102 protein-coding genes and 2 pseudogenes (1 of these 104 running past the window's edge) are annotated in these 115,343 nt (G+C 43.3%); 36 read left to right on the forward strand and 68 right to left on the reverse strand.

Annotation, left to right across the window (positions count from 1 at the left end; translation table 11 throughout):
- Positions 1–378 precede the first annotated feature (378 nt).
- From DN752_RS17155 to DN752_RS17165, 3 genes are all read right to left on the reverse strand, one after another.
- On the reverse strand, positions 379–2,460 hold the full coding sequence (locus DN752_RS17155) for a helix-hairpin-helix domain-containing protein (RefSeq protein ID WP_112785092.1): 2,082 nt from the start codon (positions 2,458–2,460) through the stop codon (positions 379–381).
- Positions 2,461–2,462: 2 nt separating this feature from the next.
- On the reverse strand, positions 2,463–3,284 hold the full coding sequence (locus tag DN752_RS17160) for a PorV/PorQ family protein (protein ID WP_112785093.1): 822 nt from the start codon (positions 3,282–3,284) through the stop codon (positions 2,463–2,465).
- A 78-nt stretch (positions 3,285–3,362) separates the two neighbouring features.
- On the reverse strand, positions 3,363–4,790 hold the full coding sequence (locus DN752_RS17165; protein ID WP_170134461.1) for a BamA/TamA family outer membrane protein: 1,428 nt from the start codon (positions 4,788–4,790) through the stop codon (positions 3,363–3,365).
- Positions 4,791–4,900: 110 nt separating this feature from the next.
- Between DN752_RS17165 and yidD the strand changes: the two genes are divergently transcribed.
- On the forward strand, positions 4,901–5,122 hold the full coding sequence (gene yidD, locus DN752_RS17170; protein WP_112785095.1) for a membrane protein insertion efficiency factor YidD: 222 nt from the start codon (positions 4,901–4,903) through the stop codon (positions 5,120–5,122).
- On the opposite strand, the gene DN752_RS17175 is transcribed toward yidD, so the two are convergent.
- The 5 genes from DN752_RS17175 to DN752_RS17195 all read right to left on the reverse strand — a co-directional run bounded on the left by DN752_RS17175 (position 5,119) and on the right by DN752_RS17195 (position 10,462).
- The gene (locus DN752_RS17175) at positions 5,119–6,222 is read right to left on the reverse strand and encodes a prolipoprotein diacylglyceryl transferase (protein ID WP_112785096.1); all 1,104 of its coding nucleotides are present in this window, start codon (positions 6,220–6,222) and stop codon (positions 5,119–5,121) included. The two genes, yidD and DN752_RS17175, sit on opposite strands and share 4 nt — an antisense overlap.
- Positions 6,223–6,254: 32 nt before the next feature.
- Complete coding sequence (nadE, locus tag DN752_RS17180) at positions 6,255–8,108, reverse strand: NAD(+) synthase (RefSeq protein ID WP_112785097.1); 1,854 nt, start codon at positions 8,106–8,108, stop codon at positions 6,255–6,257.
- A 90-nt stretch (positions 8,109–8,198) separates the two neighbouring features.
- Entirely contained in the window at positions 8,199–8,942 is a 744-nt protein-coding gene (gene rnc / locus DN752_RS17185; RefSeq protein WP_112785098.1) for a ribonuclease III, read from the reverse strand.
- A gap of 7 nt (positions 8,943–8,949) precedes the next feature.
- Positions 8,950–10,203 carry a beta-ketoacyl-ACP synthase II gene (fabF, locus tag DN752_RS17190; RefSeq protein WP_112785099.1) on the reverse strand — a complete coding sequence of 418 codons (1,254 nt, stop codon included), beginning with the start codon at positions 10,201–10,203 and terminating at the stop codon, positions 8,950–8,952.
- 22 nt (positions 10,204–10,225) lie between these two features.
- Positions 10,226–10,462, reverse strand: coding sequence for an acyl carrier protein (locus DN752_RS17195; RefSeq protein ID WP_010855324.1), 237 nt, complete (start codon positions 10,460–10,462; stop codon positions 10,226–10,228).
- Positions 10,463–10,613: 151 nt separating this feature from the next.
- Here DN752_RS17195 and DN752_RS17200 point away from each other — a divergent pair, with 151 nt between their 5' ends.
- Both DN752_RS17200 and pyk read left to right on the forward strand, forming a co-directional pair.
- A complete protein-coding gene (locus DN752_RS17200; protein ID WP_112785100.1) occupies positions 10,614–11,042 on the forward strand; it encodes an IPExxxVDY family protein in 429 nt (142 codons plus the stop codon).
- Between the two features lie 19 nt (positions 11,043–11,061).
- The gene (pyk, locus tag DN752_RS17205; protein ID WP_112785101.1) at positions 11,062–12,498 is read left to right on the forward strand and encodes a pyruvate kinase; all 1,437 of its coding nucleotides are present in this window, start codon (positions 11,062–11,064) and stop codon (positions 12,496–12,498) included.
- A gap of 927 nt (positions 12,499–13,425) precedes the next feature.
- Here the strand turns inward: pyk and DN752_RS17210 are convergent.
- From DN752_RS17210 to DN752_RS17230, 5 genes are all read right to left on the reverse strand, one after another.
- Complete coding sequence (locus DN752_RS17210) at positions 13,426–14,994, reverse strand: NFACT RNA binding domain-containing protein (RefSeq protein ID WP_112785102.1); 1,569 nt, start codon at positions 14,992–14,994, stop codon at positions 13,426–13,428.
- Between the two features lie 2 nt (positions 14,995–14,996).
- Positions 14,997–15,758 carry an MBL fold metallo-hydrolase gene (locus tag DN752_RS17215; RefSeq protein ID WP_112785103.1) on the reverse strand — a complete coding sequence of 254 codons (762 nt, stop codon included), beginning with the start codon at positions 15,756–15,758 and terminating at the stop codon, positions 14,997–14,999.
- 108 nt (positions 15,759–15,866) lie between these two features.
- Positions 15,867–16,145, reverse strand: coding sequence for a hypothetical protein (locus DN752_RS17220; RefSeq protein WP_112785104.1), 279 nt, complete (start codon positions 16,143–16,145; stop codon positions 15,867–15,869).
- 20 nt (positions 16,146–16,165) lie between these two features.
- Positions 16,166–16,549 carry a response regulator gene (locus tag DN752_RS17225; RefSeq protein ID WP_112785105.1) on the reverse strand — a complete coding sequence of 128 codons (384 nt, stop codon included), beginning with the start codon at positions 16,547–16,549 and terminating at the stop codon, positions 16,166–16,168.
- 1 nt (position 16,550) lies between these two features.
- A complete protein-coding gene (locus DN752_RS17230) occupies positions 16,551–17,297 on the reverse strand; it encodes a response regulator (protein ID WP_112785106.1) in 747 nt (248 codons plus the stop codon).
- Positions 17,298–17,381: 84 nt separating this feature from the next.
- Between DN752_RS17230 and miaA the strand changes: the two genes are divergently transcribed.
- Positions 17,382–18,266, forward strand: coding sequence for a tRNA (adenosine(37)-N6)-dimethylallyltransferase MiaA (miaA, locus tag DN752_RS17235; protein ID WP_245949284.1), 885 nt, complete (start codon positions 17,382–17,384; stop codon positions 18,264–18,266).
- Here miaA and DN752_RS17240 read toward each other — a convergent pair.
- Positions 18,251–18,580 carry a hypothetical protein gene (locus DN752_RS17240; protein ID WP_112785108.1) on the reverse strand — a complete coding sequence of 110 codons (330 nt, stop codon included), beginning with the start codon at positions 18,578–18,580 and terminating at the stop codon, positions 18,251–18,253. The genes miaA and DN752_RS17240 overlap by 16 nt on opposite strands.
- A gap of 3 nt (positions 18,581–18,583) precedes the next feature.
- The gene (pfkA, locus tag DN752_RS17245) at positions 18,584–19,558 is read right to left on the reverse strand and encodes a 6-phosphofructokinase (protein WP_112785109.1); all 975 of its coding nucleotides are present in this window, start codon (positions 19,556–19,558) and stop codon (positions 18,584–18,586) included.
- A gap of 331 nt (positions 19,559–19,889) precedes the next feature.
- On the opposite strand from pfkA (DN752_RS17245), the gene DN752_RS17250 reads away from it, so the two are divergent.
- From DN752_RS17250 to DN752_RS17275, 6 genes are all read left to right on the forward strand, one after another.
- On the forward strand, positions 19,890–22,979 hold the full coding sequence (locus DN752_RS17250; protein WP_112785110.1) for a T9SS type B sorting domain-containing protein: 3,090 nt from the start codon (positions 19,890–19,892) through the stop codon (positions 22,977–22,979).
- Between the two features lie 33 nt (positions 22,980–23,012).
- Complete coding sequence (locus DN752_RS17255; RefSeq protein ID WP_112786594.1) at positions 23,013–23,957, forward strand: PorP/SprF family type IX secretion system membrane protein; 945 nt, start codon at positions 23,013–23,015, stop codon at positions 23,955–23,957.
- Positions 23,958–24,173: 216 nt separating this feature from the next.
- Positions 24,174–25,214, forward strand: coding sequence for an NAD-dependent epimerase (locus DN752_RS17260; protein WP_112785111.1), 1,041 nt, complete (start codon positions 24,174–24,176; stop codon positions 25,212–25,214).
- Between the two features lie 104 nt (positions 25,215–25,318).
- Entirely contained in the window at positions 25,319–26,365 is a 1,047-nt protein-coding gene (gene rfbB, locus DN752_RS17265) for a dTDP-glucose 4,6-dehydratase (protein ID WP_112785112.1), read from the forward strand.
- 190 nt (positions 26,366–26,555) lie between these two features.
- Entirely contained in the window at positions 26,556–27,359 is an 804-nt protein-coding gene (locus DN752_RS17270) for a polysaccharide biosynthesis/export family protein (protein ID WP_112785113.1), read from the forward strand.
- Positions 27,360–27,362: 3 nt separating this feature from the next.
- Complete coding sequence (locus DN752_RS17275) at positions 27,363–29,804, forward strand: polysaccharide biosynthesis tyrosine autokinase (RefSeq protein ID WP_112785114.1); 2,442 nt, start codon at positions 27,363–27,365, stop codon at positions 29,802–29,804.
- Between the two features lie 33 nt (positions 29,805–29,837).
- On the opposite strand, the gene DN752_RS17280 is transcribed toward DN752_RS17275, so the two are convergent.
- From DN752_RS17280 to DN752_RS17285, 3 genes are all read right to left on the reverse strand, one after another.
- Positions 29,838–30,812: an anthranilate synthase component I family protein gene (locus tag DN752_RS17280; RefSeq protein WP_245949286.1), complete on the reverse strand. Its 975-nt coding sequence runs from the start codon at positions 30,810–30,812 to the stop codon at positions 29,838–29,840.
- Between the two features lie 50 nt (positions 30,813–30,862).
- A complete protein-coding gene (locus tag DN752_RS25005) occupies positions 30,863–31,078 on the reverse strand; it encodes a hypothetical protein (RefSeq protein ID WP_245949288.1) in 216 nt (71 codons plus the stop codon).
- Positions 31,079–31,157: 79 nt separating this feature from the next.
- Positions 31,158–31,880, reverse strand: coding sequence for a YceI family protein (locus DN752_RS17285; protein ID WP_112785115.1), 723 nt, complete (start codon positions 31,878–31,880; stop codon positions 31,158–31,160).
- A gap of 147 nt (positions 31,881–32,027) precedes the next feature.
- Here DN752_RS17285 and DN752_RS17290 point away from each other — a divergent pair, with 147 nt between their 5' ends.
- Positions 32,028–32,540 carry a gamma carbonic anhydrase family protein gene (locus DN752_RS17290; protein WP_112785116.1) on the forward strand — a complete coding sequence of 171 codons (513 nt, stop codon included), beginning with the start codon at positions 32,028–32,030 and terminating at the stop codon, positions 32,538–32,540.
- 669 nt (positions 32,541–33,209) lie between these two features.
- Positions 33,210–33,479, forward strand: coding sequence for a hypothetical protein (locus tag DN752_RS24545; RefSeq protein WP_162633249.1), 270 nt, complete (start codon positions 33,210–33,212; stop codon positions 33,477–33,479).
- A gap of 178 nt (positions 33,480–33,657) precedes the next feature.
- Here DN752_RS24545 and DN752_RS17295 read toward each other — a convergent pair whose 3' ends face one another.
- From DN752_RS17295 to DN752_RS17305, 3 genes are all read right to left on the reverse strand, one after another.
- Positions 33,658–34,683: a cytochrome d ubiquinol oxidase subunit II gene (locus DN752_RS17295; protein ID WP_112785117.1), complete on the reverse strand. Its 1,026-nt coding sequence runs from the start codon at positions 34,681–34,683 to the stop codon at positions 33,658–33,660.
- A 3-nt stretch (positions 34,684–34,686) separates the two neighbouring features.
- The gene (locus DN752_RS17300; RefSeq protein ID WP_112785118.1) at positions 34,687–36,012 is read right to left on the reverse strand and encodes a cytochrome ubiquinol oxidase subunit I; all 1,326 of its coding nucleotides are present in this window, start codon (positions 36,010–36,012) and stop codon (positions 34,687–34,689) included.
- 120 nt (positions 36,013–36,132) lie between these two features.
- On the reverse strand, positions 36,133–37,215 hold the full coding sequence (locus DN752_RS17305; protein WP_112785119.1) for an AMP-binding protein: 1,083 nt from the start codon (positions 37,213–37,215) through the stop codon (positions 36,133–36,135).
- A 394-nt stretch (positions 37,216–37,609) separates the two neighbouring features.
- On the opposite strand from DN752_RS17305, the gene DN752_RS17310 reads away from it, so the two are divergent.
- The 4 genes from DN752_RS17310 to DN752_RS17325 all read left to right on the forward strand — a co-directional run bounded on the left by DN752_RS17310 (position 37,610) and on the right by DN752_RS17325 (position 41,143).
- Positions 37,610–38,443, forward strand: a complete 834-nt coding sequence (locus DN752_RS17310) for a 1,4-dihydroxy-2-naphthoyl-CoA synthase (protein ID WP_112785120.1) — start codon at positions 37,610–37,612, stop codon at positions 38,441–38,443.
- A 72-nt stretch (positions 38,444–38,515) separates the two neighbouring features.
- On the forward strand, positions 38,516–39,808 hold the full coding sequence (locus DN752_RS17315; protein WP_112785121.1) for a serine hydrolase domain-containing protein: 1,293 nt from the start codon (positions 38,516–38,518) through the stop codon (positions 39,806–39,808).
- An 86-nt stretch (positions 39,809–39,894) separates the two neighbouring features.
- Complete coding sequence (locus DN752_RS17320; RefSeq protein ID WP_112785122.1) at positions 39,895–40,509, forward strand: Uma2 family endonuclease; 615 nt, start codon at positions 39,895–39,897, stop codon at positions 40,507–40,509.
- A 7-nt stretch (positions 40,510–40,516) separates the two neighbouring features.
- A complete protein-coding gene (locus DN752_RS17325) occupies positions 40,517–41,143 on the forward strand; it encodes a Uma2 family endonuclease (RefSeq protein WP_112785123.1) in 627 nt (208 codons plus the stop codon).
- Positions 41,144–41,150: 7 nt separating this feature from the next.
- Here the strand turns inward: DN752_RS17325 and menD are convergent, their stop codons facing one another.
- The 3 genes from menD to DN752_RS17340 are packed head-to-tail and all read right to left on the reverse strand — an operon-like array spanning position 41,151 to position 44,469.
- Positions 41,151–42,833, reverse strand: coding sequence for a 2-succinyl-5-enolpyruvyl-6-hydroxy-3-cyclohexene-1-carboxylic-acid synthase (gene menD, locus DN752_RS17330; protein WP_112785124.1), 1,683 nt, complete (start codon positions 42,831–42,833; stop codon positions 41,151–41,153).
- An 8-nt stretch (positions 42,834–42,841) separates the two neighbouring features.
- Positions 42,842–44,047, reverse strand: coding sequence for a chorismate-binding protein (locus DN752_RS17335; protein ID WP_245949289.1), 1,206 nt, complete (start codon positions 44,045–44,047; stop codon positions 42,842–42,844).
- Positions 44,044–44,469 carry a hotdog fold thioesterase gene (locus tag DN752_RS17340; RefSeq protein WP_112785125.1) on the reverse strand — a complete coding sequence of 142 codons (426 nt, stop codon included), beginning with the start codon at positions 44,467–44,469 and terminating at the stop codon, positions 44,044–44,046. The genes DN752_RS17335 and DN752_RS17340 overlap by 4 nt, the downstream gene beginning before the upstream one ends.
- 165 nt (positions 44,470–44,634) lie before the next feature.
- On the opposite strand from DN752_RS17340, the gene DN752_RS17345 reads away from it, so the two are divergent.
- Entirely contained in the window at positions 44,635–45,267 is a 633-nt protein-coding gene (locus DN752_RS17345; protein ID WP_112785126.1) for a histidine phosphatase family protein, read from the forward strand.
- Here the strand turns inward: DN752_RS17345 and DN752_RS17350 are convergent.
- The 3 genes from DN752_RS17350 to DN752_RS17360 form a co-directional block, all read right to left on the reverse strand.
- Positions 45,248–45,673, reverse strand: coding sequence for a hypothetical protein (locus DN752_RS17350; protein ID WP_112785127.1), 426 nt, complete (start codon positions 45,671–45,673; stop codon positions 45,248–45,250). The two genes, DN752_RS17345 and DN752_RS17350, sit on opposite strands and share 20 nt — an antisense overlap.
- Before the next feature lie 227 nt (positions 45,674–45,900).
- Positions 45,901–46,677 carry a zinc ribbon domain-containing protein gene (locus DN752_RS17355; RefSeq protein WP_112785128.1) on the reverse strand — a complete coding sequence of 259 codons (777 nt, stop codon included), beginning with the start codon at positions 46,675–46,677 and terminating at the stop codon, positions 45,901–45,903.
- Between the two features lie 3 nt (positions 46,678–46,680).
- Entirely contained in the window at positions 46,681–47,781 is a 1,101-nt protein-coding gene (locus DN752_RS17360; RefSeq protein WP_112785129.1) for a Nif3-like dinuclear metal center hexameric protein, read from the reverse strand.
- 44 nt (positions 47,782–47,825) lie between these two features.
- Between DN752_RS17360 and lpxK the strand changes: the two genes are divergently transcribed.
- The 4 genes from lpxK to DN752_RS17380 all read left to right on the forward strand — a co-directional run bounded on the left by lpxK (position 47,826) and on the right by DN752_RS17380 (position 52,994).
- Complete coding sequence (gene lpxK, locus DN752_RS17365; protein WP_112785130.1) at positions 47,826–48,893, forward strand: tetraacyldisaccharide 4'-kinase; 1,068 nt, start codon at positions 47,826–47,828, stop codon at positions 48,891–48,893.
- Positions 48,883–50,796: a putative porin gene (locus tag DN752_RS17370; RefSeq protein WP_245949291.1), complete on the forward strand. Its 1,914-nt coding sequence runs from the start codon at positions 48,883–48,885 to the stop codon at positions 50,794–50,796. Before lpxK ends, DN752_RS17370 begins: the two co-directional genes overlap by 11 nt.
- 119 nt (positions 50,797–50,915) lie before the next feature.
- A complete protein-coding gene (miaE, locus tag DN752_RS17375) occupies positions 50,916–51,527 on the forward strand; it encodes a tRNA-(ms[2]io[6]A)-hydroxylase (protein WP_211324063.1) in 612 nt (203 codons plus the stop codon).
- A 222-nt stretch (positions 51,528–51,749) separates the two neighbouring features.
- Entirely contained in the window at positions 51,750–52,994 is a 1,245-nt protein-coding gene (locus DN752_RS17380; protein ID WP_112785131.1) for an ABC transporter permease, read from the forward strand.
- Between the two features lie 13 nt (positions 52,995–53,007).
- Here DN752_RS17380 and DN752_RS25370 read toward each other — a convergent pair whose 3' ends face one another.
- The 6 genes and pseudogenes from DN752_RS25370 to mtaB form a co-directional block, all read right to left on the reverse strand.
- Positions 53,008–53,244, reverse strand: a complete 237-nt coding sequence (locus DN752_RS25370) for a GtrA family protein (RefSeq protein ID WP_112785132.1) — start codon at positions 53,242–53,244, stop codon at positions 53,008–53,010.
- Positions 53,174–53,416: pseudogene (locus DN752_RS25375) on the reverse strand (GtrA family protein); the annotation flags it as partial. The pseudogene DN752_RS25375 and the gene DN752_RS25370, both read right to left, overlap by 71 nt.
- A gap of 3 nt (positions 53,417–53,419) precedes the next feature.
- Complete coding sequence (locus DN752_RS17395; RefSeq protein WP_112785134.1) at positions 53,420–53,923, reverse strand: hypothetical protein; 504 nt, start codon at positions 53,921–53,923, stop codon at positions 53,420–53,422.
- A pseudogene (locus DN752_RS25010) lies at positions 53,920–55,059 on the reverse strand (6-bladed beta-propeller). The gene DN752_RS17395 and the pseudogene DN752_RS25010 overlap by 4 nt, the downstream one beginning before the upstream one ends.
- Before the next feature lie 613 nt (positions 55,060–55,672).
- Positions 55,673–56,026, reverse strand: a complete 354-nt coding sequence (locus tag DN752_RS17410) for a DUF805 domain-containing protein (RefSeq protein WP_112785137.1) — start codon at positions 56,024–56,026, stop codon at positions 55,673–55,675.
- A 174-nt stretch (positions 56,027–56,200) separates the two neighbouring features.
- Positions 56,201–57,520: a tRNA (N(6)-L-threonylcarbamoyladenosine(37)-C(2))-methylthiotransferase MtaB gene (gene mtaB, locus DN752_RS17415; RefSeq protein WP_112785138.1), complete on the reverse strand. Its 1,320-nt coding sequence runs from the start codon at positions 57,518–57,520 to the stop codon at positions 56,201–56,203.
- Between the two features lie 237 nt (positions 57,521–57,757).
- Here mtaB and DN752_RS17420 point away from each other — a divergent pair, with 237 nt between their 5' ends.
- A complete protein-coding gene (locus DN752_RS17420; protein ID WP_245949293.1) occupies positions 57,758–59,920 on the forward strand; it encodes a glutamine synthetase III family protein in 2,163 nt (720 codons plus the stop codon).
- A 53-nt stretch (positions 59,921–59,973) separates the two neighbouring features.
- Here the strand turns inward: DN752_RS17420 and DN752_RS17425 are convergent, their stop codons facing one another.
- Positions 59,974–60,735, reverse strand: a complete 762-nt coding sequence (locus DN752_RS17425; protein WP_112786598.1) for a creatininase family protein — start codon at positions 60,733–60,735, stop codon at positions 59,974–59,976.
- A gap of 326 nt (positions 60,736–61,061) precedes the next feature.
- Between DN752_RS17425 and DN752_RS17430 the strand changes: the two genes are divergently transcribed.
- Positions 61,062–62,501 (forward strand): alpha-L-fucosidase, encoded by a 1,440-nt coding sequence (locus DN752_RS17430; RefSeq protein WP_112785140.1) that lies wholly within the window; start codon positions 61,062–61,064, stop codon positions 62,499–62,501.
- 150 nt (positions 62,502–62,651) lie between these two features.
- Complete coding sequence (gene rfbA, locus DN752_RS17435; protein WP_112785141.1) at positions 62,652–63,509, forward strand: glucose-1-phosphate thymidylyltransferase RfbA; 858 nt, start codon at positions 62,652–62,654, stop codon at positions 63,507–63,509.
- Between the two features lie 37 nt (positions 63,510–63,546).
- On the opposite strand, the gene DN752_RS17440 is transcribed toward rfbA, so the two are convergent.
- Complete coding sequence (locus DN752_RS17440; protein ID WP_394337161.1) at positions 63,547–64,263, reverse strand: DUF6089 family protein; 717 nt, start codon at positions 64,261–64,263, stop codon at positions 63,547–63,549.
- A gap of 248 nt (positions 64,264–64,511) precedes the next feature.
- Here DN752_RS17440 and gloA2 point away from each other — a divergent pair, with 248 nt between their 5' ends.
- The gene (gene gloA2 / locus DN752_RS17445) at positions 64,512–64,901 is read left to right on the forward strand and encodes an SMU1112c/YaeR family gloxylase I-like metalloprotein (protein ID WP_112785143.1); all 390 of its coding nucleotides are present in this window, start codon (positions 64,512–64,514) and stop codon (positions 64,899–64,901) included.
- On the opposite strand, the gene corA is transcribed toward gloA2, so the two are convergent.
- The 4 genes from corA to DN752_RS17465 all read right to left on the reverse strand — a co-directional run bounded on the left by corA (position 64,898) and on the right by DN752_RS17465 (position 68,891).
- A complete protein-coding gene (gene corA, locus DN752_RS17450; protein WP_112785144.1) occupies positions 64,898–65,920 on the reverse strand; it encodes a magnesium/cobalt transporter CorA in 1,023 nt (340 codons plus the stop codon). The two genes, gloA2 and corA, sit on opposite strands and share 4 nt — an antisense overlap.
- The gene (locus DN752_RS17455; protein WP_317048501.1) at positions 65,904–66,329 is read right to left on the reverse strand and encodes a response regulator; all 426 of its coding nucleotides are present in this window, start codon (positions 66,327–66,329) and stop codon (positions 65,904–65,906) included. The genes corA and DN752_RS17455 overlap by 17 nt, the downstream gene beginning before the upstream one ends.
- 596 nt (positions 66,330–66,925) lie before the next feature.
- Entirely contained in the window at positions 66,926–68,560 is a 1,635-nt protein-coding gene (gene groL / locus DN752_RS17460) for a chaperonin GroEL (RefSeq protein ID WP_112785145.1), read from the reverse strand.
- Between the two features lie 52 nt (positions 68,561–68,612).
- Positions 68,613–68,891: a co-chaperone GroES gene (locus tag DN752_RS17465; protein WP_015266171.1), complete on the reverse strand. Its 279-nt coding sequence runs from the start codon at positions 68,889–68,891 to the stop codon at positions 68,613–68,615.
- A gap of 219 nt (positions 68,892–69,110) precedes the next feature.
- Between DN752_RS17465 and DN752_RS17470 the strand changes: the two genes are divergently transcribed.
- On the forward strand, positions 69,111–69,818 hold the full coding sequence (locus DN752_RS17470) for a hypothetical protein (protein WP_112785146.1): 708 nt from the start codon (positions 69,111–69,113) through the stop codon (positions 69,816–69,818).
- Between the two features lie 1,087 nt (positions 69,819–70,905).
- Here DN752_RS17470 and DN752_RS17475 read toward each other — a convergent pair.
- The 6 genes from DN752_RS17475 to miaB form a co-directional block, all read right to left on the reverse strand.
- A complete protein-coding gene (locus DN752_RS17475; protein ID WP_112785147.1) occupies positions 70,906–71,877 on the reverse strand; it encodes a sterol desaturase family protein in 972 nt (323 codons plus the stop codon).
- Positions 71,878–72,049: 172 nt separating this feature from the next.
- Positions 72,050–72,424 carry a preprotein translocase subunit SecG gene (gene secG, locus DN752_RS17480; protein WP_112785148.1) on the reverse strand — a complete coding sequence of 125 codons (375 nt, stop codon included), beginning with the start codon at positions 72,422–72,424 and terminating at the stop codon, positions 72,050–72,052.
- A 12-nt stretch (positions 72,425–72,436) separates the two neighbouring features.
- On the reverse strand, positions 72,437–73,294 hold the full coding sequence (locus DN752_RS17485) for a hypothetical protein (RefSeq protein ID WP_112785149.1): 858 nt from the start codon (positions 73,292–73,294) through the stop codon (positions 72,437–72,439).
- 39 nt (positions 73,295–73,333) lie between these two features.
- Positions 73,334–73,870 carry an LPS assembly lipoprotein LptE gene (gene lptE / locus DN752_RS17490; protein ID WP_112785150.1) on the reverse strand — a complete coding sequence of 179 codons (537 nt, stop codon included), beginning with the start codon at positions 73,868–73,870 and terminating at the stop codon, positions 73,334–73,336.
- On the reverse strand, positions 73,863–75,164 hold the full coding sequence (locus DN752_RS17495) for a sigma-54 interaction domain-containing protein (RefSeq protein ID WP_112785151.1): 1,302 nt from the start codon (positions 75,162–75,164) through the stop codon (positions 73,863–73,865). The genes lptE and DN752_RS17495 overlap by 8 nt, the downstream gene beginning before the upstream one ends.
- Before the next feature lie 21 nt (positions 75,165–75,185).
- The gene (gene miaB, locus DN752_RS17500; RefSeq protein ID WP_112785152.1) at positions 75,186–76,646 is read right to left on the reverse strand and encodes a tRNA (N6-isopentenyl adenosine(37)-C2)-methylthiotransferase MiaB; all 1,461 of its coding nucleotides are present in this window, start codon (positions 76,644–76,646) and stop codon (positions 75,186–75,188) included.
- Positions 76,647–76,937: 291 nt separating this feature from the next.
- Between miaB and DN752_RS17505 the strand changes: the two genes are divergently transcribed.
- Together DN752_RS17505 and tamL are read left to right on the forward strand one after the other, a co-directional pair.
- Entirely contained in the window at positions 76,938–81,992 is a 5,055-nt protein-coding gene (locus tag DN752_RS17505; protein WP_112785153.1) for a translocation/assembly module TamB domain-containing protein, read from the forward strand.
- A complete protein-coding gene (tamL, locus tag DN752_RS17510) occupies positions 81,989–84,292 on the forward strand; it encodes a translocation and assembly module lipoprotein TamL (protein ID WP_112785154.1) in 2,304 nt (767 codons plus the stop codon). The genes DN752_RS17505 and tamL overlap by 4 nt, the downstream gene beginning before the upstream one ends.
- A gap of 138 nt (positions 84,293–84,430) precedes the next feature.
- On the opposite strand, the gene pfkA (DN752_RS17515) is transcribed toward tamL, so the two are convergent.
- The 5 genes from pfkA (DN752_RS17515) to DN752_RS17535 form a co-directional block, all read right to left on the reverse strand.
- On the reverse strand, positions 84,431–85,417 hold the full coding sequence (pfkA, locus tag DN752_RS17515) for a 6-phosphofructokinase (RefSeq protein ID WP_112785155.1): 987 nt from the start codon (positions 85,415–85,417) through the stop codon (positions 84,431–84,433).
- Entirely contained in the window at positions 85,407–85,793 is a 387-nt protein-coding gene (locus DN752_RS17520; protein WP_112785156.1) for a methylglyoxal synthase, read from the reverse strand. The genes pfkA (DN752_RS17515) and DN752_RS17520 overlap by 11 nt, the downstream gene beginning before the upstream one ends.
- 230 nt (positions 85,794–86,023) lie before the next feature.
- Entirely contained in the window at positions 86,024–88,546 is a 2,523-nt protein-coding gene (priA, locus tag DN752_RS17525) for a replication restart helicase PriA (RefSeq protein WP_162633251.1), read from the reverse strand.
- A gap of 5 nt (positions 88,547–88,551) precedes the next feature.
- Positions 88,552–90,588: a thioredoxin domain-containing protein gene (locus DN752_RS17530; protein ID WP_112785157.1), complete on the reverse strand. Its 2,037-nt coding sequence runs from the start codon at positions 90,586–90,588 to the stop codon at positions 88,552–88,554.
- 17 nt (positions 90,589–90,605) lie between these two features.
- Entirely contained in the window at positions 90,606–91,586 is a 981-nt protein-coding gene (locus DN752_RS17535) for a GSCFA domain-containing protein (RefSeq protein ID WP_112785158.1), read from the reverse strand.
- Between the two features lie 222 nt (positions 91,587–91,808).
- Here DN752_RS17535 and DN752_RS17540 point away from each other — a divergent pair, with 222 nt between their 5' ends.
- Positions 91,809–92,057, forward strand: coding sequence for a hypothetical protein (locus tag DN752_RS17540; RefSeq protein WP_112785159.1), 249 nt, complete (start codon positions 91,809–91,811; stop codon positions 92,055–92,057).
- Between the two features lie 197 nt (positions 92,058–92,254).
- On the opposite strand, the gene rplI is transcribed toward DN752_RS17540, so the two are convergent.
- From rplI to DN752_RS17560, 4 genes are all read right to left on the reverse strand, one after another.
- Positions 92,255–92,698 carry a 50S ribosomal protein L9 gene (gene rplI, locus DN752_RS17545; protein ID WP_112785160.1) on the reverse strand — a complete coding sequence of 148 codons (444 nt, stop codon included), beginning with the start codon at positions 92,696–92,698 and terminating at the stop codon, positions 92,255–92,257.
- 45 nt (positions 92,699–92,743) lie between these two features.
- Positions 92,744–92,995, reverse strand: coding sequence for a 30S ribosomal protein S18 (rpsR, locus tag DN752_RS17550; RefSeq protein ID WP_112785161.1), 252 nt, complete (start codon positions 92,993–92,995; stop codon positions 92,744–92,746).
- Positions 92,992–93,363: a 30S ribosomal protein S6 gene (gene rpsF / locus DN752_RS17555; RefSeq protein ID WP_112785162.1), complete on the reverse strand. Its 372-nt coding sequence runs from the start codon at positions 93,361–93,363 to the stop codon at positions 92,992–92,994. The genes rpsR and rpsF overlap by 4 nt, the downstream gene beginning before the upstream one ends.
- 302 nt (positions 93,364–93,665) lie before the next feature.
- Positions 93,666–94,586: a coiled-coil domain-containing protein gene (locus DN752_RS17560; RefSeq protein ID WP_112785163.1), complete on the reverse strand. Its 921-nt coding sequence runs from the start codon at positions 94,584–94,586 to the stop codon at positions 93,666–93,668.
- A gap of 42 nt (positions 94,587–94,628) precedes the next feature.
- Here DN752_RS17560 and DN752_RS17565 point away from each other — a divergent pair, with 42 nt between their 5' ends.
- Complete coding sequence (locus DN752_RS17565) at positions 94,629–95,225, forward strand: methyltransferase domain-containing protein (protein WP_112785164.1); 597 nt, start codon at positions 94,629–94,631, stop codon at positions 95,223–95,225.
- On the opposite strand, the gene DN752_RS17570 is transcribed toward DN752_RS17565, so the two are convergent.
- On the reverse strand, positions 95,222–95,998 hold the full coding sequence (locus DN752_RS17570) for a class I SAM-dependent methyltransferase (protein ID WP_112785165.1): 777 nt from the start codon (positions 95,996–95,998) through the stop codon (positions 95,222–95,224). The two genes, DN752_RS17565 and DN752_RS17570, sit on opposite strands and share 4 nt — an antisense overlap.
- A complete protein-coding gene (apaG, locus tag DN752_RS17575) occupies positions 95,998–96,384 on the reverse strand; it encodes a Co2+/Mg2+ efflux protein ApaG (protein WP_112785166.1) in 387 nt (128 codons plus the stop codon). The genes DN752_RS17570 and apaG overlap by 1 nt, the downstream gene beginning before the upstream one ends.
- Positions 96,385–96,455: 71 nt before the next feature.
- Here apaG and ung point away from each other — a divergent pair, with 71 nt between their 5' ends.
- Positions 96,456–97,118: a uracil-DNA glycosylase gene (ung, locus tag DN752_RS17580; RefSeq protein WP_112785167.1), complete on the forward strand. Its 663-nt coding sequence runs from the start codon at positions 96,456–96,458 to the stop codon at positions 97,116–97,118.
- A 179-nt stretch (positions 97,119–97,297) separates the two neighbouring features.
- On the opposite strand, the gene lepB is transcribed toward ung, so the two are convergent.
- The 8 genes from lepB to DN752_RS24705 all read right to left on the reverse strand — a co-directional run bounded on the left by lepB (position 97,298) and on the right by DN752_RS24705 (position 105,896).
- The gene (gene lepB, locus DN752_RS17585) at positions 97,298–98,368 is read right to left on the reverse strand and encodes a signal peptidase I (RefSeq protein WP_112785168.1); all 1,071 of its coding nucleotides are present in this window, start codon (positions 98,366–98,368) and stop codon (positions 97,298–97,300) included.
- A gap of 18 nt (positions 98,369–98,386) precedes the next feature.
- Positions 98,387–99,109 (reverse strand): 4-hydroxy-tetrahydrodipicolinate reductase, encoded by a 723-nt coding sequence (dapB, locus tag DN752_RS17590; protein WP_112785169.1) that lies wholly within the window; start codon positions 99,107–99,109, stop codon positions 98,387–98,389.
- 5 nt (positions 99,110–99,114) lie between these two features.
- Positions 99,115–99,624, reverse strand: a complete 510-nt coding sequence (locus tag DN752_RS17595; RefSeq protein ID WP_394337175.1) for a DUF5683 domain-containing protein — start codon at positions 99,622–99,624, stop codon at positions 99,115–99,117.
- A gap of 124 nt (positions 99,625–99,748) precedes the next feature.
- The gene (locus DN752_RS17600) at positions 99,749–100,678 is read right to left on the reverse strand and encodes a ParB/RepB/Spo0J family partition protein (RefSeq protein WP_112785170.1); all 930 of its coding nucleotides are present in this window, start codon (positions 100,676–100,678) and stop codon (positions 99,749–99,751) included.
- Positions 100,679–100,688: 10 nt separating this feature from the next.
- Positions 100,689–101,468: a ParA family protein gene (locus tag DN752_RS17605; RefSeq protein ID WP_112785171.1), complete on the reverse strand. Its 780-nt coding sequence runs from the start codon at positions 101,466–101,468 to the stop codon at positions 100,689–100,691.
- A 394-nt stretch (positions 101,469–101,862) separates the two neighbouring features.
- Positions 101,863–103,659, reverse strand: coding sequence for a membrane protein insertase YidC (gene yidC, locus DN752_RS17610; RefSeq protein ID WP_112785172.1), 1,797 nt, complete (start codon positions 103,657–103,659; stop codon positions 101,863–101,865).
- 59 nt (positions 103,660–103,718) lie between these two features.
- Positions 103,719–105,341, reverse strand: a complete 1,623-nt coding sequence (locus tag DN752_RS17615; RefSeq protein ID WP_112785173.1) for a CTP synthase — start codon at positions 105,339–105,341, stop codon at positions 103,719–103,721.
- A 411-nt stretch (positions 105,342–105,752) separates the two neighbouring features.
- Positions 105,753–105,896: a hypothetical protein gene (locus DN752_RS24705; protein ID WP_170134462.1), complete on the reverse strand. Its 144-nt coding sequence runs from the start codon at positions 105,894–105,896 to the stop codon at positions 105,753–105,755.
- A 349-nt stretch (positions 105,897–106,245) separates the two neighbouring features.
- Between DN752_RS24705 and DN752_RS17625 the strand changes: the two genes are divergently transcribed.
- From DN752_RS17625 to DN752_RS17635, 3 genes are read left to right on the forward strand one after another with little or no spacing between them, the layout of a single operon-like run.
- Positions 106,246–106,713: a hypothetical protein gene (locus DN752_RS17625; protein WP_112785175.1), complete on the forward strand. Its 468-nt coding sequence runs from the start codon at positions 106,246–106,248 to the stop codon at positions 106,711–106,713.
- Positions 106,710–108,140 carry a CCA tRNA nucleotidyltransferase gene (locus tag DN752_RS17630; RefSeq protein WP_112785176.1) on the forward strand — a complete coding sequence of 477 codons (1,431 nt, stop codon included), beginning with the start codon at positions 106,710–106,712 and terminating at the stop codon, positions 108,138–108,140. The genes DN752_RS17625 and DN752_RS17630 overlap by 4 nt, the downstream gene beginning before the upstream one ends.
- An 11-nt stretch (positions 108,141–108,151) precedes the next feature.
- Positions 108,152–108,859 carry a tetratricopeptide repeat protein gene (locus DN752_RS17635; RefSeq protein WP_112785177.1) on the forward strand — a complete coding sequence of 236 codons (708 nt, stop codon included), beginning with the start codon at positions 108,152–108,154 and terminating at the stop codon, positions 108,857–108,859.
- A gap of 78 nt (positions 108,860–108,937) precedes the next feature.
- Here DN752_RS17635 and DN752_RS17640 read toward each other — a convergent pair whose 3' ends face one another.
- Positions 108,938–110,404, reverse strand: coding sequence for a S41 family peptidase (locus tag DN752_RS17640; RefSeq protein ID WP_112785178.1), 1,467 nt, complete (start codon positions 110,402–110,404; stop codon positions 108,938–108,940).
- Between the two features lie 503 nt (positions 110,405–110,907).
- Here DN752_RS17640 and DN752_RS17645 point away from each other — a divergent pair.
- Entirely contained in the window at positions 110,908–112,056 is a 1,149-nt protein-coding gene (locus DN752_RS17645) for a glycosyltransferase family 4 protein (protein ID WP_112785179.1), read from the forward strand.
- Between the two features lie 5 nt (positions 112,057–112,061).
- Here the strand turns inward: DN752_RS17645 and DN752_RS17650 are convergent, their stop codons facing one another.
- From DN752_RS17650 to dinB, 3 genes are all read right to left on the reverse strand, one after another.
- Entirely contained in the window at positions 112,062–112,802 is a 741-nt protein-coding gene (locus DN752_RS17650) for a DUF2490 domain-containing protein (protein ID WP_112785180.1), read from the reverse strand.
- A gap of 18 nt (positions 112,803–112,820) precedes the next feature.
- On the reverse strand, positions 112,821–113,603 hold the full coding sequence (locus DN752_RS17655; RefSeq protein ID WP_112785181.1) for a DUF3050 domain-containing protein: 783 nt from the start codon (positions 113,601–113,603) through the stop codon (positions 112,821–112,823).
- 127 nt (positions 113,604–113,730) lie between these two features.
- Entirely contained in the window at positions 113,731–114,927 is a 1,197-nt protein-coding gene (dinB, locus tag DN752_RS17660; RefSeq protein WP_112785182.1) for a DNA polymerase IV, read from the reverse strand.
- 222 nt (positions 114,928–115,149) lie between these two features.
- Between dinB and DN752_RS17665 the strand changes: the two genes are divergently transcribed.
- Positions 115,150–115,343 carry the 5' portion of a GNAT family N-acetyltransferase gene (locus tag DN752_RS17665; RefSeq protein WP_112785183.1) on the forward strand. 268 nt of this gene lie beyond the right edge of the window, so only the first 194 of its 462 coding nucleotides appear in the window; it begins with the start codon at positions 115,150–115,152; the stop codon falls past the right edge of the window.

Below are 115,343 nucleotides of genomic sequence, written 5' to 3' on the forward strand. Positions count from 1 at the left end.
GGTGCAGGTGATCACCTGCACCCTGAATTCCCTAGTGTGAAATTAAGTTCTATACAGCGGGGAGATATCAATGCTGACTAAGGTTTTTTTTAAGTGTTGCCTGTAAGAGGGACATTACCACGGTCAATACGCTAGCCGCAAGAATATTGGGTTTCACTTTCTTAATTGTTAGTTTATTTAATCTTATTTGATGTTGATATTTTACAATTCATAAATTATAGATTTATCCTGATTGTTTTCATGTTTTATTGAAATATAATTTGTAAATAATTTAAATTATCATAATATAATTTTATTATACTGATAATAGGTGTTTTTACTGGTGTTATTGCTGAATATTTTCAAGGACATAAAACATGATTATAGGCCGAATTACTTTTACCTATTGAATTGATAGCGAACTTGGAACGTCAGCTCGCTGAGATGTTTGCCTTTGACTTCTTGTAGGCCACTGCTAATGGTGTTACGGTCAGTATAGCTGGTCCTGGCCCAGCGAAGCCACAAGGTTAGTTTTCTCATGGGTTTATACTGGGTCAAGATGTAGTACCTCATTCCCTGTCCGTAATAGCTAGGGATAGAAAAAGCCCATAACACATTTTTTTCATAGACATACTGCCGATTGTCGTAATCATCTGTGTCAAAGAGCGCTATTCTTCCGCTCCATCTCCAGTTTTTGAATTCGACATTCAGGTCCTGGACAATCGTATAACCTTTGGTTAGTTGTTGGTCATAATCGAAGCTGCTCACCTGTACCCTTGAGCGAAGGGAAACATACTCGCTCAGGTCTGTGTCAAGGTTAAGCAGGTAATTGTACTTTTTCCCGGTACTGATCCGGTAAGTGGGCAGGTCATTGTGTGTTGCCGTCACATTACGGTCTTTCACCTCTTCCCTTATCTGAAAGTATAGCTCCATGGCCTTTGAAGGACGGTAACTTATCCGCTGGAGCCATTCATGGCCGGAGGAAGGGGCGTATAGACGGTATCTTATCCATGGGAATTTAAATTGGTCATAATAGCCGCTCCACTGGAGCTTTTTGGAGGGGTGATAGCTGAGACCGAGATAAATGCCCCTTTCATTGATAGGCCTGGAGCCTTCCCCAAATGCATTGCCATAAAAGCTGTGGAAATTCCTGTCATAATCCCTGATGTGGAGGACTATATCCAGCTGTTGGCTTAGGCTGCTCATGATTCCAGCGACATAGGCTGTGCCCTTGCTCTTGGAGAGTGCGGCTTCTCCGAAAAAGAAATGATTCTGGTAGTTGTAGGAAAAGTAGGTGCTGTGAATATGGTTTACTTTTCCCCTGAATTCAAATCCATTGTAGATACGAAGGTCACGATTATAGGTCAAAGGAAACCGAGTGGTCAAGCTGTTGATGCCAATTTGGAGGTTTTTGTCTCCGGAAGAGTAGTTGATGTTGACCCCAAGGTTTTGCTCGGTGGAAGCGGCCTTGCGGCTGATTTCTGACGTTGTCCGATGGTAGCCATTTTGGGGGAGAGAGGTCAGTTGATGAGGTGTCAATGTGGTGTCTATATTGGCATCCCTGGCCAATGATGAGGCCATTAGGGAGCCTTCAAATCGCCCTTTTTGGTAGGTGGCCGCAGCTCCCCTAAAAAAGCCCGTTTCCATAGAAGAAGTGTATGGCTTGATCCCTGTAGAGCTTCTTCTGGTGGTCGTGATGGTCTCAGCTCCTTTCCCTACGGAAAACCCCGCTCCAAAAACCAACCCTTGGCCATATTGTGCTTGATAGTCCCCGAGCGTGACTTGTTTCCAAGGGCCTTTGTCATAAAGCGTAAAATGGTAGCTGAGGAAGTTGAACCCAAAGCGTCTGGTGGATGGGTCCCATGTAAATTCCTCTCCTGCGTCCCTGTCCAAGGTGATCCCCATGCTGAAGTCACCACTGTGCTGCGTTCTGAACCTTAAGTACTGGGTGCCGGGCGGGCCTTGATACCTGTTCGTTAATGAGCCGTTTGATAATGTGTCAGGAACAGTAAAGCCTTTTCGTTTTTCCATAAAAACTCGGTGCCTATAAATAAAATAGGCTGTTTTCTCGGTGAGCATTCTTTTAGAGAGTGGCTGGGAAAACTGCTTTGCATTGTCATCCAAGCTTACAAATGGTTCCAGTTTTTTTATCGTTTGTGCGTCAAATGACGGAATCGCTTGTAGTTCATAAATGGACAAAAATTTTCCGTAAACATTACGATACTTAAAGAAGTCAGTCACCTGAAGCGGTGTAAGGATATAAATGGACTGAAGGTCATCTGGGGAGCAGCTGTTCAGGTCAATGGGGTTTAGGTATCGTTGGAGAAGGTTTTCATAGAGCTGTTCATAGTCCAAGTCCTCTTCCTGGAGTGAAAATAATTCTTCCGCAAAGGCCTCAATGTCAAAACTATCCTGGGCATGGCTTCTATCAGTGCTTATTATGACCAAGAATACTATAAAAATAATCTTATACTTCTTCATGGTCACTTTAGCTTATAGGTCATCGAAAAGTGATGCGTGTAGCCAAGGCGGTTGTTTTGGGCCACGGCATAGTTTATCTGGAACCGCTCAGGCTGGAAGCCGATGCCAAAGTGAAGATTGGAAGGGTTGGTCCTGATACCGCATCTGGCCCAGAGCTTTTCCATAAAATTATACTCCAAGCCAAGCTTGGCGATTGGGGATAATAAGATGTCTTTCTCAGCTTCCAGGTTAAGGAGTAATTTGCTAGAAGGTTGATAAGAAAGACCGGCCTTGATGATCGTAGGAAGGTAATCTTCCGAATTACTACTGTATTGGCTTCTGGTGAAGTTATAGACATGGGCCCCGAAGACCAGGTGAGGCCCCAAGATCGCTGTTCCCCCAAATTCAAATACAGGCACACCCCCTCTTCCATAACCCTCGATATTGGTTTGCAAATAGGATGCTTTCACTCCAAAGCTGGCTATGCCCAGTTGATTGGCGTATCCTATACCTACCGCTTGTTGGTTAAATAATGCGCCTCCAAAGTGAGAAAGAGAAACACCAAAATTCCCCTTGTCGGATGCAATTACTGCCCCCGCTCCAAGAGTGGTCAGCTCATTAAGGCCAAGCCGGTGATCGTAGCCTATCAGGAAAGAGGTGGTTTTAAGTCGACCCATTGCTCCCGGATTATTGAAGATACTCCAAGCATCTGTCAGCGTTACATGGGTATTGGCCAATCCGTAACTTCTGGCGCCTTTCGCAAAAACCTCAGAACCGTTCTGGCCATAGCTGTAATATGGCGCAATAAGGATTAAATACGAAAAAGCTTTTAAAATAAACTTCATAATAGTGAAAATAAACAGTAAAAAAATGTGTTTAAATTAAACTAAGAAAAATCTTGAAGAAATAAAAATATCCGTTCTTTAAAGGGGAGCCTTAATATTGATGAAAAAGCTTCCTTCCTGTTGGCTGTTGACGGAGTATTCAAATCGAATTACTTGGTCATAAAAAGTGATCAAATCGAGCCCCAATCCATATCCATAAAGGTAGGTATTGGTAAGTGCGGCATTTTCGGGGATGTGGTTGCGATCGTTGACGTAGCCATGGTCAAAATTGGCACTGAGGTAAGCCCTGATCGGGAAGGTGTTGAATTCCTCAATTGGGATCAGCTTAGAAATATCATAGGCCACATCCAGCAGTTTATACCTAAAGCTGTTTTTGTGGATGAAGGTTTGCTGGCCTTCGATCACGTAGATTTCATAACCCCGTATAAAATCAGGAGCATAGCCAATTCCACGAACCAAGGTATAGGGCTGCCTGGAGCTGAGGTAGCTGGATACAGAAATACCCGTTACCAAGTGCGTTTTATCGCTGAATCTAAAATACTTATTGGCAATCAACGAAATCTCTGTTTCATTGACGTCATCGTTAGTGAAGAGCCCGTACCTGGTCACGCCGACATTGATAAGTTCACCTTGTGTGGCATAGGCGATATTGTCCCTGCGGTCGTGTTTGAAGTTATAGGAGGCGTAGAAGTATTTTTGTCGTGTGCTGTCGTTGAGAAAATAATTCGGATTCTGAGTCAGTACCTCTTCATGGATCTTGGTATTGCTAAAACCTATGGTGAGGTAATTGAAATTATAGAAATTCCCCCTATAGGTGTATTGCAAACTGGCTCCTAGGTTTTTTCGGAGAATTTCCTCGTTTTCATTGGTGTAAAACACCTGTTTGTTTTGAGCTGATTTTACAGCTATGGTTTTATTGGTGTTATAGTTGATCCTGAAGGCAAGGCCATGCTCTTGTTCCTTATCGATATATGGAATGCTGTATGTCAGATCAAATGCTTGGGTGAATCCTAACTGCCCCATGACGCGCAGCTTTTCATTTCGGCCACCGACATTATTATGGTTGAGCTTCAAACCGTAATTTACCCTGGATAAGTCCCTGTTTTGATTGATCCACCATTCTGAGAAATTCCGGTCAGCAAGGTCAAATATAATGCTCGGGATCACGTACCATCGTTCTTTTACTGAAACCAATAACTCTACTTCTTCATCTTCTACAAAGAGAGGGGTGATTTCTACTGAGGTAAAAAGTTGCAGGTTATATATCCGTTGCTGATCTGTTTTCAAGATACGTAAAAAGTCCTCCCAGTCATAGACCACTCCTGGAGCTACGTTCATTTCCCTTAGGATGATGTTTTTCTGGGTTTTTTCGTTTCCGATGATAAAGACATTGTTGACGGAGACTTGCTCGGGGATCTTTAAGGCACTCGAGTCTTGGGAGACTGTATCTGGAGTCTGCGCCAGAGCTGCGTAGCCATTTATCAAAACCAAGCTGATGAGCGCCATAAGCAAGTAAATGCTTTTGATGTATCTTTGCGGTATTGATAAACGATATTGTTTCACGCAGTGGAACTTTGTTTAATGTTTCAGCCTTTTATTACCAAATGAACTAAATCTTGAAAACTATTTTAAGAAAAATAGCAGTTTTTCCAGTGTTGTTTTATCAGTACTTGATTTCGCCAATGTTTCCGGGAGCGTGTAGGTATACTCCTACTTGCAGTCAATATACGAAAGAGGCTATTCTCAAGCATGGCATAATCAAAGGAGGATGGCTGGGTATCAAGCGCATTGCCAGCTGTCATCCGTGGGGTGGCCATGGCCATGACCCCGTTCCTTAGTCGTTTTGAGTTGGGTTGCCTATTTTTAGTGCTCGTATTACCAGGATAATACCTCCCAAAACCAATGGGATACTCAGTGTTTGCCCCATGTTCAAGGTCAGGTTTTCTTCAAAGTCCACTTGGTTTTCTTTGAAAAACTCCCAGACGAAGCGCATTCCAAAGACAGTGATCAAGAACAATCCAAGCAGTAATCCGTCAGGAAGCTTTTCCCTGTATTTGTGCCAAAGGGCATAGAGCAATAGGAAAATGACAAAATAGGATAGAGACTCATAGATCTGTGTGGGATGCTTGGTCAGCCCAAATGTCCGGACTGTCGCCAAGTAATGGTCTCCTTCGTCTTTTAGTTCATAATCCAAAGGGGTGTTTTCAGGTTCTGCCATGTACTTTTCAGAACTGTTGAATTTGGTCAGGACATATTTTACGTCATTTTCCAAGGTCCTTTTCAAATCGGCTTCTTGATAGTTTCCCTTTTTGATTTCAATGTCAATATTGACGGGGACATGACCATTGCCCTGCAGTTCTCCGGAGCGGTCATCAGGTTTATAAGCAGAAACATGCTCCACGGGCACATTAAGGGTTTCCAGGATTTCTTCTATGCTATGGGCATAGACAAAGCCACTGTCAGTACCTGTAGGTTTGCCGCCAATCTCAGAATTCATCAGGTTACCAAATCTGATCAATGCCCCTGTCATGGCCACCACGATGACAATCCTGTCCACCACCCAAAGGTAGCGTTGCTTTGGTGTATTGCGCACATAGAGCCAGAGGGCTACCAATATGGCTATGGCAGCACCATGGCTGGCAAGTCCACCTTCCCATACTTTGAGGATCTCGATGGGGTTGCTGAGGTATTTTTCGGGTTCATAAAACAAGACATGGCCTAAGCGAGCACCAATGATGGTTGCCAAGACCATATAGATGGTGAGTTTGTCCACCAGCCTTTCATCATGGCCTTCTTTCTTGAAAATATAAATGATGATTTGCTGCGAAATGATAAAGCCAAGCGCAAATAACAGGCTATACCATCTGATCCTGTCAAAACCTGGAAAAACAGCCGGATTAGGGCTCCAGACTACGTAATCTAAAATTGTGCTGATCATTGGTCTAGTTAATTTCTGCTAAGATAGTTTTATTATTCGTCTATTTGATCCAGTTCATGTAATTCTTCTGTGAAGCCTCCTGACAATATCGGGAACCTGCACCAGGTCTTGGGATCCACGTTGAAGTCGTCCAAGTGGAAGGAAGGAGCCAAGCGTTCCCGCTTCCATTGGTTTCTGGACCACAGTCGGAAGAATTTATGGATATAATTTTTTAATTGAACGGGAGATATGTCAAGTTCTTGTTTGAGGATCAGGTAAATGTCAGCAGGTTTTCTGCGGTCTCGTATGGCGAGACGTTCGATTTCGACGATGACCGGATAGGGCATCAGGTCTTGTTCGTCCGTCTGATGTTGCTCTTGTGGGCGTAGCTCAGCAGTAGGCTGAAGGGAGTTCACCCTCCTGAGACCTTCGTAGCCTAGCTCTTCTTCTGCCCATCTTAGCCACTGAAGGATAAAATCCTTGTCCACTGCAGCAATAGGAGAAATACTTCCACTAGTGTCTCCGTCCATGGTGGCATACCCTACATCTCCTTCACTCCTATTTGAGGTGGCAAGGAGAAGTGCGTTGTTCAGGTTGGCAAGCATCCAGATGACAGGAGCCCGTACCCTGGCTTGGATATTTTGTAGGGTAATGTCATCTTGGCTCCACGTGAGCTTTCGGTCTATGGCGGTTTCTATTTTTTGGGTGTAAGAACTCACCTCCTCGCTGATCTTCCAGTCATAGAAAGTAGCTCCTAGGCTCTCTGCCAAGCATCTTGCACTGGCCAATGTATCCTCTGAAGAGTTCTCAGAACCTTGGTAGGCGGTGGTCAGTACGTGTTTTACAATTGACTTGATCGTGGTATTTTCATCTAGAGAGATAGTTAAATGGGCCCTTTTTAGAAAATTGTCCAATCCTAGTTCCCTGACACCTCTCTTGACCATTTCTGCGACGAGTGTAGCAATAGAAGAAGAATCGGCCCCTCCGCTAAGTGAAAGTACGAATCCGGTACTACGGCTTTTTCGCATATAATCGAACAGTGCCAGGCAAACTGCAGCGGTGAATTCCTCGTTCTGATTGTGCGAGGAGTCTATTGCCGGTGACGGGGCAGGGGACTTTGTGAAGTCCCAGTCATAAACCTGATATGGCTTATATGAAAGCAATTTGTTTTTAACGAGTAGTTTGCCGTTTTGGGCGAAGAGTACTTCCCCGTCAAAGATCATCCTTCCTGCCTCGTTCCCCAACAGGTTGACGTAAAAGTAAGCGGCATCCAGTGAAGCACTGCTTTCTATGACAAGTTCTTCCCTGTGGGCACTTTTTCGCATGGCAAAGTGGCTGGCGCTGGGATTGAATATGAGGTCCACATTCCGGTCCTTTAGTCGATAGCCGGGACGAAGATCTCCTCTCCAGGCGTCTTCACAAATCTCAAAACCATAAGTGACTCCCTTCTTGTTAAAAACAATGTCTCCAAAAGGAACACTTGTACCATAAAAGTCCAGCGAGGTGATTTTTCCTGCTTTCCATGGTGTAAACCAGCGAAACTCATAATGTACGCCATCTATGGCCAAAAACTGCTTGGCCATAAATCCCAATACCTTATTGTCTTCAAGGACGGCAGTGCAATTAAAAAGTAGCTCACCTATCCTGACGGGAACGCCAATGCATACCGTAATATCCTTAGTGAGTGGAAGAAGTTTTTTGAGTTGCCCGAACGCTTTCTCAGGATACCATCTGCTCAAGAAAAGGTCTTCACTGCCATATCCAGTGATGGCCAGCTCAGGAAAGCACAGCAGCTCGATTCCCTTTGACTTGGCTTCAGTGATGGCATCAGTGATATTTTTAAGGTTGCCTTCCCAATCGAGAGGAGTCTGATTGACCGTGGCCCCACCTATTTTCAAAATTGACATATAGCAAGGTGAATTTGAAGTTGACCTTCCCTCAAGCATAAGACGGAAGGTCGCTTAATACCCATTAACACAATTGGCAAATATAGGGTTCTATAGGGCCAAATTCAGTTTTTCGCAGGCATTTTTTGCAGCTTCTTGTTCTGCTTTCTTTTTTGTAGGGCCCTTTCCTTCTGTAAATAGCTCCTTCTCGATCCATAGTTCGATGATGAACTCTTTGAAGCGTTGGGACCCAGTGACCGATTGAAGGGTGAATTCTACCTCTTTATTTTCTCGCTGGGACCATTCTATGATCTTGCTTTTGAAGTTGGTGACGGTGGTAATGATATTGTCCAGGTCAAAATAAGGGGATAAAATCCTGGTGAGGATAAATCTTCGACAGAAATCATAGCCTCTGTCCAAGTAGACTGCGCCCACCAATGCTTCCAAGGTGTCACCGTAGATGGATTTATGGGTATATAGCCCTTTATCGGAGAGGTCTGATTCGACGATGTTGGAAAGGCCGATTTTCTGACCTACCTGGTTGAGGGATTCCCTGTTGACGATCCGGGAGCGGGTTTCGGTAAGGAAGCCTTCGTCCCTGTAGGGGAATTTGATAAAAAGGTGCTCGGCGACTACAGTGCCCAGAACGGCATCTCCGAGAAATTCCAATCGCTCATTGGAAGCTTTTACGCCTTGCCTGATTTCCTCGGCAGCAGAGGAATGGCGGACGGCGAGCTTATATAACGACAAATTCAAAGGCTTGCTGCCTACCATTAACTTAATGGCAGCAGCAAGCCTTTTGTCTTTTTTATTATAAAGTAGTTCGTGTAATCTGAGTGTTCGAAATATTTTCAAGGTCGGATTACTCAGTTATTTTTTTGAAAATGACAGAGGCATTATGTCCGCCAAATCCAAATGTATTACTCAAAGCTACATTTACTTCCCGCTCCTGAGCCTTGTTGAAAGTCAAGTTCAGTTTTTCATCAAACGCTTCGTCTTTGGTGAAGTGATTGATGGTCGGCGGTACCAAATCATGGTTAATGGCCATGATCGAAGCGATGGCTTCAATGGCTCCAGCGGCACCAAGAAGGTGTCCTGTCATGGATTTGGTACTGCTGATATTGAGGTCGTAAGCGTGGTCACCAAAGATTCGTTGAATGGCTTTGATTTCACTTACATCTCCCAATGGAGTGGAGGTACCGTGTACGTTAATGTAATCTACCTCTTCCGGGGTTATCCCAGCATCTTCCAGAGCAAACTTCATGACATTACCAGCACCTACTCCTTCCGGGTGAGGTGCGGTGATGTGGTGAGCGTCTGCGGTCATGCCGCTACCGATGATCTCCGCATAGATTTTGGCTCCACGTGCTTTGGCGTGTTCGTATTCTTCAAGGATAATGGCACCAGCACCTTCTCCGAGGACAAAACCGTCACGGTCTTTGTCAAATGGTCGAGAGGCCACTGCTGGATCATCATTCCTTTGGGAAAGGGCCTTTAGCGCATTGAATCCACCAACACCTGCTTCTGTGACGGCAGCTTCAGAACCTCCTGAAACAAATACATTGGCCTTGCCCAGCCGGATGTAATTGTAGGCATCGATCAGGGCATTGGTGCCAGAAGCACATGCGGATACCGTCACAAAGTTAGGCCCTTGGAGGCCATACTTCATGGAGATGAATCCTGCACTGATGTCAGCGATCATTTTGGGGATAAAAAACGGATTGAAACGAGGTGTTCCATCACCAGTCGCAAAACTGGTTACTTCGTCTTGAAAAGTCTTCAAGCCCCCTATACCGGAACCCCAGATCACACCGGCCTTACTGAGGTCGATCTTTTCTAGGTCCAGACCAGAATCCTTCATGGCTTCCTCGGATGCGATGACCGCATACTGGGTGAAGGGATCCATTTTACGGGCTTCTTTTCTATCGATAAATTGCTCGATGTCGAGGCCTTTTACCTCACAAGCAAATTGTGTCTTGAATTTTGAGGCGTCGAATCTCGTAATAGGAGCAGCACCGCTCACCCCATTAGCTAGCCCCTTCCAGTATGCCGGAACGGTATTCCCTAATGGCGTAAGGGCGCCTAAACCTGTTACTACAACTCTTTTTAAATTCATAAATGAATTTTGAGAAGTTAAATTATTTTACGTTTGCTTCCAGGTAGCTTACAGCTTGACCTACAGTGCCGATTTGTTCAGCTTGGTCATCTGGAATAGAAATGTTGAATTCTTTTTCGAATTCCATGATAAGCTCAACCGTATCCAAAGAGTCAGCGCCAAGATCATTAGTGAAGCTTGCTTCAGGAGTTACTTCAGATTCTTCTACGCCTAACTTATCCACGATAATGGCTTTTACTTTTTGTGCAATTTCAGACATTTTGTGATTAGTTTAGTTAAAACACTCCGCAAAGAAATATATTTAATACCTTAATGTCAAAAAAAACCGATAACTAAATTTAAGATATTATGATGAAACATTGAAGTTGAGCAATTATTTTTAATTTTGTTCTTCTAAAAAACCTCCCTTCATGAGGAAGACAAAACTCCAGGTAGAACACGATTTTAATTTTGATCTTTTAGGTCTGGTAGCTCCAGTGAAGGACTACAAGATGGCCTGGGTGGTCAATAGTTTGCTGGGAATCAGGATGATAAAGATAGATGATTTTAAGCTGGAGTTTTTAAATCAGCCCAAGCTGGAGATTTCTCGCTACATTTTGGAAAAAGATCACGGGTATATTCAGTTATTAAAGAACCGTTCTTTTTCAGATTCGGGACAAACGCTGTATCTTGTGCCAGAATTAAAGATTATGGATTATTTTCTTCTCCTACAGGATTTCACCCAGGAGACAAGCCTTAATCAATGCATAGGACAGCTGTCCCACAGTAACTATGTGCAGAATATAGTCAAGCTGGATGTGGAAAAGCTAAAGTCAAAAGAGAACCTATTAACCTATTAAATATAATAATATACATACAATGAACTTACCCATCGCGAATAAGAAGACCAAGATTTTGGCTACAGTTGGGCCGGCTTCAAACAACGAAAAGACGCTTACGGATTTGGTGAAGGCTGGAGTAAATGTGTTCAGGCTGAATTTTTCCCATGGAAATCACGAAGGTCATGCCGAAGTCATTCAACTGATCCGTAAGATCAACAAAGATTACGGATTGAATGTAGGGATTTTGCAGGATTTGCAAGGACCAAAAATCCGTGTCGGAGAAGTGGAAAACAATGGTGTGGAGATCAAAGAAGGTGAACCAATTACCATTACCAACGAAGCGGTCGTCGGTACTTCCTCTTTGGTGAGCACCGTTTACCAAAACCTTCCACAGGATGTGGTGGCTGGTGACAGGATTTTGATCGATGATGGTAATCTCGAAGTGGCGGTAAACAGTACAGATGGAAAAAACGTCAACTGTACCGTAGTCCACGGAGGAATACTGAAATCCCGAAAAGGCATCAACTTACCCAATACCAAAGTAAGTGCGCCATCACTGACCGAAAAGGACAAAAAGGATTTGGAGTTTGGCCTCGAAAATGAAGTGGACTGGATAGCCCTTTCCTTTGTCCGTTCTGCTGAAGACATTATCGACCTTAAGAAGAGGATTGACGCTAAAGGAAAGGCGTGTAAGATCGTAGCCAAGATAGAGAAACCAGAAGCGCTGGACAATATCGATGAGATCATCGAAGTCACAGACGGCGTAATGGTGGCCCGTGGTGATCTAGGCGTAGAAGTACCCATGGAGATGGTGCCGCTATGGCAAAAGAGAATCGTGGAGAAATGTAAGCAGGCCAGCAAACCAGTCATCATCGCTACACAGATGCTGGAAAGCATGATCCAAAACCCACGTCCTACCCGTGCGGAAACCAATGACGTGGCCAACGCCGTACTGGATGGTGCTGATGCAGTGATGCTCTCTGCGGAGACCGCTTCCGGTTCCTATCCTGTTCATGCGGTGGAAGCGATGACCAAAGTGATCCAATACGTGGAAAATAATTCAGATGTCTATCACTATCTGTATGATATTCCAGAAAATAGCGATTATTTCGTGAGCAATAACGTGATCATGATGGCTTCAGGCTTGTCCAAAAACGTCAATGCCAAGGCCATTGTAGGGATCACCGCTTCAGGCTTTACGGCGTTCAGGATTGCATCTCACCGCCCATTTGCCAAAAACTTTGTGTTTACACACAATAAGACGTTGATTACTCAGCTTAGCTTGGTGTGGGGAGTGACTGCCTATTTCTTTGAAGGAAAGCAAGTGTCCACAGATGAGACCATTACCTTTATCCAAGATACCTTGAAGGAAAGAGGCCATCTAAAAGTAGGTGATATCATGATCAATACCGCAAGCATGCCGCTAAAGGACAAAGGCAAGACCAATATGCTGAAAATCCACATGGTGGAGTAGAAGGTCATTATTCAAATACAACCATTCAAAAGCACCTTGAGCGATCGAGGTGCTTTTTTATTGGGTAGGTAGTGGGTATTACGAAATTTAGTTGTTTTATGCTCTTGTGCCCAAGGTGTTGGTGGAGTAACTTTACTTGTAACTTAATGATTGTTATTGAGTTGTTTTGTTACCTGATTAACCTTTACTATAATGAGCCCCCTTGTTTAGTTAAAGCGAGGGGGAGTGTCACTCTGGACTGATAAACAGATCCGTTCAGGGTGACATTTTCATTAATTCACTAAATGGACGATGTTGGTTTGCATATTCAACTTCAGGAGAGCTACCAAATCTGGTCAGTATTTACACCATCCGTCAGCTGGAAGACGCACTGGCAGTTTCGCATGCCTGGGAAATAGGAGCGAAATCGATAAAAAACAACTACTGTCCTCTGACAAAATTTCACATGTGCTGAAAAGTAGATCTAAACGAAATGAGAAAAGATTAGTTGGATTTCCACAAACTATCACGTCCTCTGAATACCTGATCAGAAAGTCCCCTTTAGGGGATTTAGGGGTGGTTTTTAACGAGTTTCCTTCGAAGACAAAATCTTTACTCGGACGCCATTGAAAAACAACTTGGACGCTGCTTTCAGCTAATGGATAGTTTTATGGAAGCATTCCTGTTAACCTGAGCTCGACTTAATTTTAGTATTAAAAGCGTCATAGCGAACCCTTTTTAGGAGGATGTGGGTTGGAAAAGGGTGTGGCAATCCCGAAATACTGAGACTGCCACGGCTTCCACCCGCTCAGACCTCCCTCTAAGCCTCGCAGTGCATGTTCCGACCACTGTACGGAAACGGTTTTATAATCGAACTGAGGTTGTTATATACCCAGTGCTTTTGTCTTTATTCTTTCTTCTACCCTTGATACTTCTACTGTCTATCAGCTAACCCGTGACAGGACCTTTAGGCGCGACCATAAGTACTTTTTCCTGATCGACCATCACGGCACCTGCGGGGGATCCTTTTACCTTTCTGACGTATTTACAGGGAGTGTAGATCACTGCGGCAAGGGATTCGTTTTTGCTTTTGGAGTAGTAGGCTGCCAACTCGGCGGCCCGTTCCAGGGTAGTTTGGGGGATGGTGAGGCCTGATTTGTACTTGATGATGACGTGGGACCCTGCCACGTCTTTGGCGTGGAGCCATATATCATCTTTCCAGCTAAAATACCGGAGCATTTGGTCATTCGCTTTAGCGGATTTGCCTACCAAGATCTCAAAACCGTCGATTTCAAAACGCTTGAAAGGGACGTTGGTTTGGTCTTCTTTGGATTTGGGAGATAGTTGGTTGGTTTTGGAAAACTCCCTTAGTGCTTTGAAGTCGTCAATAGTGGTCAGCTCTTCCAGTAGCGTTTCGAGTTGCAGGAAATAATCCTCTTTTTCTGATAGGTTTTTTTGGAGTTGTTGTACTTCTATTTTCCCGTTTTTGGATTTTCGGTAGAGGTTTTCGGCGTGCTTTTGAGGGGTAAGTCCTTTTTTTAGAGAGATGGTGATTTCCTTGTTTTGATAGAAGTCAAACAAGGTGGTTGTTTCAGCACCTTGTGGGATTTGATGGAGATTGGCCATGATGACATCGGCTGTTTGGCTGGGAGGGGGGCTGTCTTGCAGTTCGGCCAGTTTTTTTGATGTTTTACTCAGGTAGGCACTGGTTTTCTTTTTTTGGTCTTCCAGTTTTCTGACCATAAGGTTTTTTTCTTTTTCGAAGGCTTGATGAATGACGGCATGCTGGAAGTACTCATTGCAGCTTCTTACAGGGTCAGCTGAAGAAAACACCGCGTTTTGTACTGGGAGAAGGGTGAGCAGGTATTGGTCATTTTTCTTGGTGATGCTGAAGAGGGGGGCATTCAGCATATCGATCATCTCTTGCATCAACAGCCACTTGGTTTCGATATCCGCTTCAATGTAACCTTGGGACTTTAACCATTCCCGAGGGACTTTCCCTAGTGTGGGTAAGAATGTGGCTGCTTTCCCTCCTTGTTTTAGGAATTCCTCGTAGGAAAGGTCCAAGTGTCTCTCCAGTTCATGGAGGGCAATATTGTGGTCTTCCTTGAGTTCATTTCTAAACAGGGCCGAGGGACGACTATCGTCGGTACCTGTATAAAGAAGGATATTGCTGCGACTTCCGTGTAGTTTGAAGAGCAGGGTCTTTTGGGAGTTGAAATCAATTCTGAATGCTCTCTCAAATGATAATACCCGAACGGAATCGACCGTGTCTCCGATGAGCTCCGGAAATAGGTCGACGCTGTTTTTTTTGCTTCGTTTATAATCCTCAGGGAAACTAAGGCAGGGGTTGGATGGGCTGAGGTTTGCCCTCAGGAAATGGGATCGGCTCTCATTAGTAAACCCCATGACCAACTCGTCTTTATTTTGGGAAAAACAAGTGGCCAATTCCAGCCCTGCGAATAATTTGTCGATTGCTGGACAGAGGTATTGGAGGAAATGATAGTTGAGGTGCATGGTTATAGGCTGATCGTAAGGCCATCGTAGGCCAAGAATACATTCTCTGGTAGCTGCTCTTCCACTTTTTGGTGCGAACCAAGTTTATGGCTGATGTGGGTAAGGTAGGCTTTTTCAGGCTTAATGATGTCAATGAGCTCCAGTGCTTCCGAGAGGGTAAGATGCGAAAGGTGTTCTTTTATTTGAAGAGCATTTAGCACTAAAGTTTTAGTGCCTTTTACCTTTTCCAGCTCTTTTTTATCAATGTATTTTGCATCGGTGATGTAGGTAAAATCTTTTATTCTGTAGCCGAAGACAGGAAGCTTATAATGCATTACCAAAATAGGCGTAAATGTCGTTCCGAGCACTTCAAATGGTTCGTTGCTGATTTCATTGGTGACCACTTGAGGGACTCCTGGATATTTTTTTGGGGCGAAGACATAGGAGAATTCCCGTTGGAGCTGGTCGAGTACTGCAGTGGTGCCATAGAGCGGCATATCCTTCATCTGCATAAAATTAAACGGCCTGATATCGTCCATTCCAGCGGTGTGGTCCTTGTGCTCGTGCGTATAGATGATGGCATCCAATTCACAAATGCCTTCACGGAGCATTTGGGCCCTGAAATCCGGGCCGGTGTCGATCACAAAACTATTATTGTCTACTTTTAGGTGAATGGAGCTTCTCAGTCTTTTGTCTCGGAAATCCACTGAAGAGCAAGTCTCGCATTTGCAGCCGATAACGGGGATTCCCTGTGATGTTCCTGTGCCTAGAAAAGTAACTTTCATTTGTCTTCTGATTGTTCAATGTTTGTTTTGCCCATCCAAGATGACGTAGAGTTGTGTTTTCTGAATTTGATAAATGGTGTCAGGGCCAATGAATGCAAAACATAAAAACTAGAGCTTTAATTCCGTTTGCTGAAGCTCGATATAGAAGTCTTGGTTTTTTTTGTTTTTGAACTCCTTTGGGTTGAAATTGAGTTCTTTGAGGATGTCGATCAGGGTATTGACTTTCCCTTCCAAGGTGTAGTATTTGTTGATGATTACCACTTTGGTGTCTTTGAGGATACAGTAGCCTGATTTAAAGTTTCCTTTTTCATAGCGCAGCATGTAGTCCGATTCTGCAAAAAGACTTTCTATCTTATCCAAATTAGTTTTTGTGTACTTAATTGCCATTTGGAATATAGGGTAACGGATTATTCTGCGCTTAGATGCTTCTTTACTGTGGACAGTAAGAGGTCATAGTCCAATGGTTTTTGGAGGTAATCATTTAGACCTGCTTGCTTAAAGTCCTCCATCGTGTAGTTTTTATAGTTGCCGGTAATGGCGATCACGGGGATGGTTGCTTTTTTTGGATCCTTGAGCGCTCTAATGGCTTTGGTGCATTCGATACCGTCCATTTTGGGCATATTGATGTCCATCAGGATTAGGTCATAATCCTCATCTGCTAGTTTGTCCAATACTTCTTTACCATTTTTGACAGCTGTAATTTCGTAGTTTTCAAACAGCAATACATTTTTAGTCAGGTTGATAATTACCGAACTATCCTCAGCTACTAAAACTTTTTTACTCTCGCTCATTTTAAGATAAGTTGTTTAATTCTTGCAAATGCGATTTGAATACCTGCAGTTGATCTTGCAATGTTAAATAATCTTCGACAATATCATTGTAATTTGAGGTTTTTATTTTTTGTTCAAAAATACTGGCATGCTTAAATAGTATTCTTGCGCCTAAAGTCCCCGAGTTGCCTTTTAATATATGAAGTTTTTCGTCAATATCTGCATATATCTTCTGATCTATTAATAATCCTATTTCGTCCAGCAGTGTTTTGGCTTCTTCATAAAAGTCTTGGTAGACTGTTTTGATGTCTTCGTCAGAGTTGTATTTTTTTAGCTGACTGTATACTTTTTGGTCCAGGATACATTGGTCTTCATTCTGCTGACTGTGCCCGGATCCCAAGTGGTTTCTATGTAGGTGGTTGCTGATGCTTTCCAATAGGTCCTTAGGCTTTACGGGCTTGTCAATAAAATCGTCGAAACCTGCAGATAAAAAATAATCCCTGTCTGTTTGGTCAGAATAAGCAGAAATAGCAATCACCGGTGCATTGGTCAATCCTTCGGATTTTATGATCTTTAAGGCAGTGATCCCGTCCATGATGGGCATTTGGATATCCATCAAGATAAGGTCGAAAATTTCACTTTTGATTTTATCAATAGCCTCTTGCCCATTTTCAGCAGATGAAAATGGAAAGTTATGACAGATGATGTTTTCAAAAACCTTTCTGTTCAGATTGTTGTCGTCTACTATTAATATCCTTTTGTTTTCCATGACCTAATCCTCTAATTTTGGGCCATTGGTTCCCTAAATTTGTTTGGTCTATTGTTGTTGAAAAAAAATAAATATCTTCTAATAGTGGCTGGTCCTACGGCAGTGGGAAAAACCGATCTATGCATAAAGCTAGCTAAAAAATTCAAAACAGCTATCATTTCTTCTGATAGTAGGCAGTTTTACATTGAGACCAATATCGGGACGGCCAAGCCGTCTGCTGTGGATATGAAAGATGTACCGCATTATTTTGTAGACAATCTGTCCATAAGAGAAGATTATGATGTGAGGAAATTTGAAAAGGACGCTTTGCAGCTTTTGGAAAAATTGTATGAAGAGCACCACGTGGTCATCATGACTGGAGGTTCAGGCCTGTATATTGATGCCGTTTGTGATGGGTTTGATGCGATTCCGGATATTGATCCCTCGATCAGGCAGTCACTTAATACGTTATTTGAGGAGCAGGGAATAGAGGCCTTGCAGGCAACACTAGCAGCATTGGATCCCGACTATTATGCCACCGTGGACATTTATAACCCACAGCGGTTGATTAGAGGCTGCGAAGTCACTTTAGGTACAGGGAAGCCTTTCAGTAGTTTTCGTAAAAGGAAGAAAGCAAAGCGCCCGTTTGAAGTGATCAAAGTGGGGCTGGAACGCGATAGGGAGGAGCTCTATGCACGGATCAATTTACGCATGGACCAAATGATAGCGGCAGGGCTTTTTGCTGAAGCGGAGGCATTGTTTCCTTACCGTCATTTGAATGCGCTGCAAACCGTAGGCTATACGGAGGTTTTTGGGTACTTGGAAGGGAAATATGATAAAGAAGAAGCGGTAAGGCTATTAAAAAGAAATTCCAGAAGATATGCCAAAAGGCAAATGACCTGGTTTAAGAGAGACGGCCAAATTCAGTGGTTTTCACCGGGGCAGTTTGATGAAATTACGAAATACGTCGAGGATCAAATGCGGCCTTGACCAGTGATCTTCGCTACGATGCTGTAAGGTGTTGTTTTTATCAGCTCGTTGTATTGGTGTTTAAGGAGTTTTGCTTGCCCAAGTTGGGTTTTTATTTTTTTCCTTTCTGGATGACCTGACTCGAATTGTGATTCGATTGCCGCCTGTATATTGTCCAGATTGACTTCTGTTTTGGAGCAAGCGGCCAGTTGCTGGCGTAGATTTGACACCGCTGCCTTATATTGTTCTTTTTTTTGGGCGATGCTATGGTTGACCACCATTCCAAAGAGCAATATAAAGCTAGTCAGTGTTAGTAATATCGGAATAAATCCCATGTGTTAAATGCTAAGTATTTCTATCAGTTTTAATGTATCACGGTTCAACGGCTTGCTTTTAGTGATACAATCTTCAAAACTCGTGTAGACTACTTCGTCATGGATAATCCCGGCCATGCAATTGGCTTGGCCGTTCATTAGGCCTTCTACAGCTGCCATGCCACATCTACTGGCTAGCATCCTGTCTTTTCCTGTTGGGCTTCCTCCACGCTGGATATGTCCAAGGGTAGTGACCTTGAAGTCTTTGGAGTCATCGTTGATGGTGTGTTTGACTTTTTCCATGATTTCGGCAGCGCTGCCTTCTTCATCACCCTCGGCCACTACGATTACACTAGATGTTTTGGTTTTTCGAGAACCTTTCAGCTTTTCTACCACTTCGTTAAGAGTGGTTTTGGTTTCGGGGACCATGACCATTTCAGCACCGCCACCTAGGCCGCATTCTACCGCAATATATCCGCTGTCCCGTCCCATTACCTCAATGAAAAATATGCGGTCGTGCGCTGCTGCGGTGTCGCGTATTTTGTCTATTGCTTCTAAGGCTGTATTGATCGCCGTGTCAAAGCCAATGGTGAAATCTGTCCCAAAGATGTCGTTATCGATAGTGCCTGGGCACCCAATGGTTGGGATCCCGTATTCTTCATAGAATACTTTGGCACCTGTAAAGGTACCGTCACCACCTATGGCCACCAAGCCTTCGATTCCATGTTTTTGCAATTGTTCGTAAGCTTTTTTTCTGCCCTCCTTGGTGCGAAACATTTCGCTGCGAGCAGATTTGAGAATGGTTCCTCCGCGTTGGACGATGTTACTTACGGCGTGGGACTCCATTCGTTGGATCTCGCCATTGATCATGCCATCATAGCCGTACATGATTCCGTACATTTCCATACCGTGGAAAATCCCGGTTCGCACCACCGCCCTTATACAGGCGTTCATGCCGGGCGCATCTCCTCCAGAGGTTAATACAGCAATTTTCTTCATCGGTCTAATTATAGGTTTTATAGTGAGCCAAAATTAAGCATTAATGAATGGAATAGTAATTAAATAGGTAAATCTTTTGTCCCTGTTTGGCTTGGTGGGTAGGGCAATCCATGATCCCATTCTTTTCTGCAGTCTGGTGTTAATTGCGATTTACTGGTGATTTTTTTTGATGAACGGATTGCTTTATTATATTTGTCAATAACCAATATAGTAGAATATTATTTTAATTTTTGCAAATTCATTTAAATATAGTTTTGTGTTTTTTAAACGTAATTATGTGAATTTTGTAAAAATTCTTTGTTTAGGTAATTGATACCAGACGCCAAATCTTATGAAAAGAACACTACTCCTATGCATTATGGGGATAATGCTCTGTGGTGCAGTACGCCCATTTTCGGGTGGAATGACACCCGGTGCATCTCCTGTAATCAACACCACGCCTGGCTACACGGAATTTGAACCGGGAAAAGGTGCTGTCACCATTGATAAAGAGGTGACCGTGACCGATGAGGATTCGCCAAAAGCCGCCAAAGCGGTGGTGAAGTTAACTAATCTCCCCGATGGAGGGAATGAATTCATCAACATTGCCCCTGATGTGGTAGACCTGGCCAATGATAATGGCCTCACGGTAAATTATAATTTTACCAATGGTGAATTGACCATTACCGGTGAGGCAGATTTTTCCCTTTACCAACGCATTTTTAGGGAATTGACCTACAATAATTTTTCTCCTATTCCCGATATCGCTGATCGAATCGTGAAATACTCGATTTATGATACTGAGGGAAACACCAGTGCCGAGCAAACGAGAATCATCAGGGTGAAAAATGTGCCCGCTGTCATTACTGAAATTCAGCCTGTGGCAGACGGGTTATATGGAATTGACGATGCGGTGGCTGTTACCGTTGTCTTTAACAGACCCGTTTGGGTGAATGGGGGGACTCCCCAGATCCCGCTACAAATTGGAGAACAGGCTGTCATGGCCAGCTATAGCTCAGGCGCTGGTTCCAAGGAATTGGTTTTTGTTTATACCGTAGTGGAGGGAGACCTGGATGAAGATGGAGTCGAGTTTACCCAAGAAGTCCGTCTGAATGATGCAGCTATAGTGGACAGTGTGGATGAGCCAGCTGATCTGCAGGTTGATGGTTTTCCAAGTACTTCAGGTATAGGAGTAGACGGAATCCGTCCATTTGTTGCTGCGGTTACTTTGCCAGAGGATGGTGCCTATTCCGTTTGTGGAAACAGTATGCTGAAGTTTGTGCTTTCGATGAGTGAAACCGTCACGGCAAACGAAGATATAAAGTTGGATATCACGCTGGATGCAGGAGCACGAACAGCGCGTTTTGTGCCTTCAGAGTCCACCGCCGACGAGTTGGTGTTCGTGTATGATGTGGCATCTGGGGATAAGGACGAAAATGGTATCAGTGTATCTGGCTTGGCTCTCGGCGAAGGAGTGATAGCTGATCAGGCTGGAAATGAACTGACAGATATCGCCTTGGACAGTGCTGCCGTGGCTGAGGCCAATAATATTATAATAGATGGTACCGCACCGGCACCGCCTCAGGTTACTGCTATCACGCCGGATAGTGGGGTGTCTTCCTCAGATGGGATTACCAACACTTCTGCCTTAATGATAGCCGGGACTGCGGAGGCTGACCTGTCAGTAGAAATCTTCGCCAATGATGATAAAGTAGGGGAGGCAATGGCTGATTCGGAGGGTAAATGGACCTTCGATGCGACGGGACTGGAGTGGGAGGAAGGACAGTATGAGCTTTCTGCTGTAGCAGTGGATGGTTCCTGTAATTCCAGCGAATCGAGTAATACCTTATTGTTGACCCTGGATCTGAACGGGCCTTTGGTAAGTGTCACAAACACGGAGGTAAGCCTTGGTGAAAATGGTGAGGTATTGGTTACAATAGAGGAATTGGTGGATAGTTACAGTGATAATTATTCATCTATGGAGACAATTGAACTGGCTATGGAAAAGGATGTCTTTACCTGTGAAGACCTAGGTGAAAATACAGTGACGATCACCGCAACCGACTTAGCGGGCAATGTCACCGAAACCAACGCATTGGTGACCGTGGTACACAACGAAGCCCTGTCTTTTGTAGTGGAAGACCTCGAAGTATCGCTGGACGAAAATGGATTGGCGGAGTTAGTGTATTCGGATGTGGTAAAAGGTCTCAACGGGACGTGCTTGGACTTAGATAGGTTCACATTTGAATTGAGCAAGTCCAGTTTTAGTTGTGGCGATGTCGGGAGCCATAATGTATCCATTGCCATTACGGGAGAGAACGGTTTTACCGCTTCGGAGGAAGCTTTGGTAAAGGTGACAGATGATGCTGCTCCCCAGATCAGTGGAGGGGACGAGAATGTGGACGTTTTTGTAGGTTTATCTGGCGAGTATGTAATGGAGAATTATTTGGAGATCTTCGAGGTTTCTGATAATTGTACTGTAGCGATGACCAATCAGTCTCCTGCGGAAGGAGCTGTATTGACGGGATATGGGACGCCTCATGTCGTGAAAATCACAGCGACAGATGATGCTGGTAATGTGACGGAACATGAGTTTACCATTACCCTAAAAAGCAATATTATAGCCTCATTGGTGGACCCGGACCTATTGACGGTCAGTTGGGGTACAGAAGAGGAGGAGCTGCCGTTGCCAGAGCAGGTGGAAGCCGTCTTGGTGTCAGGAGAGACGGTAATGGTGGAGGTGGCTTGGGATATCCAACACTACGATAATATGTCACCGGGACTTTATCAAAATGCTGGAACAGTGTCCCTCACCGAATCAGGATATAGCTATGATGGTGACAGGCAGCCTATGTTGACTATTGTGGTGAATGAAAAATCATTGCCCGAAGACATATTATTAAGTGAGGATGAGTTTTCGGTGGAGGATGATCCCAATGCGCCGCTGGGGATACTGACCACTGTGGATGTGGATGATGACCAGCATAGCTATGCGCTTATCGGAGAGTATGATGACGAGCAGTTCTTCTATATTCTTGGTGATCGTCTTTTTTGGACACCTGAAGCGATGCCGGAAGACCAGCATGAATTCACCATCACTATCAGTAGTACTGACAGGATCGGGAATAGCATAACCAAAACCTTCTTGATAACCAGATCAAAGCCAGCGCTGGATGACTTGACCATTAGCAATGTGTTCAGCCCAAATGGTGATGATATTAATGATGATTGGGGAGTGCCGTCCTTGAAGTTTTATGGTGAGGTGAAGCTGATGATTTTTGAAAGAAGTGGGAAGATGGTCTTTGTGACCTACGATCCTGAAGAACGATGGGATGGGAGGTACGAAGGCGGCGACCTTCCTGTCGGGTCCTATTATTACGTGATTGAATTAGGGGAAGAGCAGGCGAAGCGAAGAGGGGTGCTTACCCTGATTCGGAACTAATTCGATATGAAGGCTACTATGAAACGTGAAAACATGAAAAAGATCATTCTAATCCTCCTTATAATGCCAGCTCTTATCAATGATGGGCTTGGCCAGAGTAGAAAATACTTTAGTTATTTTAATGCGCTCCAAAGTTATTACAATCCAGCCTTGGTAGGCTTGGAAGGGAGTAGTGCCAGAAGTATTGTCCGTAACCAGTGGAGTGGAATCGATGGAGGCCCCAAGACAGTTTATGGAAGTGTTGAGGGAGAATTTGCTCAGATTGGAGGCAGCGATAGTGTTCCTTCCATTGGGAGAAATGCGATAGGACTTTCAGTGATGTATGATAAGCATGGGGCATTTAGTGAAACAGAGCTATTGCTTAACTACACTAATCGGATCCGGCTGTCAGAAAAGCATTTCCTTGGTTTAGGTATCGGTGTGAAATACATGAATACAGAACTTGATGGAATGTCCCTGAGCCCGGAGCAGTCCGATGACCCGTCACTTTCCAAATACATGGGAGGTTTTGCAGAAATGAAATTTTTGGATTTTAATTTTGGGCTTGCGTTAAGACATAATAATTATTACGTCGCCTATGCCGTACAGAATCTAGCAGCAGGGAAAATCTCGTCAGGTGATGAGTTTTATACGAAGAGACCGTTGAGTCATAATGTTCAGGCTGGCTATAGAGGAGTGGTGAGTGATAATGTGGGGCTGATAGGAAATGTGCTCTACCGACTTCAGGAAGACCTGCCTTATAATGCTGAGTTTAATTTTAAAGCCTTGTTTATGAATAAAGTATGGCTTGGGGTGGGGCATAGGGTGGATTACTCGACAGGTCTTCAGGCGGGTTTTTTGATGAACCGGGTTAGTGTAGGATATAGTTATGAAATGGCCACCCAACGCCAATCTAGGATGTATGGCAGCACCCATGAGTTTATGGCATCCATAAGGCTCTTTGATCATTATGGGAAGGGGATAATGGCCATGTGGTAGTGCCCTGAAAGAAAAACAACAATTAAAATCGCACCTTTACTGTGCGATTTTTTTTTATCTTCGCCGTGAAATGTCGACAAATATGTTAAAAACCCTTATGTTATGAAAAGCATTTATTTTAATGTTTAATACTTTTTAATATATTTGTTTCAAGTAAAAAGGAGGGTAATTGTGAAATTGTTCCATTTGGGGCCTGTAAAATAAAAGGAATATAATATGAAATTTTTAGTAACTGGAGTTGCTGGATTCATCGGTCATAGTTTAGCGGGGAAACTTTTGCGTGAAGGTCACCAAGTGGTGGGGATAGATAGCCTAAACGATTATTATGATGTTAACTTGAAGCTGGCCAGGTTAAAAGACCTCCATGTGGATGTGGCGGCAATTGACTTACATAAAAAAGTGGCGTCTACGGACGCGAGCTGTTTTGAGTTTGTGAAGATGAAATTGGAAGACGGTAAGGAGCTTTTGGAGCTCTGCTCCGTGGAGCGGTTTGATGTAGTGATCAATTTGGCCGCGCAAGCTGGAGTGAGGTATTCATTGGAAAACCCCCGTGCGTATGTGGATGCCAATATTGTCGGTTTTTTGAATGTCTTGGAAGCATGTAGGCATTATCCGGTGAAACACCTGATCTACGCCTCCTCCAGTTCCGTGTATGGAGCCAATAAAAAAATGCCCTTTTCTACTTCCGATAATGTAGACCACCCAGTCAGTTTATATGCGGCATCCAAAAAATCCAATGAGCTAATGGCCCATACCTATAGCCATTTGTATGGGGTGCCTACTACTGGATTACGGTTTTTTACGGTATATGGCCCATGGGGAAGACCCGATATGGCTTTGTTTATTTTTACCAAGGCCATTTTGGAAGGTAAACCCCTGAAAGTGTTTAATTATGGTAAAATGAAACGTGATTTTACTTATGTAGACGATATTGTGGAAGGAGTCTACAGGGCCGCCTTGGTGCCACCACAGTCAGGAGAAACAGCCACCGAAGAGTACGTTTCCAATGCCCCTTATCGTGTTTTTAATATTGGCAATTCCAAAGCCGTAAACCTGATGGATTTTATCAGGGCCATAGAAAAGGCCACAGGTAAAGAGGCTGTTTTGGAGATGCTTCCTATGCAGCCAGGAGATGTGCCAGCCACATATGCAGACGTCGCAGCGCTTTCAGAAGCTACCGGGTATAAGCCCGATACACTTGTAGAAGATGGGGTGGCCAATTTCGTGGATTGGTACCGTAATTATTATCAAGTATAGGGAAGTCTATTATGGTATTGTTTTTGGTTATCTTAAATTTGTTGGTACATCTAACCAACGTTTTTGAAACCGACCTTTAGCAAAAAGGCAAATACCTACTTTACATGAAAAAATCAATTTTAATTACAGGCGGAGCAGGCTTTATCGGGAGCCATCTGGTCAAGCTATTTGTCAATAAATACCCCGACTACACGATTGTCAATTTGGACAGTCTTACCTATGCAGGCAATCTTGAAAACCTTAAGGAAATAGAGGAAAAGGACAACTATCATTTTGAGAAAGTAGACCTTTTGGACGAGAAAGGATTAGAGGAGGTATTCAAAAAACATCAAATTACCGATGTGGTCCATTTGGCAGCAGAATCCCATGTAGATCGATCTATTTCGGATCCATTGGCATTTGTAAAGACCAATGTCATTGGTACGGTGAACTTGCTGAATGCTGCTAAGACTTCATGGAAGAAATTGGATGGACATTTATTTTACCATGTTTCCACCGATGAAGTGTATGGATCTCTGGATGATGGTGGTTTTTTCTTGGAAACGACAGCTTATGATCCCCAGTCGCCCTATTCTGCTTCCAAGGCTTCTTCTGATCATTTTGTCCGGGCTTATGCCAATACTTATGGCATGAAGACTGTCATTAGTAACTGTTCTAATAATTATGGTCCTAATCAATTTCCTGAAAAATTAATTCCGCTCTGTATCAATAATATTAGGAATAGAAAAGCCCTGCCTGTTTACGGAAAAGGGGAGAATGTCAGGGATTGGCTTTATGTGGAAGATCACGCAGCAGCAATTGACGTGATATTTCACAATGGGACAACAGGAGAAACCTACAATATCGGAGGGTGGAATGAGTGGAAGAACATTGATATAGTAACCCTGCTTTGCGAGATAGTGGACAGGAAGTTAGGTAGGGAAGAAGGTGAGTCTGCAAAGTTGATTACTTTTGTGAAAGATCGTGCTGGCCATGACCTCCGGTATGCCATAGATGCTGGCAAATTGGAGAAAGAATTGGGCTGGAAGCCATCATTACAATTTGAGGAAGGGATAGAAAAGACCGTGGACTGGTATTTGGCCAATGAGGAATGGCTAAAAAATGTGACTTCTGGAGAGTATCAAAAATACTACGATGAGTACTATGAATAATAGCTCCCAATTTTTTGTGATGGAGATTCGGGATAAAAGTATAGTCAAATAAATGTTGTTTGACTATACTTTTTTGTAGGTACTTGAGAATCATGTTCATATGTTATTTTTGAATTTTCATAGCCTAGATATTTGAGTATATTTGGTTTAGCATAGTAGTTTCAACCAACGCAGTATAATCTAATTTTGAATGAAGAAATCTCCATTTGCTATTTTCATAGCACTGTTAATGATTTCGTGTGTGAGTAATAAACGCCTGAATTATCTGCAGAACCTTCCTGATGACGAGCCGATCGAGTTAGATGAGTTTATCCCTTACGCTGAAATAGATTATGAATATATATTGCAGCCCTTCGATATAGTGGACATTGATTTTGCGTCTTCTGATGAGGAGCTTACCAAGGTTTTTGAATACCAAGGAGCCCGAAATGCCCGAGGTGGCGGGGGAGGTAATAATGGAGGAGATCCGTTTTATTTTACTGGTTATTCTTTGGATAAAGATGGCATGGTGAGAATTCCCAAGTTGGGACGAATCAAAATAGCTGGCCTTACAGAGGAAGAAGCCCGCGCGAAAGTAGAGGAAGAGATCAACCGGTATTTTAAGGAAGAGGTTTATGTGCGTTTAAGGACTGGAGGAATTAGATTTACTACCATTGGTGAATTTAACAGTTCTGGTACAAAAGTAATCTATAAGAACAGGGCAACTATTTTCGATGCCTTGGCAATGGCTGGTGAGAGCGATATATTGGCCAAGAAAAACGAATTGTTTTTGATTAGGCAATACGACGGGGGGACTAAAATCCATCAGGTAAACCTGAATGATCGGGCTCTATTGGCGTCTCCGTATTATTTTATCCAACCAAATGACGTCCTTTATCTCCAGCCGATGTCCATTAGACAAGTAGGTGATGCCAATAATATAGCTACCACCTTACAGTTGACGATTGGGTTAGTTACTGCTGTTTTGTTCTTTGTGGCCTTAACCAAAGATTAACTCATGAACGATCCTTACGACATAGCGAAGTTTGAGGAAGAAGATAAGCCGGTTGATATCAACTATTACCTGGTCAAATACCTTCGTTTTTGGCCATTGTACCTTTTTTGTGTTTTGATAGCGCTGGTGGGCGTATTTCTGTATCATCGGTATACGGTAGAAAAATACCAAGTAAAGGGGAGTATGTTGGTCCAAGCAACCCCCAGCCCAGAGGTAAGGATCCTTGATCGTTCCAATATTTTCGAAAATCCTGGAGGATTGGAAAATGATATATTGGTGTTTACCTCAAAGAAATTAGCTGCGGAAGCACTTGAAAAAGTGCATTTTGATGTGAGTTATTATGCATCGACCAATATCAAGGAAATTGAATTGTATGAAAAATCACCAGTTAGGGTTCATGTAGACTGGGACCATGCGCAAGGGGATAACGGTTTGATCAATTTAACGGTGACCAGCACGGATGAGTTTATGCTAAATGGGGTGGATAAAGGCTTCTTTAATTATTTTTCTTCCCAAGAATTAGCTCCTAGAGACGCCGCTATATTGGGTAAAACCTACCGTTTTGGGGAAGTGGTTGAGTCTGGCCAAGCGAAGTTTGTGGTGGAGAAGGTAAAGGATGTGGAGGTAGGAGAAAAACTAGCTTTTGTGATCCATAACCCCTCCTCCCTGATCGATTACTATGCTAATGCCGTGTCTGTTAGGCCCCAACATAATTACGGTTCAGTGCTGCAAGTTACTTTGGAGACTAAGGTGCCAGAGAAGGGAAGGGATTATGTGAATGCGCTGATGAATGCGTATATCGAACATGATCTCGCCAAGAAAAATGAAATATCCGAAAACACCCTGAAGTTCATTGAAGAACAAATGTATGTGGTGGAGGACTCCTTAAAGAAGGCTGAAAGGCAAATGCTTGATTTTAAGGTGGATCATATGATGCTGGATGTGGACTCTGAATATGGTGGTGTATTGACCAAAATACAGGCCTTGGAAGAAAGGATGCAGGATTTGGAGTTTGAACTGGAATACTACAAATCCCTCCAAGAATACTTGGAAGAGAAATCTACAGATCTCAATGAGACATTGGCGCCTTCCATGATGGGGATCACAGACGGGACCTTGAATAGCATGACACAGCAGCTCATGACATTGTCGATGGAGAGAAGAAGGATTCTTTCTGTAGTGAATGAAAATCATCCCGATGTTAACAAGCTTGATGAACAAATTGCGAGGTTAAGGGCAAATATTTTTGAGAACATCAAAAATTTAGTGGCCAACACGGAAAAGAAAAAGAAAGAGGCAGAAAAAAAACTGGCAGAGTACGATCGGGAGTTTTCTAAATTACCAAAAGCGGAGTCTAACTATACTAATATTTACAGGGAGTTTAAGTTGCGCGAAAACCTCTACAATTATTTATTGGAAAAGAGAGCGGAGGTGGGGATAGCCAAAGCCTCCAATGTGTCTGATAATTCGGTGGTGGACTATGCCAAAAAAGGACAGATGATCCATCCCCAAAAAGCCAGAAACTATGGGATGGCCTTAGGACTGGGCATTTTGCTTCCATTGGGGCTGGTTTTATTGTATGATTTTGTGAATGACAAGATTGTAGATCAGATACAATTGAAAAACGCCATTAATATCCCGCTATTGGGCACGGTAGGTTATAGTGAAAAAGAAACGAATATGCTGGTCGGGGAATACCCAAAGGCCATCGCCTCCGAGTCCTTCAGGTCACTGCGATCGGCGCTTTTCTATATTGCCAGTGAGAAAAAATGCAAGCGGGTTTTGGTGACTTCAAGTGTGTCAGGAGAGGGGAAGACTTTTGTTAGCTTGAATCTCGCTGCCGCCATGGCACTGAGCGGTAAGAAGACCTGTGTCCTAGGTATGGACTTGAGAAAACCACGAATAGCGCAATATGTCGGGATAAGCAATAAAAACGGATTGTCATCTTATTTGGTAGGTGAATCAAGCAAGGATGAAATCATCTATCAGACCAAGTATGAAAACCTGTATTTCGTACCTTCTGGCCCTGTGCCGCCCAATCCAGCAGAACTATTGCTTAAACCTCAAATGGAAGATTTGATGGCATTTCTTGAGGAGAAATTTGATGTGGTGATTATGGATACCCCACCGATGGCATTGGTGTCAGAGACGATGGATCTTTTGCGTTTTTCTGATGTCAACCTGTATATTGTCCGACAGGATTATACTCAGAAAAAGTACCTGATGATGGTCAATGACCTCTTCGAAAACGATCAAATTAGTAATTTCTATGGAGTATTTAATGCCGTGAAAACAGGAGGGAATGATTATGGCGGCTATAACTACGGGTATGGCTATAACTATTCCTTTATCAAAAAAAGTCACTATTCGGGCTACTATGAGGAAGAGCCCGCAAAGCCTAAAAAGGGATGGATAGAGAGATTTTTGGCTAAATTCAGAGGTTGAGTCGGTTGTGTAAATCGGTTTTATCAAGATTTTTTAGTGCGACAGGGCCTTTTTAATGGCGCTGGCTTTTAGCATGCATTCATCATATTCGTATGCTGGATCTGCGTCATAAGTGATGGCGCTTCCTGCGGCAAAAAAGAGGTGCTTGGCCTTAGTGTCTATGATGATGCTCCTGATGATAACGCTAAAATCAAAATCCCCCTCTTCGTCCAGGTATCCCAGTGCTCCCGAAAACCATCCCCTTTTGAAGTTTTCATATTGCTCGATCAGCTCCATGCATTTGATTTTGGGTGCACCGGTCATGCTTCCCATGGGGAATGTGCTGGCAATGATCTCTGCAAAGGGAACTTGAGGTTTGAGTTCTGCAGTAACAGTTGAAATCATTTGATATACCTGCCGGAATGGGTAAATGCCAAATAGTTCTTCTACTTTTACCGTGCCCGTCTGTGCGATTCTCGCCAAGTCATTTCGCATCAGGTCTACGATCATGAGGTTTTCCGCTCTTTCCTTTTCGCTTGCTTGCAGTGCTTGTTTGAGCTCCTCGTCTTCAATAGGGTCTTTCCCTCTTCGGATAGTGCCTTTGATCGGTTGGGCTATGAGTTTTTTCCCCTGTTTTTTGATGTACCTTTCTGGCGATGCGCCTACTAAAAATTGCTCCCTGCACTTGAAGAAACTTGCAAAGGGCATAGGGGACAGATCCTGTAGTTCCCAAAAGAGCTGGACGGGATCAAGTGATTCCACAGCTGCTTCAAAGGCGATACAATAATTCATCTCGTAAATATCACCTTCCCTGATGTGTTCCTGGATCGCCCTCACTGTTTGAATGTATTGATCTCGATCTGTTTTAGCTTGGATTGAAGTGATCTTTTTTGGGATGTTTTGGGGTTGGAATTGGGTGATCTCCTTGAATACCTGAGTAGGCTGTGGGTGGGTGATGGACAAGCGTTGCCCATGAAAATCAACGATCAGCTCAGGAAGGAAAAAACAGGTTTCCGGACAGGCGACCAAGGCGGTATTTTGGCTATAGAGTCTTTCAAATTTATTTTTCAGGTCGTAGCTTAGTATACCGGCTTTTTTACCGGGGTGTGATCCCAGTTCATTCCAGTCAATGGACCGGTGCCCAGCAAAAAGAATATGACGAAACCCGTCATGGGGTAAGAGATAGTATTGGGGTGATGGTAGCTGAGGTAGGTGTATTTTTCTGATGCCCAGTGGAGAGCATGTTTTATCACATCATTTGTTAGCGGAAAATCTTCAGTGAACGCATCCTTCATGCTGTAAAATTAATGGAAAGGGCATAAAAAAAGAGGAATTCGAGCGAATTCCTCTTTTGCTATATTATTTCATCAATGATTAGTTTGCCTTGATGTCAAAACCTACATTGACTGTGTTGTAGATGAACTTATCTTTGGCTTTATCTGCGACAGAGCTTTCATCACCATAGGTCAATCCCCAGTCTGTTCTGTCAATGTTAAAACCAGCTTTGGCAGATATTACACCGTTGTTCAGGCTTACAGCTGCAGGGAACTTGATGTTCTTGGTGTTTCCTCTCATGGTCAGGTTACCGCTGATCCAGTGGGTAGGATTTTCTACCATTTGCTCACTGAGGCTGTTGGGCGTAAAATCAGACTTGAACTCTTCTTTATCTTCGATGGTCGCATCGGCCTGGAATGGCTCAACAGCAGTGATTTCAAAGGTCGCTGTAGGGTGGTTAGAAGCATCAAAGAAATCAGGTGACTGCAAGTGACCGTGAAGTTTGCCATAATTTTCTGAACCTTCTTCCATATCGCCAATCTCAAGGGCTGCAATATCAAAAGTGAAAGAACCGCTGGTAATGGCATCTCCTTCGATGGAAATTTCACCTTTGGTCACTGGAATCGTGCCGAAGTGTTTTCCTGCAGGCTTATATCCTGTCCAAGAGACCGCACTTGAAGCTGGGTCTACAGTGACTGTTTTACCAGTAGCAGCTGCTACTTCCTGTGCTTCTGAAGTTTCTACAGTTTCGCTCTTTTGGCCACAAGCGACCATCAGTAGTGCACTTGCCAGCAATAGGCCGGTAGTTTTAATTGATTTCATAACTGTTTAGTCTTAAATTGTTGAGTGTATTAGATGTATATACATGTAAATTTAAAGTTAGAAAAAAAGGTTCACATTTTCATTAAAAAAACTAGATTTGATAATTAATTGTTTTTGAATAAGCTGAATAATACTTAGAATAGTTATATGGCACTAGTGAAAATGGTAAATGGTAAGGCTCCTCAATTAGGGGAGAAATGTTGGTTAGCAGATAATGCCACAGTGGTGGGCGACGTCAGGATGGGAGAGGGCTGTACCGTGTGGTTCAATGCCGTAGTGAGAGGAGATGTCCATGAAATCGTGATCGGCGACAATACTAACATCCAAGATGGAGCAATCATCCACTGTACGTATCAAAAAGCCGGTACGTATATCGGTAGTAATGTTTCCATTGCCCATAATGCCATCGTCCATGGCTGTACCGTTCATGACAATGTCCTGATCGGGATGGGCGCAGTAGTGATGGACAATGCCGTGGTACACAGTGGTGCCGTGATCGCTGCTGGAGCCATTGTTTTGGCAGGTACTGTGGTGGAAGCTAATAGCATCTATGCTGGTATTCCTGCCAAAAAAGTGAAGGATACGGGAGAAGAAATGATGGCCGTCATCAAACGTACAGCGGAGAATTATCCCAAATATGCTTCTTGGTATGGGGAGTAGGGGTTTAGATTGGATCAGGGGACTGATGGAACCCTGATGACGCCAGGGCGAACGCATTTAAAAAAGTATCCCAGCTTGAATATATATCTGCCGTTCCTATGGGCTAAAAATGAGTGGATCTGGCTTTTTCACTGTACGAGCTAACTCATTTTCTTAACACCCCATCAACTGTCCCAAAACCGAATGCTCCAACGGTCGAATAAGGGACTCACATCGAAGCGACTGATTTTGTCCGCCGCGGCGGATCAGGACGTAATAGATAGGCTAATGCATATTCCGGGTTCAATGCCGTTTAGTTAGTGTGTATTTGGAAATATTGGTTCTATTATTTTTCTGCTAAATTCCAAGATGGTTTTCATCTCTTTACCTTTGTTACTTTTTTGCTTCAGGTCAAAAAAGTAACCAAAAAACCCCGCCGCTGTGCATCTATTGGCCTAAAATTAAAACCTCCCCTCATGCAGGCAAACTCCTCCTGTCTAAAGCCAAGCAGGCCTATCTAAAGTCAGGTAAACCTTCTTTAGCTGCCAACATTCTTTTTGGCCAGCATTTCGTCAAACAAGCCTGCCTTTTTGCCCACCCGCTTTTTAATTTCTTAACGCCCAATACCTGCAAGGCGGATTCAGTTAATAAGTCCCAAAAAGGTGTTGTTTCCATATGACGGCCCTTGGTATGCCTGTTTTCCAGCCGATGGTGGAGGCCGTTAAGAAAGTGAGTTGGCTCGCGTCGTGGAACAGCGAGACCCACTCACTTTTAGGTCGTAGCCATCGGCTGGAAATTAAAATGGGTGACGGATCTCGGTCGCAGGGTAAATCCATGTCCCATTTTAAAAGGCATACCACCGGCCTAGATTTTTTTCTTTCTTTTTTCATCAATGGAAAAAAGGAAAAGGATAAATTCCACCAAGATGATCAGGTTTCCCCAGCCAAAGTCAATCAATAAAAGGACTTTTAGGTACATGAAAAGAAGGAAATCCCCTTAACTAAACGGCATTGATTCCGGGTTAAATTAGAATAGCCAAGTAGCGTAACATCCTTAACCATGGGCAAGGCCCATGGTAAACATCTATGGTATGATGTTAAGGGTGGAAAAGAAATATATAACAGTCAAGGTAGCTGTCTTAATGTTGGTTGGATTTTTTAATTGAAACCGGTTGCTTCTGAAAGCTGTAAATGAGATAAAACAAGGCGGGCAAAATAAACAAGCCACCGATCAGCAGGGCCATGGCAAGGGCGAAAATGGTGCTTTCACCTGCGGCTGCATTTTGCAGACTGATAGTGCTGTTTTTGAGAATGATGAAATCAGGATGTTGGCTGACCATTAAAGTAACTAGGATCATCGTGATCTGAAAGCCTACTAGCACCCGGGGCCAGTACACTTTTTTCTTTTTTAGCAAGTACCAAGTGATCGGCAAGGAAACGGTCGCCAAGACCAATGCAAGTAAGCCAATAGGATGATTGACCAGTTCGGTAAAGAGTCGAATGCCTTCCCATTCCCCGACCAAGAATACCAGACCTCCGGTAATCACGGTAAGGATATTCATGCGAAAGGCCTTTTCCCGAAACAGGTCCCTGTCTTCGTTGTTGTTGGCCTCTCCGATCAGGAACACCGCTGCGAGAAACCCGCAGATGACTACTGTGAATAGTCCTACAGACAGGGGAAACCATCCCAACCAAGGGTGAATATAGGCTGAAACGAAGTCCGTTGCATCAGGGTCTATTCTTCCAGAGATGGCGGTGCCCGCTAGAATACCAAGGAAAAAGGGTGTCATAAAGGAGGAGTAAACAAAAATCAGGTTATAGATTTTTTGAAAATGGTCCTTGACGGCATCATAATGCCTAAAGATAAATGCAGTGCCACGGGCGATGATCCCAATCAGCAGCAAAGAAAGCGGAATGTGCAAGTAAACAGAAGCCAATGTGTATATTTCTGGAAAACCCACAAATAAAATGACAATGGTAATGATCAGCCACATATGGTTGGCTTCCCAGATAGGTCCGATGGCCTGATAGGTAAGCAAGCGGGTGCGTTCCTTCAGGGACCCTCTCGAGAAAAGCTCTATGATCCCCGCACCGAAATCCGCTCCGCCAAAGAGGAGGTAAAATAAGATAGATAGGTATAAAAAGGCGATGACGACATACAGCATAACTTAGGAGTTTGACGGTAACGATAAATCTTGGTTTTTGTCCAGGTTTTTGATCTGTCTTATCAGTAGCAGTGTTACGATCCCGGCAAGTGAAATATAAATGGCTGCATATAGCAAAAAGGAATACACAATACCCGGCATCGGGGTGACGGCATCTTTGGTCTTCATGATGCCGTAAAGTATCCACGGCTGTCTTCCCACTTCTGTGACAAACCACCCAGCCTCTACGGCTATGAAACCTAGTGGTGTGAGCAGGGCGATCAAGCCCAAAAACTTACTCGAATAGATGTACTTTTTATTTTTCCAGAGCCCAAAAAGCCAGAAAATCCCCGTTATCATAAGCACCATACCACAGCCGACCATGATCTGAAAGGCAAAATGGGTAATGGTGACAGGAGGATGCTCGCCTTTTGGGATTTGGTCAAGCCCAATGACTTCAGCGCTAAAATCCCCATGGGCGAGAAAACTCAAGGCACCAGGTATTTTAATGGCATAATTGACGGTTTCGTTTTCTTCATCAGGAATACCACCGATGATCAGGGAGGCCGCTTCTTCTGTTTCAAAATGGGCTTCCATGGCAGCAAGTTTTGCGGGTTGTCTTTCGGCGACGTCCTTGGCAGAAAGATCCCCGCTGAGGGGCTGTAAGATGGCCGCCACTGCACCTAGGGTGAGCGAAATCTTCAAGGCGGCTTTATGGATGTCCGTGTTTTTGCCTTTGGTCATCATCCAGGCGTGAATACCTGCCACGGCAAAGCAAGTCGCTACAAACGCCGCCAGGATCATGTGCAGCGATTGCGTGAACCAGGCATCGTTAAACATGGCGGCCATGGGGTCGATATTGAGGTATTCACCATTGACATAGTCAAAGCCTGCTGGGGAATTCATCCAGGCATTGGCAGCGACCACCAAAATGCCGGAAGCCAGCCCGGAAACACCCACCACCACTCCGGTAAACCAGTGGAACCAAGGACGGAATTTTTCCCAGCCATACAGAAAGAATCCCAAGGCAATTGCCTCAATAAAAAAGGCGGTACCTTCCAGTGAAAAAGGCATGCCGAAGATAGGCCCGGCATGCTTCATAAACTCTGGCCAGAGCAAGCCAAGCTCAAAGGAAAGCATAGTGCCCGATACGGCTCCCGTCACAAAGAAGATGGCCACGCCCTTGCTCCAGGCCTTGGTGAGGGTCTTGTATTTTTCTTTTCCGGATTTGAGGTATTTATAGTGGGAGATCGCCATCAAGAAGGGCATAATCATGCCGATGCAGGCAAAGATGATGTGAAAACCCAACGAAAGTGCCATTTGAGACCTGGCGGCCAGAAGATCATCCATATGAGAATAGGTTAAAAATTGTTAAAACCTTGCCTTTACTTACGGCATAGGCTGATTTTAGTTTGCTGGAATAAGATAATAAATCAATGTTTAATATGACTTTTAACCTGTTTTTTTAAATTAAATGAATTTATCCAAAGCCTGTTTTAGGCTGTCACTCCGTTTGATTTTGCCGGAAGCAGTTTCTGAAAAATTTTCTATAAAGTAAACTTTTTTTGGCCGTTCGTATTTACTGAAGGTTTCAGCAATTTTAACTGATAAATTATGGTCGGAGGCTTCCGTTACGGGAGGTGTTTCGATCACTAAGACCACTTCCTCTCCCCATTTATCACTGGGAGCACCAGCGACAAAGAAACGTTTTCCAGGAAAAAGGGCTTCCATAATCGGAGCAATCTGTGCCTCTAGCTTCTCTGGCTGTATTTTTATTCCACCGGAGTTTATGGTGAAGTCTGACCGCCCTTCCCAAATGAAGGTATTGGCTGCTGGGAGGGTTACGATATCATTTGTGGTGAGGGTGGTTTTGGCCATGGGAGCATTGATGACCAGTCGGGAGTCTTTGGTGGTGGAAATAGCGACTCCGGGGAGTGTCTGATAGGTGAGTGGAGGAAGGCCGGTTATTTTGGCCAAGGCAATATGGGAAACGGTTTCTGTCATGCCGTAAGTTTGGTAGGCGTTACAGGATAATTGGGACACTTCCTTTTGGAGCTTTTGTGATAGCGACGCTCCACCAATGATAAGGTGCTGGATGCTGTTGAGTTTTTCTGCACTGTTGAGGAGACTGTTTTCGACTTGCGCTGGTACCATAGCTACAAAATCAAAGGAGTCCAATGCGCCGAAATTGGCCAGAGGAGTTCCCGAAGGTTCTTCTAGGTAGATGGTACTGTCCCACTCGAGTCCTCTGACGAGCATCATCTTGCCAGCAATCATGGTGGTGTTTAGACAGCAAAGTAGGTTGGCCTGTGGTTTAATGTCAAAGAATTTGCCGGTGGCATTCGCACTGATTTCCATTTGCTGGCGGTTGACATCGATCGTCTTGGGTGCCCCGGTGGAGCCAGAGGTGTTCAGCTGAAAGCTGGCCGCACCATTTAGCCAGGCTTGACAGAAGGCCAATGATTGGTCAATGTAGGGGGTACAGGTCGGCCAGTTTCCTTTTTTGATTTCCCCGAAGGGTATAGATGTTTTTCCAATGTTGATTTTGCCCATGGACTTTTCTCAATTTCTACAAAAATAGTCAATTCAAAAAGGACAGGTCGTACCAAGACTATAATTTGATTACATGGATGTCCACAATGACACCCGTAATTCTAGGGAAATTAGGTAAGTTCTCACAGAAACCACGGAAATCGCAGAAAAGTCCTATTCCATTCAGGGTGTTCTGTGCGTTCAGTGAGAAATACAATGTACAGGCATAAAAGCGTATAATCGACGACAGACGACGGTCGGCAGACCACAGTCGTTGTAGCTTAGGGTTTAGCCCGACTTATGCTATGCATTAGGAATCGTGATGATAGCTGGTTTTGTCCATTTTTATATGCTTAATCGATCCGTTGCTATTATCTTGCATGGATATTTCTTTTAGCAATAAATCAACAAAAATATGGAGTGGAAAGTAGTAAAAGAATTTAAGGATATCACTTATAAGAAATGTGGTGGAGTGGCCAGGATAGCTTTTAACCGTCCAGAAGTAAGGAATGCTTTTCGGCCGCAAACTACCAGTGAGCTTTTTGAGGCGTTTTTGGATGCCCGAGAGGACACATCCATTGGGGTGGTGCTGTTGTCTGCAGAGGGACCTTCGCCAAAGGACGGCGTGTATTCTTTTTGCAGTGGGGGCGATCAAAAAGCCCGCGGTCATCAAGGCTATGTGGGAGAGGACGGCATGCATCGGCTGAATATCCTCGAAGTACAGCGACTGATTCGGTTTATGCCAAAAGTCGTGATTGCGGTAGTGCCAGGCTGGGCTGTCGGTGGAGGTCATAGCCTACATGTGATTTGCGACCTGACCTTGGCCAGCAAGGAACACGCTATTTTCAAGCAGACCGATGCGGATGTTACCAGTTTTGACGGAGGCTACGGCTCGGCTTATTTGGCCAAAATGGTTGGACAAAAGCGAGCAAGGGAAATATTTTTCCTTGGGAGAAATTACTCTGCCCAAGAAGCCTATGAAATGGGGATGGTCAACGCCGTTATTCCCCATGATGAGCTGGAGGACACCGCTTACGAATGGGCGCAGGAGATCTTGGAAAAATCCCCAACATCCATCAAAATGCTGAAGTTTGCCTTTAACCTTACCGATGACGGCATGGTGGGCCAGCAGGTATTTGCCGGTGAAGCCACACGCTTGACTTACATGACAGAAGAAGCGCAAGAAGGCAGGAATGCATTTTTGGAAAAGAGAAAGCCCAATTTTAAGGATGTTAAGTGGATTCCGTAAATTAATTGATAATCAACGTCTGCTATCCATTGTGGGTAGCAGGCTTTTTTGCCCTAACAAACCTGAAATACCATGAAAAGAACTTTATTCGCTGTAGCCTTTTGGATGGCAACGGCAAGCGCATTTAGTCAGACTCCTACACTTCAGTCCTCCCCAAGACTGACCGAAGCTGATCCCAGTAGTGTTGGAATGTCGGCTGAGAGGTTAGACAAGATCTCCAAAATGTTGGAAGGAGAGGTGGATGCAGGGAATATACCCGGAGCAGTGGCTTTAGTGGCCAAAGATGGTAAAATTGTACTGCATGAAGCTTTTGGTATGGCCAATAATGCTACGGGTAAGGCCATGCAGAAAAATACGATTTTCAGAATTGCTTCCCAGACCAAAGCCATTACTTCCACGGCAGTTATGATGCTTTGGGAGGAAGGTAGGTTCAGACTGGATGATCCCATTTCCAAGTATATTCCAGCATTTAAAAATCCTCAAATCTTGAGTGGTTTTAATTACGCAGATACCAGCTATACTACTGTGCCGGCAAAATCGGAAATTACCATCCGTCATTTACTCACACATACCTCTGGCTTGGGGTACGGAGTGATCGATAAAGATGAACGGGTGAAAATGATATACCAAAAAGCAGGGGTGACAGATCTGTTTACCACTAAGTCCATCACTATCGGTGAAAGTGTAAGGAAGCTGGCTAAGCTTCCGTTACACTTTAATCCGGGAGAGCAATATTCCTATAGTGAGGGCTTGGATGTGCTGGGGTACTTAGTGGAGGTGATCTCTGGACAGTCCTTCGACGAATACCTGAAAGATCATATTTTTGCCCCATTGGGAATGGAGGATACGTGGTTTTATCTTCCCGATAGTAAAGCAGATAGACTGGTGACCGTGCAGCAAAAAGTGGATGGGGAATGGCAACAATTTCCAGTGACATTTTATGATACCGATTATCCCAAAAAAGGAGCAAGGACTTTCTTTTCAGGGGGAGCGGGGCTAAGTAGTACTGCCGAGGACTACGCCACCTTCCTCCAGATGTACCTCAATGGCGGGGAGTTAAACGGAGTAAGACTTCTGAGCCGCACTACTGTAAGAAGTATTATGGGCAACCAGACAGGAGAGCTCTTTGGTGGAGAAAATCAGTATTATGGTTTGGCTTTTGGGGTGGTGACTGCTGAGGGAGAAGCGCATGGAGGAATGGGGAGTGAAGGTACCTTCGACTGGGGAGGTTATTTCAACACGCAGTATTTTGCAGATCCCAAGGAGCAGGTAATCGGTATTCTTATGAAACAAACACAGGGTCCGGTAGATGATCAGACCGCATGGAAGTTTCGGCAGATGGTAGGTGCGGCAATAGATGATTGATGATCAATGAAATGTAATGATGAAAGCCACCTTGATGACGAGGTGGCTTTTTTTGTGATGTGACTGATTTTTTAGTACATTTCTATATGGATACCTCTGAAAAAGATCGCAATAAAGTCGCGGAGCCTGACGTCGAGTACGGTCATTATTCCTATGCAGACTACCTGACGTGGCAGATGGATGAGATGGTGGAGCTGATCAAGGGCAAGGTGTTCAAGAAAGCCGCAGCAGCTCCTCGCCGGATTCACCAGAAGGTCTCAAATGAGTTGGCATATTTACTGACGGACTATTTGAAAGAGCAGCATTGTGAGGTGTATTCGGCACCCTTTGATGTACGGCTTCCTCAGCAGTCCAAGGCGGATAAGGATATTACCACGGTTGTCCAGCCAGACTTGTGTGTGATCTGTGATCGGGCAAAACTGGATGATCGAGGATGTATCGGAGCGCCTGACTTGGTAGTGGAGATCCTTTCCCCAGGCAATAACCGTTTGGAGCTCCAAAACAAGTACGAGCTGTACCAGGAAAGTGGAGTGAAAGAATACTGGATCATTCATCCTGATGAACAGACGCTGTTGGTTTACACATTGGTAAATGGAAAGTATGTTCCTTCACAATTGATGACCAGTGGAGATATGGTACGGTCTAAAGCCGTTGAAGGATTTGAGCTGGATTTGGAGGATTTCTTTTCCAGAATGAAATAGCCAAAAGATGACAAAGGATTTAAAAACACCAGAAACAGATAAGAACAAAGTTGCGGAGCCTGACGTCGAGTACGGTCATTATTCCTATGCAGACTACCTGACGTGGCAGATGGATGAGATGGTGGAGCTGATCAAGGGCAAGGTGTTCAAGAAAGCCGCCGCAGCCCCTCGCCGGATTCACCAAAAAGTCGCAGTGGAGTTGACAAAGCGATGGGCGGTGTTTTTGGAAGGGAAGGTTTGTGAGGTGTATTCAGCGCCATTTGATGTACGGCTTCCTCAGCAGTCCAAGGCGGATAAGGATATTACCACGGTTGTCCAGCCAGACTTGTGTGTGATCTGTGATCGGGCGAAACTGGATGATCGAGGATGTATCGGAGCACCTGATTTGGTAATGGAGATCCTTTCCCCAGGCAATAACCGTTTGGAGCTCCAAAACAAGTACGAGCTGTACCAGGAAAGTGGCGTGAAAGAATATTGGATCATTCATCCTGATGAACAGACGCTATTGGTTTACACATTGGTAAAAGGAAAGTATGTCCCATCACAATTGATGACCAGTGGAGATATGGTACGGTCTAAAGCCGTTGAAGGATTTGAGCTGGATTTGGAGGATTTCTTTTCCAAGATTAAATAGTTGACTTTTATATATCCATAAACTCTTTCAGGGCGGCCTTTACTCTGCTGAGAATGGCGGTATTTTTGGCGCTATCGGAAAATACCTCAATGATTTTAGGTCTGATCGAGGGGGAGTAAAAAACCGTAAGTCCATCGTTCAGCTCGTTTTCAGTTTTGACTGGCGTATAGTCAAAGTCAAAATCCTTGGCCAGGTTTTCGGCATTTAGCTGTTGTTTGGTTTCAAAAAACTCTTCCAGCTCGGGTTGCTGGCTAGGGCCATTGATGATGCGGAATATGCCGCCAGCATGATTGTTGAGCAGGATGATTCTGAGGTTGTTCACCGTATAGTTATGCCAAAATGCATTCCTGTCATAAAAAAAAGCCATGTCTCCTGTGATCAAGGTGACATATTCTTTGGTGGTCAACGCACAGCCAACGGCGGTCGAGTTGGATCCATCTATTCCGCTAGTTCCCCTGTTACAGATGATTTCTTGTGGTCTTGCTCCCAAGAAGTTTACGTAGCGAACGGCCATGCTGTTGGCTAGGTGGAGTTTTGACTGTTGAGGGAGCTGTTGAAGTACGTGGTAAATTGCTTTCCATTCACCAAAATCAGCCTTCTCTAGCCCTTGTTGGAGGGCTGTTTTTATTTTTTTATCGCTTTCATGCCAGCGATTATAAAAATCAAGGTCGCTGGAGATATTTGACTGAATAAGCAATTCCAAAAAGGCTGTAGGAGAAGTGTGAATGATCTTGTTTAGCCCTTGGTAAGTGTCAGGGGAATATCCCGCAGGCTGTATGTGCCAATGATCGGCTCCCGAACTTCGTAAGAAGTTTTTTAGAGGTTTTGAGATAATTGACTTTCCAAAACTAATTACCAGATCAGGAGCAAGTAAAGCATGTTCTGATATTGGGAGCAATTGGTCATGAAAGGTGACGGTCTCCTCGGATTGCATATTGGAAATGGTGTCACTGACCACGACCACCTTTTGTTTCTTGGCCAAGAGGTTGAGAAGAGCCAAGGTGTGTTCGTCTGGTGATTGTTGTCCAGGGACAATGAGGATTCTGTGAAACCGGCCAAGGTTATTGGCTAGTTGTGCAATGGATTCATTGCTAAGTATGGGGGCATTCCCCAATTTATCTATTATGGGAATGGGATGCGAATAGTCAAATTGTTCCTGTTGTTCTGGATAAAAAGGTTCCCTTAATGGGATGTTGATGTGGACAGGGCCTTTTGGGTAGTCCGATGCCGTATTGATGGCCTCATTGGTGATTCTATGCGCATGCCATACTTTGTCTTTGTGGGAGAAGTCGTCCGGAAAATCAAAATCATCCTTGACATGCCTGCCGTATATGTTTTTTTGACGAATTGTCTGACCATCCCATTGGTCTATCCATTCTGGAGGCCTGTCAGCAGTGATGACGATGAGGGGGATTTGCTGGAAGTAAGCTTCAGCAATAGCTGGTGCATAATTGAGTGCTGCCGTACCGCTGGTACATACCAAAACCACAGGTTTTTTGAGTTGTTGGGCGATGCCAAGCGCTACAAAAGCGGCGGACCGCTCGTCTGAGATACTTCGGCAATGAATCTCAGGATGTCTGGCAAAGGCTATGGAGATCGGAGCACACCTCGATCCTGGGGAGAGAATGACATTTTTGATGCCTTTTCTGGCGCATATGGCCACTAGGTCAATTATTGGCTGGATAATCAAGGCGCTGGTTATTGAATGAATTTTCCGATAATATCACATTTCAATGTTGTTTCTTCCCATTCTTTTTCGGGTATGGAGTCAGCTGTTACTCCGGCTCCGGCATAGAGAAGAACTTCTTCATTGATAAACTGGGCAGTCCGAAGGTTGACGTAGATGGCTGTTTGGCCTTCTATATTGACAGGCCCTATAAATCCAGCAAAGAAACAACGGTCAAATTGTTCATGATCATAGATGAACTTCATGGATGCTTCCCGAGGGGTGCCGCAAACAGCAGAAGTAGGATGTAGAAGTTTCAGCATAGTAGACCCCAATTGTGGGAAATTGGCCGCTTCCATATCCACTCTAAAGTCGGATCTGAGATGTAGTAAATTCCCCGCTTTTACAGTTCTTGGTCCATTTTCTTCATACTCCCTAAGCCTTATTTTTTTGAAATTGTTCACAATATAACGACTTACCATTGCTTGCTCCTCAATTTCCTTTTGCTTCCAAGCAGCGTTTTTTACAGGGTCTTCACCTTCCGCTTTTTGGGTGCCGGCGAGGGCCATCGTTTGGAAATAATTGCCTTCCGTCTTGATGAGTATCTCGGGAGTGGCACCTAGCCATGTGCCGACATTGGGGATGTGGAAGAAATTGATAAATGCATCAGGATAGGCCTTGCAAAGGGACAAAAAGGTCTTTGCGACATCAAAGTCCTCGTTCAAATGGATCTTCTGGATGCGGGCAGGTACCACTTTTGAGAGGTGTCCTTCCGTTATGGCCTCGATGCATTTTTGGACCGTCTCGATAAAACGTTCCTTGGAGGTAGAGGTGAAATCATCGCTGGATTTTTTTGGCTGGCATTTTCGAATTAACTGCCGTATTTGTCTTTTTATTGTTGAGGGCGAGAGGCCAATGCGCTCGTATGACTGTCCATCCTCTTGGGTGATGGACTGGCCGATTTCAAATTTGACGTATTCCGAAGCCTCTAGAAAATAAGCTTTTCCATCTTCTTGATCAGCAAATGGGTGCACAATAAATCCTTGGGGCAATGCGTCCAGCTCGAGATTAACTCGTTTTGTTTTGCCCGATTGGTCGAGGATTATTTCGGCACTGTTGGTTTTTGGTGTCCGCCATATGGCAATTTGGTGATCTCCAGTAAGTGCTTTGTATAACCACTGATCCAGTGCTTCTTCTTGCGTGATGACAGGGGAGGTTGCGGTTGGTGTATTCATCATGATTTTTTATCCAGAACAGCCATGGTTATTCTGCTGATGCAGGCTAATTCACCTTCTTCTGTTACTATTTTTATTTCCCAGACGTGTGTGTTTTTTCCGAGATGGATGGGTTTGGCACAGCCTTTTACCTGTCCACTCCGTACAGCTTTGATATGGTTGGCGTTGATGTCCAGGCCCACACAGTGATAATGGTCAGGATCTACACAGCAAGCGGCTCCTACACTTCCCAATGTCTCTGCCAACACAACACTCGCTCCTCCATGTAACAAACCAAACGGCTGTTTTGTTCTGTGATCTACAGGCATGGTCGCCTCCAAATAATCCTCACCGATTTTGGTAAAGCGAATACCTAGATGTTCCAACATATTGCCCTCAACAAATTGATTTAACATTTCTAGGTTGAGGTTTTTGGGAAATATCATGAAATTTGAAATAAAAACGTTTTCTTTGAAATGAATTTATAACCTTTTTTGACTTTCGAGAAAATGTACGAAAAAGGATGCTTCTAAAGAAGTTACTTTACTTAGCAGTGACCCAATTGACCAGTATAACTTTACTTAAGAAATCGATAACAAAAATACAGAATATTGAGTACTAAAAAAATTTACTTGGTTCGCCATGGGCAAACAGACTATAATCTAAGAGGTGTCGTCCAAGGAAGCGGCATCAATGCTTCTATCAATGCGACTGGTCGGAAACAAGCGGAAGCTTTTTATGAGGCATATAGGCATATCAAATTTGATAGGATTTACTATACTGGGTTGAAGCGTACACGACAGTCTATCGAGCGGTTTTTGGATAATGGTACGCCTTATGAGTCATTACCTGATCTGAATGAGATCAGTTGGGGCAAGTATGAAGGGGTGCCTATGACCAAGGATGAGCATTCGTATTATCAGGGAATGTTGGAAAAATGGTCTGATGGCGATCTTGATTTCTCCATAGAAGGCGGTGAGTCCCCTAATATGGTTTTTGCGCGCTTGAAAAGGGGACTTGAGTATATTTTGTCCCAAGAAGGAGAGACCATCTTGATCTGCATGCACGGAAGGGCTATGCGTATAATGCTAAGTCTGATGCTGGACTATGATCTACGGTTTATGGATGTTTTTGATCACCATAACCTAGGATATTATGAGCTGACTGTAAAAGAGGATGGAAAGTTTATATTAGATCGCTATAATCACGTGAAGCACTTAAAGATCAAAGGATTGATTGGGTAATCTTGCCTTTCTTTTTATCCTCTTCTTTGTCTACTGGCTGGCTGTTAAATGAAACCAATAGTTCTTGAAAATTTTCTTTTGATTCGCTCAGGTCTATTACTCTGAAAGCTACTTCTTGTAGAGGCTTCCAAGTGGTGTTGTTGATTTGAACCAATTGTTGGGCAATATGACATTTGTCAAAGTCACAGTTGGCTACATTGATAAAAATGACTGCATCTGAATTTCCAGTATAGGTTTTGGTTTTATAATCCTCGATAAAGCTGAGCTCAATATACTCAGCACTCGATTTGAGTTCTTTTAATTCCTTCTTGCTGAAGATGACGACGAATGTTTTGTCTTCTGGATTTTTGCAGAAACCTACCGATACTAAAAGAGTCAATAGCGGTACAAATATTAAATGCTTCATCTGGGTAATATATAAAAATTTTCTCCTGGATTCAAGAGGTGTTGATACTTATCGGAAAAAAATAATGTTGAGGTAATTCCTGTTTGAAAATATCGACGCGATTAGGGATCAAGCAATTTATCTGGGGGAGGTCGGCACACTTTCTTAGCCCTGCTTTATTTCCGACTGTTTTGAGAGTAAGGGTATCTGGCTGTAATAAAAAAAGCCCGGAAAAACCGGGCTTTAAATTATTTTTTAGCTCTTGAGCTTCTTTTTTTCTTTGGAAGTGTTTCGTCTTCTATCTCATCGGCTACATCTGCAAGGATTCTTCCGCAGTGCTCACAGACAATAAGTTTTTTCTTCTCTCTAATGTCTGCTTGACGTTGAGGTGGCACGATGTTAAAACATCCACCACAGGCACCTCTCTTTACTTCCACTACCGCAAGGCCGTTTTTGGCATTTGCTCGGATCTTCTTGTATGACTTGATCAGCCTGTCTTCGATTTTCTTGGTAGCTTTTTCTCTTTCAGCTTTGAGTTTGCTCTCCTCGGTTTCACTTTCGGCGACAATGGTGTCCAGTTCTTCCTTTTTGGTGTCCAGATCCTTCTTACGGTCCTTCAAGATTTCCTGAAGATCATCCAAATCTCTTTTCTTGCCTTCGATCCTCATCTCTGCTTCTCCAATTTTCTTTTTGGAAACTTGGATTTCAAGATCTTGAAGCTCTAGCTCTTTGGTGATGGCGTCATACTCACGATTGTTTCTGACGTTCATCTGCTGGTCTTGATATTTCTTAATGAGTTTTTCAGAGTCCTTGATAGCTTCTTTGTGCTTCTTGATTTCATCCTCAAGGGCCCCGATGTCATTGTTGAATTTCTCTAACCTTGTTTCGTAGCCTGCTATTTCGTCTTCTAAATCTTGAACTTCTTCTGGAAGGGCTCCCCTGATTTTAAAAATAGCATCTAAGCGGGAGTCTAATTTCTGAAGATTATAAATGGCATCAAGTTTCTGTGCGACTGTACTTTCCATGTACTATACGTAAGTTATGGGATTCGTAATGACTTTTGTCAAATAGAGTGCAATATTACTAAAATTTTGTGACAATATCTCTAATAATAAATCTTTTGTGTAGATTTCACTTTCGTAATGCCCAATGTCCGATATAACTATCTGATTGTCAGCATCAAAGAATTCGTGGTATTTTATGTCAGCCGTGATGAAAATGTCCGCCTTCCTGCTTTTTGCTGCACCTAGTAAAAATATACCCGCTCCACCACAGATGGCGACGCGTTTTATGGGCCTCCCTCTAAGCGGAGTGTGCTTGATGACGTTAAGGTTCATGGCGCTTTTGAGGTGCTGGAGAAAGGTGCTTTCTGCCATGGGGGATTCCAGTTCACCAACCATCCCTGAACCGACATCTTGGTGTTCGTTTTCTGTTTGTTGCAAATAGTAGGCCACCTCCTCGTAGGGATGATGCGCTTTGAGTGCATGGATGATTTGTCCTTGGAGGTAGGCAGGAAAAATAACTTCTATCCTGTCTTCATGGACTTCTTCGATGGCGCCTTTTTTTCCAATTGTAGGGTTGGCCTGATCTGAAGGAAGGAAAGTCCCAGTGCCTTCTACTCTAAAGCTGCAATTACTGTATTCGCCGATGGCTCCAGCACCGGCAGCATGAAGCCCTTCCAGTAGTTTTTGGCTGTCCTCTTTTGGTACAAAAGCCGTTAGCTTCATTAGAATCCCCTTTTTCGGGGCCAGGATTTTGGTGTTGACTAAGCCTATTTTGTCAGCTATTCGTTTGTTTACCCCGGTATGGACATTGTCCAGATTGGTATGGATGGCATAAATGGCAATGTCGTTTTTGATGGCTTTGATGACTGTTCTTTCTACGTAGTTTTTACCAGTTAGGCTTTTGAGCCCTTTAAAAACAATAGGGTGGTGGGCGACGATCATATTGCACTTGAGGTCGATGGCTTCTTGGACTACTTCCTCGGTGACATCCAAGCTGCAGAGAATACCAGTAACTTCATCAGAAGCATTTCCAGTGATCAACTGGGCATTGTCGTAAGATTCTTGGTAAGCAGGGGGAGCGATGCTTTCCAAGTAGGAGACTACGTCACTAATCAAATTAACCATATATTTGTATTTACCGTTTGATCAAAAGTAAAAAAAAATAAGCAATGCGCCCTTATCATCTTTTATTGTATCCTTTTTCATTTTTGTACGATGGGATTACTCGTCTCAGAAACAGGATGTTTGATCGTGGGATGAAGCGAAGTCTGGTCTTTGAGATCCCCACTGTCGTGGTGGGGAACCTGGCCATGGGAGGCACTGGCAAAACCCCAATGGTAGAATTTTTGATCAGGGCTTTCAAGGATAATTATACCGTGGCGACACTTAGCAGAGGGTATGGCCGGAAGACCTCTGGCTATATATTGGCAGAAGAGGCCACGCAGCCCACGGATATTGGCGACGAGCCTTTTCAGATTTATAGTAAATTTGGCCGAGAGGTTGCTGTCGCAGTAGGCGAGCAGCGTATTGAGGCTATTCCGCAGATCATTGCAGAGCGTCCCGAAACCGAATTGGTTATTTTGGATGATGCTTTTCAGCACCGATATGTCAAAGGAAATTTTAACCTACTTCTAACCACCTTTCAGCGTCCCTTCTTCACGGACCATGTGGTGCCCATGGGCATGTTAAGGGAAAACAGGGACGGTGCAAATCGCGCCCATGCTGTGGTGGTGACCAAGTGTCCTGATAAGCTCGATGAAGCCACGAAGACCCATTATTTGCACAAGATCTTAGGGTATGCCCCTAAAGATTGTCCTGTGTTTTTTGCTGGCCTTGAGTACGGCCAAGCGTATAATGTGAGAGACAACAAGGAGGAGCCGATTCAGAAAGTGATTTTGCTAAGTGGAATAGCCAATAATGACTTGTTGAGGAAGAAGGTAGGAGAAATGTATGAGCTCCTGGAAACCTTGGAGTACAGTGATCACCACCATTATACCGAGCGTGACATGGAGAGAATAGTAGAGCGATTTAACCTACGTAAGGCGGAATCTCCCGTGCTCCTTACGACGGAGAAGGACGCTGTCAAACTTAAAGCGGACAAATTGCTTAGATATTTACAGGAAATTCCGATTTTTGCGTTACCTGTTCAGGTGAAAATGGAAGAGGAAGAAAAAAACACCTTGTTAGAACATGTAACCAAGGCCATCAGAAATAAAGGTTATCAACGTGAAGTTTAAGTACCTATTTGCTTTATTTATATTGATTTTTTGTTTCAATCAACTTGCTTCTGCCCAGACGAGGCCGAGGGAAAGTGGTGAAAATCAAGAAGAAGAGAAAGAGCCACAGCGAGGAGGATTGATCGATGATTCGACCAAGATGGTGTATGGCCCTACCACGACCTTATATTTTCAGGAGAAAAACCTCCGGTATAACAATATGGAGAAAATAGCCCTCGATACGGGGCTGACAGGGTTTCATAATTTTGAGCCGGTTTTTAGGAATGGCCATAAATACCAGGGGTTGGCCAATATTGGTAGTGCAGCCAAGCCGGTATATTATACCCTGCCTGGGCAGATTGGAGCCACTTCTGGTTTTAGCGCTTACGACCTGTACTATCATTCGCCGGACAGCATGTTGTATTTTGATACCAAGTCTCCTTATACCAAGTTGGAGGCTTTTTATGGAGGGGGAAACCGGAACATGCTCAATGTGGCCTTTGCGCGAAATGTGAATCCAAGATGGAACATTGGCTTTAATTTTAATACCATAAAGGCCCGAAAGACACTGAATCCCAATGCGCGTGATGATAATATGGTGGAGCAAACTTCCTACTCCCTTCACACAAACTATCGATCCAAAGACGAAAAGTACTTCCTGCTGGCCAATTTTTCCCGGATGCATCATAAAGTATTTGAGAGCGGAGGTATTATTCCTCCGTCGGTAGACAGTACCTCTCTTTATTTTACGTATGAGGATTCAAAGGTGTGGCTAAGCAATAGCGAGGCTACTGATATTAGACAGGACTATCACCTGTACCATCAGTATAATATATTGGAAGAATGGCAGGTTTACCATGTCTTTGATAAGAAGAAGCAGGGGCTATCGTTTTTTTCTGATTTGACCACGAGTGACTCTGCCTACTTCAACTATTTTGGTCTGCCCAGAATGATAAATGAAGACAGTACGTATAACTATCACCATTTTTCAGAAGTACGGAATGAGGCTGGTTTTAAAGGAGACTTTGGACCGGTTTATTATAATGCGTTCGTGAAATTCAGGACTGGAAAATTCACCAGCCCTAATTTTGACAGTGAGTATAAGTTCAATGAAGTTTACATCGGTGGAGCATTACGAGGAGAGATAAATGATCAGTGGTCTTTTGAAGCCGATGGAGAATACTTGATCCCAAGTGGTTACCGGATCAATGGTTATTTCCACTCACCCTTTTTGGATGTAAGCTATACGAAGGCTTCTTATAAACCCTCGGCGATGCAGGAGATGTACCGTGGGAACCACTATTCTTGGACCAATAGTTTTTCCAATATCGGCGTCGATCAGATCAAAGGTGTGATCAAAGCCGACTTCGCGAAGATTTCCGTAAGGCCAAGTCTTACCATCAACCGAGTGAACAATTATGTTTACTTTGATGAAAACCAAGAAGCCGCCCAAGCAGATGGAGGGGCATTTATGGTTATTCCTGGGATCACAGCTGATTTTACCTTCTGGAAAAAACTGAGATGGCAGAGTGAGGTTATTTATACAGCCATAACAGGAGATGCGGCGGATGCATTCAGGATTCCTGATTTATACGCCTGGAGCAGGTTGTTCTTTGACGGGCCCATGTTTGACGATCATCTATACATCCAGTTTGGGGTGGAGGGCAGGTATAAAAGCAGCTATAACGCGGAGGCATATATGCCGGCCACACAGCAGTTTTATTTGCAAAATGATTTTGATGTCTATGCCTATCCTGTCCTAGATGCTTTTGTGGACTTACGGATAAACAGGACAAGGGTGCTGTTTAGGTATAATCACCTGAACAGCGGTTTTATGGAGAGGCAAGGTTACTTCGTGACGCCTTACTATACAGGGTTGAAGGGATCGTTGGATTTAGGTATCAGTTGGTATTTCTTTGATTAACTAAGGCTGAAGGGCTATAATCTTCTGAAGATCATAATGTTGAATTGGCCAATGATCAACGATAAGTAATCAACTCTACATACTACATACCAAATACTACATACCAAATACTTAATGAAATGAGCTGGGAAGAAAGTACAAAAAATAAAATGCTCAACCTCCAATTGCCCACTGATCCCAGGTGGGTGGACATTGCGTCGATGAACCTGGAGGACATTCTGGTGGATCATGCCTATTGCGAGCAAAAAGCCGCATCATCTTGTATTTCGTTGATAGTGCGCTACCCAAACTTAGATAAATTGGTAGATGTGCTTACCCCTGTAGTGGCGGAGGAATGGGCACACTTTGAAAGGGTAATTGAACAGATCAGGAAACGTGGTTTTCAGTTTGAAAAACCGCGCAAGGATATGTATGTGGTCAAGCTAAGTGAGTTTATTAAGAAAGGTGGGAGCAAAATGACGCAGTTGATGGAACATCTTCTGATGAATGCCCTGATCGAGGCGAGAAGCTGTGAGCGGTTCAAATTACTTTGGAAAAACATAGCCGATGCCGAGTTGCAACAATTTTATTATGAGCTGATGGTTTCTGAGGCGGGGCATTATGTGAATTTTATAGACTTGGCCAAGCATTATCATGATCCAGCGGAAGTGGATAAGCGTTGGAAGGAATGGCTTGCCCACGAGGCCAAGGTGATAAAGGAACTCGAAATACGGCCAGATCGGATGCATTGATCCATGCTGATGGGGACAGGAGGCACTTGTTGAATAGTAGTGCTGTTGATGCGCAACTGGGAGATTGAGCTCTTGAAGGAAATAGTAGGGGTCGTGGCTGATAAGTATTCAAGAGAAGGGCGATATTTTTATTCAGCTATTATTGTCATTGGTTTATTTTATTGATAATATTCGGCGGATTTTTAGTAGGAAAATGGGGTTTTGTTCTAAATTGAACACTTTATGGAATTGTTCGAGAATATTAAAGAGGCACTGCGGTCAATCAAGTCCAATCGGTTAAGAACGATTTTGACTGGACTGATCATTGCAATTGGGATCACTGCTTTGGTAGGGATGCTGACGGCCATTGATGGGATGAAAGCCCAGATCGAGGAAAGTTTCAGTGGCTTGGGTGCCAATAATTTCGATGTACGTTCTAAGAATACTTCAGGGCAGCGTGTGACCCGCTCTGGTGTGGCCGAGAAGCAGTTTAAGCCAGTGAGCTTTAAGGATGCGCTGGATTTTAAGACAGCATATGCTTCCCGCGGGATGGCGACCGTTTCCACTCGTGTAAGTGGCTCTGCAGAGATCAAGCGTGGTTCTGAAATTACTAATCCCAATGTACGTATCATCGGCGTGGACGAAAATTACGTCCTCATCAATGGTCAAAATATCGAGACAGGAAGAAACTTTAGCAACGTAGAAACCAGGTACGGAAATAACGTATGTTTGATAGGCAGTGAAATTGTAGAATTGCTATTCAAGAGCCATGAAGTTCCAGTGGGGGCACATGTTTCATTTTTTGGCAATAGGTATTCTATAGTAGGTGTTTTGGAAGAGCAGGGATCAGTGGGCAATGATGCGGGGGTGGATCGGACGATATTAATTCCGGTAGAAAATGCCTCCCGCCTAGACCAGACGGGTGGTTTTTGGTATACGATCACTGTTTCGAGTTCAGATCCTACCAAAATGGATTATGAAATGGGGCAAGCGACTGGCTTAATGCGAAAAGTCCGTGAAGACAGGGTGGGGGAGTTGGATTCTTTCGAAGTGGTCAAGTCCAATAACGTGGGAGAGAGCCTAGAGGAAGTTGCGGGTTATTTGAGGATTGGAGGTTTTGGTATCGGTTTTATTACCTTGCTGGGAGCTTCGGTAGGCTTGATGAACATTATGCTGGTTTCTGTGACAGAAAGAACCCGTGAGATAGGCATCCGAAAAGCATTGGGTGCTACTCCTAAGAGGATCCGTCAGCAGTTTTTGATTGAGGCCATTGTGATTTGTGTATTTGGAGGACTTTTTGGAGTGCTCTTAGGGATGGGGATCGGCAATATCGTTGCCAGTTTTGTTGGGCCAGGAGGGTTTTTGATTCCATGGCTTTGGATGTTGATGTCTTTTATGATTTGTATTTTAGTAGGCTTGGTATCAGGGGTAATTCCAGCCATCAAGGCAAGTAAGCTCGATCCCATCGAAGCACTCCGATATGAGTAATAGATAGGCTGTTTTAGCGTTGTTTGAAATTAAACGTGCTGTTGGCGGTGAAATTCCATAGGAAAACTAATGCTACGCTTAATGTTTTACCCGTAAGTAGTGATAAGTTTAGTTGGTTTAGTGATAAATAGATCAATGCCAAGCTTAATACTACGCCGATAAGAGAGATACAAAAAAAGATAGACAGTTCTTTGATTACTGATCCGTTTTGACTTTTGAAAGTCCAGTATTTGTTCCAAAAAAAAGTTATTGAAGCATGCTAAGGCAAAGCCAATGGAATTTGCTATATAGACATTATATCCCATAAGAAAAACCAACCCGAAGGTAATGCCGTAGTCAATCAATAGTCCAAGCAATCCAACTAGACTAAATTTGGCCATTTTCTTTAGTTTGGCCAAAAAGCTTAACCTTTTACGGTTCATGCCTTATTCATGAATTATTTCCTCAATTTGATCCAAAAAATCATCAAATGAAGGATTGCTTAATGCGACCACTTCATTGTTATCTACCAACATTGAAATAAAAGTTAGTTTTTCTTTTGGGTCAAGGTTTAGTGATGCGAATTTCTGTAAAGGATCGTAGAGGATTGGGTGAGAAAATTGATTTGCCTTTAGGTGTTTGATGAGTTTAATTGAATCGCTTTCGGCAATATAAAATAGGAAAGCGACTTCAGGATATTTTTGAATAGCTGTGTTCCAATCTAAATCTAAGGATGAATGGTCATTGGCATTTTTTATATAAATCACCACTTTATTTTCCATATCGAACCAGTCCTCATCGAATCGTGAAGAATCTGATATTTCGATAACACCTACATCTTGTGGAAAGCGTATGATTTTATTCGAGTTTTCCGTTTTAGTTTGGCAACTGGATAGTATCCATAAGAAAGTAACGGGTATTGCAAAAATATAAGCGTTAAAAAGCTTCATTTGAAATCGGGGTTTAAATGTGCAAATATGATAACAGGATTCCCGTTTTTGTCTAAATCGTCGATTGAGTAATACCTACTAATTTCACTTTTATCATAGACCTCATATAGGAAGGCAGGTAAAGTGGAAAAAATAAATTGGTCAGAATTTGTAGAGCCTTGAGGGTATATGAACAAATCTCCCCACTTTTCATCTAATTTGTTGATGATGCATTTTTGCGATTCAAGATCGCACAGGATGTGGTACCATCTTAATTCATTTTCATTTTGAAAGGTAAGTTGGGTAAGCGAGGTGTTCTGTGTTTCAGAATAGTGGGAAATGGTGAAATACCCATTTCGATTCAATTTTTCGAAACTATCCATGATGTTGCTGTTCCAGAATTCCTTAGGAATATTATTAGAGCCAAAATCAAATATAATGTCAGGTACTAATCGGTTTTTTGTGAATTGATAAAGTTGATTATTGAATGATTCTGCAAAAAATATTTTATTGTTCGATTTAAAGAAGTTTTTTTCTGTTACAGGAAGTAGCTGACCTTGATAACTGTTTTCTAAAAATGAGGCTTATTGATTTCCTAAACTATCCAAAAGTAAGAGGCGGTATTTGACGATGGGGTAGTTATAGCTAGAATATATTAAATAGTCCTTTCCGAATTTTTCAAATGAGAAGCCAGTTAAGTCTAGTTTTATCTTATTGAAAATTTTCTTTTGAGCAATGGAAAACTGAATGATTTCAGAGTTAGAACCGGTGCTGGACAGTATTTCCAACGTGTCTCCACTTAAAGTGAAGTCATAAATATTTGGGATCTGTTCCGGTCCTTCTCCGATTTCTACTAATCTTGTAATATAACTTCCGTCTTTATCGAACTGATAAATTCCATCCCGTATATCCTCATCATAAATTATGAAGTAGGCAGGAGTGGATTTTACAATTATATTTTCAGAGAGAAAATTTGTAGATGTTGTTTCCAGAGGGATTATTGAATCTATAAGATAGGGAAGGGAAATTTCTGTAGAGTCATAGAAGTAGAAGGATTTATCAGCAATTATAGAATCTTCTTGGTTTTTTGGATCAGAATCACAAGCTGATAGAAGTACACTAAAGAAATAGATGGTATAGGAAAAGTTTAACCTCATTTTGATGGTTTAAATTGTTGTTCAAATACAAAGCAAAATAAGAGGTAGCAACTGGCAAGAACTACTTCCTTCTTGGGGTTCTCTAGCAGGATTCGCATGCACATGTAAAGAATATTAATAATTAAGTTTAATAATACGCAAAATACTGATTTTGAAAAAGTAAATTTTATTTTATCTTATTTTGTGACTTATTATTTGTTTTATTGCACCTAAAACAGGTGTAGTTTACTGTTTTACCTATTGATTTTGATAGGTGGTGTGTAATAATCAGATTGTTTCAAAAAAGCCAAAGGAAGGCTAAAGCTGTGAAAAATATAAATTTGGGGCACCTAATATTCTTGGGGGGATTTGGATGAAAAATTCAAATAAGAGAAAGTCTTTCATCCAAATCATCTGTTATTACTGTATTCCCCCTTTTATTTTAGACCCGAATGTAGTTGAGCCTAGTTGCAGCCGTTGTTGTTGGTTTTTTATAATGATATGAAAAAATAGTACCAGCCAAGGTCAGCAAAATCAGGGGGATTTGTCATCACTATGGCGTCAAGATCAATGATACCCAGTTCCAACTGTTCCGCAATTTCCTGAGTTTCTATTAATGAAGCTCGCCAAAAGCTCAAACTACATCAGTTTTTCTTGGGCTTGCCCCGAATTTATTTGTTCCGTTTTGTCCTGGTTTAATGGCCAGGTAGACAAAACCAATAAGATTTATAGGTGGCGGGATCAGCAAGTAAAGCGCATATTTCCAATCCATCCCAATGTCATGAAGCCGCTTAATGGCCTGTACCAATAACAAGACAATCGTAGTGATAAGCAGAATACCGAAAATGGCAAAAGTGAGCCAGTTTTCTGCTTTTATCGATTCATAAATCAACATAATGCATAGGAGATTGATGAAATAAAATAGTACAAACAGTACTAAGTACTTTCGCCTGGTAATTCTCCCTGTGGGTTCAAGAATAGTTTTCATGGCTAGTTGCGTTACGATCTATTATAATATACCGTAAAAATTGGATAATTGTTTAAAATAGCCAGTAAAAAGTGAATATTACGTTCTATAAAGTCAATCCGCCATTACTTCTGCTGATGGTGGGCATCTATAGAGGTAGTGATAGCGAATGATGTGACAGCTTTTTGGATCATGTTAATGTTGTTCATAAACAACTTCAGGCTCCACTGCGTCTACGGTTCCTTTATCGTTGATTTCCCAGAGGGTGACTTTTTTGATTTCATTGATCAGCAATGGGTCATACTTTGCCGCCACTCTGATGTAGTTTTCTGTAAACCCATGCATCATCCCATTGTCAATGTCTTCTTCAAATAATACATCGAAAGTGCCTTTTAAGTTTTCTTCATAAAATTTCCTCCTTTTTTTCTCCGAAAGTATCCGCAGCATTTTGGAGCGTTGATTTCGGGTTTTCATTGGGACGACATCCTCCATTTCCGTAGCCCGGGTGTTGGGTCTTTCCGAATAGGTGAATACGTGGAGGTAAGAAATAGGAAGTTCGTTGAGGAAATTATATGTTTCGAGGAAAAGCTCTTCAGTTTCATCTGGGAAACCTACGATGACGTCCACGCCGATGCAGCAGTGCGGCATCAGTGATTTTATTTTGGTCACCCTGTCCACATAAAGTTCGCGCAAGTACCTTCTGCCCATTTTTCTTAGGATGGTGTTGCTTCCAGATTGTAGGGGTATATGGAAGTGGGGAACGAATCGCTTCGAATGGGATGCAAACTCAATGATCTCATTGGTCAACAGGTTGGGTTCGATGGATGAAATCCGGAACCGATCGATACCCTCAATATTGTCCAGTTCTTTTACTAGGTCAGCAAAACGTTCTTTTCGTTTGCCTTCTTGGATGCCAAAGTCACCGATATTCACCCCAGTGAGCACGACTTCCTTCACATCAGTGGCCGCTATTTCCCTGGCTGATTGCAGGATGTTTTGGATACTGTCACTTCTGCTCTTGCCTCTGGCGAGGGGAATGGTGCAGAATGCACAGCCGTAGTTACATCCATCTTGGACTTTCAGGAAGGTCCTGGTTCGGTCATGCATGGAGTAGGCATTGTTAAAGGCGGTAGCTTCTTGGATCTCGGAAGCAAGGACTTTGGTCTCCTGTTCCTTTGCAAACCCATCCAGCAGCTCGATCAGCCTGAATTTCTCTGCCGCACCTAAGACGGCATCCACCCCTTTGATTTCTGAGATTTCTTTTGGCTTCAGCTGTGCGTAGCACCCAATTATGGTTACATAGGAGTTTGGAGAGATCTTTTTGGCCTCTTTGACGATCTTTTTACACTTTTTGTCCGCATTCTCTGTCACCGAACAGGTGTTGATGATGAAAATGTCGGGTGTATCCTCAAAACCCACTTTTTTATAGCCTTTTTCTTCAAATTGGCGACTAATCGTGGATGTTTCAGAATAATTTAATTTGCAACCTAATGTATAAAATGCTACCTTTTTCACAGCAATCCCCTAGTTTTAGTGTGTCGAGTTGCAAATTTAAGGATATTCTTCCAGTTTTCAACTTTGTGTTAATAATGAGGAATTTACGCTTATTTACGTTGATTTGTGTGGATTTGCAGCTTTTTTGGTTGAATTAATGCCTTTTCATTAAAGATTGGTGTAAAAAAATACGATTTTTCTTTTTATTTCGGATTTTTGCTTATCTTCGCTACTGTTTTTAAACCACATTATTAAAACATGGCAACTTTACGACAACAATCATTAATGATGGTGCAGTCAAGGGAAAATATCTCTTTTGAAGCACCTTCAAGTAAAATTTCCGACTACTTTGGTTCCGAAGTGTTCGGGTTATCCAAAATGAAAGACGCTTTGGCTCCTTCTGTCTATAAAAAAGTGAGCGAAGCGATCGAAAAAGGAACAAAAATAGATACCTCTAGCGCAGAAGAAGTAGCTACCGCGGCGAAAGCATGGGCGCTATCCAAAGGGGTGACGCATTACACCCACTGGTTCCAGCCTTTGACTGGTTCTACTGCAGAAAAACATGATACGTTCTTTGATGCACACGCAAAGATCGAACGATTTAAAGGTTCGGCATTGGTACAGCAAGAGCCAGATGCCTCATCTTTTCCTAATGGTGGTATAAGAACAACATTTGAAGCAAGAGGGTATACTGCATGGGATCCTAGTTCTCCAATGTTTATTTTCGAGAACACCCTGTGCATTCCTACTATCTTCGTTTCTTTTACCGGAGAAGCACTGGATTATAAAACTCCTCTGTTGAAATCTGTAGAGGCGGTTTGTGCTGCAGCTACGCCTATCTGTCAATTGTTTGACAGGAGTGTGAAGAAGGTAAATCCTTCTTTGGGTGTGGAGCAAGAGTATTTTGTGATAGATAAGGCACTCTATGCAGCTCGACCTGACTTGGTGATGGCTGGCAGAACAGTGTTTGGTCACAATCCTGCAAGAGGACAGCAGTTAGATGATCATTATTTTGGATCTATTCCAAGCAGGGTAAAAGCCTTCATGAAGCATTTCGAGATCGAAGCGTTGAAATTAGGTATTCCTGTTTCCACCCGTCACAATGAAGTGGCTCCAGGGCAGTTTGAGGTAGCTCCTGTATTTGAGGAAATCAATAAATCAACAGACCACAATCAGTTGTTGATGGACTTGATGGACAAAGTAGCTGATCAACACCACCTGAAAGTGTTGTTCCACGAGAAGCCATTTGCCGGATTGAACGGTAGTGGTAAGCACAATAACTGGTCACTGATCACTGATACTGGTGTGAACTTGTTCCAGCCTAGTAATTCTGCAAGAGAGAACCTTCAATTCCTTACGTTCTTAATTGCTACCGTGAAAGCCGTTCATGATAATGCGGACATCTTGAGAGCGAGTATTGCTTCTGCAGGCAACGATTTCAGACTAGGTGCCAACGAAGCGCCGCCTGCTATCATTTCTGTATTCCTTGGTTCTACACTTACAGGTGTATTGGACGAGCTTGAGAAAAACGGAAATATCAAAATCGAAAAGGGTGACAACATGTACATGAAGCTCGGAATCAGCAAAATTCCTGAGATCATCCTTGATAACACCGACAGAAACAGAACTTCTCCATTTGCTTTTACCGGTAACAAATTCGAGTTTAGAGCGGTAGGTTCTTCTTCAAACGTAGCCGGGCCAATGACAGCGCTGAACGTGATCGCTGCGGATACCCTTAAAGTAATGTACAAGGACATCCAAGCCGAAATCGAAGCAGGAAAAGAGAAGAAAATTGCTATTGTTAATGTATTGAGAAAATACATCAAGGAAAGTAAGAAAGTAAGATTTGAAGGAGATGGATATTCTGAAGAGTGGGAGAAAGAAGCTGAAAAGAGAGGTCTTTCTAACTTGAAGAGCACTCCGTTTGCTTTGGACGTTTTGGTGGACAAAGCTACCTCTGAGCTATACGAGAAGCACAATGTAATGAACGTGACAGAGCTTCATGCAAGACATGAAATCCGTCTTGAGAATTATATTATGAAAGTGCAGATCGAATCCAGGGTCATGGGAGATCTTGCTCTGAACCACGTGATTCCTACGGCTATTCAGTACCAGACTAAGCTGATCGAAAATGCCAATGGACTTAAGAGCCTTGGATTGGATTCCAAAGCGGCCATTGATACGATCAATGAAATCAGCAAGCACATCGAGGCAATCAAGGAAAATGTTTCTGCGATGATCGAAGCCAGAAAAAGATTGAACAAAGAAGAAGACATTGCTAAGAGGGCCAAAGGCTATAGCACTGACGTGAAAGATGCCTTCTTTGATAAAATCAGGTATTCTGTAGATAAACTAGAGCTATTTGTGGACGATGAGTTCTGGCCACTAGTAAAATATAGAGAGATGTTGTTCTTGAGATAATCAAGCCAATATATCACTGAGTAAATAAAAGCCGGAATTAATTCCGGCTTTTATTATTTATAGGGGTCATACTGGTTGAGTTTGGCCAGCTCTATGAATAGCTTACTTATTTTTTCCGTTAGATCTTTAAAGTAGCGTTTGCCTTTGTCGGCAGTGGCCAATTTGGGATCTCCGATGCCTGTGTCTTTGGTAACCCGAGACCATTTTCTTTCTGACCAGGCCCATCCTTCCCTGATACCTTCGACTAAGGATTCCCTTTCTTCCCCAGGGCCAGCCTCTTCCAGAGGACGGACTAGGTGAGGGTGTAGATGCATGATGAGGCTAGTTTCCATTTCGTCAGCATGATCACCTTCTTTCTCGAAGTAGAGGCTTTTTTCCAGTGCATTGAACCAATTGCAGCTTGAAAAAAACATATCTGGATGCCTTAAGCCTATTTCCCTTAATATCGCTTTGAAATCATTGCCACCGTGGCTGTTAAGGATGAGTAATTTCCTGACCTTTTGTCGATGGAGTACATCTACGATATCGCTCACAATGGCCAATTGGGTGCTGGGGTTAATGTTCATGTCCAGAAAAATATCAGCTTGTCCGGTGTTTACGCCAAAAGGGACGGTGGGGAGTACCGTGATGTGTGCGCCCGCCTCATAGGCTATCCGGCCTGCTTCTGCAGCAATGGCTTCTGCTTCAAAGTTATCAGTTCCATAAGGAAGGTGGTAATTGTGCGCTTCGGTGGCCCCCCAGGGAAGAATGGCTAAATCTATATTGGCGTGTTTGAGGTCTTTCCAGTTAGACTCAGCAAGGATGTAAGGTCTTATCATGGTGTTTTAAGGTTTAGTATTAATCGAGTGGTTTCTGATGTTGTGTTTTTTTGTGAAAGGGTTCTTTTATACTGGATCAATATAGGGTCGCTAGTGGATGTTTGTCTATCACTTCCTGAACTGTCGTAATAATATAATGAATTCCTGTCGCTTATGCAGTGAGCTGCCTGGCTTTTTGTAGGATTGGTGTCATATTGGACTATTTGTGATTTGTAAATGTTCGATGAATGATTATATCTTTTTTAAAATTTTTGATTATAGATTATAAGTTGTACTTTTATTTCTGAAAATACTAGACGGGCTAATCTGTAAAACTGAATAAAATGAAAAGAAAAATACTGGGAATAGTTGGTGTTTTGGTAATGGTCATGGGGACGCAAAGGTTGTTTGCGCAACATGATAACCTGCACCGCCAATCCAGTGTTTATGAAGCCCCAACTGATCCTGCTGTCATTGCCAAATTAGATAATTGGCAAGACTTGAAATTTGGTATGATCATTCATTGGGGAGTGTATGCTGTTCCTGGAATGATCGAATCTTGGGCTCTGTGTTCTGAAGATTGGATCAATAGGGACAGTACAGTTGCCTATCATGATTTTAAAGAATGGTATTGGGGGCTGAAGGATGAATTTAATCCGGTTGACTTTGATCCTGGGCAATGGGCCGATGCAGCGGATGCTGCTGGTATGAAATACGTGGTGTTTACCACAAAGCATCACGATGGTTTCAATATGTTTGATACACAGCAGACCGATTATAAGATCACGGATGGGCCTTTTAGTGATCAGCCGAAAGCTAATGTGGCCAAATACGTGTTTGATGCTTTTAGGGAGAGGGATTTTATGATTGGAGCCTATTTTTCCAAGCCAGACTGGCATTCCCAGTATTATTGGTGGGATAAATACGCTACCGCAGATAGGAATAACAATTACGATATCCGCAAGAATGAGTGGAGGTGGAATAAGTTTAAGGAGTTTACGTTTGATCAGATCAGTGAGCTGATGCACGATTATGGTAGCATTGATATCCTATGGCTTGATGGTGGGTGGGTAAGACCGTTGGAAACGGTAAATGAGGAGGTGCGCTCTTGGGGAGCAAGGATTCCAGAATGGAGCCAAGATATCGATATGCCAAAGATCGCCCGGATGGCAAGGAAAGCCCAGCCGGGTTTATTAATGGTTGATAGGACAGTACACGGTCCATATGAAAATTACCAAACTCCCGAGCAAAGCATTCCAGAGGAGCAGATGGATGTGCCTTGGGAGGCCTGCATGACACTCGGTCACGCATGGGGCTATCACGAGCATCAAAATTATAAGTCTGTCAATAAAGTAATCCATACATTGACAGAGGTCGTGGCCAAAGGTGGTAGCTTGTTGTTAGGAGTAGGGCCTACACCTAAAGGATTGCTGACTGACGAAGATGTTAATCGTCTAAAAGGTATAGGGGATTGGCTAGATGTAAATGGTGCTGCCATATACGGTACCCGTACTGTGGATTATTATCAGGAAGACAATGTTTACTTTACAAAGGATAAGCAAGGGAATAAATATGCGATAGTGCTGATAGAGGAAGGTATGGAAATCCCTAATACGGTATCATGGTCCACTGATCAAGCAGTAGATGGAAATAAAGTGACCCTCCTAGAGGGGAACAAAGCCCTCAGGGTGTCAAAAACAGTTGGTCAGGTAATAGTGACTATTCCTGAAAAAGTAAGGGCAAATATTCAGCAAAAAGACGCGATCGTGTTTGCTTTTAAATAAGCAATAAAAATATTTATTAGGGTCAAAGCCTGGGGGAAGGATTCCCTTCGGGCTTTTTTTGTGGCCTATTTTTTGCTTAAGGTTCCATAGGGTTTCGTGATTTTCGATTACAAGCCTTATCTTCGTAAACACTATAGAACGACTTTTGATATGAAAGGGATTATTCTTGCCGGAGGTTCCGGGACACGACTTTATCCATTGACCATAGCAGTAAGTAAGCAGCTGATGCCTGTTTATGACAAGCCCATGATCTATTACCCATTGTCAGTGTTGATGATGGCTGGTATTCGTGAGATTTTGATCATCACCACGCCAGAGGATTCCGATGCTTTCAAGAAGCTTCTTGGAGATGGCTCCCATTTGGGTTGCGAATTTAGCTTTGCGATACAGCCAAAGCCGGAAGGTCTTGCGCAGGCATTCGTGATCGGAGAGGATTTTATAGGTGATGATAAGGTAGCGCTTATTTTAGGGGACAATATCTTTTATGGATCAGGGCTTCAGGAGACCCTTATGAGGCATACCGACCCAGAGGGTGGGGTGGTTTTTGCCTATCATGTGAATGATCCGCAACGTTACGGTGTGGTGCAGTTTGATGAAAATAAAAAAGCCATCAGCATCGAAGAAAAACCCACTGAACCAAAATCCAATTTTGCCGTTCCTGGTTTGTATTTTTATGATAACAGGGTAGTGGAGATTGCCAAAAAAATTCAGCCCAGTGCTCGTGGTGAGCTTGAAATTACCGATATAAACAATGTATACCTTAAGGAGGGACGGCTGAATGTAGGTATCCTGAGCAGAGGAACGGCATGGCTGGATACAGGTACACACCAATCCCTACAGCAAGCAGGGCAGTTTGTGGAAGTGATAGAAGAACGGCAAGGTCTTAAAATCGGCTGTGTCGAAGAAGTGGCCTATCATAAAGGATATATCAACAAAGAACAACTTCTACAACAAGCTGAAAAGCTGGGAAAAAGTGGTTATGGTACTTATTTGAAAAGGATCCTGTAATTTATTATAGCCTACGACTGAGCATGCGCAAGAAAAGTTATTTTTCGAACCATTTCTCCCAAAAAGGAAAAGGAGAAAGATAACGTTTTACAAAGAACTGTCCTTGGAGTAGCATGTCATTGGTTCTGTTGCTTCCCGCATTTCCGTCAAGGTCATCAGAAAAAGTTGTAAAAAGACTAGCTTCGAACCCGACATCCCAATTGGCTCCCCAGGCTACTGTGCCACCTAGTCTAATGGGGACATATAAGGCAGAAGGGGAAGTTTCTATGATAGTGACCTGATCAGTTTTAGCATATGCTTGTTTTTGGGGGATAGTAATTACGCCCACCCCTATTCCGGCGTATCCATTGACCCTAAAACGTTCGATATGCGTGTCGAAGGGAAGGAAGTAGAACTCAGGCATAAAGTCCAGGTAGAAAGCATCGCCTGAAAAGGCGTAGGCTTTGTTTTCATCTCCCCATTCATAAGCCCTTTCAGCTACATATTCAACATTGCTACTTACGTGTTGGTAGCCGGTCGACAAGCGAAGGTTCATTCTCCGGTTGATTTTCTTGGAAGCCGATAAGGTAAATGAGGCAAATATGGGAAAATCCAACTGTCTATAGGGACCGCCATTATCAGAGTACATTGATGCAGGTCCTACTCCGAAAGAAAGGGTGTAGATCCTAGGGATCCGTTCTTTATAAAAACCCTGTGCGGAAAGCGCACCTAAAGAAAGCGATACGATTGTTATAAATAAAATAAAGCTTTTCACATGCATATTTTTGAACTTTGTAATTATTCTGAAAGTTAACAAATTTTAGCGTAAATTTTTAATCTTGCAAGATTTATACCAAGCTGGATATGAAAATTGGATTATAGAAGAGGCTGTTGGTTTTTGTAAATAAAAGTCACAAAGGTAAAAAGGGGCACATTGGAGTTTAGCATGGCTTTTTTTTTATCTCAATTCGCATATTGTTGTACCTTCATAAAAAGAGTTGCTTTACCTATTTAATATTAGCTATGGAGACAATCAAGGGAATTCATCATATTGCCATTATTTGTTCTGATTACCAGACATCCAAAAAGTTTTATACTGAAGTATTGGGGCTGAAAGTAGTCAAGGAAACTTATCGAAAGGAGCGAATGTCCTATAAGCTTGATCTTAGCTTGAATGGTACTTATGTGGTAGAATTGTTTTCCTTTCCCGATCCACCGTCTAGGTTAAGCCGACCTGAGGCTTGTGGTTTACGTCATTTGGCCTTTTCGGTGGGGGATTTGAAGCTAGCAGTGCAGGAATTAGCGGCCAAAGGAGTGGAGGTGGAACCGATGAGGACAGATGAAAACACAGGTAAGAAATTTGCTTTCTTCTCAGATCCCGATGGGTTGCCCATTGAGATTTATGAGTGTTAGAACCATTTTTTACGTTTAAAGTAACGAATCATCAAGTAGGTAATGAAGATGAAGACCAGCCACAGGACAGGGTAGCTATATTTCCATTCCAATTCTGGCATAACCTTAAAGTTCATACCGTAAATGCCAGCTATGAAGGTCAACGGGATGAAAATAGTAGAGATAACGGTAAGTGTTTTCATGACCTCATTTTGCTTGATGCTAAGCTGGGTCATATAGAGTTCTGCCAAGCTGCTCATGGTTTCCCTTTGGAGTTCCAGTCCTTCCAGGATTTCAATAGAATGCTCATATATATCGTTGATATACGTGATATTTTTACGCTTGATGAGGGGATGTTCGGATTTTTTCCAGACAGAGATCAGCTCACGGATAGGCCAGATATTGTTCCTGATTTTTCTGACAATCTTGCGCTGGTGGTGAATCGTGTTTAGATTTACATTGGATTTGTTTTTCATGATCATATCATCACATTTTTCTACTGCGTCACTGACCAGTTCCAGTATTCCATAATATTCGTCGACGATAGCGTCCACTAAGGCATAAGTGAAATAGTCAGTCCCCAATTTGCGCATTTTTGCCTTTGGGCTTTCTAGCCTTATACGGACGTTGTCAAAAATGTCTTGAGGAGTTTCCTGAAAGGATAGAATGTAATTATTTCCAAAAAGAATACTTACTTGTTCATCTTGTATTTCTGCCAAGCTGTTTTTGGAATAAAGCATTTTAAGAACGACGAAGATGTGGTCTTCGAATTCTTCTATTTTGGGACGCTGCGAAGTGGTGGTGAGGTCTTCTATGACGAGTGGGTGAATGGAGAAAATTGCGGCAATATCTTGGATGAGCTGATGATCGTCTATGGAGGGTACATTAAGCCAAAATTTAAGCTCCTTTTTCTCAAGAAAAGATTTTAGGTCTTCTAAACGATGGATGAGGTGTTTTTCGAAATGTTGCTCTCCAAAGGAATATAGTTCCAAGAGGGGCAACGAAGAGGGCTTACGGGATGGGTCATTCGTTTTTGACATATTCCGGTAATATTTCAAATAGTTTTTGATTGGTCAATGGCTTTTCAATGAAGCCTTTGACGGGCTTGAACATCCTTGATTTCTTTCGGTCTTGATAGTCAATGGAGCTGGAGAGCATAAGAATAATATCATCGCGATGCGAACATATCTGTTCGTATTTCTTCAGGAAATCCCAGCCATTCATAATGGGCATATTGATATCCAGAAAGATAAGTAGTCTTTTGTCGCTGTCCAATCGTTTGATCTCCTTCAGTGCATTTTCTGCTTCAAGGAACTCAGCAATCTCATTACACAAGTTGAGTCGGTTGAGTAACCTTTTGTTAATCAGATTGTTGATTGGGTCGTCATCTATTAAAACAATTGAATCGAATGCGAGCATCAATCGTGTCTTAAAATTAATAAGTTCCATTTTTCCTATGGAAAGTAAGTTACGGATATATTTTAAGTTTATAAAAATTTTTAACCCGGTTTATGTATTATGAATCGTCATCGCCTGTCACGATAGCTATCGGAAAGGTTTGAAAATGCAAGAAAATCAGGTTGTTTGGAGGTTGAGGCATCCGCCGCAGCGGATGGGGAACCTGCTTAGCGGCCCATAGCCGTCAGTTTAAGCTGCTGTCAGCACCCCAACTGCCACAATACAAGAGCTTAGCTGCTCGGGATTTGCAATCTCCAACCGAGATAATGGGGATTTGAGATCCCCCTAGTCCATTGTGGAGAGCACAGACATCAATAAAAAAAATAGATTTTCAGCAACTTACAGACGTTAGCCTAATGGCTATGGCCTAGCGGACAGATAGAATCTAGAACAGCAGCGAAGCGACTGATTTAGAGATAGCTTCAAGCCGTAACAGGTAAGCTAATGCATATTTCGGATTTAATGTACTCTTTTTCTTTTTGGGAATAGATTGCTTGATCTGAGGTCTATAGCTTTGGTCGGTTTGTAAACAAAAAAAAGAGGGCACATTAAGTGCCCTCTTTCAGGAAATCCTATGATGGCTGGGCTTACATCATGCCGCCCATTCCGCCACCTCCCATAGGGGGTGCAGGAGTGCCACCGCCTTCTTCTTTCACATCAGCTACGACACACTCAGTCGTGAGTAGTAGGGCTGCGATAGAAGCTGCGTTTTCAAGTGCTAGTCTGGTTACTTTGGTTGGGTCGATTACCCCAGCTTCGAACAGGTCTTCAAACTTGTCTGTTCTTGCGTTATAACCGTAGTTTCCAGTGCCTTCTTTGATCTTGTTGATGACCACTGATCCTTCAGCGCCTGCATTGGCCACGATGGCTCTTAGTGGAGATTCGATGGCTTGTCTGATGATGTTGATACCAGTATCTTGGTCGTCATTTTCACCTTTTAGTCCCTCTAGAGCAGAGGCTGTTCTGATCAGGGCTACTCCACCGCCGACTACTACACCTTCTTGTACAGCAGCTCTGGTAGCGTGAAGGGCATCATCTACACGGTCTTTCTTCTCCTTCATTTCTACTTCGGTAGCAGCTCCGATGTATAGGATAGCTACACCACCAGAAAGTTTGGCAAGTCTCTCTTGAAGTTTCTCTTTATCATACTCAGAAGTAGACTTCTCGATTTGTGTTTTGATTTCAGAGATTCTTGCTTCGATGGACTCTTTGTCACCAGCTCCGTTTACGATAGTGGTGTTGTCTTTGTCGATATTTACCTTCTCGGCAGTGCCTAGGTATTCGATAGAAGCATTTTCTAGTTTGTAACCTCTCTCTTCGGAGATCACTGTACCACCTGTAAGGATGGCGATATCTTCCAGCATGGCTTTTCTTCTGTCGCCGAATCCTGGTGCTTTTACAGCGGCTACTTTCAGGGCGCCTCTTATTTTGTTCACTACCAAGGTAGCAAGGGCTTCGCCATCCACATCTTCAGCAATGATCAAAAGCGGCTTTCCAGACTGTGCTACTGGCTCAAGTACTGGAAGCAATTCTTTCATGGAAGAGATTTTCTTATCGTAGATAAGAATGTATGGATTCTCCAATTCAGCTTCCATTTTCTCCGTGTTGGTAGTGAAGTAAGGAGAAAGATAACCTCTGTCAAACTGCATACCTTCTACAGTCCTTACTTCGGTTTCAGTACCTTTTGCTTCTTCTACGGTGATTACACCGTCTTTGCCTACTTTGTCCATCGCATCAGCGATCATGTTACCGATTTCCTCATCGTTATTGGCAGAAATAGTACCCACTTGGGCGATTTCTTTGGAAGTGGAGATCGGCTTAGAAGTAGCTTTTAGCTCAGCTACCACAGCAGCTACAGCCTTGTCAATGCCCCTCTTAAGATCCATTGGGTTAGCACCAGCTGCTACGTTTTTGATACCTACATTGAAGATGGACTGGGTCAAGACAGTAGCGGTGGTAGTACCGTCACCTGCGTTGTCAGCAGTTTTGGAAGCTACTTCTTTCACGAGCTGGGCGCCCATGTTTTCGATAGGCTCTTCCAGTTCGATTTCTTTTGCTACAGAAACACCATCTTTTGTGATCGTAGGTGCACCGAATTTCTTGTCGATGATTACGTTACGACCTTTTGGTCCTAATGTTACTTTTACTGCTTCAGCAAGAGCATCCACGCCTTTTTTAAGCCGCTCTCTTGCATCGGTATCGAAAAATAGTTCCTTTGCCATTTTTAGTTACTTTTTAGATTTTCTTGTTTAAATAAACGATTAAAGTGAGTGATTAAAGAATCGCAAAAATATCCGATTCTCTCATGATCAAATAATCAGCCCCTTCTACTGAAAGTTCTGTACCGGCATACTTGCCGTACAATACAGTGTCTCCCACTTTAACAGTAAGTGGTTCATCTTTTTTACCATTGCCAACAGCTACGACAGTACCTTTTTGGGGTTTCTCTTTGGCAGTGTCAGGGATGTAAAGTCCAGAAGCTGTTTTTTCTTCAGCAGCAGCAGGTTCTACTAGAACTCTGTCTGCAAGTGGTGTGATGTTCACTTTTGACATAATAGTATTGATTTTATAAAGTTTGGTTCTTTTATTCCTGATGCTACTCTATCATTTCTTGTGCCAATGGATTTTAGCGCATTTTGCATGACATAAAGTCTTGAAACAGGCTGTTTTTTTGGCATTGCCTAAAATAACCAAGGACTGTTCATGACAATTTTGCGTTGGCGATTGTCATGTTTGTCAGTTTTTCGTTAAATTCTAGTAAAATAGATGTCTATGAAAAATCTCTCAGAAAATTGGATTGCGGAAGGGTGGATCGATTTTGAATATAAAAAATACCTGTTGCTTGCTTACCTGGAGGAGGTGGAGCGGCATTTTGGAGAGGTCAAGCTTTACCCTCCCTTGGCTGACCTTATCAAACATTATAAAAGATTAAAAGAGCTGGAGCAACATAAGGATGGGTTGCGTGATTCATTCCCTAAAAGAGTGGTGGGGATAGACTATAAAAACATCAGGCTGCATAAAGAAAACGTGGCAGACGAGGGGGAAATAATGCAGGCCTTGGACGAAATTATTGCATTTTCCATTCCAACATTCAGGAGCAAAATCGACCAAGGGAAAAGTATTTATGATTTTATCGAAGAAAACCTGGAAGTGGAACCAGTGGGCTTGTCTCCGCTTTACCAACGAGAGGGCTATGTATTCATTACCCTGGAAAAATCAGCAGATGTCTTTATTTATGGCTACCAAGTAAAGCTGTTCGAAAACAGCTTTGAAAAGTATCGTGGAATAGCCTTTTCCTTTCTCAGAAAAGAGACCAGGACCCTTGCCCATACCTATGAACAGATCAAGCTGGGACTGATCCGGTCCAATCAGCAGTTGCCCAATCCCGCTACTTGGAGAGTGCACAGCAGTAATGCGGTGCCACTGGAGGAAAGTTTACTGCCCGTGAGCAAACGGATGCTCCTTAGGATGATTGCTTGATGAGGGTCAAATCCAATTTATGCATTAGGAGTCGTAGTAGTCTTTCCCTACTAGTGTCGGGAAGAGCTGAAAGTGAAATCAGTTAGTTTTGAGGTATTAGTATAGCACCGCTACGGTTATCCCGTCTAGCTGCCCATAGCCGTCAGTTTAAGCGGATATCGGTGCACCAACTGCCACAGATACATGGGTTTAGCTGTTCGGGATTTGTAATCTAGAACCGAGATAACGGGGATTTGCAATTCCCCTAGTCCATTTGTGGGTAGCACAGACACCAATATGAATGTAAGTATTCAGCAACTTACAGACGTTAGCCTGACGGCTATGGTCTAGCTGCCAGATAGAACCGAAAACTCAAGCAAAGCGGCAGATTTTGTCCGTAGCGGAGGATCAGGTCGAAATAGGTAGGCTAATGCATGGTTTTATATAACTTCGGAAGGCTTTTATATCGTTGAATGTGCTATGGCTAGAAGGAAATATTGAACTAGGCTTTCAGCCTGCATGCGGGGGATGTTTTTGGACACATTCCCCAAGGCCTTGCCTCGGGTTAATGTGATTCAGGCCTTCAGCCATAAGACTAAAAGGCGTTTTATTTATAACCTGAGCTCGACTTAATTTTAATATAAGAAACGTCATTCATTGCGAACCTGTCTGCCCAGGCAGGCCCTTTTTAGGAGGATGTGGGTTGGAAAAGAGTATGGCAATCCCCAAATACTAAGACTGCCACGGCTTCCACCCCTCAAGTCTCCTCCTAAGCCTCGCAGAGCATGTTCCGACCACTGTACGGAAACAGTTTTATAATCGAACTGAGGTTTATAATAAAACTCGTTTATAAGGCTCTGGCTACTTTCTACCAGCTGGTGTAAAATCCCGTTTAAAAGTACAGGCTATATTGATTACCGAATTTTTCTTATTGTGCCCTATGTGTTGTGCCCTATGTGCCTAATGTGGTTGTCTAATAAGTTAGCTACTTAAGATTACTTTTTTCGATGTCTTGGAATCCGCTTAAAATACACGGGTAATGCCAATCCTGCTGAAGAGGTTGACGGGAAGGCCTAAAAAAAGCCCGGCGATTGCCGGGCTTAAGGGGTTAATTTTCTTTTTGGAGAAGTGAGGGCTCCTTTTCCGTCAGGATGGGAGCTGGCGGTGCAGAGTTCACTTGCTGAACATTCTCTGCTCGTTCCTTTCTCTTCAATTCGCGGTTTTTGATCACTTCATCACCGGGTTTGCCAAAGAGGATTTTGAATGCTTCCTGCTTATTTTCGGCTTGCTTGAGGTCTTTTACGATATCATTCCACTCATGGAATACCAGCGTGACAGGGTTATAGCTGTTCACGGGTTTGGTGATGCCATAATTTGGTCGCTCGGCTTCTGCCATAAAGGTTCCGAATATCCTGTCCCAGATGATCAGTGTAGATCCGTAGTTTTTGTCCAGGTAATGTTCGTCACTGGCGTGGTGCACACGGTGGTGGGACGGGGTGGTGAAGATGTATTCGATCGGCGCAGGAAGCTTTTTAATATATTCCGTATGGATCCAAAACTGGTACAATACAGCAATCTGATGACAGATGAAGAACACGAATGGGTCAAACCCGATCATTACTACAGGGATAAAGAAGATGAATTTGATATGTTGTGTCCAGCTCAGTCGGAAAGAAACCGAGAAATTGTATTTTTCACTGTTGTGGTGCGTCACGTGTGTGGCCCACCAGAAACGTTGCTCGTGCGCCACACGGTGTGCCCAATACCGGGCAAAGTCAATGGCGATAAAGCATGGAATAAAGGACCACCAAGTAGGTGGGATTTTCCAAGGAACAATGTTCCAGAAGAACAGGACGGCGGTAAACAATGCTACTTTGATCAGCGCACTGATGCCTACATTGATCAGCCCGATGGAAGAGGCGGCTAAGAAATCTTTGCCGTCATAGCTGTCCCTGTTTTTGTATATACTCAATCCCCATTCTGCGAAAACCAGTGCAAACATTACTGGAGCTGCCCAGAGGATAATGTTTGGCCATTCTGTAGCGCCTATATCCTCAAGGGTCTTATAGTTCTCAAACATAAAATTGATGTTAATAGTGATTAAAATTTTGGAATAAACTAAAAGATAATGCTAAAATAGCGTTTTAACAAATGTTCAATACGTTATTAACATATATTAGCACAATCATAATGCCACAATAAAAAAGCCCGATCAATGACCGGGCTTTGTGAATAGTATGGCTTAACTTCGATTATTGTGCACTGTCTGCAGGTACAGATAATTCTTCTGTGTTTCCATCTTCTGAAGGAAGGATGCTTTCTTCTTCGCCGAAAGATGGAGCGACCATCTGCTCTTTGGCACTTTCGATATTAGGGGAAGAAAATTCAGTGGATCCTCCGCCGTTGTTTTCCAAAAAAGCTGAAGTGCCCAAGGAAAGGATAAGTAGAGAAATGGCCAATACCCAAGTAGCTTTTTCGAGGATATTACCGGTTTTGGTAACGCCCATGATCTGGGAAGCCCCGCCACCAAAAGCAGCGCCAACACCACCTTTTGAATCTTGGCCTAGGATCACCAATACCAAGATAACTGCCAAAACAATGATGATGCTGATTAGTAAAGTAAACATATGCTTGTGAAGTTAATCTTTTAATTCTTTTATTAAGTTCGCAAAATAAGCCTTTTTATTCGGAAACTTCAAGCTTAATTTCTGATAAATATCTATGGCCTTTTCTTTTTTGCCTTGTTTGGTCAGTAGTTTGGCATAGGATTCCGAAAGTAGCTTGTCCGATAGTTGGGTGCTTTGCACGGAGAGATCGGTGTTTTTACCAGTATCTTCTATCTCTTTTATGGCAGCCAATTTGATCTCCTTTTTGCTGAAGGCCTTGATGATATCCATTTGTTCTTGCTTTTTGGTATCTTTAATGGCCTTTTTGTCTTTTTTCTTGATCGTTTCGATCAGGTCGTTATTGTTGGTCGACTTTCTTCTAGTGGTTTTCTTTTTAGCTGTCGTCTTGTTTTTTTCGATGTTCTTTTGGTCATCGGTAGTTTTTTGATCTGGCTCGTTGTGCCTCAGTTTATTGAGGTTTTCTTCCAGTTTTTTGAGGACTTCAGCCCTGTCTGTTACTTGGGGTTTGGGTGATGTTTGCTGTTCTTGTGGAGTGGGCTTTTCCGTGTCGGCAGTAGGTTTCGGTTGTAGGTTTTTGGTAGTTTTTGATTGTTCCTTGGTGCCTTGGGTATTTTGTTCTGGTAGCTGTACAAAATGGATTTCTTCTTCGATCAGCGATTTAAGCCAAGATCGGTCAGGACTTTGCACCGCTGCCCAATGCAGAAGTTCCTGGGATTTGCCATCAGAAACTTTCCGCTCGTATTTGGCTGCCAACACTTTGGGTACCAAAAAATAGGGAAAGGTCTCATGGAGCTTCAGCAGTGCCCTGAAATCTTCCTTGTTCAGGGAGTTGCTTCTTTTTACGATATCTAATAGCTTAGCTGCATTCACGAGTCAGATTTTTTGGTTATTGATCTAATTTAAAGAAAATTACCAATTTGCAACAGTAGAGGTGAAAATATCCTGAATGATGTTTTCAAATATGGTATCGATCAGGTCAGTTTCTATGGCCAATACCGAGGTACTTCTCGGGTCGTAGTCTTGGTAAAAGGAATAGGTCTTTTTGCTGTCCTGTTCTTCATCGCCTAGGTTGATGTAGTTGACTTCCACGGCAATGGTCAGGCGCATTTGTCCCGATCTGTCAGGTTGGTTAGGATCAGTAGAAGAGACGGTAGCTTGGGGGGTAAGGGAGTATCGGGTAATGGCCCCTTCAAACTGCAGGTCACCGTTGGTCTGCACCAGCTCCAATTGCGTGTTTCGCTGAAAATAATCCTTCATTGATTCTGTGAAGTTCTGTCCCATATTGGCAGGGCCTCCACCGGAGTCATTGAAGAAATTGGCCACAGAAAAGGTCTGGGTTACATTATAGTCCAAGTTGGTACCGGTAAAACTGTACTCCACTTTGCAGCCCCATAGCAGCATCAGTGGACATAGCACCATAGAAAGCATGAGCTTCGATTTACTCATTGATATCATATTGTTTGATTTTACGATAGAGGGTGCGTTCTGAAATACCTAAGTCCTGAGCAGCATACTTTCGTTTATTGTTGTGCTTTCGGAGGGCTTTGATGATCAGTTCTTTTTCTTTCTTCTCAATAGAGAGCGAGTTATCATCCTCTTCATGGATAATGTCTTCTATCTCGTCTTCATATTCTTCGGTATGAGTACGTTGACTGGATAGTTTGCCGGATTCCAGAACAATGGGCATCGAAGAAGAACTGGATTCCTTGGAAGGAGTGTCGTCAAAAGACACGGAAGTTTCCATGTCATCAAAAAGCGAATGGTGCTTTTTGATGATGTTTTGGTTGATCCCACCAGACTGATAGGTGTCGAGCACCAGTTTTTTCAGCTCTGTCATGTCTTTTTTCATGTCAAAGAGTACTTTGTAGAGGATTTCTCTTTCCGAAAAATCAGAAGATGATTCCCCTTCCTTTCCTCCTCCGGTGTAGGGAGCTGGTAGGTTGGACTCGGCAGAAGGTAAATATTTTGTCAGGGTAATGGCGTCGACTTCCCTCTGCTCTTCCAGTAGTGAAATCTGCTCTGCAAGGTTTTTTAGCTGCCTGATGTTTCCTTTGAAGGGAAATTTTTTGAGTAACTCTTTTGCTTCTCCATCCAGCGAAATGGGTTTTACGCTATATTTTTCACTGAAATCAGTTGTGAATTTACGAAACAGCAGGATGATGTCTTCACCTCTTTCCCTCAGGGGAGGGACAAAGATCGGTACCGTGTTGAGCCGGTAATAGAGGTCTTCTCTGAATTTGCCTTTTTCTACTGCCTGAATGAGGTTGACGTTAGTGGCAGCAATGACCCGCACGTCTGTTTTTTGTACTTTGGAAGACCCCACTTTGATGAATTCACCATTTTCGAGGACCCTGAGCAGGCGTGCCTGGGTGCCTAGTGGCATTTCACCGATTTCGTCTAGAAAGATAGACCCTCCATCAGTGACTTCGAAATAGCCCTTTCTTGCTTCATGCGCACCCGTAAAAGAGCCTTTTTCGTGACCAAATAATTCCGAATCTATAGTGCCTTCAGGAATGGCTCCACAGTTAATGGCAATGAATTTTCCATGCTTCCTCGTGCTGAGCGAATGGATGATTTTGGAAAAAGATTCTTTCCCGCTTCCACTTTCCCCAGTGATCAGCACAGTCATGTCCGTAGGGGAGGCCTGCATGGCCACACGAATGGCATGATTGAGCAAAGGGCTATTGCCGATTATTCCAAAACGCTGTTTTATAGAAAGTACTTCCGCGTCTGTTATCATATATCTAAGAGCTTAGGTGGATCAGGATATTACTTCGCCAAATAATGTAGCAGCAGTGCAGTCTACGATTTTGACACGGACATAATCTCCTTTTTGATGATTTCCTTTCGGGAAAATAACCACCTTATTGGCAGAATTTCTTCCTTTTAGTTGATCTTCAGAACGCTTGGAGGTGCCTTCTACCAGTACCTCTTGGGTTTGTCCAAGATCAAGTTTATGTCTTTCCAGGGAATGCTGGGACTGTTTGGTGATGATTTCTTGAAGCCTACGTTTTTTGGTTTTCAAGGGAATGTCATCTTCAAACTTTTTGGCAGCAAGGGTGCCAGGACGCTCCGAATAGAAGAACATATATGAAAAATCGTACTTCACGATATCCATTAGACTCAATGTTTCTTGGTGCTCTTCTTCGGTTTCTGAGCAGAAACCTGCGATCATATCGGACGAGATACCACATTCCTGTCCCAGGATCTCACGGATCTTGGACACTCTTTCGAGGTACCACTCACGGTCGTAGGTCCTGTTCATTAAGTCCAGTATACGGCTATTGCCGCTCTGGACGGGAAGATGGATGTATTTACAGATATTATCGTACTTTTTCATGGTGTACAGTACCTCATCCGTAATGTCTTTTGGGTGGGAAGTAGAAAACCTAACCCGAAGTTTGGGGTTCACTTTGGCCACCATTTCCAGAAGGTTGGCAAAGTTAATGACCTCACTGACTTCCTCTTCTTGCTTATTGAGGCGTGCTTTGTTGTTTTCTTCAGGGGACCATTTGTAGCTGTCCACGTTTTGGCCAAGGAGGGTGACCTCTTTATAGCCTTTGTCGAAAAGCTCTTGTGCTTCCTTTACAATGGAGTGGGGCCCCCTGCTTCGTTCCCTGCCACGTGTGAAGGGTACCACACAGAAAGAGCACATATTGTCGCAGCCCCTCATAATGGATATAAATGCACTGACGCCGTTGGTGTTCAGCCTTACTGGTGAAATGTCCGCGTAAGTTTCTTCACGTGATAGGAAGGTGTTGACACCCTTGTCGCCTTCTTCGGCTACTTTTACCAGATTGGGCAAATCCCTGTATGCATCAGGTCCCACCACCACATCAACGAGCTTTTCCTCTTCTAGCAGCTTGTCTTTTAGCCTTTCTGCCATACAGCCCAAGACGCCAATGGTCAGTTCCGGCTTTTCTCTTTTTATGGTATTGAACTGTGTAAGCCGCTTGCGGACGGTCAGTTCTGCTTTTTCACGAATGGAGCAGGTGTTTAGGAAAATGACATCCGCTTGTTCGAAGTTGGAAGTGGTATCAAAACCATTCTCCTTCATAATGGATGCGACGATCTCACTATCAGAAAAATTCATCTGACAGCCATAACTCTCTATATAGAGTTTCTTTTGCTTTCCTGTGTTCTCATCTTCAGTGGTCTTAAACTCACATGCCTGCGCCTCTTCTGCAGGAAGGATGTCGATATCCTTGATAATGTTCTCCATAACTCACTTTCAATCAATTTGAGATGCGAAATTAATAAAATACCGACAAAATGACAGGGGTTTGCTCGTTAATCTTTTTTAAGTTGGTGGATTTAGAAATTGGATAGATGAGTATTATGGAAAGGGTTGATGTCCCGTGGTTTAACGTGAATTTTTTATGAATACACTTGGTTTAGCATGAAAATTGGTTTATCCTTCACGACAAGTTGTTTTTGCCAATAACACGAAAACATTTTTCATCAAAGTAGACTTTTACTTATTATCTTTACTAAGAGAACTAAACAGATACAATTGAATAAACTAAAAAAGGTACTTTATAAATTTTTCAAGGTATTTAAGGTGATACTATTGGTATTGCTGGTAATCATTGTGGGTGCGTTGCTTTTTATCCGGAGTCCTTGGGGACAAGATATCATTGTGGGCAAGGCCGTCAGCTATGTAAAGGGGAAAACCAATACTGCAATTGGTATTAAAAAGCTCTATGTTACCTTTTCGGGAAATTTATTTTTGGAAGGACTTTATCTAGAAGACCAAAAAGGTGACACGCTGGTATATTCTGGGAAACTGGAAACAGGAGTGGAGGTATGGCCACTGATCCAAGATGGAGCCATCCACGTGACCAAACTGGAATGGGATCAGCTTACGGCCAATGTGATGCGTGATGAGGAAAGCGGTAAATTTAATTTTGATTTTTTGATGGAGGCATTTGCTTCCGGTGATAGTACGGCCACTGCCGAGCCGGATACTGCCCAAGCGACCTCCGGAATGCCAGAGGTGGATTTAGGGCCAGTGGATTTAAAAGATTTCCATATCACCTATCAAGATGGCGTGATGGGGATAGACTCCAAGATCAATTTAGGGGAAATCCACTTGGACATGGAGCGGATTGACCTGAATAAGATGGCTTTTTACATTCGCGACCTTCAATTTAGAAATACCTCTGCCAGCTATAAACAGACGAAGCCTTTTCCTTCAGCGGAAGAAGACACCACGTCTGCTGCTGCGATGCCTGTAGTGATAGTTGACCGTTTTTTGGTGGAGAATGTGCAGGCTGATTATTCTTCGATCCCAGATGATATGGAAGCAGAAGTGGATTTGGGGAGCTTGCTGGTGGTACTCCCGGAAGCAGATCTTACAGCCCAAAAGATTCATCTGAAAACCTTGGGATTGAAAGATTCTAATATGGCGATAAACCTTCCCGCAGCATCGTCCAATGCTCCTCCGGCCCCTGCCAGTCCTTCAGAGACGGCGCCATTTCAGTGGCCAGGCTGGACAGTGGATGTGAACACTATTGGCTTGGAGAGGAATGCCTTCGATGTGACAATTGGAAACCAACAAGTGACTCCAGGGGCTTTTAATCCAGAGGCCATTTCGCTGTCCGATTTTCATCTGCTGGCTTCGCAGCTTTATCTAAAAGACGGTGGAGCAGGACTGTCTCTGGACCGTTTTGACTTTAAAGAAGGAAGTGGCTTTCAGCTCAGGGATTTTGTGTTCAAAGCGGAGGTGACAGATACAGGTGTGACATTGGCGGGGCTGGACGTTGCTACTGGTAATAGCGCTTTGAACGGGGATTTGCTTCTGAAATATGGTTCTATGGATGAACTGATCAACAATCCAGAGAAGGCTGCCTTTGAGGTGAAACTGCCCAGTATAACGCTCAATGGAAAAGACGCTTTGTATTTTGTGCCGGAATTAGGTAAAGACACCCTTTTCAGAGAGGCGAATAAAAAGAACCTTACTGGTCAAGTAAAAATACATGGCAGTATGGCCAATATGAAGATCGATAAAACTCAACTGAATTGGGGCAAAACCACACAGGTGTCTGTTAATGGAGCCCTAACGCAGGCAATGGATCCCGATAAACTCCAGATGGACTTAGAGGAAGTCCATTTCCATACCACAAGAGATGACTTGCGGGGCTTTTTGGATGAGAAGGCTCTCGGAGTACGTTTTCCTGATGATATTGTACTGAACAGCTCCGTAAGGGGAATGCTGGATGATTTGGTGGCCGAGGCTGCTGTAGAGACTTCGGACGGAGATCTTTTCGCAGATGCCAAATACATGGACAAAGAGCAGCTGTTGTTTGATGCCAAGTTAAGCGGGAAAGAGCTTTTGATGGAGAAAATATTGCCTGGACAGGGGCTGGGTACGTTGAGTTTTGACATTGAAGCTGCTGGAAGTGGAAGTAGCTTGGAGAAACTTGACGCCACCTTGACCAGTTCATTTGAAGAGTTGTCGTATAATGATTATGATCTTTCAGGTTTGGTATTGGACGGGAAGCTTAAGGACGGTGAAGGAGAGGTAAATACCGCATTTACAGACGAAAACTTGGATGCGAACTTAAAAATAGGCCTATTGCTGGACTCTCTTAATTCAAGGTATACAGCTGATTTGGATCTAAAGGGAGCCAATTTGAGGGCTTTGGGATTGACCGCTAAAGATATTCGTGCACGGATGAAGCTTTTGGTGGATTTCCGAGGAAATCCGGAAAACTTTGATGTTACGACCAAAATAAGTGATGGCTTGGTCGTGTATGATAAACGGTCTTACCCTCTGGGCAATTTGGATATTCAGGCAGCGGTACGTCCCGATAGTACCAGCATGGATATCAGCAGCTTAATGTTGGATGGTTTTTTGCATTCCAATGCCTCACCTGCACACATTGCAGCAGGGATGGAGCGGCACTTTGAGGGATATTTGGCAGATTCTGTTCAGATGGACAGTGTAGCGATGGACACAGCCATGAGGAAACCCGTAAACCTTGATTTACAGTTGGCATTTAAACGGGCACCAGTGCTTGATCAAGTATTTGTGGAAGGCCTTGAGAAGCTGGATTCTGTGGATATTCGTGTCAATTTCAAGGAACAGCACCACACATTACAAGCCGATATCAACATGCCCCATATCCAGTATAACGAGATGATGCTGGATAGCCTGCAAGTGGATGTGGATGGTGATGGTACTGAAATGAGGTTTGAAGTAGGTTTTAAGGATCTCCGAGCGTCTCCACTGGCCATGGGAAGGACGTCTTTTAGCGGGGAGTTCAGACAGCAAAACCTTTATTTGAACTTTGAATCATACGACGAGGAAGAGCAGTTGTATTATGTGGATTCCAGGGTGGATTATAAGGGAGATACCATGCACCTTCATGTGGAGCCAGAGGGCTTGGTGCTGAATAGACAACAATGGGAAGTACCTGCTTCCAATAGCGTTTCTTATGCTCCTGAGTCATTACACTTTAGGGATTTTAACTTTTCTTACGAAGGACAAAAACTTACTTTCAGCAACAGTATTAATCAAGATGTAGCAGAACAGGTAGGGGTGACATTTGACAATTTCAGACTCGGTACGGTAATGGGCCTGCTCAACCCTGATCACCTTCTGCTGGGCGGCCAACTGAATGGGGATTTTGTTGTACAAAACCCGTTTGGTGCCATGGGGATCGTGGCCGATATGGACATTACGGACATGAAGACCATGGATGTCCAACTGGGCAATTTGGCGCTAAAGGCGAAGTCAGTCGATACCAAATCATACGATTTTGATTTGGCCCTAAAGGACAAGGGAATTGACTTGGATATTGTAGGGGATTATATGGCGAGTGAAGAAGGGGCTAATTTGGATCTCCAGTTGGATTTGAATCAATTGCAGCTAAAGCTCCTGGAAAATCTGATGCCCGAGCAGTTTGGTGAATCAACAGGTAGTCTTAAGGGAAACCTGGCCTTAAGTGGAACTACCACCGCTCCCGAATATGAGGGGGAGTTTAGTTTTGATTCAGCTTCTCTATTGGTCAAAATGTTGAATTCCAAATTTACCTTGCCCACCCAGCCGCTACGGTTGGATGACAGTGGGCTGTACTTTGACCAATATAGTTTTAAGGATGCTGATGGTAACAGCTTCACGCTGGATGGAGAGGTTGGGACGGAAGACATGACCAACCCTAATTTTGACCTGCAGCTTACCGCTCAAAATTTTCAAGTCCTTAATTCCACTCGCGAAGATAACGACCTTTTTTATGGTAAAGCCAACCTCAATGCTGATGTCAAAATCACGGGTGATATGAATCTTCCGGTCGTCAATGCCAACCTTAAGGTGAACGAAGGTACAGACCTGACTTTTGTGATTCCCGAAACACAACTGGAGGTGGTAGAAAGAGAAGGCGTGGTGCTGATCGTAGATAGGGACAATCCCAACGATATCCTTACCAAAAGGGAGATGGAAAATTCCGAAGCGGTATTTACAGGGATGGAAGTAGAGGCTGTGCTAGCAGTGGATCCTAATGCCGTGTTTAGGGTGATAGTAGATGAGCGATCTGGTGATAACCTCATGATAGCTGGTGATGCTGACCTGAACCTTATTATTGAACCAAATGGAAAGATGAACCTGTCAGGGATCTATGAACTATCTAAGGGACACTATGAAATGAGCCTTTACAGTTTAGTGTCCAGGAAGTTTAATATTGTCGAAGGAAGTACGATTACATGGAAAGGGGATCCTATGGATGCCAACTTGGACATTACCGCTTCTTATGATGTCAAGACCTCCGCCAGTGACCTAATGGCGACCCAGATTTCCGGTGTGAGCTCCGAAGTGTCCAACCAATACCAAGAGCGATTACCGTTTATCGTTTATTTGAATGTAGAAGGGGAATTGCTCAGGCCTCAGATATTTTTCCAGCTGGATATGCCGGAAGATGAGCAAGGAGCTTTAGGCGGGAATGTCTATACTAGGATTCAGCAAGTCAACGAGGAAGAGGGAGAGCTGAATAGACAGGTGTTTTCATTATTGGTGCTGCAGAAATTTATGCCCACTACTGGCGGAGATGGTACAGGTGGAGGTACCGCTGGTCTGGCAAGGTCCAGTGTCAGTCAAATGCTTTCCAGTCAGCTAAATGCGCTTTCCAGTAATGTGTTGGGGAATTCTGGCTTTGAGCTGAATTTTGATCTGGATAGTTATGAAGGCTACCAAGGCGGTCAGACACAGCTCAGTGTGAGCGCCCAAAAACGACTTTTTGATGATCGATTGATCGTGCAAGTAGGTAGCGAGATGGAGCTGGAGAGCTCCAGTCAGGATACTCAAAATGACGGGGCCGTATTCGGGAATGTCAATATCGAATATTTACTTACAGAAAGTGGACGCTACCGTCTGCGGGGATTTAGAAAAAATGAATTTGAAAGTATCATTGACGGTCAGGTGATCGTCACCGGAATCGCTTTTATTCTCAATCGGGAGTTCAACAAATTCAAGAATTTTTGGAAGACTGATGAGCGGATACAGCAAGAGAACCAAGAAGAAGGTAGTAAAAACAGTGCTCCGGAAAGTGAAAACCAAGCGGATATAGAATGAGGATAGCAACGTTATATTGGTCAGTGTTTTTTTTAGCAATGCTAAGTTCTTGTGGGGTGGCAAAGTACATTCCGGAGGGAGAGCAATTATATACTGGTGCCGAGCTAGAGATTACCACAGAAGACAAGGAGAATGTCAACGAAAAAACACTGGGAGTTATTCAAGACAGGCTACAGGAAATGATCCGTCCGGAAGCAAATAGCAAGTTTTTGGGAATGCGGGTGGGGCTTTGGGCCCATTATAAAGGGACACAGGAAAAGCCGGGATTTATCAATCGGTTTATGAACAAGAAATTTGGTCAGGAGCCTGTCTACTTCAGTCAGGTAGATCCCTCAAAGACGGAAGAGCTGTTGTTGAACAGATTAGAAAACAATGGTTTTTTTTACGCGACTTCGAGCAGTGAAACTACCGGGAAGGGAAAGTTCTTGGGGATGGCCTATGTCGTAGACGTCAGTAGGCCATACTTGCTGAATGAGCTGAAGTTAGAAGGGGATACATTAAGCATCCAGAAGGAAATGGCCGCAATCTTAAAGGATACCAAGCTTGTGGAGGGTACAAGGTTTGAGTTACAGGCATTCAAGGATGAACGGACGCGGATAAATGACGAATTGAAGCTAAAGGGCTACTATAACTTCAATGCTGATTACCTGATTTTCGAAGCAGATACCAATAATTATGATGATCGGAAGTTTGACTTGTTTTTGCGCCTTAAGTCTGGAGTGCCCAATCAGGCCGTAGTCCCTTATTCGATCAATGAGATTCATGTGTACCCCAATTATTCGGTGGAGGAAAACACCAAAGAACAGGATACCACAGTGGTGGAGAATATAGATTTTATCCAAGATGTGGTTACTTTCAGACCAGACTTACTGGAAAAGTACATTCTGATCAAAGAAGGACAGCGGTACAGCTCTGAGGAGTCGAGGTTTACATCCAATAGGCTTTCGTCAATTGGGAACTACAGGTATGTCAACTTGCGGTATGATGAAGTCGATTCTGTTGGAATGGACGATGAAGGGAAATTAGATGCTAATATCTATCTTTCGCCTTTGAAGAAAAGGTCAGTAAGGGCAGAATTACAGGGACTTTCTAAATCGAATAACTTTATCGGCCCTTCTATTTTATTGACTTATCGCAATAGGAACTTGTTCAAAGGCGGCGAAACAATGAACATATCGGCAAGTTTTGGTTATGAAACACAGATTGCTGGTGGGGATAGGACAGGCTTGAGTACATATGACATAGGCCTGAGCGGGGACCTGATTTTTCCACGGGTTATCTTTCCGTCCCAAATCCAAGACCGGTTCAGGTATTCGGTGCCCAAAACCAAAATCAGCCTTGGAGTACAGTCTATCAATAGGATTGGCCTTTACCGTCTCAATAATGTCTCTACAAGCTATGGTTACTATTGGAATGCCAACAGGTTTGTATATCATGAGATCAACCCGATCAGCTTGAGTGTGGTAAGCTTATCGGATGTGACACCCGATTTTCAGCAGATATTGGACGATAACCCTTTTCTGGCCAAAAGTTTTGAACAGCAGTTTATTGCTGGACTGAATTACACCTTTAATTATAACCAATTAGGGGATGATTTTAGGACGCACAAGATTTTTACGGGCTTTTCTTTAGACATGGCAGGAAATCTGATAGGGGCTTTTGATGGAAAGAGTACCGTGGAGGAGCCCAATAAAATATTTGGGATGGAATATGCGCAATATGTACGTGGTGATTTGGATTTTAGGTACCACTTTAAGCTGGGAGAGGATGAAATCCTTGCTACCAGGGTTTTTGGTGGTGTGGGTGTGCCTTATGGTAACTCCATTTCCCTTCCCTACATTAAGCAGTATTCGGCAGGTGGGCCGAATAGTGTAAGGGCTTTTCGGATACGCTCACTAGGGCCGGGATCATATAGGCCGGATTCTATCAATAACCAATCCTATTTTGAACAGACCGGGGATATCAGGCTAGAAGGAAATATAGAGTACCGTTTTCCTCTTGTCCCGTATTTGAAGGGGGCTTTGTTTGTGGATGCAGGTAATGTCTGGCTGATGAATGAAAATGAAGCATTGCCCGGCGGTCAATTTACAGGCTCTTGGTTTAGTGAATTGGGAGTAGGGGCAGGGGTTGGCCTGCGGATAGATATTGAGTTTTTCGTGATCAGATTTGATTTTGCATCTCCATTACGAAAACCTTGGTTACCTGAAGGAGAAAGGTGGCAAAAAGAGTTCAAGCCATTTGACCGTGATTGGAGAAGGGAAAACTTTATCTTTAATTTTGCAATTGGCTATCCGTTCTAGATAGGGGAAGATTGTAGAATTGCTTGATCGTAAAATTGATGTGGTGCTAGGCGATACCCAAAGGCTACCGCTTTTTTCCTGTCGCCAATCGATGATTATCCCATTTTACAACTTCACAATTCTACAATCCCATAATGCTTATGTAGAGAGTATTTTTGCTACGCGGAAGTCTTCTTCATCTACTTCCTTGTCATCCACGATGGCCCGTTTGATAGGGGTATAGACTACTTTGTTGTTGATGACACCGGCCATGACATCACATTTGCCTTGCATGAGGCCTTCTACGGCGGATACACCTAGTTTACTGGCAAGTACACGATCGTAAGAAGTTGGTGATCCACCACGTTGGAGGTGGCCAAGGATCGTTACCTTGATATCATAATTGGGCAGGTATTTCTTCACTTTCTTAGAAATTTCCAGAGCGCCGCCACTTTTGCCACCCTCAGCCACGATGACCACGTTAGCTTGCTTTTTGGCTTTTGCACGGGTGTTCAAACGGTCAATCAGTGATTCCACGGGCATTTTCTTTTCAGGGATCAGCGTGGCTGCTGCCGCACTTCCGATACCGGCGTTGATGGCAATAAACCCAGAGTCCCGTCCCATTACCTCTACGAAGAAAAGCCTGTCGTGGGAGGTTGCGGTATCCCTGATTTTATCAATGGCTTCTATGGCCGTGTTGCAGGCGGTATCAAAACCAATGGTATTGTCCGTGCCAGATAGGTCATTGTCGATGGTGCCTGGAAGGCCGATCGCTGGAATACCAAATTCCTTGTAGAATAAGTGGGCACCAGTAAGCGAACCGTCACCTCCGATGACCACTAGTCCATTGATGCCGTGTTTTTGGAGATTGTCGTATGCTTTTTGTCGGCCTTCAGTGGTCCTGAATTCTGCACTTCTGGCAGACTTGAGAAAAGTACCACCTCGCTCCAGGACATATGCGATATCAGAACTCTCCAGTTTACGGATATCGTTTTGGATCATTCCTTCGTATCCTCGGTAGATACCATATACTTCTATGTTATAATAAAAAGCACAACGCACTACGGCACGGATGGCTGCGTTCATTCCCGGCGCGTCCCCTCCTGAGGTTAGTACACCGATTTTTGTGATTGCTTTACTTTCCATCTTGAAAATCGGTCGTTATTTGTTTGAACATCAGATTTGCAGAGGCTAGGTTGGTAGCCAAAGGTATATTGTGGACATCGCAGATTCTCATCAGCATTTGTACGTCTGGTTCGTGGGGGTGCTTGTCCAAAGGATCCCTGAAAAATATCACCAGATCAAGTTTCTTTTCTGCAGCCATGGCCGCTATTTGGGCATCACCACCGTAAGGGCCAGACATTAGTTTTTCGACCTCAAACCCCGCTCGTTCGATATGCGAGCCTGTGGTACCGGTGGCAAAAAGGCGTACATCAGCTCCCAGGAGTCGGTCTTTAAAACCACTTAGAAAGTGTACCATGTCAGCTTTTTTTCCGTCATGGGCGATTAAAGCAATTCTCATTATCTTCTGTTTAATAGGTTGATGGCCTAAAGTTATGAAAAATTAAAGATTTTGTTCAAGGTTTATATAGCTAAGATAGTAATGGTGATGTTATGGGGAGAGGAGGACGATAAGGAGTGCCGTGAAGAAGCCTGACCCTGACACCTTCCAGACCACAGGAAGGGTTGACTGGCGGATGTATACTGCTTTTCAGAAAACCTATTGACCTGGTAACCCAATACCTCTAAATCCTAATAGGGATCTACATCCACTACAAAACGAACGGATTTGAATTCCTTTTGGGTGTTAAGTTCGAAGATCAGTTGGTTCATCTCATGTTTGAAAATGGCCGGAGTATTGCCTGTTTTGTCGAGCTTTATATAGATGTCGAATAAATACTGGTTTTTGACTTTACCGATCAATCCTTTTTCTGGTCCTAAAATGATTTTCTTTACAGGGATTTCCTTCAGCAGGTTGGCCAAGTGCCGAGCAGCTTTTTCGGCTATCTTAGCCTCTTTATGTCGGGCAGTGACCTTGATGTTTTTCACAAAAGGAGGATAGAAAAACCGTTGTCTTTCGGCCATTTCTGTCATATAAAATTCCGTATAGTTCCCTTGTATGACTTGGTCAAAGACAATATTGTCCGGCCTTCGGGTTTGGATGATGACGCTTCCTTGTCGGTCTCGTCGGCCTGCCCGGCCAGCTACCTGTGTGATTTGCTGGTAAGCCCTTTCTCCTGACCTGAAATCCGGGAAATAAAGGATCCGATCAGCATCCACAATACCCACTACCGTGACACGGTCAAAGTCCAGTCCTTTGGTAATCATCTGGGTGCCTACTAATATGTCCAGGTTCCCCGATGCAAATTCATCAAAAATCCGTTGATAGGCATATTTGCTTCTGGTCGTGTCCAAGTCCATCCTGCCGATACGGGCTTCGGGAAAGAGCAGTGACAGGCTTTCCTCCAAGCGTTCTGTGCCGATGCCAACGGTGGTCAGCTTGTGGCTCCCGCATGCGGGGCAGGCACGCGGTACTTTTTCTTTAAATCCGCAATAGTGACAACGCATCTCTTCACTATACTGGTGATAGGTGAGATTGACATCGCAATGCTCACAATCGGGAATCCACCCACACTCTTCACAGGAAATATAAGGTGCATACCCCCGCCTATTCTGAAATATAAGGACCTGCTCTTGTCTGTCCAGTGCTTGCTGGATCTTTTCGCGCATTAGCCTTGTGAAATCCAGTTTGAGCAGGTTTTTCTTTTTGTCCACCAAGATGTCTGCCACGTGAAATTCAGGAAGCTGGGCTTTTCCAAAGCGCTTGTCCAAGTGAACATACCCGTATTTTTGGGTACGTGCGTTATAGAATGATTCGTAGGAGGGAGTGGCACTGCCCAAGAGGGTTTTGGATTGGTGAAGCCACGAAAGCATGATGGCCGCATCACGGGCCTGAAAACGAGGAGCCGGATCAAACTGCTTATAGGAAGGCTCATGCTCCTCGTCGACGATGATCATTCCCAAACTGTCAAATGGAAGGAAAATGGCGGACCTGACACCTACCACAAAGGAAAAACGGCCGCTCAGTACACCTTGCCAAACCTCTACTCGTTCGTTGTCGGAGTGCTTGGAATGGTAAATGCCCATTTCACTGCCAAATACCTTCTGAAGCCTGCCGACAATCTGGGTGGTGAGGGCAATCTCAGGAAGCAATAGCAGCACTTGTGAGCCACTGTCTAGGACTTCCCTGATCAGATTGATGTAGATTTCGGTTTTTCCACTCCCCGTAATGCCGTGCAGGAGAACGGTTTGCTTTTGATCAAATTGCTCCTTGATACTGGATAAACCTTCTTCTTGAAATTCCGCTAGATGAATTTCACGATCATCCACAGGGAGATTGTCAAATCGGCTGACAATGACTTTAAATTCTTCCAATACCTCGTTTTTGATCAGCGTCTTCAGGGAACTGGGAGAAAGCCCTGCATCTGTAATGGTCTTTTTCTCAAGCCCCTTTTCGTTCTTTTCAGGGCTCAGAAATACCGGTATTTCTTGTAGGTATTTCAGTAGGATTTCCTCTTGCTTGGTGCTTTTGCTGAGCTTTTCAAACAGTTGCTCCAACGCTTCTTTTGAGGATGAAAATGGCTCTTTTAGCCGGATTCTGTTTTCTACTTTTGGCGTATATTTATCTTTTACCTGTTCATAGACCAAAACAGCTTCTTTGGCGACCAAACTTTTGATGATTTCATAGCTGGACTTGATGCCCAACAGCTTGCCACAGTCTTCATAAGTCAATTCGGGCTTGCTTTCCAGCACATCTAAAATGACTTGCTCACGAGGGTCAATGGGGAATTTGCAGTGTTCTTGGTCAAAATTCGGGTTGAGTTGGATCCTGCTTTCACTGCTGAGCTTAAGCCCGGAGGGCAAGGCGGCGTTCATTACCTCACCGATCTGACAGCAATAATATTCAGCCATCCAAAACCAAAACTTGATTTGTAGGGGATTGACTACGGGATGGTCGTCCAGTACCTCTAAAATAGGTTTGGTTTCATAGTCTTTTGGAGGTTTTTGATGGACTTTTCCAATGATCCCGGTCAATACTTTTTTTCTGCCAAATTGTACGATCACACGATAGCCAATGCCAACGGATTTTTCCATGGATCTGGGAATGCGATAGGTGAACATCCGCGGAATGGGCACAGGCAGGATGATATCGGCAAATATGGCCGGGGCGCTCGTGGCGTCAAGTGAGGTGTTGTCTCCAAAAAGATCTTCCAAGGGAATTAACTGAGTTTTGGGAATTGGTCAATTGCTTCTGCTACCGTGGCCACTGGGCGCTGGCAGGTCTTGTCAAAACAAACGTAAATTAACGCATTTCCATTTTGATCTGCTACTTTATCAGCCAAAAGTGGGATGTCCTTGGTGTCGGTTTCTGATGCTGCAGTGACCTTCAGCATAGGCGAGTTCTTATGGAGCTCCTGAGCCAAGGAAACAGCTCCTTTTCCGATGATGGCTACTTCTGGTGTGCCGATGAATTCCGAAAGGTATAGGCTTGCCCATTGAGTCAGAAATCCGGGGTCTGAAAGGATCAGCTTTCGCATCAGCCCTAGCAGTTGGCCTGTCAATTGGAGGTAACGGTCATCGTAGAAGTACCGGCCGAGTTGGTGAAGGTTACTGGCCATAAGTGCATTGGAAGAAGGGATTACGTTGTCAAATATCTCCTTTTTGTTGGCGATAAGTACTTCAGCATCAGGGTTGTTGAAGTAGAAGAGACCATCGTCTTCGTCAAAATAATGGGTCAGCACAAAATCAGTGAGGTCCTTGGCTTTGAAGAGCCATCGCTTTTCACTGGTGAGTTGGTACAGGTGGATGAATCCTTGAATTACAGCTGCATAGTCCTCCAAAAAAGCAGGCGTGTAGGCCTTGCCTTCTTTGTAAGTACGGTAGAGCTGGTCTCCTTTCAGCATATGATTTATGATGAATGTTCCGTTTTGTATCGCCAGTGTCTTGGCGGATGGATTCTCCGTAGCCCAAAAAGCCTGTACCAGACCCGAGATGGTCAGCCCGTTCCAGCTTGCGATGACCTTGTCATCTAGACCTGGCCGAGGGCGTAAATCACGGATTTTTAATAGCTTTGATTTGGTTGTCCGAAGCTTGTCTGTCAGTTGGTCGGTAGAAAACCCGTATTTTGCAGCAATGGTTTCATAGGAGGATTTTTGGAAAAGTATATTGACGCCTTTTTCCCAGTTGCCTGTTGGGGTAATCGTATAAAGGTCATAAAACCAAGTTTCGTCCTCTTCAAGAATGCTCTCCAGTTCTTCATGGGTCCAAGTGTAAAACTTGCCCTCTTCGCCTTCGCTATCTGCATCCAATGCTGCATAAAAACCTCCTTCACTTTGAAGCATTTCCCGTTGGAGCCACTGGATGGTCTCATTTATTTTTTCCTCAAACAATGCTTCACCGCTCTGCTGATAGGCCTTGGCATAAAGCGAAAGCAATTGTCCATTATCATAGAGCATTTTTTCGAAGTGAGGAGCAAACCACTCCCCGTCCACAGAATACCTGGCAAAGCCGCCGGCTACATGATCATATATGCCACCCATGCCGATTTTATGTAAGGTTAAGTTGACTTTTTCATGTATTGCTGTATCGTTTCGTAGCGAGGAGTAGCTTAGTAGAAATTCCCAAACCGAGGGCATTGGGAATTTTGGTGTACGATTAAAGCCACCCCATTGTGGGTCCACTTGACCGGCGATTTTTTGGGCAATATGCGTCAGGTCTCCTTGGGACAATTTGCTGGAATCCTCTGTTAATTGGTATTTTTGCCGTTCTTTTAGCTTGATGCTGTTTCCAAAGCCCTCAGCACTTTTTGCCAGTTCTTCAAAATGTTTGTCATAGGCTTCAGCGATATTTTGTAGCAATCCATTCCAGTGGGTATTGGGGAAGTAGGTGCCACCATAGAAAGGCTTTTGGTTTGGCATGAGGAAGACATTGAGAGGCCATCCGCCTTGTAGTCCCATGGACTGGACCGCATCCATATAGATGTTGTCAAGATCAGGACGCTCCTCTCGGTCGATTTTGATGGCCACAAAGTGCTCGTTCATGATAGCGGCAGTGGTTTCGTCCTCAAAGCTCTCGTGCTCCATTACATGGCACCAGTGGCATGCGGAATAGCCGATGGATACGATGATGGGTTTGTTCTCTTTTTTGGCCTTTTCCAATGCTTCAGACCCCCAAGGGTACCAGTTGACAGGGTTGTGGGCATGTTGAAGCAGATAGGGACTTTGGCTATGGATGAGCTGGTTGGCTTTTTTTGACATGGACATCGGTTTTTTCCTTAATGGGTAAGAAGTTGGTCGGTTACCAGTTTGATCTCTTTGGTGAAATCAAATTTACCGGACATTTGTTCCATTTTGCTAAGCAGATTTTTCAGGAATTTTTGATGGGACTCACTTTCTGCGTTAAATGGCTTATGTGCTAGGGCAGTTTTTATCGCCATGATATGTTTGGCCTGTTTTTGGGCGTTTTCACTAAGGTGACTTTTGGCAAAACGCTCCCAGATATAGTCTTCTGCTTGTGCGGAAGGGTGGATAAGGTCGTCTTTATAGAACCGGTAATCCCTTAATTCATCCATCATGATTTCATAGCTGGGGAAGTAGTTGATGTTATCATAGGATTCAGCGATTTGTCCACAAGCTACCCTTAGGGTTGATTTGCTAAGTTGGTTTTCTGGAATGCCATCTTTGGTGTGCCTGACCGGGCTTACTGTCAGTAGGATGTTCAGGTTGGCATTCACTTTATTTAGGTGTTGGTAGGTAGTGGCAAAAGCCTGTGTTATTTCATCTATGGAAAGCATCCTTTTCGAGAATTCCTTGGCTGGTTGCTTGTGGCAGTTGGCTACGATCTTTCCAGAGGGGTTATGTTCATGGATATAAGCAGTACCCAAGGTGATGATCAGCAAGGAAGCGGAGCTAAGAGCTTCTTTGGTCTTTTTTGTGGTAGTGGAGAGCAACTGTAGGAGGCTCTCTTTGCTGGAAGCTGCCATTGAAGAATGACAGGAGAAGTGAAGGTGGCGCCCATCATGTTTCAGGAATAGCTCCTCGGGAAAGGGGGCATTTGTCAAGGTCGTATCAATGAGTTGTAAAAGGGAAATTGGATTGAAAAGTGTCCCAAAAGGATTGTTGAGGACATTGAACTTCCTTTCGGATAATTTCTGCCCCATCACATTCGAAAAACAAGAACCTAATGTCACTATCTCCTGTGAATGGTCAAGCGGCTCAGAGAAAAGAGGGATTTCAAAGGTTGTCTGTAACTGCATAAAACGAAATTAATGAAATTGTGGCAATGATCAGTTTTATAGTAGCGGATGATTTAAGTTTTATGTATATATTTATTTTGAAGGGGTTGTATTAATAAAGTGTTAATAATAAGGGGTTGATATTGAGAATATGTTTTTGAAGAGCTATTTTTATGGCCTGACTATTTCAATATTTTTAATTCAACCTGGGTGATGTATCCCTCGGGTTAAACCAAATCGTTTATGAAGACACTTGCTTTAGAGAAAACCGTAACTGCGACCGTTGAAAAACTACGAAAGCTCAACATCCAAGAACAGTTGACAGAAGAACTGCAGTGGTGTTTAGGAAGCTACCGTTATGATCAGAATCCCAGTGGGCTGATTGAAAAAAGCACCGTGGCCTTGGATGCTTTAAAGGCTGAAAAGCAAAAAAACAGCCGCGCTGTTTCCAAAAAACTAATCGAAGATTTGGAAAAAGTGGCTTCTGTCTAAATGAAAAGGAAGCTAGTAAGGCTTAAATGAATCCCTTTGATCTTTTAGGAAATAGGTAGATCCTTTGGTTTCTTGGAGTAAGAACCCTTTGATATTCCTGTGTGTTGTTGTTGGGGCTGCATATTAGGTAAAAAAAAGGCTATCCGCTTAGCAAGTGGATAGCCTTAAATTGGTTATGTGTAAATCGAGGGAGTTGCTTATTCAGCTACAACTTCGAATTTAGCTTCAGTTTTTACTTCTCTGTGAAGGTCTACTTCAGCTACATACTCTCCGGCGCCAGTAACAGGGGTGCTGATAGCGATTTTCTTTCTATCCACTTCCACACCTTTTTCTGCAAGGGCATCAGAGATTTGCAGGGTTGTTACTTTACCAAAGATCTTACCAGAATCGCCAATTTTAGCTTTGATTTCTAGTTTGATACCTTCGATTTTGGCAGCGATCTCTTCTGCTTCAGTTTTGATTTTCTCTGCTTTGTGAGCTGCTTGTTTTATATTTTCTTCAAGGATTCTCCTGTTAGAGGCTGTGGCCAATACCGCAAAACCTTGAGGGATTAGGTAATTTCTTCCATATCCAGGTTTTACAGTAACTAGATCATTTTTATAGCCAAGTCCTTTTATGTCTGTTTTTAAGATAACGTCCATTGTAGTTGTCTAAATTTAGTAAATATTGAATAGAACAGGGCCGGATTATTTTAGTCCGTCAGTTACATATGGTAACAAGGCCAAATGTCTTGCTTTTTTGATGGCGTTGGCCACTTTTCTCTGGTATTTAGCAGAGTTTCCTGTTAGTCTTCTAGGAAGGATTTTACCTTGCTCGTTTACAAATTTCAACAAGAAGTTAGGATCCTTGTAATCAATATATTTGATGCCTAGCTTTTTGAATCGGCAGTACTTCTTCTTGTTTTGCTCTCTGTTGATTGGTTCGTTCTTAAGTGTCATTTTGCAGCCTCCTCTTTAGTTTCTGTTTTTTTGTTGAATTCACCCTTTCTTCTCCTTTCAGCATAAACAATAGCGTGCTTGTTCAGTGCTGTAGTCAAGAAACGCATCACTTTTTCGTCCCTTCTCAATTCGATCTCGTATTTTTTGATCAAAGTAGGTTCGCTCTTGAATTCTACCATTACGTAGAAACCGGTGCTTTTCTTGTCGATTGGGTAAGCTAACTTCTTAAGACCCCAGTTTTCAACATTAATAACTTCTGCCCCCTGTTCTTTTAACAAGTTCACAAACTTGTCAACGGTATCCTTCATCTGAACATCAGACAAAACGGGAGTTAAAATGAATACCGTTTCGTAATTTCTTTGGAACATTTTAATTATTGTTTTTAGTAATTATTAAACAGATCGCAAAATTACAGGTTTATTTTAATTAATCAAACTACATTCTCTAAATTGATTCGTGCTTTCCCCAGAATTAGCGCCTTTTGGCTTTTCCAGTTTAATCCGATTGATGCATGTTTCCTGTTAGTGGATGTGTCACTAAGGTGGGGTGAGTAAAAAAAATCACCTGCAAACAGAAAGCCTACAGGTGACCGCATCAAATAAATATGTCAAACTTTAACCCGAATATGCATTAGCCTATCTATTGTAGTCCTGCATAAACCGGGTTTAATCTATTTTACTTCAAAGGTGCGGTTGCCAATATTGAATCCTTCGGAATAAACCTTTACTTGATAGGTTCCCTCAGGGTAATCAGATTCTTTCTGGTACAGGTAGATCAGGCTCTTTCTGGTATTATCGTACAGGATAGCTTGTTTGGCAGTATAAAATTCCTCTCTCCCGTCAATGGTAAACGTACCGGAACCTTTGGCAATGTCAAAGATCACTTGGTTGTTAGGGGCGATTACCTGCACAAAGATATCCCGGGTGCCGGGTTCGGCCACATTGTTTTCGGTAATGTCAAGGGAAACCTTTAGCTTATCTATGTGGCGATTACGAAAAGAACCTTCCCTTTCACGGCCCCTAGAGTTGACGGCAGCTACCACGATGTTTTCGGCATATAGCTTTTGTGCTATATTGACTTTCTCCTCAAGTTTTTCTTGCTTTAGATTGAGCTGGACGATAGAATCTTCAATTTCGGCTTTGGAGGTCTTTAAGTCTTGGTTTTCTGTAAAAAGTTGCTCGTTGACCTTTTTGAGCTGTTCGATTTCGGTATCTTTTTCAGTGAGCACACCAGAGAAGCTGTCTATTTTTTTGTTCAGTTCATTGATTTCAGCAGTGCTTCTGTTTCGTTCTGTGTTCCGTTCAGCCAGTAGTTGCTCTTTCAGGACGACCAATGAATCGACATTGCCGCCTAATTTTTTTATTTCGTTGATACGGAGGTCCAATTGATAGGCCATGCTGTCGATGCGGAGGTTGAGATCGTTGTTCTCTTCTGATAAAATGAGGATTTCTTCCGTCTTTTGTGACTTGTCCACACTGTCAAAGTACAGTTTAATGCCACTGAAGATGACTAAAAGTAGCAAAACAATGATCAGGATATTTTTCCCCTTTTCATTTCTTGACGATTTCTCTTCGGGTATATTAGTACTCATATAAGTTGAATATTAGACCGTTAACGCAAACAAATTTTATAAATGTATCCTTTACTTGATGAAAATTATTGGCTCTCCAGGTACCAGCAGAATGAAATTGGCTGGGATGCTGGCGAAGCAACCCTTCCACTAAAGCAATATTTAGACCAACTTCTAGATTATAGAGTAGAGATTTTGATCCCCGGAGGGGGAAATGCACATGAAGCAGCTTATGCTTTTGATAAAGGGTTTGAAAATGTACATGTACTGGACATTGCGAAAGCCCCTATTCTGCAATTTCGAGAAAGGCACCCTGAATTTCCCAAGGCGCATTTACATCACCAAAACTTCTTTGACCATCATGGAGAATATGACTTGATTTTGGAGCAGACGTTCTTTTGTGCTTTGGCTCCCAATTTACGAAATGATTATGTTAATAAAATGGCGCAGCTATTAAAACCTCAAGGTAAGCTTGTCGGGGTGTTGTTTGACGTGGACTTTGGGAAGGAGGGACCACCATTTGGTGGAAACAAAGATCTCTACGAAGCTGTTTTATCAGAAGGGCTTGAGCTTTTAATGCTTGAGCCATGTTACAATTCCATTGCCGCAAGAGCAGGAAGGGAGTTTTTTTTCATGGCTCAAAGAAAGGATGTTACCTAATAATGAAGAATGTAGTGCTGTTTTTTTAACCCTTTCTTGAAGAACACTACGCCACACTCAAAAAAGTCCATGCTCATGGTGACAGCAACATGGGATTTTATGGCTTCCCAGGCTTTTTCCATCTCTATGGAGCGGTGAATATCCCCGATAATGACAATGCTATCTTCCTTAAGGTGAGGGAGCAGGGTGTTCCAGAATGCAAGGGTAGCTGGGTAATTGTGATGGGCATCTATCAGGGCAAAATTAACTGTTGGCCTTTGCTCCAAAAAGGAAGGAAGGGTAGAGGATAGGTGGCCGGGAAGCAAGGTTACGTTGGGGAAGTCCGAAAAGGTGTTTTTTGCCACTTGGGCCAATTCTGGTGCCCCTTCAAATGTGTAAACCGTGCCCTTGGTGACTTTGGCCAAATAGCAGGTGGTCATCCCCACGCAGGTGCCCAGTTCCAATACCATATAGGCAGGGGAAATGGAGCAAAAATATTGGTAAAGCAACGAGAATTTCGGTTGGCTGGAACTGTGTTTGGTGATAGCGGAGATTTTTCGGACAGGATGCTTTAAGTGAATTGATCCGGAGCCAAAGTCCTGCACGGTAATGGAGGAGTCGTTGGAGAGGAGCCTATGCCTTTTTTTTTCAAGCGTCGGATCCCTTTTCTGTTTGGTGAAATCCATTAAAGTGTCATAGATCTGAAAAGCAAAGGGGCCTTGCAGGGAATGACGATCTACCTTGAGCAAAAAATAGCGAAGATAGGCAAAGAATGGATATATTCGATAAAACACTAGTTGTGGAAGATGTTGGCAATAAGTTGGAATTCAGGTATGGTGACAGCAATGATCTTGCCGTCCTGAATACGCTCCATTGAATAGCTGCCTTTCATTTTGCCTTTGCCAGAATGAAGGTTGCACCCAGATACATATTGATGGGCATATCCTGGTTCTATGATGGGTTGCTGGCCGATTACACCATCCCCTTCGATGACCCGCGCTTCTTGGCCAGCATCAAATACTTCCCAGCGCCGCCTTAGGAGTTGGATGGTGCTATTGCTGTTGTTTTCTATGGTAACTTTATACGTAAAGACAAAGTGGTGTTGGTGCGGACTGGAGTATTCCGCTTGGTAGGTAGCTTCTACGCTTACTTTGATGCCTTCTGTAATAGCTGTTACCATTAAATTTTTTCTAAAAGGATTTTTGTTCGAAATTAAGGGTTTATTGTGAATTCTCAAGAGAAATAATCTAAATGAACGTTAAAATAGCTCCCTCCTGGAAGGAGAAATTATCTGAAGAGTTTGAAAAGCCCTATTTTAAATCCCTGGCGGCATTTGTGAAAAATGAATACCAGCAAAAACAAATTTACCCTACGGGGGGCGAAATCTTCAATGCATTTGATAAATGCCCCTTTGACGATGTGAAGGTGGTCATACTTGGCCAAGACCCTTATCACGGTCCAGGGCAGGCACATGGACTTTCCTTTTCTGTCCGTGAAGGGGTGCCTTTTCCTCCTTCTTTGCTGAATATTTTTAAAGAATTAAAACAAGATTTGAATATCGATATTCCTTCCCATGGGAATTTGGAGCGCTGGGCGGCTCAGGGGGTTCTTATGCTCAATGCCACCCTTACCGTGGAAGCGCATAAGGCAGGATCACACCAAAAGAAAGGCTGGGAGGAATTTACCGATGCGGTGATCCGGAAGCTTGCCGAAGAAAGGGAAGGATTGGTGTTTATGTTATGGGGGGCTTATGCTCGAAAAAAAGCCGCCTTTATTTCTGATCAAACACACCTCAAACTCCATGCTCCCCATCCGAGCCCTCTCTCTGCGTATAGAGGTTTTTTGGGCTGCGGACATTTTAGCAGAACCAATGATTACTTAAAAGAGAAAGGGGTTGAGCAAATTAACTGGTGAAAGGTTGAACCCCGTTTATTCAGGCCACAATACACAAGAGATAGGTTAATGCATATTCCGGGATTAAGCAATAGCATGCCACATATCATATACTATAGACCAAATACCACATACAAAAAAAGGCGGCGAAGCTATCATTGCTTCCCGCCTTTTTTGATGATGCTAGTTCCTCTGAATACTTAATGTATGCCCTTGAAGAACCTGTCCCAGCGAATTTTGCTGATCATACTCTTGTGCTTATCCAGGGACAACCACAAGAACCAGGCTTTTCCTACGACATGGTTTTCTGGGACAAAGCCCCAAAACCTGGAGTCAAGGGAATCGTGTCTATTATCCCCCATCATAAAGTAGTAATCCTGCTTAAAAGTGTAAGAATCCTGCTTTTGACCATCGATAAAAAGCTGATTAGCCTCGATCTGGAGGTTTTCGATGCCTTCGTAATGACGAATGGTAAAAGCATAACGCCGTACATTGTCTTCAGTAAGATCAATAGTCCAGCCTTTTGCAGGTACAGTCAGTGGGCCGAAGTTGTCCCTGTTCCAGCCATAATACGCCCCGTCCGGATGAATTTCTGGATCGCCATTCCCTTTTTCGTATGTTCTGATCTGCACCTTTTTTATCACCGGAGACTGTTCCAGTTGTTTGGCGATTTCAGGGGTGGTGAATACTACATACATGCCGTTATACGGGTGGAAAGAGTCTTGGTTGATGTCAAACTGCTCAAAAAACTCGGCATTGAGCATTCTGTTCGGTACGACATCGTACGAAAACTGCATTTCTTCAGGGTTTTCTGCAGGAGCTCCATTGATAATAACTTGTGCGTCCTGGATTTCGATGACATCTCCGGGGATGCCCACTGCCCGCTTGATATAATTGGTCTTAAGATCGACAGGATGTTCGAATTCATCCGGATAATTAAAGACCACAACATCATTTCTATCCACACTGCTAAAACCAGGTAGCCTGTAGTAGGGGAGTTGGATGGCGTCTGAATAGGATGGAATGTCCGTTCCCCAGATTTTTTGATGTGTCAATGGTACCTGGAGCAGGGTTTGCGGCGTTCGGGTACCATAATGCATTTTACTCACAAAGAGAAAATCACCTACAAGAAGGGACTTTTCCATGGAAGCAGTAGGGATGGTAAATGGTTCTAAAAATAACCAACGTATCAAACTGGCAGCGATAACTGCAAATACCAGTGCGTCCAGCCATTCCCTAACTGGCCCTTTTTTCTTTTTTTCTGAACTCATGTTTTTAGCAATGATTTATTAAAAGGTAAGGTAGTCGTCCATGGACAACACGCCTTTTTTGTCTTTGATCCACTCAGCTACTAAAACTGCGCCAAGAGCAAATCCTTTTCTGCTGTGGGCAGTGTGTTTGATCTCAATATCGTCTATAGCTGATTGGTAGGTCACTATATGTGTCCCGGGCGCCGGGTCAATTCGCTTGGCGGTGATTGGAAGGGCGTGTTCGTTACCGTTCACATCACTGTCCAGATCCCAACGTTTTACCCGATCTACTCGGTCGATAATGGCCTCGGCCAAAGTGATGGCTGTACCACTTGGAGCGTCTTTTTTTTCAGTATGGTGGATTTCTTCCATTTTGACGTTATAGTCAGGCTGTTCGTTCATGATTTTGGCCAGGAAGCTGTTGACCTTAAAAAACACGTTTACCCCAATGCTATAATTGGAGGCATAGAAAAATGCGCTGCCATTGGAGAGGGTAAGCCGTTCTATTTCTGGTTTTTTTTCCAGCCATCCTGTCGTGCCACAGACCACGGGAATATTGTGCTTGATTGCCCAAGTGAGGTTGTTTACTGCTGCATCAGGTTGGCTGAATTCAATAGCTGCGTCTACCTCACTGGCGTCAAGGGTGTCAAGCTCGTCGACATTGCTTTCGTCGATTTTTGCTGCAATGGTGTGGCCTCTTTCTTCGGCAAGTTGTGATATGACTTTGCCCATTTTGCCATAGCCTAAAATCAATATGTTCATTTCGGTTATTTAAATTGTATTTTAAAGGATAATCCAACAGCATTTCCACTTGCATAAGTGGGTTCTACGGACGGTTCTAGTTTGAAGGTGAGGTCGTTGGAGACATCAAAGCCAGATAAGTGGGCATCCACTAAGGCATCCACTATGTTCAGGGCATAAATTGCCGTGAAGACCAAATAACATGCATCCCTGTTGCGTCGCCAGTAATCTACATTTCTGATCAGGCCGTCTTCGTTCAGGTTGGGGAAGATGTTGTCCGTACTTTCATCATCATCCCTGTAAATGGTCAACGCCTCCTTGAATAATTGGTACCTTCTGTTGTTGAACTCCACAAAGTAAGCAGTAGTAATGATTCCACCATAAATAATCGGAACTTTCCACATTTTCTCATTATACACCTGTCCTGCTCCTGGCAAAATGGCCGAGAGAAGGGCTGCTTTCTTTGGGTTTTTGATGTCTTTTTGGTCAATGGTTATTTCAGCCTGCCCGGTGGAGTCAGAATGAACGGTCCTAATGTCCTGCCCAACTCCAGGGTGCTGGAAAATGACCAGTAAAACAAAAACAGCAATAGTTTTAGTAAGCCAAACTATTGCTTTATTGTCATGGTCAGTAATGTACCTGGGAGCAGAGCGGTGCACGTCAAATAATTTCTAAGATTTCTAAAATGCGGTTTAGGTCATCGGTCGACCCAAATGGTATTTTGATTTCACCCTTGTCTTTGTGGTCCATGTTTAGACTGACTTTGGTGCCCAAGTGGGAAGCGAGCTTTTGCTGGAGTTTGCCCAGTTCATATTTTTTTACTGGGTCCAACTCCGGTTTGCTGGTGATGGTTTTTTCCTCGTCACCCTCTTCATGCAGTGCTTTTACCAAGGCTTCCACTTTTCGGACACTAAGCTCTTCATCCAGTGTTTTTCGGTAAATGGCTAGCTGCTTGTCCACATCTTCTACGTTGATGAGGGCACGTGCATGGCCCATGGATATTTTTTTGTCCCTGATCCCCGCTTGGATGTCTGGGGGGAGCTTTAGCAGCCGGAGGTAGTTGTTTACAGTGGTCCTGTTTTTGCCGACACGGTCACCGAGTTGCTCCTGCTTGAGCTCACATTCCGAAAGCAAGCGTTGGTAGGAATGCGCTATTTCCAGGGCATTGAGGTTTTCCCGTTGGATGTTTTCGATAAGGGCCATTTCCAGCATTTGCTGGTCATTGGCTGTTCTTACATAAGCAGGTACTACTTGCAGTCCGGCGATTTTGGAGGCTTGGAAGCGCCTTTCTCCAGAAATCAGCTGATATTCATGGTCGGCCAGTTTTCGTACCGTGATCGGTTGGATGATCCCTTGGACAATGATCGAATCGGCGAGCTCTTGGAGGGCTTCTTTGTCAAAGTGGGTTCTTGGCTGATAGGGGTTGACTTGGATTTGGTCCAGTGGTACTTCGTAAATCCCCGCTTCTGGACTAGCCTGTTCCTGAGGGGTACTTTTGGATTCCTTATTCGGAGAGTCCTGCAACAATGCGCCTAGCCCTCTTCCCAGTGCTTTTTTCTTATTTGTTGTGGGTTTTTTATTATCAGCCATGTTTCTTTAATTAGTTCATTTTCACCAAACCGTTACGCTCCGCAATTTCATTGGCCAAGTTAAGGTAGGATAGTGCGCCTTTTCCTTCTGCATCAAAAGCGATGGCTGGAAGGCCAAAACTTGGGGATTCTCCTAGTTTAACGTTTCTTGGTATAATGGTATTGAATACCATGTTTTTAAAATGCATTTTCACTTCTTCGACCACTTGATTGGACAGTCGGAGACGGACATCGTACATGGTGAGCAATATACCTTCGATCTCTAGATCGGTGTTCAACCTTGTCTGGATGATCTTGATGGTATTCAGTAGCTTGCCAAGTCCTTCTAGTGCAAAATATTCGCATTGGACCGGGATGATGACAGAGTCAGCAGCTGTCAGGGCATTGATGGTGATCAACCCCAAAGAAGGTGAGCAGTCAATAATGATAAAATCATAATTTCCTTTCAGCGGTTCGACCACCTCGCGCATTTTCTCTTCCCTGTTTTCTAAATTGATCATTTCCACTTCGGCTCCCACCAGGTCAATATGCGAAGGTACTAGGTCGAGGTGCTCGATCTCAGTATTCATCACGATGGAAGAAATGTCCACGCCATCTACCATGCATTCGTAGATGCTGTTTTCGATTTCCTTTGGATCCTGCCCTAGCCCGGAAGTGGTGTTGGCCTGTGGATCAGCATCAATTACCAGGGTTTTAAATTCCAGCACAGCCAGACTGGCAGCCAGGTTCATTGCGGTAGTGGTTTTACCTACTCCTCCTTTTTGATTGGCAATAGCTACGATTTTTCCCATTCTAATTGGTGTCAAGTGGTGATTTTAGATCAATATTTAGCATAACATTCCGAAATTAGTGAGATGCACATGTAGTACTGGAATGCATCTACTTGCCATTTTATTAAGACCTATAGAGGAATTCCCGTTTGTTCTACGTAAAACACGTATTGTTTTACTATTATCGGAACAATGTCACTACATCTCTTCCAAAATGCTAATTTCACGCAACACAAAGATATAAGTTTAATCTTTACATGAAATAGTTTGTTTTCCACATTGGTGTGTGGATAGTTTTAAGTATTTGATACTTAGTTTACTGTATGGCTGATTTCATGGCTAGAAGTTACTGAATTTATTCAAAAAAAGGTGAACTCCGGAGAGCCACCTTTTTTTACAATTGCGAGCTGTATGTTTATTTTTTCTTTTTATTTGATTCCGCTGCTTTCATCGCATCCTCCAGTCTCTGTTGGAATTTTGATTTTTTCTTATTGACGTTTTTCTTTTTGTTTTGATCGATTTTTTCCCTGATTTTATCATCATCAACAAAACGCTTGATCAACGCTTGCTGGCCAAAGGTAACCATATTGGAAACAAAATAATAAAAGCTCAACGCAGCAGGATAGGAGTTCAATACAAACATAAAGGTTACCGGCATGATGTAGCCTAGGTTTTTCATTGGTCCTTGTGCTGCTGTCAGTTGGTTGTTGAATCGTGTGTAGACGATTTGCGAAACGGTCATCAACAACGTGAACAAGCTGACGTGGTTACCGTAGAAAGGTATGGTAAACGGAAGGGTAAAGATCGAATCGTAGGTGGACAGGTCATGTGCCCATAGAAAGCTCTCTTGTCTAAGCTCGATAGAGTTCGGGAAGAAGAAGAACATAGCAAATAGGAAAGGCATCTGCAGTATCATTGGCAGACAGCCGCTGATAGGACTTACCCCCAGCTGGCTGAACAGCTTCATCTGTTCTTGCTGCTGCTTGGTAGGATCGTCAGGGTATTTTTCCTTAAGTTCGTCAATTTCCGGTTTGATCACCCGCATTTTGGCCATGCCAATATAGGACTTATAGGTAAGGGGGAACAAGAACAGCTTAATGATAAAGACAATCAGGATGATGATGACGCCATAATTGCTGATGACTTTTTCCAAGTAGTGGAAAAGGTTAACGATGATGTACTTGTTTACCCAACTGACGAAAAAATAGCCCATGTCCACATTTCTCTCAAAATCAGGCGTGACCTTTTTCAGGATCTTGTAATTGTTCGGGCCAAAGTAGTAACTGTTGGTGGCCTGTCCGTTTTCCAGTGGAATGGACATACTGGCTGTCATGTTTTTTACAGACATGGTATCTGTAGGGACAGTTTGCTCTAGGTTTACGTCAGAAAACTGCTGTGAGGCGATGATTCCAGAGGTAAAGAAACGCTGCTTAAAAGCGATCCATTTGATAGGCTCGCTAGGGCGTTCTGCGTCTTCGTCGGATGAGGCGCTGAGGTAATCATAATCACCTTCAGTGGTATAGAAGTTTACGTAGGTTTTTCTTCTTGATTCGCTGATGTCAGCTTCCTGCTTTTTCAGCTTGTCCTGCCAGACAACAGTGATGTTTTGATCCGTTAAGCTGGAGAGACCATTGGTCTCAATGCGTTGGTTGACCACGTAGTCGTCATCGGCGAGGGTGTAGGTTCTTGTGATATTCCCTGCTCCGGTTTTGGCCGTGAAGCTCAGCTGCTGCGCAGGGGTTTCTTCTACTGTTACCGTGCTCGTTTCGGACTCAAAGTGAAACTGGTTAAGGCTCATTGGCCCTTTGCTGGTCTGGATTTGGTAGTCGATGGAGGTGCTTTGCTCATCCAACAATATGAGCGGTTGTTTCGCCCATGTTTTGTAGTTTTTCAGCTCGGCACTTTTTACTTCACCTCCCTTTGATGAAAAAGTGATCTTTACCAAGTCGTTTTCCAGAACGAAGAGTTCCTCTTTTCCTTCTACCAATGCAGAGAATTCGCCAAATTGCTCTTGGTTTTGCAGGTTTTTGATGTTGTCGGGAAGTTCCGTGGCTTTTGGAGAGGTGGTCTGTTCCGTGCCTTTTTCCGCTTGGGCTTCTGTGGGAGAAGTGTTTTGCTCATCTGTGACCGGCTCTGGTGAACTGAAGAAAAACGAGTAAATCAGAAGCACGGCTGCGAAAAGGATTAGACCTGTCGCTTGATTTCTATCCATAATTGTTTGATTCTGAAAGTCACCAAAGGGCTGCGATGAGCCCTTTGGTGTAAATTACTTTAATTATTGTTCTTTTTATTGTCCAATGTGGCCTGGATGAACCTTACAAATAACGGGTGCGGATTGAGCACCGTGCTTTTGTATTCCGGGTGGAATTGAGTGCCTACAAACCATGGATGGTCCTTGAGCTCCACAATTTCCACTAAGCCACTTTCAGGATTAATGCCCGTTGGCACCAATCCATTTTCCTTGTATTGTTTCAGGTATTCGTTATTGAATTCATACCGGTGACGGTGTCTTTCTTGGATTTTGGCCTTGCCATAAGCTGCACTGACCTTGGTGCCTTTAGTGAGTTGGCAAGGATAAGAACCAAGACGCATGGTGCCGCCCATTAGCTCGATGTTCTTTTGTTCCTCCATTAATGAAATGACAGGATGGGAAGTGTCCGGGTTCATTTCAATGGAATTGGCATCTGTCAGTCCAAGTACGTTTCTGGCAAATTCGATTACAGCTACCTGCATTCCCAAGCAAATACCAAAGAACGGTATTTTATTGGTTCGGGCAAATTTAACAGTTTCCAACTTGCCTTCAAGGCCCCTCTCTCCAAATCCTGGAGCGACAAGGATGCCATCCAGTTCAGCCAGTTTCTTTGCCACATTGTCCTTCTCGATTTCTTCGGAAGAAATCAAGGATAGGTTGACCTTGGTCTCACAGGCAGCACCTCCATGGATGAAGGACTCAATGATGGATTTATAGGCGTCAGGAAGGGAAATGTATTTTCCGACCAGTCCGATATTGACTTCCTGGGTAGGGTTTTTCAGTCTTCCCAAAAATTCCTTCCACAACTCTAATTTAGTGTCGGATTTGGAAGGGAGCTTGAGTTTGGTCATTACTCTTTCATCAAGCTTTTCCTTTTTCATATGGAGCGGTACATCATAAATGGTTTCCGCATCCATAGCTTCGATGACACAGTTGAGCTGTACGTTACAGAAAAGGGCAAGCTTTTTCTTTACATCGAGCGGAAGATGGTGTTCAGAGCGGCATACCAAGATGTCTGGTTGGATACCTGCTTCGAGGAGCTGTTTTACTGAATGTTGGGTCGGCTTGGTCTTCAGCTCTTTAGCTGCTGACAAGTAAGGGATGAGGGTCAGGTGGACTACAAGGTGGTTGTTGGCACCAAGATCCCATCTGGCTTGTCTTACGGCTTCAATAAAAGGGAGTGACTCAATATCGCCCACACAGCCACCTATCTCGGTGATGACTACATCATAGTTGCCTTCTTCACCTAGCCTGTAGAAGCTGTTTTTGATTTCATCTGTGATATGGGGGATTACTTGAACTGTTTTACCCAAAAATTCACCTTTTCGTTCTTTGGTGATGACATTGTTGTAGATCCTTCCTGTGGTGACATTGTTGTCCTGGGAGGTGTTGGTATTCAGGAAACGTTCGTAATGCCCCAAGTCAAGGTCGGTTTCTGCCCCATCCTCGGTTACGAAGCACTCTCCGTGTTCGTAAGGATTGAGGGTGCCCGGATCGATGTTCAGATAAGGGTCGAATTTTTGGATGGTGACTTTGAATCCTCTGGACTGAAGTAGCTTTGCCAGCGATGCTGCGATGATTCCTTTGCCTAATGAAGAAGTTACTCCCCCTGTAATAAAGATATACTTAGTGGGTGACGCCATAAGAATATTATAATGTTTTGTTTGAATTCCTATGGGGCTCAAAATTAAATAAAATTATTGACTTGAGGGAGGTGGATTGGATTAAAATTTTGTTTTCCTCTCTTAAAAGCCCCAGAGGCATAGTGTTCTACTTTATTTTAATGAACGAAGTGCTTATTCTTTAACCCGGATTATGCGTTAGGAATGGTAGTGAGAGCTGAAATTGCAAGAAAATCAGTTAGTTTGGAGGCATTAGCGTAGCACCGCTACGGTTATGCCGAAAACTAAAGTGAAACGGCTGATTTTGAAGCAGTTTAAGGTCGCGACAGATAGGCTAATGCATATTCCGGGTTTAATAGTTAGGTGTTTAAACATCAAAAGAGGCCACCTGCCGGAGCAGATGGCCTCTTTTGATATGCACTGGTGGCACTATTATTTAGAGAACTCTTTTTTGATCTCCTCCACATCCACGTTTTTGATCACAGGCTTAGCGTTTAGCTGTTTGATCTTGATTACACGGGTAACCTGTCTCTGCCTGTTTCTTCTAGCTTTTCTTTTTAATGTAGTAACTGCCATATCGTATTCGAATTTTTTGTTCTGATCCAATTTGAAGTGCAAAGATAGGTAAAATATTTGTATCTTCATCAAAATGTTCGGGGAAATTGATGATGGAGGGGCTGTGGTAAGTAGGTTGAACCAGGCATATGCATTAGCCTATCTATTGTGACCTGATCCGCCGCGGCGGACAAAATCAGCCGCTACGCTTTAGTTTGGAGATATAACCGTAGCGGCGCTATGCTCACATAGAATCGGGTTTAAGGGGGGAATCCTGTTTTTTTTGAGAGAGATTTGAAGGTAAATACAAAAAAATACGGACTACTTCATAAAGTCTTTTAATTTTGGCATTCAATTAAAGACGAAAGGAATGGAAGTGAAGACCATTGTGGATGCATTACGGGAAAAGGGCAGGGTCTGTGTCATGGAGAGTGGAGGAAAGCCAGTGGAAATGATTGTCCCGGAGTTTTATAATGAAAATGATGATCCGGCAGCTTTATTTGTGTTGGTGGATTTATTTCAGGTTCGCGGAGTAGCGGGGCAGTTTTCTGAAATAGCGTTGGATATTATAGAGTTTGCCACTAAGCCTACTATCTATACTTCATGGGCAAGTGACCTGTTGGAAAATGGGCCTGTCCATGAGGGGAAGGTTAAATTCAGCATTTTGAAAAAAGGCAGCTGGAATAAAATTGTATTTAGCTTCAGCAAGCCACTGATCTTCCAAGAGGGAAAGGTGCAAGATGCGATGGGTACAATAGATGAAAAGTTTCCCTTATTCCATCCAGGGGTGAAAAAGCTGTTTTTAAGCGCTGACGGAGAAGTAAAAATAGGTGAATGAACTTATCGAAAGAAATAACGGATATTGAAGTCATTGGGCAGGTAGGAAAGTGTGCGGATGAGTTGGGCTTGGAGGCTTATGTGGTCGGGGGATTCGTAAGGGACCTGTTGCTGAAACGGAAAAATAAGTCAGCAAAGGACATTGATTTTGTCTGTGTGGGCAGTGGCATAGCTTTGGCTAAAAAGGTAGCGGAGTCTTTTGGAGAGCATGTTCCCCTATCGGTGTTCAAGAACTTCGGTACAGCGATGATCAAGCTCGAGGATTGGGAGCTGGAGTTCGTGGGCGCCAGAAAGGAGTCTTATCGCCATGATTCCAGAAAACCCATCGTGGAAGACGGGACGCTCCAAGAAGACCAAGAGCGTCGTGATTTTACGATCAATGCGATGGCCATTTCTATCAACTCCACCAGTTACGGTGAATTGATAGATCCTTTTGATGGGGTCCGGGACTTAAAAAGGAAGCTTATCAGAACGCCTTTGGATGCGGATACCACTTTTTCCGATGATCCTTTGCGGATGCTTCGGGCAGTTCGTTTTGCCTCCCAGTTGGATTTTGATATTGATCCAGCGACTTTTGATGGGTTGATTCGGAATGCTGAGCGGCTGAAGATCATTTCTGGAGAGCGGATTATTGATGAACTCAATAAAATCATTCTTTCCGAAACGCCAAGTTATGGGTTTAAGCTGTTGTTTGTCAGTAAACTTTTGCACCAGTTTTTTCCAGAGATGGTGGATTTGCAAGGCGTGGATTCGGTAGGGGACAAGTCGCACAAGGATAATTTTTACCATACCCTTCAGGTGTTGGATAATGTCAGCACTACCACAGATGACCTGTGGCTAAGATGGGCGGCCATTATGCACGACATAGCAAAGCCAGCTACCAAGCGATTCAATAAAAAAGTAGGGTGGACTTTTCATGGCCATGAGGATAAAGGGGCTCGTATGACCCCGAAAATTTTCAGAAAGCTGAAATTACCCATGGATGAGCGCATGAAATATGTGCAGAAATTAGTAAGATTGCATTTGCGGCCAATAGCGTTGGTCAATGATAAGGTGACAGATTCAGCGATAAGAAGGCTGCTGTATGAGGCCGGAGACGATGTGGATGACCTGATGAAGCTATGCAGGGCTGATGTGACATCAAAGAACCCCAATAGGGTGAAGCGGTTTTTGGCCAATTTTGACAAAGTGGAAAAAAAGATCCAGGAAGTGGAAGAAAAAGACCACGTTAGGAATTTTCAGCCACCGGTATCTGGAGAGGAAATCATGGAGATTTTTGGTCTTTCTCCTTCAAAAGCCGTCGGAGAGCTAAAAGAAGAAATAAAAGAAGCTATATTGGAAGGCCAAATTGAAAACAATAAAAAGCAAGCCATCGAGTTAATGTATCAATTGGCTAAGTCAAAAGGTATTACCAAAAAGGAAAATTAGTGATTAAGCGTATGAATAAATTTAAAATCTCAGCCTTAGCGCTGTTTATGATTTGTTTGGGCGTACAGGCCCAGGATACTACTACCACGGCATTAAAAGATAGCAGCAAAGCAATGGAGGCACAGGGGGCTTTGCGCATTTACCAGATGGCACTACGTTATAATGATCCGTCCGTGGCCAAGAACAAGCTGTATGAACTCATAGCAAAGAACCCTGAAAATCCACGCTATGCAGAATTGTTGGCTTCATTGTACTACGAGATGGAACAGTTTAGCTCAGCAGCTTTGGTGGCCCTGGATATTTTGAAGGTAGATGACCAAAATATCCCTGCGCTGGAAGTAGCGGCATATTCATTGGAGCAACTGGGAGCTTTGGACAGGGCATTGCCGCACTTTGAGTCGTTGCACCTGCTTTCGGGGGATTTGTTCAGCTTGTATAAGACAGCTTACTTGCAGTATTCCCTTAAGAAATATGATGAGGCGCTTAATTCAGTGGATATGCTAGTAAAAAACACCAAGTCAGAAGAGCAAAAACTGACATTCCCATTGGAGGATAATGCGACACAAGATGTAAGTATGAAAGCCGCAGCACTCAATCTAAAAGGCTTGGTGTACAAAGACCAAGGAGCGACTTCCGAAGCCAAAACGGCTTTTGAAGCAGCATTGGCCAATGCGCCGGATTTTGCAATAGCGAAGAAAAACCTCAGCGAGCTGAATTGATAGCCGAATTGAAAAAACGACATAAAAAAGCCACTCCTTGACGGGAGTGGCTTTTTTATGTCAATTGCCAAAATGATTTTATTTGAAATCCGGTGTCGATTCGATCATTCGTCCAAATCTTGGTGATGCTTCTGTGCTTCCTCCGATGTTAAGCGCATTTACTTTTTTGTATCTACTGGAAGCGGTATTTTCCTTGCCTAATATATCATTAATAGTTATTTCTAATAGCGTTTCATTAATGTCTCCAAGGGGATAGAAAATGAAGTCTTTTTGGTGTTCTACTGCTTTTATGTCGGGGACAAAACCTGTTGAATAGTCTGACTGGTCTAGACTATTGAAGCTCTTGGAAATAATGGGGAGCAGTCCATATTGATTATCCTCATTTTCTTCATCCTGAATGGTGATAGAACCTACGTTTTTACCATAGGTTTGATCTCCAATTATATTTACATTCATATAAGGCATCAGACCATTAATGATCAATTCACTGGATGATGCAGTGCCTTCGGAGGTAATGACATGAAGGGATCCTGATTCAAGTTGATTTCCGATATTCTCAGATTTGTTTTTGAATTTATTTATAAAATAATCAGGCCCGAAGGTGTCTTGGAGATAGGCCTGTACATCTTCATTATACGCAGTTTTGGAAAAGATGTCATTTTCCGAAACCCCTTTACCGATCAGACTAGCAAGATTTATCGCACTTGTTACATATCCGCCGCCATTGTATCTTAAATCAAGGATTAATTCATTGATTCCTTTTGCTTTGAAATCTGCGAAGATATCATCTAGCTGTTGATCGTACTGGGTGTCACTATCATCTGTGCTATAATTGGGCCCCGGCGCAAAGAAGTTATATACTAAGTACCCTATTTTTTTATTCTCAATAGTATATATTGAGTCCATAAAGATTGGGTTTTCTGTCAGTTCGGTGACATTAGTAGTGATAGGTTCTTCGAGTTCTGCGAAAGCGCCGCTTCCTTGGGCGGCATCAGGGTCAAACCGAGATATGGTCAAGGAGTGTGCTTCACTTAGGCTTGAGGTAAGTTCAAGGTAATTGTTACGGGTTATTGTTGTCCCGTTTATTTGGTTAAAACGATCATTCCTCTTGATGCCGGCAGCCTCAGCAGGACTGCCTTTTTTTACATATAGAATTATTCCTATTACGTTGTTATTTGATTCACTTTCTCCGAACAAAGTATATTCATATCCAGCCTCTTTTTTTACCCCACCCAATAAGGCTACCAGTTCTTCATAATTGGGGTAAATTACCGAAAACCCATCTTCTTTGACCAGTAGAGTGTCAAAGAATTTTTCAGGCTGGGAATCAATAGCGATAGGGTCATTCATGGTTTTAACCCAATAATAATAAAGGTTCATGTTTTCCCATATCCATTCGTTAATGGCGATATTAGGATTTTCGACATCATCGTCGTCATCGGTAGGCCTGGGATTAGGTTCCGTTTCACGATCAGAGCAGGAAATGGTAAAACCTGCAATAAAAACCAGTGCGATAAGCCAATTATAGGTGGTGGATATTTTCATAAGTAGTTAATTTTGTAGTACTTACTTTTACAGTGGAGGGCAAAATTAAGGATATTCTCAATATAGGGCTAAAAATAATACGATGGTACAGCAAAAGGAAAAAAGATAGGTGTCTTTCTTTACATTTGGGGCATAGATAAGGGGAGCTATGAAAATCAGATGAGATAAAGTGACAATCGTAGACAATTAAAGTATTGGTCATTATAAAACATGACGAAATACCCTTTTTGGGGTATTGTTTTAACTAGAAAGTGGTAGTAACTTTGTCGTGAATAAAAGGAAAACCTATTGCTTACTTCTAAAATTCAAGTTGTTATCGATTGAAATCTACTAATTGTAGAATTTTTTGTGTAAATGTTCTACATACATTCACTTGGTGTAATAGTGAAATTAATGATTTTTTGATTGATAAAGGATTTTTCATAAGTGGCACTATAGTTGGAAAAGTCAAACAATCCACGAAAAGAACCCTTACAGTAATTCATTAAACCAAGTATTTTTGTATGTTCCAGTTTTCTACTATAATTATTGCCTTCTTTATAGGGTTGATAGTTACCCCCGTCATTATCAAAATAATCAAAAGAACAAATATTCTGGATGTCCCAGGTGGCAGGAAGATCCATAAGGAAGCAATCCCTTCTATGGGAGGGATTGGGATCATTTTGGCGTTTTTTTGCGGGTTATTGATTACCATGAGTTGGGAACAATGGGAGGGTGTCCGTTTTCTTATGATGGGAGTAGGAGTGATGTTTTTGCTTGGTTTAAGGGATGATATGGTGGAGCTTACTGCTATGCAAAAGCTTTTGGGACAACTGCTCGCCATTTGCTTGGTCGTGGTAATGGGAGATATCAGGGTGAGTAGCTTTTATGGATTTTTAGGAATTGAAGAATTGCCAATTTGGCTTAGTTATTCCCTTACGGTTTTTACCATTATTGGACTTACCAATGCCTTTAATTTGGTGGATGGATTAGATGGTCTTGCGGGAACATTGAGTTTGATCTCATTTTTATTTCTGGGAGGCTGGTTTCTTGCGGCTGGTTTTTCTACCTACGGAATGATAGCATTGGCCTGTTCGGGAGGTGTGTTGGCATTTATGGTGTATAATTGGCACCCAGCGAAGATATTTATGGGCGACACCGGTTCATTGACATTGGGGTTTGTGTTGGCTGTGTTGAGCGTGTTTTTTGTGGAGGCTAATGGCGCCATGCTATCAGAAGCCCACTCCATGCGGTTCAATGCGCCGATTACAGCTGGATTGGCGTTGGTATTGGTGTCCTGTTTTGACACTTTACGGGTGATGGTGAAGCGGGTGAGGAGAGGTAAGCCTCCCATGGCTGCGGACAAGTCCCATGTGCATCATTTCTTGTTACGTTCTGGATTTCGCCATGATCAGGTGGCCTTGATATTGGGAGGAATTAAATTCACCTTTTTGTGCCTGATTATCTCTACGTCCCACTATTCTGATAATGTATTGCTGCCATTGGTCTTGGGAACGGTTGTTGGGCTTTGTCTGACGTTGGATGCGGTGACATTGCGAAAAGTAAAGAAGATTGCCCGACAATCTCCCGGAGTATTGTCATTGGATACACCAAGGGAAATGGATTACAAAAATACAGAAAAGAGGCCAGAGCTTAAAGAAGAGCCCGCCTGATTTTATTATAAACTAATGTTCTGTTTGATTTTTAGCCGGTAGATATTGGACTGATGAAAAGTGTCCCTCACGGCAGTAGCGGAAAACTGATACGTGTAGGTAAGGCTTGCTTTGAGCCCACTGGTGAATTGATACTCAGGCCCGACCAAAAACCTGTTGCTGTTAAAGAGATGCTGGGTAATGGTTTTGTTGGGGGTGAGGAATATTTCATTGCTTAGTCGTAGGATAAGTTTTTTTGCAGCATTTCCTGATCTGGCCCATAATGGTAGGCTGACCATGAACCGGTAGCGTAATCTTGAATGGTACCTTTTGAAAGCAGTGGGTGCTTTTTTTCTACTTTTGATGAACCGCTCTTCTATCATAAAGCGATGGTTTGAAGGGAGGTGATGAACTTGATGGTTAAAGCCAATACCTTGAAATGGCCGGATTTCCCTGAAAAGATCTTTATTGTTTTCGTAGTAGCCGGAATAGGCCAATCCTCCAAAGAATGTGAGCTGATTTTTGATGCGGTAGTGCACTGAAGACCGTGCCATATACTGGGATTTATTGTTGAAGTCATCACGGTAGCGCATGCTGGCGTCGGCTTTGATGGTCCATTTGTTGCTCAAATTGACGTCACTGGCGTATTGAATCCATTGCTGATTGTCTCGAAAAACAGTTTTTTCCTGGGCAAAACTTTTAATAGGGCTCAGAAGAAGCAGGGATAGGATGAGTAGTGTAGTGGTTCTTTTTAAATGGGTAAGCATGGAGTAGTTGAGTAGCGGTTATATTTGGGGGTGTTTGGCCTTAATAGCTTCAGTAATGGAGTCCCAAAGTTTTATCCTAAATATAAGGGCTTCTTTGGCAGTTTTGAGGGCTTCTTGCCATTTTTTTTCGTCATTCCCACAGAGTTCGGCGATCATTTGCATGGACAGTGGGCCGTGCTCATCACCGTCCAGTTCGATATGTCTGTTAAGATAATACAGGAGTTTGCTGTAGGAGCGGTTGTCGTTTTGCTCTGCTTCCTTGGTGATTTCGATAAACATATCAGGGATCAGGTCTTCCCTGCCAAAAGTAAACGCTGAAGCGATGAGATGGGGCTTGCCGGTATCGATCACCTCAAAGGTGAAGTTGACAAAATTCCTTACAGCGGTATTTGTGCCGATAATGTCGAGTGCTTCTTTTACCGTTGTTTGCTGAGATAACAAGGAGGTGAAATGTCGGAGGTCTTGTGTGTTAGCGCCTGTTTGGTGCATGGCATCCAGGTACATTTCGAAGTGGCTTTTGGTTTCTCCTTTTTCGTTGATGTCTGTTTCTTCTCCCAATACGATTTCGTTGATAAACCGCGCCACGCTGGGATTGGTAGCTGGAAGCCAAGGGACATTTACACAGGTAAGTGCTTGCTGCAAAGCTTTGAGCAGGGACATAAAATCCCATACGGCATAGACGTGTTGTTCCATGAAGGTGTTGATGTCTTCAAGGGACCTTAACTGTCCGTAAAGTGGGTGCTGGGAAAGTTGTTGTTTTAACGGAGAGATAGCAGTTTCTATACGTTTGATTTCGTGCATGGGTGTCAAAATAAATTACTTAAGCTTTTAGCATTGGGCGATAGCCTTGGTGCAAAATTAATAAAAAGATGGTTTTGTCAGATATGTATGCTAAAATACATATCAAAGCTGCTTGGGGGAATAGGGGTTATGGTCCAGCTCCATTAAATGGGTTGAAACTGCGCCGTCCCACATTCATGCCGACAGCTCTGCAGACGGTTTTTTCCCCATATTTTACATTGATGCGATCCAGGGCCTGGTAGAGCTTGATACTGTCTTCTGTGTCATCAAAGAGATCGATCTGGTAGTGGCCATGCACCAAAGCGCTAAACCTGACACCGATAAGACGGATCAGCATGCGGCGATTGTACAGTTTTCTGAAAAGGTCCTTTACCACTGGCAGGAGCGTGTGGTCAGCAGCAGTATAGGGAATGCGCTGTTGCATGGTGTGGGTGTCAAAGTCGGAGTAGCGGATTTTGACACTTGCACAGCAAGTAAGCTGGTTGTGTTTACGGAGTTTGGTGGCGAGCTGTTCGGTCATGGCCACCAAGGTAGCTTCCAGCATATGGACATCGATGGTGTCTTGGCTGAAGGTGTTTTCGGTAGAGATTGATTTAGCTTCCGAATAGGGTACGACGAGGCTTTTGTCGATGCCGTTGGCTTTGTTCCAGAGCAGCCGGCCATTTTTTCCAAACGCACTTTCCAGAAGTTCTTGGGGCATGGTCTGGAGGGTCTGTATTTTTTTTACGCCCATTCCGTAGAGGCTATGGGCGGTTTTTTCGCCGATCATGGGGATCTTCCTTACCGAAAGTGGGGCCAAAAATGGTTTTTCCGTCCCGTAGGGGATTTCCCTTTCATTGTTGGGTTTGGCTTCTCCTGTGGCTACTTTGGATACGGTTTTGTTTTCGGACAGCCCTAGGGAAATGGGAAGACCGGATTCCTTGATGATTTTCTTGCGTAGTTCATGGGCCATTTTAAAACAACCAAAAAATCGGTCCATTCCTGAATAATCAATATAAAATTCATCGATGGAGGACTTTTCGAACAAAGGGACACTTTCACGGATAATCTCCGTGATTTCATGGGATTTTTGGCTGTACCGCTCACTGTCGCCCCTGATGATCAACGCTTCTGGGCACAGCTGTCTTGCGGTGCGCATGGGCATGGCGGAGTGGATACCGAACACCCGTGCTTCATAGCTGCAAGAAGCAACTACCCCCCGGTCTCCGGTGCCGCCAATGAGGATTGGTATTCCTTTTAACCTATCGTCGTAGAGCCGTTCGACAGATACAAAGAAAGAATCCAGGTCCATGTGGACAATGCTACGCTGATTTGTAGTAGTCATATTGTTTATATTATAAACAAAATTACGTTTATTAAATAGACTTTTCAAGTAAATACTGGTGACAATGCTGAGATAGTAAGACAATTACCGTCTTAGGATGATGAGGCAGCGAATAGGTGTGGTACGATGTGACGACCGTAAGTTCTTCATCGGAAATGCAACTAATCAAATGTTTTGGATGTTGGTGGGGTATAATTCATCCATTATTTTTAGATTTCGTTTATGGAAGCTATACGTATCATTCCTTTTCAGCCATCTTTGCAGCCTTACTTTGAGTCGATCAATAAGGCTTGGATCAGTGAGCATTTTACGATCGAGCCGATTGACAGGGAGGTGTTGGAGCGACCACAGGAGAATTTGCTGGATAAAGGTGGGGCTGTGATTTTTGCAGTGATGGAAGAGGAGATTGTGGGAAC

It is taken from the genome of Echinicola strongylocentroti (genome assembly GCF_003260975.1).
In the GTDB taxonomy this organism is placed as follows: domain Bacteria; phylum Bacteroidota; class Bacteroidia; order Cytophagales; family Cyclobacteriaceae; genus Echinicola; species Echinicola strongylocentroti.

Coding starts and splice junctions, on each gene's coding strand:
- DN752_RS17155 (WP_112785092.1), bottom strand. CDS start 2,460: ATGAAGAAGTATAAGATTATTTTTATAGTATTCTTGGTCATAATAAGC.
- DN752_RS17160 (WP_112785093.1), bottom strand. CDS start 3,284: ATGAAGTTTATTTTAAAAGCTTTTTCGTATTTAATCCTTATTGCGCCA.
- DN752_RS17165 (WP_170134461.1), bottom strand. CDS start 4,790: ATGGCGCTCATCAGCTTGGTTTTGATAAATGGCTACGCAGCTCTGGCG.
- DN752_RS17175 (WP_112785096.1), bottom strand. CDS start 6,222: ATGATCAGCACAATTTTAGATTACGTAGTCTGGAGCCCTAATCCGGCT.
- nadE (WP_112785097.1), bottom strand. CDS start 8,108: ATGTCAATTTTGAAAATAGGTGGGGCCACGGTCAATCAGACTCCTCTC.
- fabF (WP_112785099.1), bottom strand. CDS start 10,203: ATGAATTTAAAAAGAGTTGTAGTAACAGGTTTAGGCGCCCTTACGCCA.
- DN752_RS17195 (WP_010855324.1), bottom strand. CDS start 10,462: ATGTCTGAAATTGCACAAAAAGTAAAAGCCATTATCGTGGATAAGTTA.
- DN752_RS17200 (WP_112785100.1), top strand. CDS start 10,614: ATGAGGAAGACAAAACTCCAGGTAGAACACGATTTTAATTTTGATCTT.
- pyk (WP_112785101.1), top strand. CDS start 11,062: ATGAACTTACCCATCGCGAATAAGAAGACCAAGATTTTGGCTACAGTT.
- DN752_RS17210 (WP_112785102.1), bottom strand. CDS start 14,994: ATGCACCTCAACTATCATTTCCTCCAATACCTCTGTCCAGCAATCGAC.
- DN752_RS17215 (WP_112785103.1), bottom strand. CDS start 15,758: ATGAAAGTTACTTTTCTAGGCACAGGAACATCACAGGGAATCCCCGTT.
- DN752_RS17220 (WP_112785104.1), bottom strand. CDS start 16,145: ATGGCAATTAAGTACACAAAAACTAATTTGGATAAGATAGAAAGTCTT.
- DN752_RS17225 (WP_112785105.1), bottom strand. CDS start 16,549: ATGAGCGAGAGTAAAAAAGTTTTAGTAGCTGAGGATAGTTCGGTAATT.
- DN752_RS17230 (WP_112785106.1), bottom strand. CDS start 17,297: ATGGAAAACAAAAGGATATTAATAGTAGACGACAACAATCTGAACAGA.
- DN752_RS17240 (WP_112785108.1), bottom strand. CDS start 18,580: ATGGGATTTATTCCGATATTACTAACACTGACTAGCTTTATATTGCTC.
- pfkA (WP_112785109.1), bottom strand. CDS start 19,558: ATGAAGAAAATTGCTGTATTAACCTCTGGAGGAGATGCGCCCGGCATG.
- DN752_RS17250 (WP_112785110.1), top strand. CDS start 19,890: ATGAAAAGAACACTACTCCTATGCATTATGGGGATAATGCTCTGTGGT.
- DN752_RS17255 (WP_112786594.1), top strand. CDS start 23,013: ATGAAAAAGATCATTCTAATCCTCCTTATAATGCCAGCTCTTATCAAT.
- DN752_RS17260 (WP_112785111.1), top strand. CDS start 24,174: ATGAAATTTTTAGTAACTGGAGTTGCTGGATTCATCGGTCATAGTTTA.
- rfbB (WP_112785112.1), top strand. CDS start 25,319: ATGAAAAAATCAATTTTAATTACAGGCGGAGCAGGCTTTATCGGGAGC.
- DN752_RS17270 (WP_112785113.1), top strand. CDS start 26,556: ATGAAGAAATCTCCATTTGCTATTTTCATAGCACTGTTAATGATTTCG.
- DN752_RS17275 (WP_112785114.1), top strand. CDS start 27,363: ATGAACGATCCTTACGACATAGCGAAGTTTGAGGAAGAAGATAAGCCG.
- DN752_RS25005 (WP_245949288.1), bottom strand. CDS start 31,078: ATGAAGGATGCGTTCACTGAAGATTTTCCGCTAACAAATGATGTGATA.
- DN752_RS17285 (WP_112785115.1), bottom strand. CDS start 31,880: ATGAAATCAATTAAAACTACCGGCCTATTGCTGGCAAGTGCACTACTG.
- DN752_RS17290 (WP_112785116.1), top strand. CDS start 32,028: ATGGCACTAGTGAAAATGGTAAATGGTAAGGCTCCTCAATTAGGGGAG.
- DN752_RS24545 (WP_162633249.1), top strand. CDS start 33,210: ATGCCTGTTTTCCAGCCGATGGTGGAGGCCGTTAAGAAAGTGAGTTGG.
- DN752_RS17295 (WP_112785117.1), bottom strand. CDS start 34,683: ATGCTGTATGTCGTCATCGCCTTTTTATACCTATCTATCTTATTTTAC.
- DN752_RS17300 (WP_112785118.1), bottom strand. CDS start 36,012: ATGGATGATCTTCTGGCCGCCAGGTCTCAAATGGCACTTTCGTTGGGT.
- DN752_RS17305 (WP_112785119.1), bottom strand. CDS start 37,215: ATGGGCAAAATCAACATTGGAAAAACATCTATACCCTTCGGGGAAATC.
- DN752_RS17310 (WP_112785120.1), top strand. CDS start 37,610: ATGGAGTGGAAAGTAGTAAAAGAATTTAAGGATATCACTTATAAGAAA.
- DN752_RS17315 (WP_112785121.1), top strand. CDS start 38,516: ATGAAAAGAACTTTATTCGCTGTAGCCTTTTGGATGGCAACGGCAAGC.
- DN752_RS17320 (WP_112785122.1), top strand. CDS start 39,895: ATGGATACCTCTGAAAAAGATCGCAATAAAGTCGCGGAGCCTGACGTC.
- DN752_RS17325 (WP_112785123.1), top strand. CDS start 40,517: ATGACAAAGGATTTAAAAACACCAGAAACAGATAAGAACAAAGTTGCG.
- DN752_RS17335 (WP_245949289.1), bottom strand. CDS start 44,047: ATGATGAATACACCAACCGCAACCTCCCCTGTCATCACGCAAGAAGAA.
- DN752_RS17340 (WP_112785125.1), bottom strand. CDS start 44,469: ATGATATTTCCCAAAAACCTCAACCTAGAAATGTTAAATCAATTTGTT.
- DN752_RS17350 (WP_112785127.1), bottom strand. CDS start 45,673: ATGAAGCATTTAATATTTGTACCGCTATTGACTCTTTTAGTATCGGTA.
- DN752_RS17355 (WP_112785128.1), bottom strand. CDS start 46,677: ATGGAAAGTACAGTCGCACAGAAACTTGATGCCATTTATAATCTTCAG.
- DN752_RS17360 (WP_112785129.1), bottom strand. CDS start 47,781: ATGGTTAATTTGATTAGTGACGTAGTCTCCTACTTGGAAAGCATCGCT.
- lpxK (WP_112785130.1), top strand. CDS start 47,826: ATGCGCCCTTATCATCTTTTATTGTATCCTTTTTCATTTTTGTACGAT.
- miaE (WP_211324063.1), top strand. CDS start 50,916: ATGAGCTGGGAAGAAAGTACAAAAAATAAAATGCTCAACCTCCAATTG.
- DN752_RS17380 (WP_112785131.1), top strand. CDS start 51,750: ATGGAATTGTTCGAGAATATTAAAGAGGCACTGCGGTCAATCAAGTCC.
- DN752_RS17395 (WP_112785134.1), bottom strand. CDS start 53,923: ATGAAGCTTTTTAACGCTTATATTTTTGCAATACCCGTTACTTTCTTA.
- DN752_RS17410 (WP_112785137.1), bottom strand. CDS start 56,026: ATGAAAACTATTCTTGAACCCACAGGGAGAATTACCAGGCGAAAGTAC.
- DN752_RS17420 (WP_245949293.1), top strand. CDS start 57,758: ATGGCAACTTTACGACAACAATCATTAATGATGGTGCAGTCAAGGGAA.
- DN752_RS17430 (WP_112785140.1), top strand. CDS start 61,062: ATGAAAAGAAAAATACTGGGAATAGTTGGTGTTTTGGTAATGGTCATG.
- rfbA (WP_112785141.1), top strand. CDS start 62,652: ATGAAAGGGATTATTCTTGCCGGAGGTTCCGGGACACGACTTTATCCA.
- gloA2 (WP_112785143.1), top strand. CDS start 64,512: ATGGAGACAATCAAGGGAATTCATCATATTGCCATTATTTGTTCTGAT.
- corA (WP_112785144.1), bottom strand. CDS start 65,920: ATGTCAAAAACGAATGACCCATCCCGTAAGCCCTCTTCGTTGCCCCTC.
- DN752_RS17455 (WP_317048501.1), bottom strand. CDS start 66,329: ATGGAACTTATTAATTTTAAGACACGATTGATGCTCGCATTCGATTCA.
- groL (WP_112785145.1), bottom strand. CDS start 68,560: ATGGCAAAGGAACTATTTTTCGATACCGATGCAAGAGAGCGGCTTAAA.
- DN752_RS17465 (WP_015266171.1), bottom strand. CDS start 68,891: ATGTCAAAAGTGAACATCACACCACTTGCAGACAGAGTTCTAGTAGAA.
- DN752_RS17470 (WP_112785146.1), top strand. CDS start 69,111: ATGAAAAATCTCTCAGAAAATTGGATTGCGGAAGGGTGGATCGATTTT.
- DN752_RS17475 (WP_112785147.1), bottom strand. CDS start 71,877: ATGTTTGAGAACTATAAGACCCTTGAGGATATAGGCGCTACAGAATGG.
- secG (WP_112785148.1), bottom strand. CDS start 72,424: ATGTTTACTTTACTAATCAGCATCATCATTGTTTTGGCAGTTATCTTG.
- lptE (WP_112785150.1), bottom strand. CDS start 73,870: ATGAGTAAATCGAAGCTCATGCTTTCTATGGTGCTATGTCCACTGATG.
- DN752_RS17495 (WP_112785151.1), bottom strand. CDS start 75,164: ATGATAACAGACGCGGAAGTACTTTCTATAAAACAGCGTTTTGGAATA.
- miaB (WP_112785152.1), bottom strand. CDS start 76,646: ATGGAGAACATTATCAAGGATATCGACATCCTTCCTGCAGAAGAGGCG.
- tamL (WP_112785154.1), top strand. CDS start 81,989: ATGAGGATAGCAACGTTATATTGGTCAGTGTTTTTTTTAGCAATGCTA.
- pfkA (WP_112785155.1), bottom strand. CDS start 85,417: ATGGAAAGTAAAGCAATCACAAAAATCGGTGTACTAACCTCAGGAGGG.
- DN752_RS17520 (WP_112785156.1), bottom strand. CDS start 85,793: ATGAGAATTGCTTTAATCGCCCATGACGGAAAAAAAGCTGACATGGTA.
- DN752_RS17530 (WP_112785157.1), bottom strand. CDS start 90,588: ATGTCAAAAAAAGCCAACCAGCTCATCCATAGCCAAAGTCCCTATCTG.
- DN752_RS17535 (WP_112785158.1), bottom strand. CDS start 91,586: ATGCAGTTACAGACAACCTTTGAAATCCCTCTTTTCTCTGAGCCGCTT.
- DN752_RS17540 (WP_112785159.1), top strand. CDS start 91,809: ATGAAGACACTTGCTTTAGAGAAAACCGTAACTGCGACCGTTGAAAAA.
- rplI (WP_112785160.1), bottom strand. CDS start 92,698: ATGGACGTTATCTTAAAAACAGACATAAAAGGACTTGGCTATAAAAAT.
- rpsR (WP_112785161.1), bottom strand. CDS start 92,995: ATGACACTTAAGAACGAACCAATCAACAGAGAGCAAAACAAGAAGAAG.
- rpsF (WP_112785162.1), bottom strand. CDS start 93,363: ATGTTCCAAAGAAATTACGAAACGGTATTCATTTTAACTCCCGTTTTG.
- DN752_RS17560 (WP_112785163.1), bottom strand. CDS start 94,586: ATGAGTACTAATATACCCGAAGAGAAATCGTCAAGAAATGAAAAGGGG.
- DN752_RS17565 (WP_112785164.1), top strand. CDS start 94,629: ATGTATCCTTTACTTGATGAAAATTATTGGCTCTCCAGGTACCAGCAG.
- apaG (WP_112785166.1), bottom strand. CDS start 96,384: ATGGTAACAGCTATTACAGAAGGCATCAAAGTAAGCGTAGAAGCTACC.
- ung (WP_112785167.1), top strand. CDS start 96,456: ATGAACGTTAAAATAGCTCCCTCCTGGAAGGAGAAATTATCTGAAGAG.
- lepB (WP_112785168.1), bottom strand. CDS start 98,368: ATGAGTTCAGAAAAAAAGAAAAAAGGGCCAGTTAGGGAATGGCTGGAC.
- dapB (WP_112785169.1), bottom strand. CDS start 99,109: ATGAACATATTGATTTTAGGCTATGGCAAAATGGGCAAAGTCATATCA.
- DN752_RS17600 (WP_112785170.1), bottom strand. CDS start 100,678: ATGGCTGATAATAAAAAACCCACAACAAATAAGAAAAAAGCACTGGGA.
- DN752_RS17605 (WP_112785171.1), bottom strand. CDS start 101,468: ATGGGAAAAATCGTAGCTATTGCCAATCAAAAAGGAGGAGTAGGTAAA.
- yidC (WP_112785172.1), bottom strand. CDS start 103,659: ATGGATAGAAATCAAGCGACAGGTCTAATCCTTTTCGCAGCCGTGCTT.
- DN752_RS17615 (WP_112785173.1), bottom strand. CDS start 105,341: ATGGCGTCACCCACTAAGTATATCTTTATTACAGGGGGAGTAACTTCT.
- DN752_RS24705 (WP_170134462.1), bottom strand. CDS start 105,896: ATGGCAGTTACTACATTAAAAAGAAAAGCTAGAAGAAACAGGCAGAGA.
- DN752_RS17625 (WP_112785175.1), top strand. CDS start 106,246: ATGGAAGTGAAGACCATTGTGGATGCATTACGGGAAAAGGGCAGGGTC.
- DN752_RS17630 (WP_112785176.1), top strand. CDS start 106,710: ATGAACTTATCGAAAGAAATAACGGATATTGAAGTCATTGGGCAGGTA.
- DN752_RS17635 (WP_112785177.1), top strand. CDS start 108,152: ATGAATAAATTTAAAATCTCAGCCTTAGCGCTGTTTATGATTTGTTTG.
- DN752_RS17640 (WP_112785178.1), bottom strand. CDS start 110,404: ATGAAAATATCCACCACCTATAATTGGCTTATCGCACTGGTTTTTATT.
- DN752_RS17645 (WP_112785179.1), top strand. CDS start 110,908: ATGTTCCAGTTTTCTACTATAATTATTGCCTTCTTTATAGGGTTGATA.
- DN752_RS17650 (WP_112785180.1), bottom strand. CDS start 112,802: ATGCTTACCCATTTAAAAAGAACCACTACACTACTCATCCTATCCCTG.
- DN752_RS17655 (WP_112785181.1), bottom strand. CDS start 113,603: ATGCACGAAATCAAACGTATAGAAACTGCTATCTCTCCGTTAAAACAA.
- dinB (WP_112785182.1), bottom strand. CDS start 114,927: ATGACTACTACAAATCAGCGTAGCATTGTCCACATGGACCTGGATTCT.